Source organism: Leclercia sp. 29361 (assembly GCF_011290365.1).
GTDB lineage: Bacteria > Pseudomonadota > Gammaproteobacteria > Enterobacterales > Enterobacteriaceae > Enterobacter > Enterobacter tamurae.
The window spans coordinates 2,696,799-2,811,036 of sequence record NZ_CP049786.1 but is presented as its reverse complement, the minus strand read 5'-3'; the positions used below and the strand labels follow the sequence as shown (position 1 = coordinate 2,811,036).

The window sequence follows — 114,238 nt, the reverse complement described above, 5'->3', positions numbered from 1 at the left end:
TCGACGATGTCTGGCAGGACATTCTTGCCGGGAACGAGCCTGACTGTGAGCAGATCAACGCCCTGCGGCTGTCGTCCACCCACGTCACCCGCGTGGCCGCCGAGGTCACCCGTCAGGCGCTGGCGCTGAACGGCATGGGCGGCATCACCATGAAAAGCCCGCTGCAACGCTACGTGCGCGACACCATGGTGATCACCCAGCACGCCTTTATGGGCGACCTCTCTTATCTCAACGCCGGTACGGTCTATTTCGGTGGCCAGCCTCTGCCGGGTTATTTGTAATTTTGACCAAAGGAGCAACAGATGAACCAGACAACAACCTTACGCGTGCTGTTTTGCATCGGCGTAAACCAGAACTTCTTTGATGCCAGCCCGGCAGAAGCCAAACAGGTGTGGGGCGCGTTCGGCGTGATGATGAAAGGCATCGACGAAACCCAGGGCATCCGGGTGATCGGCAACATGGATGACGACCGTCTGATGGTCGGCCCGTCCACCGCCTCGCCGTGGACCACCTACGTGCTGGCGGATGCCGACAACCTCGACAGCGTGGTGGCCGCCTGCAACCTGTTCCGCACCACCCCGGTGGGCGACGGGGAGAGCAAGCTGTGGAAGTACTGCAAGATCGAAGCCCGCGTCGGGCGCGAACTGATTATTCAGTAACGGAGCCCATCATGAGCCCACAGGATGCGCTGCGTTTACAGCAGCTGGAAGATCAGCAGGCAGCCCGGGTCTGTATCAGCAACTACATGCGGCTGTGCGATCGGCTGGAGAGCATGGAGACGGTGCAGGCCATCGGGGCGCTGTTCAGCGCAGACGCCTGCTGGGAAGGAGTGGGTGAGCCCTACGCCACCCGGCTGGGCAGACATCAGGGACGTGCGGCGATTGAGGCGATGATGGCGGGCTACGTCCGCCACCCGGCGCACTTTGCCCTGAACGCCCATTTTCTCTGTTCCGAAGCGCTGTATCAGGATGCCGACGGGGAGCTGCACGGCCGCTGGCTGATGCTGCAAACCTCCGCCTTTACTGCGGGCGGCGCGCACCTGAACGCGGCTGAGCTGCAGATTATTTTCCGTCGCGAGGCGGGGGAGATGACCATCCACCATTTCGCCACCCGCAACCTGTTCAGCAGGCCGGTAAGCCACTGGCAGGCGGCGGATGCGCTCCCGGTACCTGACAACAAGTAGAACCCCGACGACGAGCAGGAGAGAGATTATGCAGTGTGACCACATCATCAATGTCAAAAATATCGATACCAACGCGACAGTCCCAGGCCGGGAAGAGATTGCGGCCCTGGTCAAACATGACCGCGTCCACACCTCGCTCTATACCTCAGACGAGCTATTCCAGCTGGAACTGGACCGTATTTTCACCAGGACCTGGGTCTGGGTGGCCCACGTCAGCGAGATCCCCGAGACCGGCAGCTTCAAAACCACCGAGATCGGCACCCAGCCGGTGATCGTGGTCCGCGACCGCAAAGGCACCATTCACACCCTGCTGAACCGCTGCCGCCACCGCGCGGCCACCGTCTGCGAACACCGCACCGGCAAAACCAACAGCTTCGTCTGCCCGTATCACGGCTGGGGTTACGCCCTCGACGGTAGCCTGCGCGGCGTGCCGCACCCGGAAAGCTATGCCGATCAGCTGGAGAAAAACGAGCTGGGGCTAGTCTCCCTGCGTACCGAGCAGTATGCCGGCATGGTTTTCGCCACCTTTAACGAGCAGATCGAACCCCTGGAGGATTTCCTCGGCGCGGCGAAGAAGTGGATGGATCTGTTTATGAAGCAGGGGGCGGGCTACCCGATCAAGACTGGGCCTGCACACCGCTTCCGCTTCCCCGGCAACTGGAAAATCCAGCTGGAGAACACCACCGACGGCTACCACTTCCCGGTGGTCCACCGCTCCTTCCTGAGCTCGGTCGATAAGCAGACCGAAGAGATGCTGAACTTCGTCGACGGCAGCGGCTATGTCGAAGATCTCGGCAACGGCCACAGCGTGATGGTGATGATCCCCGAGCTGGTGGATCTGGAGGCCAACCTTGATGCGCCCATCCCGGAACGCTTTGTCGAGCTGGCGGACGAACTGCGCAAAGAGCATGACGAAGAGCAGGTGCGCCGCATCGTCCGTGCGGTGGGCGGCTCCGGCTTCAACCTCAACCTGTTCCCGAATATCGCCTGCTCGATGGCCTTCTTCCGCGTCCTGCAGCCCATCTCGGTGATGGAAACCGAAATCCACCACGCGGTGATCACCATGGACGGCGGGCCGGAGATAGCCAACCAGGCGCGTCTGCGTCTGCACGAACACTTCCAGGGCCCGATGGGCTTTGGCACCCCGGATGACTCCGAAGCCTGGGAGCGCGTCCAGCGCGGGGCTACCGCGGGGGATGACCTGTGGATCATGCTCAACCGCGGCCTGGCCGGGGAGTATCGCACCGATGACGGCCTGCGCAGCGACGTCAGCGCCGAAACCGGGATGCGTGCGGCCTACCAGCAGTGGAAAAAATTGATGACGGAGAGCGAAAAATGATGACCCCGGATTCTGTGCTGTTTGCGGCGATGTCCGTAATCAACCTCGAGGGCGATCTGCTGGACCAGGGCGAGTTCAACGCCTGGCTGGATCTGTGGCAGCACGACGGCCTGTACGTGGTGCCCATTGACCCGAACGAGAAGGATTTTAAAAACACCCTCAACTACGCCTGCGACGATCACCACATGCGCGAGCGCCGGGTGAAGCGTCTCTACAGCGGGGAGTCGATCTCCACCACCCCGCGGGCCAGAACGCTGCGCACCCTGTCGCGCTTCCGCCTGCTGGCGTCCAGCGAGGAGCTGATCGTGGTGCGCGGGGCGCAATCCCTGTGGGAGCACCGCAAAGGCCACAGTCGTCACTACGCGGCGGACATCACCTGGCACCTTAAGCCCCAGGACGGCAGGTTGCTGATTACCCAGAAGGTGATCCGCCTGGTCAACAGCGACGATGTGCTGCACAGCATCGGCTACATCCTCTGAGGAGCCGTCCATGACGCAAACCGTATTAGTGACCGGCGCGGCCGCCGGTCTGGGCAACGCGATTGCCGCTCATCTGCTGAAGCAGGGTTACCAGGTGGTGCTGACCGATGTCGATCTGGCTCGCGCCCGGGAGGCCGCGGATCGTCTCGATGACGGTCAGGGCCGGGTGCTGGCGCTGGGGCTGGATATCTGCCAGCCGCAGGATTTCGCCAAGGCGCTGGATGCCACTCTTGAGCGCTTCGGCAGCCTGCAGGTGTTGGTCAACAACGCCGCGCTGACCCTCGCCACGCCGGTGATGGAGATTGCCGTCGAGGAGTTCGACCGGGTGATCGCCACCAACCTGCGCGGCACCTTTGTCGGCTGCCAGACCCTGGGGCGCTACTTCGCCACCCGCGGCTACGGTCGCATCATCAACCTCGCCTCGCTGGCCGGGCAGAACGGCGGCACCGCCTCCGGGGCGCACTACGCGGCCTCGAAGGGCGGCATTTTAACCCTGACCAAAATCTTTGCCCGGGAGCTGAGCAAATCCGGCGTGACGGTCAACGCCATCGCCCCGGGGCCGCTGGATCTGCCGATGGTTCACGCCCTGGTGCCGGAAGAGAAGATGCCCGGCCTGCTGCAGATGATCCCGGTGGGTCAGCTAGGTGAAGCTGAGTTTGTCGCCCAGGCCGTGGCCCTGCTGGCATCCGAGCAAGCGTCGTTTGTCACCGGGGCGACCTGGGACATCAACGGCGGCCTGTTTATGCGTTAAGGAGTCAACATGCTGACATTACAGGTGATCGGGCGGGAGTTGCAGGGCGAGGTGGTCCTGCTGACCCTGGCGCATGCTGACGGGATCGACCTCCCACCCTTCAGCGCCGGGGCGCATATCGATCTGCATCTGGCAGAGGACCTGGTGCGACCGTACTCCCTGTGCGGCGACCCTAAAAATCGCCAGCACTACCAGCTCGGCATTCTGAAAGACCAAAAGTCGCAGGGGGGCTCCCTGGCCGCCCATGCCCTCAACGTTGGAGATCGGATCCAGGTCAGCGACCCGCGCAACCTGTTTGCACTGGATGCATCAGCCGGTCACAGCCTGCTGATTGGCGGCGGGATTGGCATCACCCCGATGCTGGCGATGGCTGCCGAGCTTCACGCTGCCGGGCGATCTTTCAGCCTGCACTACTGCACCCGCTCGCGCGACGGGGCGGCCTTTATTTCCCAGCTGGAGCAGGCGCCTTATGCCGACCGGGTTCAGCTGCACTTCAGCGACACCCAGCGCCTGAACCTGGCGGCGGTGCTGACCGACGTTCCGGCCAACACCCACGTCTACACCTGCGGTCCGGTTCGGCTGATGGATGCCGTTACTGAACAGGCCGCGGCCCTGGGGTACCGCCCGGAGCAGGTGCATCTGGAGTGTTTCAGCGCCGAAGTCGAAACCGGCGGCGCGGCCTTTGAAGTGTTTGCCGCCTCCAGCGGCATCACCGTGCAGGTGCTGGAGAACCAGACCATCGTCGAGGCGCTGGCGCTTGCCGGGCTGAAGGTGTGCGTCTCCTGCAAACAGGGGATCTGCGGCAGCTGCCTGACCGACGTGCTGGAGGGCGAGCCGGACCATCGCGACAGCTACCTGACCGACGAAGAGAAAGCCGACGGCGACCAGATTTTGTTGTGTTGTTCCCGGGCGAAAAGCGCCCGTTTAGTCATCGATCTGTGAGGAAACTTTATGACACTGCAAACCGAATTTCGTAATGCCATGGCGCAGCTGGGGAGTGCGGTCTCTGTGATCACCACCGACGGCCCGGCGGGCAAGTTTGGCTTTACCGCCTCCGCCGTGTGCAGCGTCACGGACACGCCGCCGACGCTGCTGGTCTGCATGAACCGCAACTCCTTCGCCAACGAGCACTTCAAGCGGAACGGCGCCCTGTGCGTCAACGTGCTCTCCAGCGACCACCAGCATCTCTCCGGGATCTTCGCCAACGCCAGCCTGCGCTCCGAGGAACGCTTTGGCTATGACTTCTGGCAGGTGCTGGCCAGCGGTGCGCCGGTGCTCAGCTCGGCTGTCGCCAGCTTCGACTGCCTGATCGACACCTGTCATGAAGTGGGTAGCCACACCGTCTTCTACTGCCAGGTGCAGGCGATCCGCATCAGCGAAGCGCCGCGCGGGCTGGTTTACTTCAACCGTCGCTACCATGCCGTCGGGCATGACCTGGAAGCGTAACACCCACAATAAAAGGTAACGCGGATGAGCAATGTCGTGACTCAAACCACCGCCGCTCCGGCTGCGGTGACGCAGGATGCCGGACAGCTGCGCAAGCTGGTGATCGCCTCGGTGCTGGGCAATGCCCTGGAATGGTATGACTTCTTCCTCTACGGCACCGCCGCGGCGCTGGTCTTCGGCCCGCTGTTCTTCCCGGTGGGCGGCGACCCGATGCAGGGCACGCTGCTGGCCTTCTCCGGCTTTGCGGTAGGCTTCCTCGCCCGTCCGCTGGGCGGGATCGTCTTCGGCCATATCGGGGATCGCTACAGCCGCAAGATGACCCTGATCATGACCCTGACCCTGATGGGGGCCACCACCTTTATTATCGGCTTGCTGCCGACTTATGCGCAGATTGGCATCTGGGCGCCGATCTCCCTCATCACCCTGCGCTTTTTACAGGGGGTGGCCTCCGGTGGGGAGTGGGGCGGTGGGGTGCTGATGCTGAGCGAAAACGCCCCGGCATCGCGACGGGGCTACTTTACCGCCTGGAGCCAGATGGGGGTCTCCGGTGGGTTTGTGCTGTCGGCCTTCGCCTTTTACCTGGTGCAGAAGCTGCCGGAAGAGGAGCTGATGAGCTGGGGCTGGCGCGTGCCCTTCCTGCTCAGCATCCTGATCTTCCTGGTCGGGGTCTATATCCGCAAAAACATCCGCGAGAGCAAGGCCTTCACTCAGGCAAAACCCGAGGCGAAGCACGAGAAGATCCCGCTAATGGTGCTGATCCGCGAACACCCGAAGGCGCTGCTGCAGGCCATCGCCCTGCGCCTGCCGGAGAACGGGGCCTCCTATATCTTCTTCACCTTCTCGGTGGTCTACGCCAGACACATCGGTATCGGCACCGGGGAGATCATCAGCGCCGTGACCCTGGCGATGCTGGTGGAGTTCTTCTCGATCCTGTTCTGGGGCGCGCTCTCGGATCGCATCGGCCTGAAGCCGGTCTACTACATCGGCGTCATCGGCCTGCTGGTGATGGCCTTCCCGTTTTTCTGGCTGCTCTCCACCGGGGACTACGGCTGGATCATGCTGGCGATGCTGCTGGGTCTGCCGTTCTGCCACGGGGCGATGATCGGCACTCAGCCCTGCATCATGAGCGACCTGTTCCCGGTGCGCGTGCGCTACTCCGGCCTGGCGCTGGGGCATGAGGTGGGCTCGATCTTCTCCGGCGGTCTGGGACCGATGCTGGCGGTGGCTCTGCTGATGTACTTCGACGCCTCCTGGCCGGTCTCCCTGCTGCTGATGGCTTATGCGCTGCTGGCGTGGATCGCCCTGCGCAGCCTGCCGTCGACAACGAAAAATAACGAGGTAAGCAAATGATTGATAAACGGATTGCCGCTACCGATGGTGCCGTGGCGGACATTTTCGACGGCGCGGTGGTGATGGTGGGCGGATTTGGCGCGGCCGGACAGCCCGCCGAGCTGCTGGATGCCCTGATCCGCCGCCAGCCGCGGGATCTGACCCTGATCAGCAACAACGCCGGGAACGGTGACTATGGTCTGGCGGCGCTGCTGAAAGCCGGTTGCGTGAAAAAAGTGATCTGCTCCTTCCCGCGCCAGACCGACTCGTGGGTGTTTGACGACCTCTATCGCCGCGGCGAAGTCGAGCTGGAGCTGGTTCCGCAGGGCAACCTCGCGGCACGTATTCAGGCGGGCGGCTCCGGGCTGGGGGCGATCTTCACCCCCACCGGGTTCGGCACCGAGCTGGCGGCGGGGAAAGAGACCCGCCACATCGACGGCAAAGATTACGTCCTGGAGTACCCGCTGAAAGCCGATTTCGCCCTGATCAAAGCCCTGAAGGCCGACCGCTGGGGCAACCTGGTGTATGACAAAACCGGGCGCAACTTCGGGCCGATCATGGCCGCCGCCGCCAGCTGCACCATTGCCCAGGTGAGCGAAATCGTCGCCCTCGGCGAGCTGGATCCGGAAGCGGTGGTCACCCCGGGCATTTTTGTGCAACGCGTGGTGACGGTTGCGCCCGCTCAGCTGCCGCAGACGGCATAAGGAGATCCCGTGAATAAACTGACCCATCAACAGCTGGCCGAACGCATCGCCCGGGACATCCCGGAAGGGGCCTACATGAACCTCGGCATCGGCCTGCCGACCCGGATTGCCAACTACCTCCCGGCGGATCGCGAGATCTTCCTCCACAGCGAAAACGGCATTCTCGGTATGGGGCCTGCGCCTGCGCCCGGCTGTGAAGATCCGGAGCTGATTAACGCCGGCAAGCAGCCGGTGACGCTGCTCGACGGCGGCTGCTATTTCCATCACGGCGACTCCTTCACCATGATGCGCGGCGGCCACCTCGATATCTGCGTGCTGGGGGCTTATCAGGTCTCCGAGCGCGGCGATCTCGCGAACTGGAGCACCGGCGAACCCTCTTCCATTCCGGCGGTCGGCGGGGCGATGGACCTGGCGATTGGCGCGAAGCGCGTCTATGTGATGACCGAACATCTGACCCGTCAGGGGGAGTGCAAGATCGTCAAAACCTGCACCTACCCGCTGACCGGGATGGCCTGCATCGACCGGATCTACACCGACATGGCGGTGATGGATATCACTGCGCAGGGCATCGTGGTGCGCGAACTGTTTGGCGACGTGACGGCGGAATATCTCCAGTCCGTCACCCCGGTGGCGCTGACCTTTGCCCTCAACGCCGAAACCGAGGAGGCGTGAATGGATCTCGAATATCGCCTCGATGGCCCGGAAGAGGCCCCGGTGCTGGTGCTCTCGAACTCGCTGGGCACCACCTGGCAGATGTGGCAGCCGCAGATGGCTGACTTCACTCAACACTTCCGCGTGCTGCGCTACAACACCCGCGGCCACGGTCGCTCTCCGGTGTCGGAAGGGGGTATCACTCTCGATTCGCTGGGGCAGGACGTGATCGCTCTGCTGGATCATCTGGATATTGAGCGCGCCTACTTCTGCGGCATCTCCCTCGGCGGGATGACCGGGATGTGGCTCAACCGCCACGCCCCGTCGCGCTTTCCGCGCCTCGTGGTGGCCAACACCGCAGCGAAGATCGGCGAGGCCAGAGGCTGGTTGCAGCGCGCCGCCACCGTGCGCCAGCAGGGGATGGCCCCGGTGGCCAGCACCGCGGCGGATCGCTGGTTTACCCCGGCCTTCCGCAAGCAGAACCCTGGCATGGTCCAGCTGCTGATCGACGATCTCGCCGACACCCCGACTGAAGGCTATGCCGCCTGCTGCGAAGCGCTGGCCGCGGCGGATCTGCGCGCTGAGGTGGCCGCCATGCTGCGCCCGATGCGGGTGATTGCCGGGGAAGAAGATCCGATCACCAACCTGCAGGAGGCGGAATGGCTCGCCGCCCAGGCGAAGCAGACCGAATACGTCGCCTTACCTGCCTCACACCTGTCGAACGTCGCCTGCCCATCCGGGTTTAACCAGCACGTGATCACCTTTTTAACCGCAGGAGCTGCGACATGAGTATCACCATTGAATCCCTGGCCTGCTGGCTGGTGGATATCCCGACTATTCGCCCGCACAAGCTGTCGATGGCAACCATGGGCTGCCAGACGCTGACCATCGTCCGCATGGAATGTGCCAACGGCATCACCGGATGGGGCGAAGCCACCACCATCGGCGGCCTGAGCTACGGTGCCGAAAGTCCGGAGGGGATCCAATCCGCCATTGAAACCTATCTGGCCCCGCTGCTGTGCGGCCAGTCATTCCACGGTGTGGCCGACCTGGCGGAGAAGATGAACGCCAGCGTGAAGGGCAACACCTTCGCTAAATCCGCCCTCGAAACCGCGTTTCTCGATGCCCAGGGCAAAGCACTGGGGCTGCCGGTCAGCTCGCTGCTGGGCGGGGCGCTTACCACGCGCCTGCCGGTGCTGTGGACTCTGGCGAGCGGCGACACGCAAAAAGACATCGAAGAGGGCAAACGCCTGCTGGCGGAAGGGCGGCACAACACCTTCAAACTGAAAATCGGTGCCCGCGGGCTGGATGTGGACGTTCGTCACGCCCTGGCGCTCAAAGCCGCGCTCGGGGATGAGGTCAGCATCCGCGTGGACGTCAACCAGGCATGGGATCTGACCACCGCCATCAAAGGAATGACCCGGCTGCAGGAGGGCGGGATCGACCTGGTGGAACAGCCGATCCCGCTGTGGGATCGGCAAGGGCTCATCACCCTCAGCCAGCGTTTTGCGGTGCCGATTCTGGCCGACGAAGCGGTGGCCACCAGCCATGACGGCTACGCCCTCGCGAGCGGCGGCTTTACCGGCGTGTACGCCCTGAAGATCGCCAAAGCGGGCGGCCCGGCGCAGGCCCTGAAGCTGGCGCACGTGGCGCAGGCGGCAGGCGTGGCGCTGTATGGCGGCACCATGCTGGAAGGCACGCTCGGCACCGTGGCCTCGCTGCACGCCTGGTCGACGGTAAAAATGCAGTGGGGCACCGAGATGTTCGGCCCGCTGCTGCTGAAGGATGACATCGTGGTCCGTCCGCTGGACTTCAGCCAGGGCGAGGTGACGTTACCGCCGGGGCCAGGACTGGGCGTCGACATCGACGAAGACAAGCTGCGTCATTACGCACGTTAAGAAAAGGAAAACGCGATGCTTTTTAAAGTGGAAATGACGGTCAACATCCCTTCCTCGCTGCCGTCGGCAGAGGTTGACGCGATCAAAGCGAAAGAGAAAGCCTACTCCCAGCGTTTACAGCGCGAAGGCAAGTGGCCGCACATCTGGCGCGTGGTCGGACAGTACGCCAACGTCAGCATTTTTGACGTGGCGGACAACCAGGAGCTGCACGACATCCTGACCGCGCTGCCGCTCTACCCGTGGATGGAGATCAGCGTGCAGCCCCTGTGCATGCATCCGTCCTCTATTCATCACGAACAGAAATAACAACAACAATCCATACTCTACAATGAGGAAGAAGCAATGACCGTGAATCCTGTACATCAAACTGAACTGGAATCCTTACTGGCGATCAGCAGCGGCTTAAATGCCACTGGCGGCAACGATCGACTGAAAAACATCATGCACCAGCTGCTGAGCGACCTGTGCAAGACCATTAAGCAGTTCGACGTGACTGACGAAGAGTTCTGGGTGGCGGTGAACTATCTCAACGAACTGGGCGGCCGCCAGGAAGCGGCGCTGCTGGCCGCCGGGCTGGGGCTGGAGCACTATCTGGATATGCGTGCCGATGAGAAAGAAGCCGCATCCGGCAACGACTTGGGCACCCCGCGCACCATCGAAGGGCCGCTGTACGTGGCCAACGCGCCGTTGAGCGAGGGTTTCGCCCGCATGGACGATGGTCAGGAGCAGGCTGAAACCATGTGGCTGCAGGGCCAGGTAACGGATCTGCAAGGTAAGCCGGTGGCCGGCGCGATCGTGGATATCTGGCACGCTAACACCCTCGGCGGCTACTCCTTCTTCGACCAGTCCCAGAGCGAATACAACCTGCGCCGCCGCGTCCGTACTGGTGACGATGGTCGCTATGCCGTGCGCAGCATCGTGCCGTGCGGCTACGGCTGCCCGCCGGATGGCCCGACTCAGAAGCTGCTGACCGCGTTGGGGCGTCATGGTAATCGTCCGGCGCACGTGCACTTTTTTGTGTCGGCCCCGGGGTACAAACACCTGACCACTCAGATCAACCTGAACGGGGATGAGTATCTGTGGGATGACTTTGCGTTTGCGACAAGGGCGGAACTGATTGCGGATCCGGTGAAGATTACGGACAGTGCCGTAGCTAAACAGCGGGATCTTGAGGGGGAGCATACAGAGGTGAACTTTAGTTTTACGCTGGTGGAGGCGAATGAAGGCGGGGAAGAGCAGAGAGGGAAGCGGGCACGGGTGATGGAGTGATTTCTAAGGTTTGAGGGCCGGGGCCGGAATGTGGCCCTGGTGTTTTGTTTTATGGAGGGATCACGTTTAAGGCTGGGTATAGAGAGGCCTCGCTTGAATGACTGTAAAGTGCCAGGAGCGGACGTGACTAACATCGTGGCACAAGAATAAATTGTAAGGAGTTCACTTTCTCAACCAGGACTTAAGTTCTATTACGTCATGCCGATAATGAAATTAATTTCAACATCGGTAGCTAAGGAAATAAACATTGAGGGATTTATCAAAATATACAAAATCTTTGGATTTGGCTAAGTACTATGTATATGCCTTTTATGACAAGGAGGATGAGTTCAAGAAGCCTTTTTACATTGGAAAGGGGAAGTCCGATCGCTGTCTTGACCATATCAAACGTCCTGATGAATCTCCGAAATCTGAGCGGATCAAAGAGCTTTTAGAAAGAAAAAACTTGGGTATCGATATTCTTCGCCATGGAATGGATGAATCAACGGCCAAACTTGTTGAGGCAACATGTATCGATCTCTTAGGTGTGGGAGAACTTACTAATAAAGTTCGAGGAAGTAGCTCTCTTATGGGACGCATCACGCTTGATGAACTCCAGCACTTGCTACTCAAAGAAGAAACCGAAATCGCATGTGAACATGCCGGGCTCGCCTTTCTTTTAAACAGTACATACAAGTCTGGTATGAGCGCATTGGAGCTATATGAGTCCACTCGCGGCATTTGGGCAAATATCCCTAAAGACGAGAGACTTAAATTTGCTTACGCAACTTATGGCGGGCTTGTCATGGAGGTCTATGAAATACAGTGCTGGGTGAAGGCTGGCTCTCAACAATACTTTACGCGTGATTTAAACATTACTATGGATACCAATCGCTCCGAGTTTGTTGGCCGAATTGCAGCTAAAGAAGTTAGAGACTTGTATGTGGGTAAATTAATCAAAAAAACACGCAGTCACGGAAGTCCATTTGTAAAAGTTGGGATTGTCTAAGATTTTTTTACAGATTTTAACTGACTCATCACCATGAGTCAGTTGATCTTTACCATAAAGGTAGCATCTACTTTCAAGGTCCAACGCGCGAAGAACTGAGAGTTAAGGGCTGAGTCTGAAGACGTTGAACAGAATGGTCAATGTGTGCTCCTCGCTCTTAACAGACATCCATTTGTTCTTAACTTGTAAATACGGGGGCATGGCGTTAATTGAACCGTATAATAACTAAAAACCCGGTCTTTTTTGACCGGGTTATCTCTTATGTAAAAGCGTTAATCAACTGTCAGCAACACTTAGTGCGCCGTAATATACGGCTCCTTCACGAACTCCGCCAACAGCCACACCATATCATGCAGCAAACCCGTCAATTCCTTCGCCACGCTCGGCGGCAGCGTGCCTGCCAGCAGCGCCTGCGTTAACGCCAGCGCATAGTCAACCTGTAACGCCGTTTCCTGCCAGCACTCCGGTACGCAGGAGGTGAACTTTTCCCCAACGATCAGCTGTGCGACCAGGTACGGTGGCAGATCGGCATCGCAGAGTTCTCTCAGCTGGCGCAGGCCATGCAGCAGACGCTCACAGAGCGCAGTGAATGCAGCTGCGTCATCAGTTTCAACCAGCACGCTCACCAGCGCGGCGCAGTGTTCGGCGGCCTCAAACAGATCCGCATCAGCCGGAAGGGGCAAGGCAATCAGTTGTTGAATAACGCTTTCGTCAGATGGGGTATAAGACAGATTAAAGAGAGTTGTCATGTCGTGTTCCTTTTTAAAAAATCTCCTCACCATCCATGAGTTCCTACGCTCATGAGTGGTAGCGCTGACGGAGGTAGGAATGCCGTACACGACAAAAACGGCCAGCCTTGCGGCTGCTCCGCCAGCGCCACCGTGATTTTAACGGGATGAGCGCTGTCGCGACAAAAAATATTGTCGTGTCGTGAAAGTACGGGTTCCTACGCCCGATTGCGGATGTGCCGCAACGCCGTCACTCTACGACGCCGATCCTCTGAAAAAAAGAGGTAATCCCGAATTACATAACCTTGCTTGAGGCTTTGCGAGGAGCTTTCCAGAAACGGCAATGCCGGGGCGCTTCGTTTGCCTGGCCTACAAAGTTGGCGATCCAGTGATACAGTGAATACAGGCAACCACGCACCAGGAGAAAAGCATATGAACGAACACCCGCTTCGCCAGATCATTAAGGCGTGTGACAGGGCGATCTCAGCCAAAGATTTCGATTCGCTGATGGAGTACTACGCTGAAGACGCCGTGCTGGTGGTGAAGCCCGGGACGATCGTCAGAGGCAAAAACAATATCCGCAGCGCGTTTATTTCTATCTCGGACTATTTTCAGGATCAGCTCATCGTCAAACAGGGCGAAATGGAGATTATCGAAGGCGGCGGCGATGCGCTGGTGATCATGGAAACACAGCTTTTTTACCCCGATGAACTGGGGGGAACCGCTGAGATAACACGTCGCGCAACCTATGTCTTCCGCCTGGAAAACGACCGCTGGCTCTGCACCATCGACAACTCTTACGGCACTTCGCTGTTAGATGGCGAGAATGCCTGAAAGTTGTGATCAGGTGGGGGTGACCAGCCCGATGCTGACCATGCCTTTATTCCAGATAATCTGATGCAGGGAGGTCTGAATGATGCTGGTGATAGTTTTCGGCGTTAACAGCGCCCAGCAGATACCGTCCCGGTGACGAACCGAGCGGTACGTTACGCCGGTTTCACCCGCCACACGCAGGCTGGCGCCCAGCTGTTGCGGTTCGTGGTAGTCAGTAGGGTGATACCAGGGATGGGTATCCGGCAGGCCGGTGATATCGACAAATGACGAACTGCTCAGCTCTGTTTCCAGGCAGCGATATTCGAAGCGCTCGAACTTCAGTTCAGGCACGTTCCGCCAGTAGCGCTGACAGTGGTAAACAACTTCGGCCAGCGCCGTTTCCTGGCTGTCCCCGAGGTAATACACACCAAAATCGCCATTCGAAAAGCGGCTGCCGTCGGGGTTGATATGGGTAAAGGCCGCCATTGCATAATGTGCGCCTCGGATCCCTAGCACCCACTCTTCACGCGGCAGCAGATCCAGATTCCCCACCTCCTGCGACAGGCGCGGGTTGGTTAGTTTCTGGATGTCGTAGAGAACGTCAAACTCCTCCGGGGTGGCAACGTCCTCAAACACGTAAATGGCCGGGTACTTGGTATGCAGCAGGCGATAGCCTTTGAAGGGGATTAGCGCTGTTCTGGGGATCTCAGGATGGATCATCCGGCCAGGCCTCCGCGCAGGACATCAACACGCCGGGCGACTTCATGCAGATTGCCGAACTCGCCATCCTCAATCAGGGATAACGGCGTTGCCCCATTAAAGTAAGCATTGTGGTTCTCCATGGTCATAAACCCGTAGACGTTCTCGGGGTTACTGAACACGATGCGCAGCGCCGAGTGCATATTCAGCAGGTAGCTGATCCGGGTTAGCTGATCGTGACTTAACGAGGCCGTCTTCGTATCGTTATGCCGGTACTTGTAGAGCGCCGCTCTGGAGAGTTGCAGTATGTTCTGCTGCTGCTCTGTGGTGCAGCCCCATTTTTCCAGAATGTTCATCGCAGCTCTGATGGCGATCAGATCGCGATCGCCGCGGGATTCAGAGGCAGGGTTCAGGTGCTTCGTCATAGGATGCCCCTCAGCTCAGATTGATTAATGTAGTCTTAGCATGAACTAAATATAGCAATCTGTCTACGTGAAGACACCTTTACCTGATTCCTGGTCACTCTGCTTTATAACGCCCGGATCTCCTTAGAGCGCAGGGTGATATGCACCGGCACCGATTTATACGACGGCGTGCCGCTCTCTTTATCGAGATAATGTAGCGGCACCAGCACGTTAGCCTCGGGGTAGTAAGCGGCCACCGTGCCGGGGGCGATGCTGTAGGCCACCAGGGTAATGTCGTTGAGGCGCTGCTGGCTGTCGGGCAGGGCGGTGGTGATATCCACCCGATCGCCATGCTCCAGCCCGAGCTGATGCATATCGGCTTCGTTCATAAACAGCACGTCGCGGCGGCCAAACACCCCGCGATAGCGGTCATCGAGGGCGTAGATGGTGGTGTTGTACTGGTCGTGACTGCGCAGGGTGACCAGACGCAGCACATTCTCACCTTCACCGGGGAGATTCTCCTCAACGCCGTCAAACAGGGAGAACATCGCTTTGCCGGTGGGCGTCGGCCAGATGCGCTCGGTGGGTGGCAGCGGCATGCGGAATCCGCCAGCAATTCGGATGCGCGCGTTGAAGTTCTCAAAGCCGGGCAGGGTCTGTTCGATCCGGTCGCGGATACGGTCGTAGTCGGCCACCAGCTCCAGCCAGTCGGTGTTGCTGTTCGTCAGAGTGGCGTGGGCGATCCCGGCGACAATGGCTGGCTCCGAGCGCAGCAACGGCGAGGCAGGTTTCAGCTTACCGCTGGAGGCATGCACCATCGACATTGAATCTTCCACGGTAATCGACTGCTGGCCGCTGCGCTGCATGTCCAGCTCGGTGCGCCCGAGACAGGGCAGGAGCCAGGTCTCTTTACCAACCAGCAGGTGGGTGCGGTTCAGCTTGGTGGCGACATGCACGCTGAGATCCAGCGCTTTCAGCGCCGGGAAGGCTTTGTCGTGATCGGGCATCGCTACGGCAAAATTACCCCCGAGGCACAGCAGCGCTTTGGCCTCGCCGTCGATCATCGCCTGAGCGGCCTGCACCGCGTCGTGGCCGTGGGCGGTGGGTGGCGTAAAGCCAAACACCGTGCCCAGCCGGTCGAGGAAGGCGGCGGTCGGTTTTTCGGTGATCCCCACCGTGCGGTTGCCCTGCACGTTGGAGTGGCCGCGCAACGGGCAGATGCCCGCCCCGGGCTTGCCGATATTGCCGCGCAGCAACAGCAGGTCGGCAATCAGGCGCACGTTGGCGGTGCCCTTGTTATGCTGGGTGATCCCCATGCCGTAGGTGATGATAGTGGCGCGGGATTTGGCGTAGATCTGCGCCACGTTCTCCAGATCGGCGCGGCGGAGCCCGGACTCCCGTTCAATGGCCTCCCACGATGTCGCGGCGATGTCGGCGGCAAATTCTGCGAACCCTTGAGTCTGGGTAGCGATAAAGTCGTGATCCAGCGCATCCAGCACCAGCAGATGTTTTGCAATCCCTTTTAACGCGGCGGCGTCGCCCCCGGCTTTCACCTGATAGTAGGTCGAGGCGATATCGGTGGCGCTGTACGTCGCCATCTCCCTGACGCTTTGCGGATCGGCAAAACGCTCTAACGCGGTTTCGCGCAGCGGGTTAAAAACGATAATCGGCACCCCCCGGCGGGCAAGCTCGTGCAGGGTGCCCATCATCCGCGGGTGGTTGGTGCCTGGGTTGTGGCCGATGGAGATCACCAGTTCGGTGTGGTCAAAATCCTCCAGCGAGACGGTGCCTTTACCAATCCCGATGGAGCGGGGCAGGCCGACGCTGGTGGCCTGATGGCACATGTTGGAGCAGTCCGGGAAATTATTGGTGCCCAGTTCGCGGGCAAACAGCTGATACAGGAACGCGGCTTCGTTCGAGGCGCGCCCGGAGGTGTAAAATTCAACCTGATTAGGTGCCAGGGCGCGCAGCACCTCCCCGATACGGGCGAAGGCCTCGTCCCATTCTACCGGGCGAAAGGTATCGCTCTGCGGATCGTATTTCATGGGATGGGTCAGACGGCCATAGCCCTCCAGCTCAAAATCACTTTTCTCCCACAGGGCGCTGACGGTGTGCTCTGCGAAAAACGCCGGGGTGACGCGCTTCGTGGTCGCCTCCCAGGTCACCGCCTTGGCACCGTTCTCGCAAAACTGGAAGGTGGATTTGTGTTCTTTGTCTGGCCAGGCGCAGCCCGGGCAGTCAAAGCCGTCGGGCTGGTTGGTGCGCAGCAGGGTGGCAGGAGCGTCAAAAGCATCCATCTGCGTGCGCACGGCAATCGCCGTGGCCTTTAAGGCTCCCCAGCCGCCCGCCGGACCGGCGTAATGGTGAATGCCCGGAACGGCACGTCGTTTATGATTCATCTTTACTCCTGCATGTTCTCAGCGTTTTGCTATCCCAATAACGCACCTGATTCTCTCAGTATCAGCCAGATTATCGCGTCTGACGGTTTTTCTCTGCTACAGATAATTTTCAAATTAATTACAAATTATTCACAGTTCAGTTCACAAAAATATCTTCCGGGTAATGTGAAGCAAGATTATTGGTTGTATATACATGTTCTGTCATGTGACGGGCGGGTCAGCGCAAGCGGGATGTTTGGCTGCCAGTAATCAGGCACTCAGAGAGGAAATTATGTCGTCTTTATCGTCTTCAGAAGAGCAGTCAAACAAAAACGGGACGCGGTTGTCGGAAACGCGATCCATCGATTACATCCCGGATGATGAACGCCACGGCCACCCCTTCAGTCAGTTTACGCTGTGGTTTGGTGGCAACCTGCAGATCACCGCTATTGTGACCGGCGCGCTGGCGGTGGTGCTGGGCGGCGATGTGGTGTGGTCGATCGTGGGCCTGCTGGTGGGGCAGGTGCTTGGGGCGACGGTGATGTCGTTCCATGCCCTACAGGGGCCGCGTCTGGGTCTGCCACAGATGATCATCAGCCGCGCCCAGTTTGGCGTGCTGGGTGCGGTGATCCCGCTGGTGCTGGTCTGCGTGATGTACGTCGGTTTCTCTGCCAGCGGCACAGTGCTGGCCGGACAGGCGATGGCGAAACTGCTGTCGGTGTCGAACGTGGCGGGCATGATCCTGTTCAGCGCGATCATTATCGTGATTGCAGTGCTGGGTTATCGCGTGATCCACAAGCTCGGCAAAGTGGCGAGCGTGGTGGGCGTACTGGCATTTGTGTATCTGTTTATCGCCCTGCTAATGTCCAGCGATCTGGGGGCGATTGCGCAGAACAACCACTTCTCGATGCCGATGTTCCTGCTGGCGGTGTCGCTCTCCTCTTCATGGCAGATCGCGTTTTGCCCCTACGTGTCGGACTACTCACGTTATCTGCCGCGCGACGTCTCCGGGGTGAAAACCTTCTTCTCAGTCTTCAGTGGCACGGTACTGGGCACTCAGGCGTCGATGACCCTCGGGGTGATCACCGCGGCGATTGCTGGTAGCGCTTTCAAGGGGCATGAGGTGAGCTATATCGTCGGGCTGGGCAAAAGCGAAGCGATGGCGATGGTGATCTACTTTGCGATCTGCTTCGGCAAAATTACCTTTACCACCCTCAACGCCTACGGCAGCTTTATGTCGCTGACCACTATCGTGTCGGGGTTCCGCAACCAGACCACGCTGAGCCAGAGAAGTCGGGTGATCTTTGTGGTGCTGATGGTGGCCATCTCCTGCGTGATTGCGTTGCTCAGTGAGCCCGCATTCCTGAAACACTTCACCCATTTCCTGCTGTTCCTGCTGGCGTTCTTCGTGCCGTGGAGCGCCATTAGTCTGACCGACTACTTTATTATTTCCCATAAAGCCGTCGATATTCCGGCGCTGTTCGATCCGCGTAAACGCTACGGCTACTGGAATTTGTTCGGTATCAGCGTCTATGCCGTTGGCGTGCTGATCCAGCTGCCGTTCATTGAGAACCCGCTCTACCACGGTTCGCTGACCTGGATTTTTGCCGGGAATGATGTGTCGTGGATCATCGGCTGGTTCTGTACGGCGGGGCTGTACTATGCCTTACGACGTTTTGATCGCCGGGTATTGCCGGAGCAGACTATCTACCCGGCATCGGGCAGGTAAGGGGAGAGATGCCGACCCTGAATGCAGGGTCGGCGTCGGTATTATCCGGCGTTAAAGGCAAAACCTTCGTCGGCCCAACCGGTCATGCCACCAATCATAATTTTCACCGGACGACCCAGTTGCGCCAGCTTCAGCGCTGCGCGATCGGCACCGTTGCAGTGCGGTCCGGCGCAATAGACAACGAACAGGGTCTCGGGTGGCCACTCCGCCATTCTGTGGGCTGTAATATCGCGATGGCGCAGATGCACCGCCCCCGGAATATGACGGCGAGCAAACGCCTCCGGGCTGCCCACCACATGCAGCAACACAAAATCGATATCGCCCTCTTTGAATGCGGTATGGACGTCGTCGCAATCCGTTTCCACACTCAGCCGTTGTAAAAAATGGTTCGCCGCGTTTTTTGCTGTCGCAGCAGGATAATCAGTCACATAGCTCATCGTTTCCTCCAGGTTTGAGGCTTTACTCTACGGCGGTAGCGCAGTTTTGACAGCTGGCAGAAATGCCATATACCATCAGGATCATGACAAAAATACCCTGAGTGCGGTGATGAATAATCCTCTGGTGGTTGCGCTGGCCTATGACGGCTTATGTACGTTTGAATTCGGCATTGCCGTGGAAATTTTCGGCCTTGCCCGCCCTGAAATGGGGGATGACTGGTATCACTTTGCGGTAGCGGGTGTCGAGCCGGGAGAGCTGCGCGCCACTGGCGGCATCCGGCTGATGGTCGACGGCGGGCTGGAATTGCTGGCGGAGGCCGGGACCATTATCGTTCCCGGCTGGCGGGGCGCCGATGTCCCGGTACCCGCCGCGCTGTGCGAGCAGCTGGTCGCCGCCCATCAGCGTGGGGCGAGAATTTTATCCATTTGCTCCGGCGTCTTTGTGCTGGCTGCCGCAGGGTTACTTGATAAGCGCCAGGCCACCACCCACTGGCGCTACACAGACCTGCTGCAACAGCGTTATCCCGCCATTCAGGTCACCCCTGACGTGTTGTATATCGATAGTGGTGATGTCCTGACCTCCGCCGGTAGCGCGGCGGGCATCGACCTCTGTCTGCACCTGGTGCGCCGGGATTATGGCAGCGTGGCGGCCAACCAGGTGGCGCGTCGGCTGGTGGTGTCCCCGCATCGTGATGGCGGCCAGGCGCAGTTTATCCAGCAGGCGGTGCCGGTCGCCTATGAAGGTCATCGGCTGGGCGCGCTGTTTGATTATCTGCTTGAAAACCTTGCCGCCCCACACAGCGTCGATTCCCTGGCAAAATTTGTCGGCATGAGCCCGCGCACTTTTCTGCGCCGTTTTGCGGCGACTACTGGCAAGACGCCTGCCCAATGGTTATTGCATGCTCGCCTGAGCCGCAGCCAGGATCTGCTGGAAAACAGCCAGCTGTCGATAGAACGGATTGCGGAGCAGGTGGGGTTTGGCAGCGTAGGGACGATGCGCCATCATTTCAGAAATCAGCTGGGGACAACGCCTGCGGCGTACAGGAGAGGGTTTGCAGAGCCAGCGGCATTACGAGGGGAGAGATTTAAGCCCGTATAATTTGAAAAGCTATCTTTTTGTATATAAAGTGTTAAATGTGATAAGGAGATGTTAAAGAGCAATCCAATAATATGTCAGGTAAAGGGTAAATGAAATTAATCATACAAATTCCCTGCTTTAATGAAGCTGATACACTTGCAATCACTTTGAATGCACTACCCAGACAGGTCGCCGGTTTTGATACGGTGGAATGGCTGATTATTGATGATGGCAGTACTGATGATACTGTCAACGTAGCCAGACAAAATGGTGTTGACCATGTCGTGAAACATGCAGCTAATAAAGGGCTAGCTAAAGCCTTTATGACCGGACTCGATGCATGTCTGAGCTTAGATGCTGGTGTTATCGTAAACACTGATGCAGATAATCAATATTCTGCTGAAGATATCCCATTATTAGTTGCCCCTATACTTGAACACCGCGCAGAGATGGTAATCGGTGAAAGACCTATTTCTACCATTGACCATTTTTCTCCTGTTAAAAAATATCTGCAAAAACTAGGAAGTTGGGTTGTCCGTGTGGCCAGTAATACCAATATTCCCGATGCACCAAGTGGATTCAGGGCTATGTCGAGAGCAACAGCACAAAAACTGATGGTTTTTAATGATTACACCTATACCCTGGAAACCATTATTCAGGCAGGCCAAAAAAATATCGCTATTACTTCAGTTTCAGTTCGGGTCAATGAAGACCTGCGGCCATCTCGTCTGGTAAAGAGTATTTCGTCCTATATTAAAAGAAGTATTATTACCATAGTCCGTATTTTTGTAATTTATCGTCCATTTCGGTTTTTTGGTGCTGTAGGGACAGTACTGTTTTCGGCTGGCTTCTTGTTAGGCATGCGTTTTCTCTATAAATATTTCACTGGCGATGGTGATGGCTATGTCCAGTCATTAATTCTGGCATCGATACTTATGGGAATGGGCTTCCAGACCATACTTGTAGCTTTTGTTACCGATCTTTTATCGGCCAACCGGAAACTTCTCGAAGACTTACGTTTCAAAGTTGCGCAGCTGGAATCAAGCCCGAATAATAAACCAGGGAATAATGATTAAGAACAGAGATATGAGGTGATTATGGGTTTCAAAGTTTCGGGTGGTAAGTCTGAAGACGGTATCGTATTCGGTAACGCTTATGACAAATATGGCTCTAAAAATCCCATTGTTAAATGGATGATGAATGGTTTTGACTCCTCTCTTGAAACTTTTGTATTACGAGCAAATCCAACAACGATTCATGAAGTCGGCTGTGGTGAAGGTTTTTGGGTCAATAAATGGAATGGCCAAGGGTTACAGGCTGTCGGCAGTGATTTTTCTCATGATGTAATCTCGTTAGCGCGAGAGAATGCGTTGGCGGCGGACCTTGCCCCTGATGTGTTTAATGCCAGGAGCATCTACGATCTCAAACCTGACGTTGACAGTGCTGACTTGATTGTCTGCTGTGAAGTGATGGAACATCTGGAAGATCCCGACAGAGCGATGAAGGTCCTGCAGACGCTGGTCAAACACTATCTGATCGTCAGCGTGCCACGTGAACCCGTCTGGTGCGCGCTGAACATGGCTCGTGGGAAGTATTTAAAAAGCTTTGGTAACACGCCTGGGCATATACAACATTGGTCAAAAAGCGCCTTTATAAAATTCACCGGTGAATTTTTCAAGGTAGTTGACGTGGCTTCACCCTTCCCCTGGACGATGTTGTTGTGCGTACCTTATGACAAAAAGTAAGCTAAGCAAGGTACTCAATATTGCAGGGAGTGTTATCGCACTCTTGAGTGTCCTGTTTGTGGTACACAGAATTACGGCGTATTGGACGCAGGTTCCTGCTGACACCTTCACGTTAAAACTACTTTTGCTGATCCTGATCCTGGCAGGCATCTATGGTGCCGCCAACCTCATCCTTGCCTCTGCCTGGCGCCTGTTGATGTTGGGGCTTGAGCAGGCCATTAGTTCCCGGATGGCAAACCGGATCTACGGCCTGACTCAGTTGGCCAAGTACGTTCCCGGCAATATTTTCCAGTTTGCCGGTAGGCAATTTCTGGCGATGTCTTACGGTTTCTCGGGGAAGGCAATTGCCAAAACGACTTTTCTGGAGTTACTGCTGTTAGTACTGACAGGGGCATTTTTTGTCTTATGGATGCTGCCCCTGTTATATCCGGCATTTAGTATCATCTATGGATTCATACTGTTCTTTGCTATCGCAGCATTAATAATGCTCGGTCTGATATGGCAGGAAAAGGGCAATTTCATTAACGTCGTCGCGCGATATTTCTTGTTTCTGTGTATTTCAGGCGGCGTTTTCCTATGTGTGCTGTATTCAATAATAGACAATGGCAACATCACACCTGCTCTGGTATTGCCTCTGATTGGGGCCTATATCATCTCATGGCTTGCGGGACTGGTTACGCCCGGCTCGCCTGCCGGAGTTGGTGTCAGGGAATTTTTGCTTATATTATTGTTGAAACCCTTCTTTGCCGAGGTTGATATTGTCCTGGCCGTCATCCTGAGCCGGATAACCACCGTTATCGGCGATTGCTTCTTTTACCTGTACTCTCTCTCGTTAAGATGATTACTATGAACAAACATAAAATCAGTATTGTTTGTATTGTTGTTTTTCTTTCATCACTCTTTCTGCTGCTGGGAGTAGGTTATTCAAAATCCTATCATCCCGGATTCTTCCCGGATGAATTTGCTCATATGGGATATGTGATTGATGTTATCAATAATCACTTTCCTGATTACAAAAATGGACTTATTTATTCAAGTAATAAGCTAAACTATCTCAACCATCCTGCATTATATTATATCATCGTCGGCGAGTTGGTGACTTTTCTGCATTTGCAAGATACATTTGCATATGCAGGTCGTTACGTAAATATGGTCGTTTCTGTAATTATAATTATATTGACATGTAAGATGATATACCTCGCTACCAAATCTACAATAGCTACTTTTGTAGGAGGGGCTTTTCTATTAACTATCCCTATGTTTGTGGTATTAGGTAGCGCAGTTAATAATGATCAAATAAACATACTCGGTTGCACATTGGTAATCTACGGATTACATGGTTTGATGAGGAGAGTCGGCGAAACTAAAATAATTACTTCAAATATTTTTTTAATTTGTTTAGGTGGCATTGTTGCTTCATTGAGCAAAGCAACAGGTTCATTAGCCATTCTATGCTTGCTTACATCAGTAGTTATTTTTAATTTTTACAACGTAATGCAGTTGATTAAAAAGATTCCGCTCAAGCAATTAATCTTTATAATATTATCAGTTGCAGTTGTGGTTTTTTATTTTACGTATGCTCATATAGTTTATGGTAAATTCTATCCTGCTCCTCAAAGCAACCCTGCAGTATGGTTTTTTATCGAACATCCGAATACTGAAAAAATGGATTTATCAGCATTTTTTCAGTATTTCTTCCGCAATAATTTTTTAAGCCTCATTTTACCCTATGGTCATGTACAATTTGCTGATAGTGAAATAAGAGTTGTCACATTAAAGATGATTTTATCTATGTCTGGCGTAATGGGGGGGTATGTCTTATTCAGGAAGCTTTTAAAGAAAAATGGCTATTTTAATCTTGAATTTTCTTTCATTGCCGCATTTGTATTGTTTTTGGGGCTGTACTTTTTTACTATCAGGCAATTACATATCAATACTGGCTATATTGGCGCAACGCAAGCCAGATACTTCTTTGGGTTTTTGCCTGTCATATCCTTAGTAATCGCTAAAGTAACATCTCTTATAAGTAATAAAATAATTAAAACCCTAGTATTAGCAGTGATGTTGGTTGGGTTGTTGACATCAATCTATCCCGCGCTAGTGAAGTTTTCTGAAATGCACATATGGAAGTCGAAATTTATTGTAGAACAACCACTCTACGATACAAATTATGGGTTTCTCACAAAAGGACGTACTTTTGATCAAATAATACTGGCTGAGTCAAAGTCTATTTATGGTGTTGAATTGATGCTGGCTACGTTTGCGAGAAAAAATCATGGCTATCTGACACTGGAGTTACTGGATAGCTCTGGAAAATCCATTGCCAGTAATACAGTGAAAATGGAACGTCTCAAGGATAATGCATATGTGTGGTTTGACTTGCACCACTCGGGTTTAATAGAAAACCAGCAGTATCGTTTACGTTTGAAATGTGATGAATGTACTCAGGATAATGCTATTACCTGGTGGGCATTTAAACAGGAATTTGAATCATCTGTTTTTTTACTTAACAGGTTCGGGCCTGCTACACGAAATATTTACTCCAGGGGAGAGGCCTACGTCGATGGTGCTCATGTGGGTGGAGCATATTCATTCCGCCTCTATTTCCAGTAGCATATCCACAATAAAAAATCCACGCAGGTGCGTGGATTCTTTGTCTGTTTAGCAGAGATTAAACGTTAAACAGGAAGTTCATCACATCGCCATCTTTAACGATGTAATCTTTCCCTTCTGCACGCATCTTGCCGGCTTCTTTCGCGCCTTGCTCGCCTTTAAAGGCAATAAAGTCTTCAAAGGCGATAGTCTGCGCACGGATAAAGCCTTTCTCGAAATCGGTGTGGATCTTACCCGCAGCCTGTGGCGCGGTCGCGCCAACAGGGATAGTCCATGCGCGCACTTCTTTCACGCCAGCGGTGAAGTAGGTCTGCAGGTTCAGCAGCTCGTAACCGGCGCGGATCACACGGTTCAGGCCTGGCTCTTCCAGACCCAGTTCAGCCATGAACTCGTCGCGGTCAGCATCGTCCAGTTCGGCGATATCAGATTCCACCGCAGCACAGACTGCCACCACCACAGAACCTTCGGCCGCAGCGATTTCACGCACTTTGTCGAGGTATGGGTTGTTTTCGAAACCGTCTTCGTTGACGTTAGCGATATACATGGTTGGCTTCAGGGTCAGGAAGCTCAGGTATTTGATTGCCGCTTTGTCTTCTTCAGTCAGGTTTTTCAGGGCACGCAGCATGCCGGCGTTTTCCAGCTGTGGCAGACATTTTTCCAGCGCAGCCTGTTCCGCTTTCGCGTCTTTGTCGCCGCCTTTGGCTTTCTTCTGCACGCGGTGCAGGGCGCGCTCGCAGGTGTCGAGGTCAGAGAGGGCCAGCTCGGTGTTGATAACCTCGATATCATCAGCCGGATCCACTTTGTTATTCACGTGGATGATGTTGTCGTTTTCAAAGCAACGTACAACGTGGCCGATGGCTTCGGTTTCACGGATGTTGGTCAGGAACTGGTTGCCCAGGCCTTCGCCTTTGGACGCGCCTTTCACCAGGCCAGCGATGTCCACGAACTCCATAGTGGTTGGCAGAATGCGCTGCGGCTTAACGATCTCCGCGAGCTGGTCCAGACGTGGATCGGGCATTGGCACGACACCGGTGTTTGGCTCGATGGTGCAGAACGGGAAGTTAGCTGCTTCGATGCCCGCTTTAGTCAGCGCGTTAAACAGGGTGGATTTGCCAACGTTAGGCAGACCAACGATACCGCATTTGAATCCCATTTCTGAATCACCTTAATGTCTTGATATTCAACACGTTAACATTAACGAGTCGAAGAAAAGTAAATAACTTTGCCTATTATACACGTAACCCGCAGCATGCGGGTCAAAAAAGGCGTCTCGCGCCGGTTATTGCGCTTTGAAAGCGTGCAGACGGTTGGTGGCCTTGGTTAAGCCATCCTGCAACCAGATTTCGGTGCAACGCGCCGCTTCGTCTACCGCGTCGTCGATCAGCTTCTGTTCCGAAGCCGGGGGCTTACCGAGGACAAAGCCGACAACTTTGTTTTTATCGCCCGGATGACCAATGCCGAGGCGCAAACGGTGGAAATTGGGATTATTGCCCAGTTTGCTGATGATGTCTTTTAGGCCGTTATGCCCGCCGTGACCGCCGCCGAGTTTGAATTTTGCCACGCCCGGCGGCAGATCCAGTTCGTCGTGCGCCACCAGGATTTCATCCGGATTGATACGGTAAAAGGTCGCCAGCGCGGCCACGGCTTTACCGCTTAAGTTCATAAACGTGGTCGGCACCAGCAGACGCACATCGGCTCCGGCCAGGTTAACGCGTGAGGTATACCCGAAGAATTTGGGCTCTTCGCGCAGGGGAGCGCGCAACCGCTCGGCCAGCAGATCAACATACCAGGCACCCGCATTGTGGCGGGTGGCCGCATATTCCGCGCCAGGGTTGGCCAGGCCGACAATCAGTTTAATCGTCACGTTTTTGTTCCTGAAAGTGCTAAGTCTGGCGCGTAGTGTACTGTCTGCCGGGTCGCTTGACAAAATTCTGCGCGCCGTTGCGTAGAAGATGAATAATACCGCCTTTGAACCATTAGAATTTCATGCTACTCAAAGGCTTATTTGTAAAGTTTTGTTGCCCCGATGTGCGTAAATGTGATCCCTGGCGCAATCAGCATAAGGGGTGTTGTCTATACTTTACACACAAGGATTAAGGAGATTATTCCCCTGCAACCCAAAGTTCCGGAGGTGACACATGAAACGCAGAAACGCTTCGTTACTCGGTAACGTGCTGATGGGGTTGGGATTGGTGGTCATGGTTGTTGGCGTCGGTTATTCCATTTTAAACCAGCTGCCGCAACTTGACCTGCCGCAATACTTCGCACATGGTGCGGTGCTGAGCATCTTCCTGGGTGCCGTATTGTGGCTGGCGGGTGCCCGCGTCAGCGGTCACGAGCAGGTCTGCGACAGATACTGGTGGGTGCGCCACTACGATAAGCGCTGCCGTCGCGATCAGCATAAGCACAGCTAATGTGCTAACCAATGAACAGCGAAACGGCTCCCTCTGGAGTCGTTTTTTTTTGCATCTCGTATTGACCCTCACGTAACGTAAGGCTCCAGAGTGACGCCACTGGCACAAGAAGGAGCTGTTATGTTAATTCAGGTCGGGGAACTGGCGAAACGCGCCGGGATCACCGTGCGCACCTTGCACCATTATGAGCAAACAGGGTTGTTGCTACCTTCTGCCAGAAGCGCGGCAGGTTACCGGCTCTACAATCTGGCCGATGTTCAGCGTCTGCATATGATTCAGGCGCTGGCAAAGGCGGGGCTGGAACTTGCTGAAATCAGGGACTTTCTGGAAAAAGATTCACTCTCGTTATCAGAGCTGCTCGAGGCACAAATCCGCCTGCTGGATAAGCAGGTGCGCAGCATTACCACGCTGCGCGACAGGCTTGTGGATTTGCGTACCGGGCTTGATACCCATGAGGATCTCGATCTGGAGTCCTGGTTACAGACTCTGGAGTTAATGAACATGTACGATCGCTGGTTTAGCAAAGAAGAGTTACAGCAGTTGCCGTTTGCACAGCACAAAGAGGCGCTGGCAGATATCTGGGCCGCTCTGGTTCAGGAGGCGAAAAGCCTGCTGGAGAATGACGTTGCGGTCACCGATCCCCGGGCGAGAGATCTGGCTACACGCTGGATGGCGCGTCTCGAGAAGGACACGGCGGGCAAACCGGAGTTTCTCACCCGTCTCAATGAGATGCACAGCGTCGAACCCCAGATGCGTGAGCAAACGGGGATCACGGCAGAGATGATGGATTACATTACCCGGGCCTTTGCCGAATCAAAGCTGAGCATCTGGCAAAACTACCTCACACCGGAGGAGATGGCCTTTACCCGGGCGCACTATTTTGATCGCATGATGGAGTGGCCGCCGCTGGTGGCGAAGCTGCACCAGGCCCAGACGGAAGACCTGGATCCCGCATCCGACGCCGCGCAGCAGCTGGCCGAAAACTGGCTGGCGTTGTTCCAGTCCTACGCGGGAACCAGCCCGGTGACGCAGCAAAAATTTCGCCAGGCGATGCAGCAGGAGCCGCATCTGATGAAGGGAACCTGGATGACGCCCGCTGTCCTTGAGTGGCTCCAGCAGGCGATCGGTATCATGATGCAGCGGCGAATGTCACAGATCCGCTAACGCTGCCTCGCGGTTCGGATAGAACGCCAGACGACCCGCAATGGGTTGCACCCCTGCGCGCGCCATGGTGCGCAGGGGCTGGAATTCGAGATTACTTACCCGCAGTTCACAGCCTTCCGGCAGGCGTTGCACAAAGCGCTGGAAGGCGTCCAGCCCGCCGGCATCCAGCACCGGAACCGCATCCCACTTCAGGACCACAATCCGTTTCCCGGCGATGCGCGACTCCAGCTCACTGAATAACCCTTCGGCGGCGGCAAAGAAGAGGGGACCGATCACCCGCAGCACCAGCACGTCGTCCGGCACTGTAACGTTAACCGTTGCCAACCGGGTCATGCGGGCAATGCGGCGCATAAACAGCAGCGAGGCCAGCACAATTCCGACGCTAATCGCAATCACCATGTCAAACAGCACGGTCAGCGACATGCAAATCAGCATCACAATGATGTCGTCCTTCGGCGCGCGGCGCAGCAGGTTCACCACTTTATGCGCCTCGCTCATGTTCCACGCCACCATCAGCAGCAGGGCCGCCATTGCCGACAGCGGGAGCCACGAGAGCAGGGGAGCCAGCACCAGCAGAGCGAGGATCACCAGCACCGAGTGAATCACTGCTGAGACCGGAGATGTCGCCCCGGCGCGCACGTTCGCCGCCGAACGGGCAATGGCCGCCGTGGCGGTGATGCCGCCAAAAAACGGGGCGATAATGTTCCCCAGCCCCTGGCCGACCAGCTCGCTGTTGGCTTTGTGTTTGGTGCCGGTCATGCCGTCCAGCACCACTGCGCAGAGTAACGACTCAATCGCCCCCAGCATCGCCATCGAAAAGGCGGCAGGCAGCAGGGCGCGCAGGGAGTCCCAGCTCAGGGTGAAGCTGGAGCCAGGCAGATTCCACGGTAGTATCAGTTGGGGCAACAGCTGCGGGATGCCGTTACCCTGGGAGCCATCCGCCAGCACATAGTGGAACTGCGAGCCGATAGTGGCGACGTGGCCGCCCAGCAGGTTCACCACTCCCATCACCCCACAGCCCAGCAGCAGGGCGGGCAGATGCCCCGGCAGGCGGATGCCCAGTCGCGGCCAGAGGATCAGCGTGCCCAGCGTCACCACGCCGATCGCCGCATCCCCCGGGTTTGCCGTTGGCAGCGCCATCGCCAGCGCACCCACTTTTTGCAGGTAATGTTCCGGAACATGGGCCATCTGCAGGCCAAGGAAATCCTTGATCTGCATGGTCCCGATGGTGATGCCGATCCCGGAGGTAAAGCCCAGGGTCACGGAAAGCGGAATGTACTCAATCAGCCTGCCAAAGCGCGCCAGGCCGAACAAAATCAAAAATACCCCGGACATCAGGGTCGCCACCAGCAACCCGGCGAGGCCGAACTGCTGGGAAACCGGATAGAGGATCACCACAAAGGCGGCGGTCGGCCCGGAGACGCTAAAACGCGACCCGCCGGTCAGGGCGATCACAATCCCGGCAACGGCGGCGGTGTACAGACCGTATTGCGGTGCCACACCGCTACCAATCGCCAGCGCCATTGCCAGCGGAATAGCAATAATGCCGACGGTGATCCCGGCGATCAGGTCACGGGTGAAGCGTGACAGGGTATATTTTTCGTTCCAGCAGGCGTCGATGAGGGCGCGGAAGGGCAGAACGTGAGAGGAAGCGTTTTTCACAATCATCATCCAGGTGCGCATCATCTGTCATATCAATGGCAGGTGAAGGAGGCATTAATCATACAAATAAATACCACAGACAAAAAAACCCGCCGTAGCGGGTTTTCAGACTGCGTCCGATTAGTGTTCGAACATTGCAGAGATAGATTCTTCGTTGCTGATACGACGAATCGCTTCGGCCAGCATCCCGGACAGGGTCAAAGTACGCACGTTTGGCAGCGCTTTGATTTCGTCACTCAGTGGGATGGTGTCACACACCACAACTTCATCAATGACGGAGTTGCGCAGGTTGTTCACTGCATTGCCGGAGAAGATCGGGTGAGTCGCGTAAGCGAATACGCGTTTAGCACCACGCTCTTTCAGCGCTTCGGCGGCTTTGCACAGAGTGCCGCCGGTGTCGATCATGTCGTCAACCAGCACGCAGTCACGGCCAGCAACGTCACCGATGATATGCATCACCTGAGAAACGTTAGCGCGTGGACGGCGTTTGTCGATGATCGCCATGTCGGTATCGTTAAGCAGTTTGGCGATAGCGCGTGCGCGAACCACGCCGCCGATGTCCGGAGAAACCACAATTGGGTTATCTAGGTTCAGCTGCAGCATGTCTTCCAGCAGGATTGGGCTGCCGAATACGTTATCAACCGGAACGTCGAAGAAGCCCTGGATCTGCTCGGCATGCAGGTCAACCGTCAGAACGCGGTCAACGCCAACACTGGAGAGGAAATCAGCGACAACTTTAGCGGTAATTGGCACACGTGCGGAACGGACGCGACGGTCCTGACGGGCATAACCAAAGTAAGGAATAACAGCAGTGATACGGCCAGCGGAAGCACGGCGCAGGGCATCGACCATGACAACCAATTCCATCAGGTTGTCGTTAGTTGGAGCACAGGTGGACTGGATGATGAAAATATCACCACCGCGTACATTTTCGTTAATTTGTACGCTGACTTCGCCATCGCTAAAGCGACCTACGGCGGCGTCGCCAAGAGAAGTGTACAGGCGGTTGGCAATACGTTGTGCTAGTTCCGGGGTGGCGTTACCAGCAAAAAGCTTCATATCAGGCACGAGAAGAACCTCAGGCATGCGTCCAGTGGTGGATAGTTCGCCGTAAACTGTGCGGGCCAGGCGAATGCTATCCAGGCGGTGTATTAAAGAGCGCGATGCAACGTCTGGAACAGGGTGACGTTGTCACCGAAACTCAGGTTGCGCCAGAATGGCCTGCTGCAGCGGGGAGACGTTCATACCACGCGCTACGAAACCATGCAGCCACTCTGGAGCCAGCTCGAGCACCTGACGTGCAGCGGATTCCGTATCAAATTCAGCAAAGACACAGGCCCCTGTGCCAGTCAGGCGCGACGGCGCGTATTCTAACAGCCAGGAAAGCGCGACATCAACCTCGCGAAAACGTTTTCTTGCGATAACCTCGCAATCGTTGCTGAATTCACAGTTTAATAACGTTTCTATTGACCTTATTGGGGTATCGCGCGGAAGGTCAGGATCTTTAAAGATAACCGGGGTCGGAATACTGACGCCCGGGTGGGCCACCAGATACCATTTTTCTGCGGGGTCGACCGGAGAGAGGATCTCGCCCACCCCTTCAGCAAAAGCGGCATGTCCGCGGACAAAAACCGGCACGTCGGCCCCGAGCGTAAGCCCGAGCGCGGCCAGCTCATCCACCGTAAGATCGCAGCCCCACAGATGGTTCAACACCACTAGCACGGTGGCGGCGTTAGACGACCCGCCGCCGAGCCCGCCGCCCATCGGCAAACGTTTTTCCACGCTGATATCCGCGCCGCTGCCCGCCGGCAAACGGCCGGAGCATTGCGCGGCGCTCATCAGCAGACGGGCGGCGCGCACGATCAGGTTATCCTCATCGGCCACGCCTTCGACCGGCGTCAGGAGACGGATCTGCCCGTCATCGCGCAGTTCAATGGAAATCGTGTCGCCGTAGTCAACAAACTGAAACAGCGTCTGCAGGGTGTGATACCCGTCAGCACGCTGTCCGGTGATATATAAAAACAGGTTCAGTTTCGCGGGCGAAGGCCAGTGGGTCATCATTTGACAATCCAGTTATCCATCTTCAGCTTAATGCGCTGGCTGCCTTCGGTCAGCTCCAGGCTGGATGGCAGGGCCGGTTTGCTGTTGCTGTCGTAGCCGCCGTAGACCACTTTCCAGCTTTTACCGTTCTGGCTGTAGTTCACTTCGCTGAGGCGATACTGGTCATCGAGTTTATAGTCGGTGGCGTCACCCGGCAGACCGAGGATCCACTGGCGCAGGCTGGTGATTGGAATAGGCATCCCGGTCAGCTTGCCGATCATCTCTTCGGCATCGGTGCCGGTGTATTTCTTGCCTTTATTGTCGGTAACTTGTGCGCTGCCAGGCTGGGCAATCAGCTCCATTTCCGTGCTGCCAAGCGGGTTCAGCAGCAGCAGGCGGTAGCGATCCTGGCCGGTCTGCTGCCAGAAGAAGCGGGCGTACACTTTCTGCTGATCGGACAGATAAGCAAAGGCGCCGCGGGTTTGATACTGGTTTAACGCACGCACCTCTTGCTGGTGCTGGCGCCACTGTGGCGAATCGGGGCTTTTGCCCGGCCCTTTCGGCGGCGTAATGGAACATGCGGTCAGCACCAGCGCGGCCAGGGGCAGCAGGCGAATCAGTCTGGTCATAATGATGGCAAATCCTTGAGATACGTGGCAGTTATATCGCTTAATGCTAGCGCCCGCATGCCGCAGCGTCTACGCTCATATTGTCTTAAATCATGAAATTAGCGTGGGGCACCTATTACTCCGAAAGGGGGCGGTCTCTTTTATTGATCTCGCGCATCCTGTATGATGCGGCCTGCTAACCTTATTAACGCTGGTACTACTCCCGCTCATATGACCCTTTTAGCACTCGGTATTAACCACAAAACAGCCCCGGTATCACTGCGAGAACGTGTGACGTTTTCGCCGGACACGCTCGACCAGGCGCTGGAAAGTCTGCTTGCCCAGCCGATGGTGCAGGGGGGCGTGGTGTTGTCAACGTGCAACCGTACTGAGCTCTATCTCAGCGTTGAAGAGCAGGACAACCTGCATGAAGCGCTGGTCCGCTGGTTATGCGAATACCACAATCTGAACGAAGAAGAGCTGCGCAACAGCCTGTACTGGCATCAGGATAACGATGCGGTCAGCCATCTGATGCGCGTGGCCAGTGGTCTCGATTCGCTGGTGCTGGGCGAGCCGCAGATCCTCGGCCAGGTGAAAAAAGCCTTTGCCGATTCGCAAAAAGGCCACCTCAAGGCCAGCGAGCTGGAACGTATGTTCCAGAAATCCTTCTCCGTCGCCAAGCGAGTGCGAACCGAAACCGACATTGGCGCCAGTGCCGTTTCGGTTGCCTTCGCTGCCTGTACCCTGGCGCGACAAATCTTTGAATCGCTCTCCACGGTCTCGGTACTGCTGGTGGGCGCGGGCGAAACCATCGAGCTGGTGGCGCGCCATCTGCGCGAACACAAAGTCAAAAAGATGATGATCGCTAACCGCACCCGCGAACGTGCCCAGGTGCTGGCGGATGAAGTGGGGGCGGAAGTGATCGCCCTCAGCGACATCGACGCCCGCCTGAGCGAAGCGGATATCATCATCAGCTCTACCGCCAGCCCGCTGCCGATCATCGGCAAAGGCATGGTGGAGCGCGCCCTGAAATCCCGCCGTAATCAGCCGATGCTGCTGGTGGACATCGCCGTTCCGCGTGATGTCGAGCCTGACGTCGGCAAACTGGCGAACGCCTATCTCTACAGCGTGGATGACCTGCAAAGCATCATTTCGCACAACCTTGCCCAGCGTAAAGCAGCAGCGGTGCAGGCGGAGACGATCGTCGAGCAGGAAACCAGCGAATTTATGGCCTGGCTGCGCGCGCAAAGCGTCAGCGAGACCATTCGTGAGTACCGCGGTCAGGCGGAACAGGTCCGAAATGAACTGACTGCCAAAGCGATGGCGGCCCTCGAGCAGGGCGGCGATCCGCAGGTCATCATGCAGGAACTGGCATGGAAACTGACCAATCGCCTGATCCATGCCCCAACCAAATCACTTCAACAGGCCGCCCGTGACGGGGACGACGAACGCCTGAACATTCTGCGCGACAGCCTCGGGCTGGAATAGCGCGCCATACCCATTTTATTATTATAAGGTGCACTTACGCCTATGAAGCCCTCTATCGTCGCCAAACTGGAAGCATTGCACGAGCGCCATGAAGAAGTTCAGGCGCTGCTCGGCGATGCCGCAACCATTGCCGACCAGGAACGTTTTCGCGCTCTTTCGCGCGAGTATGCGCAATTAAGTGATGTTTCAAAATGCTTTACCGACTGGCAACAGGTTCAGGAAGATATTGAAACCGCGCAGATGATGCTCGACGACCCGGAAATGCGCGAGATGGCGCAGGAAGAGCTGCAGGATGCCAAAGTCCGCGCGGAAGAGATGGAGCAACAGCTGCAGGTGCTGCTGCTGCCAAAAGATCCGGACGATGAACGCAACGCCTTTGTCGAAGTCCGCGCCGGGACCGGCGGGGACGAAGCGGCCCTGTTTGCCGGGGATCTGTTCCGCATGTACAGCCGCTACGCTGAATCCCGCCGCTGGCGCGTGGAGATCATGAGCGCCAACGAAGGCGAACATGGCGGCTATAAAGAAGTGATCGCCAAAATCAGCGGCGACGGGGTATACGGTCGTCTGAAGTTTGAATCCGGCGGCCATCGCGTGCAGCGCGTCCCGGCCACTGAATCTCAGGGGCGTATTCACACCTCCGCCTGCACCGTGGCGGTGATGCCCGAGCTGCCGGAAGCCGAACTGCCGGACATCAATCCGGCAGATCTGCGTATCGATACCTTCCGCTCCTCCGGCGCGGGCGGTCAGCACGTTAACACCACCGACTCCGCGATCCGTATTACCCACCTGCCAACCGGCATTGTGGTTGAGTGCCAGGACGAACGTTCCCAGCACAAAAACAAAGCCAAAGCATTGTCGGTGCTCGGGGCGCGTATTCACGCCGCGGAAATGGCCAAGCGCCAGCAGGCCGAAGCCTCCACCCGTCGCAACCTGCTGGGCAGTGGCGATCGCAGCGATCGCAACCGCACCTATAACTTCCCGCAGGGCCGCGTCACCGATCACCGCATCAACCTGACCCTTTACCGTCTGGATGAGACCATGGAGGGCAAGCTGGACTCCCTGATCGAACCTATCGTGCAGGAGTACCAGGCCGATCAGCTGGCGGCGCTGGCAGAGCAGGATTAATGGATTTTCAGCACTGGCTACAGCAGGCGATTAGTGCGCTGGCGGGAGGCGAAAGCCCCCGTCGCGATGCGGAGATCCTGCTGGAGCATGTGACGGGCAAAGCACGCACCTGGATTCTCGCCTTTGGTGAAACCGAGCTCACTGCTGACCAGCAGGCTCAACTTGACCAACTCCTGGCCCGCCGCAAGACCGGCGAGCCGGTGGCGCACCTGGTAGGGGAGCGAGAGTTCTGGTCGCTGCCGCTGTATGTCTCGGCGGCCACCCTGATCCCCCGTCCCGACACCGAGTGTCTGGTGGAGCAGGCCCTGGCGAGACTGCCCGCCACGCCCGCGCGCCTTCTCGATTTAGGTACCGGCACCGGGGCCATTGCCCTGGCGCTGGCCAGTGAGCGTCCGGATTGTCAGGTTACCGCCGTGGATGTCATGCCCGATGCGGTGGCGCTGGCACAGCGCAATCTTGCGCGTCTGGCGCTGCCTAACGTCACGGTGCTGCACAGCAGCTGGTTCACCGCCCTCGGCGATCGGCAGTTTGAGATGATCGTCAGCAACCCGCCCTACATTGATGAAGCCGATCCGCATCTTGCCGAAGGCGATGTGCGCTTCGAACCGCGCAGCGCCCTGGTTGCTGGCGATCAGGGGCTGGCCGATCTCAGCCATATCATTACTCAGTCTCGCCAGCACCTGGTGAGCGGCGGCTGGCTGTTGCTGGAGCACGGCTGGACCCAGGGTGAAGCGGTGCGTGCGCTCTTACTGCAGGCCGGTTTTGACCAGGTTGAAACCTGTCGCGACTATGGCGGCAATGAGCGTCTGACCCTGGGCAAACGGCCATGAACAGCTTCTCTGTGCTGATTACCTTGCATCTGGCCGCCGTCACCCTCACCATCAGCTTTTTCGCGCTGCGTTACTGGTGGCGTTACAGCAATAATCAGCTGATCAACGCCCGCTGGGTGCGCATTCTGCCGCACTGCATTGACACCGTACTCTTTGTGTCGGGTGCGGGGTTAATGTGGGTAACGGGTTATCTGCCGTTCACCGATGACGGTGCATGGCTGACTGAGAAGCTGTTTGGCGTTATCATCTACATCGTTTTGGGTTTTATTGCGCTGGGGCGTCATCGTCCGCGCAGCCAGCAGGTGGGGTTTATCGCCTTTCTGCTGGGGCTGGTGGTGCTGTACATCATCATTAAACTCGCCACCACAAGAATACCGTTACTGGGGTAAGTCATGGAGTCCTTGGCCGATTTCGAATTTAACAAAGTGCCGTTGTGCGATGGAATGATCAAAGTATCAGAGATGATCCGCGATGATTTCATTTCACAATATGTCTACGACGAGCTGGAGAACCTGGTGAGTCTGGCGCGTGAAGAGATAAGTCAGGCGCGCCCGCAGGACTGGCAACTGGAGAAACTGATTGAGCTGTTCTACGGCGAATGGGGCTTTTGCGATACGCGTGGCGTGTATCGACTCTCCGATGCCCTGTGGCTCGATCAGGTACTGAAAAACCGTCAGGGTAGCGCTGTCTCCCTGGGGGCCATTTTATTATGGGTGGCGCACCGCCTGGATATTCCGCTGGTGCCGGTCATCTTCCCAACGCAGATGCTGCTGCGTGCCGAGTGGCTTGATGGCGAAATGTGGTTAATCAACCCGTTCAATGGCGAAACCCTCGACGATCATACGCTGGATGTCTGGCTGAAGGGCAACATCAGCCCGATGGCAGAGCTCTACAACGAAGATCTGGACGAAGCGGATAACGCTGAAGTGGTGCGTAAGCTGCTGGACACCTTAAAATCGGCGCTGATGGAAGAGCGGCAGATGGAGCTGGCGCTGCGTGCCAGCGAGGTGCTGCTGCAGTTTAACCCGGAAGATCCGTATGAGATCCGCGACCGGGGTCTGATCTACGTCCAGCTCGAGTGCGACCACGTCGCGCTGACTGATTTGAGTTATTTCGTTGAGCAGTGCCCGGAAGATCCGATCAGCGAGATGATTCGCGCGCAGATTAATTCCATCGCGCATAAACAGATTACACTGCATTAATCTTAACTCCGATTCACCCTGAATAAGGCGATTCTATGAAACAAAAAGTGGTTAGCATTGGCGATATCAACGTGGCGAACGACCTGCCGTTCGTGCTGTTCGGCGGCATGAACGTTCTGGAATCCCGCGATCTCGCGATGCGTATCTGCGAACACTACGTGACCGTGACCCAGAAGCTGGGCATCCCGTACGTGTTTAAAGCCTCTTTTGACAAAGCCAACCGCTCCTCTATTCACTCTTACCGTGGCCCGGGCCTGGAAGAGGGGATGAAGATTTTCCAGGAGCTGAAGCAGACCTTTGGCGTGAAAGTGATCACCGACGTCCATGAAGCCAGCCAGGCGCAGCCTGTGGCCGACGTGGTTGACGTGATCCAGCTGCCAGCGTTCCTTGCCCGTCAGACCGACCTGGTCGAAGCGATGGCGAAAACCGGTGCCGTTATCAACGTGAAAAAACCGCAGTTCGTGAGCCCTGGCCAGATGGGTAACATCGTTGATAAGTTTATCGAAGGCGGTAACGACCAGGTGATCCTGTGCGACCGTGGCGCTAACTTCGGTTACGACAACCTGGTTGTGGACATGCTGGGCTTCAGCGTGATGAAGAACGTCTCTAACCAGTCGCCGGTGATCTTCGACGTGACCCACGCCCTGCAGTGCCGCGACCCGTTTGGTGCAGCCTCCAGCGGCCGTCGTGGTCAGGTTACCGAACTGGCGCGCGCCGGTATGGCAACCGGTCTGGCAGGCCTGTTTATCGAAGCGCACCCGGATCCAGCCAACGCGAAATGCGACGGCCCGTCCGCGCTGCCGCTGGACAAGCTGGAGCCGTTCCTGAAGCAGATCAAAGCGATTGACGACCTGGTTAAGAACTTTGAAGAGCTGGATACGTCCAACTAATCCAGAAAATGAAAAACCCGCGAAATAAAAGCAAAAAGGCAACGTAAGTTGCCTTTTTTTATGTGTTCTCCCTCTCCCTGTGGGAGAGGGCTGGGGTGAGGGCATCAGGCCGCACAGTGTAATGCCCGGCGGCGCTGCGCTTGCGCGGGCCTACGGGGACGATTTTCGCCCTCTCCCTGTGGGAGAGGGGCGGGGTGAGGGCATCACGCAAATATCGTCATCAGATAGGCTGCAAACAACGCCATATGCGCTGCGCCGTTAAGCACATTGGTGCGCCCGGTGGAGAACGAAATCTGGCACAGCAGCAGCGACGCTACCATCACAATCATCTCTGGCGCGCCCAGGCTGAAATGCAGATCGTTCCCGGTCAGGAAGGCAATCAGCGTCACCACCGGAACGGTCAGGGAGATGGTCGCCAGCACCGAACCAAAGAACAGGTTCATCGCGCGCTGTACCTGATTGTTCAATACCGCACGCAGTGCTCCCAGCCCTTCCGGGGAGAGAATTAACAGCGCGACCAGGAAGCCGGTAAAGGCCACCGGCGCGTTCAGCTCGGTCAGCAGCGTTTCCAGCGGGTTCGCATTCATCTTGGTGACGGCGATAACCGCAATCAGATGCACGACCAGCCAGATAGTATGCCACAGGCTACTGTGGGCAGACGGCTTGCCGTGGTGCGGGTCATCGTCGTCGCCCTCATCTTCATGCTCATACACGAACAGGCTCTGGTGCGTTTTGGTCTGGATCAGCAGGAATACGCCGTACATCGCCGCTGAGATCAACGCCACCAGCAGGGCCTGTCCGGTCGTAAAGTTGCCGCCCGGCAGTGCCATCGGGAATACCAGCACGATAATCGCCAGCGGGAAGAGGGCGATCAGATACTGCTTAATACCAAACAGGTTCAGGTACTGGGTTGCAAATTTGCGCCCGCCCAGCAGCAGTGAGAAGCCAACCAGCCCCCCGGTAACAATCATAATGATGGAGTAGAGCGTATCGCGCATCAGGGTCGGCGCCGCGTCACCGGTCGCCATCAGGGCAGAAATGAGGCTTACTTCGAGAATAACGACGGAAAGACTTAAAATCAGCGAGCCGTAGGGCTCTCCGAGCCGGTGGGCCAGCACGTCGGCGTGACGGACAACGCTGAAGGCACTGCTCAGAATACCAACAAGTGCCAACATATTGATGCCGATGACCACTGGCAGCGACTGACTACTTCCCCAGAAGAGCAGCACGGCCAGGGCCAGCACCGGGAAAATGAGAGACGTCTCCTTATGACGGGTTTTCACCGTCTCGTGTGCGGTTGTCATGTAATTCTCCAGAGTTGCAGGTGCTTATTATTGTAGACAGAAAAAGAGGACGTTAAATTAACAGATTACCGTTAAATTCTGATTATCTTTTACTTAATTTTACGGTATGAGGTGATTATTGTCTGAGAGTGACATAATAGACCATCTTTTATAAATATATCCTTAATAACAGCTAATTAAGAAAAATAATTATCCGATTATCAATTTGACTGGAAGCCTCAGCCATCGTCGACCACACTTATTAATTGATTAAAAAGAGGGGTTTGACATGCCATACAAATCGAAAAGCGATTTACCGGACAACGTTAAGCACGTACTGCCGGCACATGCTCAGGATATTTATAAAGAAGCCTTCAACAGCGCCTGGGATCAGTACAAGGATGAGGAGGACCGCCGGGGGGATGCCAGTCGGGAGGAGACCGCGCACCGCGTGGCCTGGGCGGCAGTGAAGAATGACTACGAGAAAGGTGATGATGATAAGTGGCACAAGAAGAAATAGCGCCAGCCTGATTGCCTGTGTTTATTAGTTTGCACCCTGCGCTTTGACTTTTGTGGCGGTTGCGCTATCGCTGTATTGCACCCGGCGAGTTTATTGCATATCGTCACGGTACTGCTTTCTAATTGAGCAGTAAAAAGACCCGGAAGGTTCATAAAAGTGTGCGCAGGGAAGCAGGCAGTGGCGGAGGTGCAATATGTTAACGCGTGATTTTCTTATGAAGGCTGACTGTAAAACGGCTTTCGGTGCGATTGAAGAATCGCTGCTTTGGTCAGCCGAACAGCGTGCGGCATCGCTGGCGGCAACGCTGGCCTGTCGCCCGGACACCGGTCCGGTGTGGCTCTTCGGCTACGGTTCTCTGATGTGGAACCCGGCGCTGGAGTTTGTCGAATCGGCCACCGGCACCCTGCCGGGCTGGCACCGCGCATTCTGTCTGCGCCTCACCGCCGGTCGCGGCAGCGCCTGCCAGCCAGGTCGTATGCTTGCACTGAAAGAGGGCGGGCGCACCACCGGCGTGGCCTATCGCCTGCCGGATGCGACGCTGGAAGAGGAGCTGGCCCTGCTGTGGAAGCGTGAGATGATCACCGGCTGCTATATGCCGAGCTGGTGCAAGCTGGAACTTGATGACGGACGCACCGTTAATGCGCTGGTGTTTATTATGGACCCGCGCCATCCGCTGTTTGAAGCCGACACCCGGGCACAGGTTATTGCCCCGCTGATTGCGGCGGCCAGCGGCCCGCTGGGTACCAATGCGCAGTATCTCTTCTCCCTCGATCAGGAGCTGACGCGACTGGGTATGCGGGATGATTGTCTGAATGAGCTGGTATCGCGCGTGCAGGCCTTGCTCGACGGCAGCCATCCCGACAGTCCGCTGAATGCGAGCTTCGCCTGAAAAAACGCCCGGTGGCCTTGTGGACACCGGGTTAACATTAAATGCGGAAATGTCCGGCGGTTTCAGCCAGCTCGCCTGCCTGACCCTGCAGGGCGCTGGCCGCGGCGGCCGACTCTACCACCAGCTCGGCGTTCTGCTGCACCATGCTGTCGAGGTGGGTTACCGCCCGGTTAATCTCCTGAATACCTTTCATCTGCTCGCTGGTGGCGACGGTGATCTCCCGCATGATCCCTGACATGCTGCCGATGCTGGTGACAATCTCATCCATACTCTGTCCGGCCAGGTGCACATAGCGTGAACCGGTCGCCACGCTGTCAGTGGTGGAGTCGATCAGACTTTTGATCTCTTTTGCCGCCTGGGCGCTGCGGCTGGCGAGGCTGCGCACTTCCCCTGCGACAACCGCAAAGCCACGACCCTGCTCACCCGCGCGCGCCGCCTCAACCGCCGCGTTGAGGGCCAGAATATTGGTCTGGAAGGCGATGCCGTCGATCACACTGGTGATATCGCCGATTTTGGTCGAGGCGGCTTCGATGGACTGCATGGTAGTGATCGCCCGGGAGACCACGTTCCCGCCGCGGGTAGCGGCCTCGGAGGCTTTGCCCGCCTGCTCGTTGGCGATGGCGGCCGATTCGGTCGACTGGGCGACGGAGGCGGTGATCTGCTCCACGGCGCTGGCGGTTTCACGCAGGCTTGAGGCGGCCCGCTCGGTACGGCCAGAGAGATCCTGGTTCCCGGCGGCGATCTCCTGGGCGGCGTTTTTCACCGAGGCGCTGGCGTCACGCAGCTGCACCATCACCACCGAAAGTTTGTCGCTGAAGGCGTTAAAGGCATGGGCGATCTGCGCCACCTCATCCTCGCCTTTCTCCGGCAGACGCTGGGAGAGATCGTTGGTGCCGTTGGCGATGGCGTGCATCGCATCGCGAATATCCGACAGGCGCTTCAGCAGGCGGGCAATCACGAAATGCACCACCACGGCGCTGAGCAGGACCAGGATCACCAGCGACAGGGAAGAAGCTTTCAGCAGGGTGCGCATCCCGGAGGTGGCATCATCGCTGTCGAGAGCAACGACCAGCTGCCACTGGGTTCCGGCAATCGGGGTGGCGGCAAAGGTTTTGCTCGCGTCGTTAAACTGGCCTTCGGCGTTCTTGCCGCTCTTGAGTGCATTCAGATCGACGCCGGTAATGACATCGGTGAAGGCTTTCAGGGTCAGGGCAGGGTCGTTGGCAGCGATCACCGTCCCGTCACTGTCAATCAATAGGCCGCTGCTGGCCGGGGTCGGACGAATGCCGCGCACGTTGGCGATCACGCTGTCCATTGCCACGTCACCCGCCAGCACGCCTTTCAGCTCGCCGTTCTCTTTCACCGGCACAGCAAAAGTGACCACCAGCTTCTTAGTGCCGGTATCGACATAAGGGGCCGTGACGATCGCCCGATCTTCTTTCACCGCCTGCTGATACCACGGGCGGATAGTCGGATCGTAATCGGCAGGCACGCCGTCCGGATTGGAGAACTTCGCGGTTTTGCTGGCATAGCCGACATAGACGTTGATGAACCCGCCCGCCTGCGCCAGCTGTTTGAACATGGGCACTGGATCGTCACTCAGGGCGACGCTCTGCAGGGAGTTAATAATAGTGGTTTTGCTGTTAACCCAGTCGGCGATTGCCAGGCTATGGCTGGCGCTGGTGCTGGCCAGCATATCGCGTTGCGATTGTTGATTGTCCTGGCGCGTGACCTGGAAATTAATCACGGTATTCAGAAGGAGCGCGGCGATCAGACATCCGACCGTCGCCGCAATAATACGAGCGCGAATTGACCTGAACATAATGTAATACCTGCTGTGTTGTTGTAAGAAGCCTATCGGCATCGGGCAGGCAAACTTGATGCTGGAACCGCGCTCATAAGAAAAAAATATTTCAGTTAAATCATTATTAGAAAGTTAATAGTTTATCGGCGGATAATGTCCACTGCGCCAGCTCCACCAGGGTGCCGATTTCCACCCCATCGATCAGCGGCAGGGCGCTGATGCCGCGGCCGTCGGTGCAGGTCTTGCACAGTTTCACCGGCACGTTTTGCGCGGTCAGGATCTCCAGCATCTGCTGAATGTTATATCCCTCGGCAGGCTTCTGGCCGCGCAGCCCGGCGGTTACCGCGTCGGACATTAAAAACAGGCGCAGATCCAGGTCGCTCTCCTGTTCGCGTAAGGCAATCGCCAGCCGCAGGCTGTTAAACAGGGATTCACTGCCATAGGCCGCACCGTTGGCGACTATCACGATCTTCTGCATCTTGACTCCTGAAAGGTAAAAAGGCATGAAAATTGCTTCTCTCAGTCAAACACTGACCCGGGAGAGGAAGCATGACTAACATCACCGGTGCCACCGAATGGTTTCAGCACGCCCGACTAATGCGTAAACAGCAGCTGTGCAAACTGGCGCAGTTGGGCCAGCTTGTCAGCCGGATCAGCCATCTTGCGCACATGCTACAGTGCGAGCGCGGGGCTTCCAACATCTGGCTCTGTTCTCAGGGCACGCTGTATGCCCTGGAGTGTAAAGCCAGCCGCGCGCTGGTGGATGAGCATCTCCGGGCGCTGCACCAGGCCCTGGGTACGCCGCTGATGGCCAGCGGTGCCCTCAGTGAGCGGGTGGGGAATGCCCTGCAGAGCCTGGAGCAACTTCCCGCCCTACGCGAGGCGATTACCGCCTGCGCGCTGCCCGCCGATGTGGCGATGGAGCGCTACAGCCGCACCCTGCGCAACCTGCTCAGTATCGTACCCCAACTCAATGACAGCATTGACGATCCGCAACTCGCCGGCAGGTTTGTTGCCCTTTACAGCCTGATGCAGGGCAAAGAGCTGGTCGGCCAGGAGCGGGCGCTGGGGGCGATAGGCTTTACCCAGGGCTTTTTCAGCGAGGAGATGCGCCAGACCCTGGTGGATCGTATTGACGGGCAGCAGGCCTGCTTCGAGATCTTTCTCTCCCTGACGCCTGCCAGCCTGCATGACCATTTCAGCCTCAGCGTGCCGGGGGCCGAAACCGAACAGCTGCGCCGCCTGGCCTGCACCCGACAGCCCGCTGCAGATAAGGGCGTGCTGGCGCTGCACTGGTTCTCATTGCAGACCGAACGTCTCGAACATCTGCGCGGCCTCGAAGAGATGCAGATTGCCGATCTGATGCTGGCGGTGGAGACCCTGATTGGCCGGGCCGATGAGGATTTACCTGAGGAGCCGCCGTCGCAGGAGCCGCTGTCTCTTTATCCGCAAAAACCGCTCCTGCCCCTGGTGCGCCAGCAGGCCCGGGAGATCGAACAGCTCTCCCGCCAGCTGGCCTCAATGCGCGATACCCTTGAGGAGCGCAAGTTGATCGATAAGGCCAAAAGCGTGCTGATGACCCATCAGCAGATGAGCGAGGAGCAGGCCTGGTGTCAGCTGCGCAAGATGGCGATGGATAAGAACCAGCGGATGGTGGATATCGCCCGGGCGCTGCTGACGGTGAAGGCGCTCTGGCAACAGTAGATGCACTCCCGCTGGGCAACGCTTGCATGGTTGAGGTGCGTTACCGCTGTCCGCTGGCATAAAATGCCCGGATTCTAAGAGGTTAAAAGCTGGCATCCCCTTTGCATTACTGAATTAACAATTTGAGACGACGCGCCAACGGCGGTGCGACGGTCTTCAGGATAAAGGCGTCCTGCAGTGCTTCGGCACTGCCGGGCGCTTTTTTTTGGCTTTTTTTCAGGAGTGAGCATGGTGGAATGGACAAGGCGGCGTTTTTTACAGGCCAGCGCGCTGGCAGGCGGGGCGCTGATATTACCGGGCGTCATGCAGGCTGCATGGGCCGCAGGCTCCGATAAACCGGAACTCGAGACGGTGCGCGTGGGCTTTATTCCGCTCACCGACTGCGCGCCGCTGGCGATCGCGGCCTATAAAGGGTTCGATAAAAAATATGGCTTCACCCTGGTGCCCACCAAAGAGGCCAGCTGGGCGGCGGTGCGCGACAAGCTGGTGGCCGGGGAGCTGGATGCCGCGCACATTCTCTATGGCCTGCTGTACGGTCTGGAGCTGGGCATCGCCGGCAAACCTAAGCCGATGGCCAACCTGATGACCCTCAACCAGAACGGCCAGGCGATCACCCTGTCGAGCGATCTGGCCCAACAGGGCGTGCGCGACGTCGAGGGTCTGAAGAAGCTGATCGGCCAGCAGGCGCCGGGCACCTACACCTTTGCCCATACCTTTCCCACCGGCACCCACGCCATGTGGCTCTACTACTGGCTGGCCAGCGCGGGCATTAACCCCTTTGACGACGTGCGCACCGTGGTGGTGCCGCCGCCGCAGATGGTGATGAACATGCGTATCGGCAATATGGTCGGCTTCTGCGTCGGCGAGCCGTGGAACGCCCGGGCCATTAACGATCGCATCGGCTTTACCGCTGCCACCTCCCAGTCTATCTGGCCGGAACACTCGGAGAAGATCCTCGGCACCCGTCAGGAGTGGGTTGACGCCCACCCCAACACCGCCCGGGCGCTGGTCAGTGCCCTGCTGGAGGCTCAGCGCTGGATCGACGCCTCGCCGCAGAATAAACAGGAGACCGCCCAACTGTTGTCCCGCCGCGCCTGGCTCAACACCAAAGAGCAGTACCTCACCGGGAGGATGCTGGGCGAGTACGACAACGGGGTGGGGCAGCGCTGGCAGGATGCTCACCCGATCCGCTTCTTTGAGGACGGGGCGGTCAGCTACCCGTGGCACTCCGACGGAATGTGGTTCCTGACCCAGTTCCGCCGCTGGGGGCTGCTGAAAACCGACCCGGACTACGCCGCCGTTGCCCAACGCATCAACCGCACCGACGTCTGGCAGGACGCCGCCACCGCAGTGGGCGGCATTCGCGCACCATCCTCGCCGCTGCGCAGCAGCACCCTGATGGACGGCACCGTCTGGAACGGCACCGATCCGAAGGCGTACGCCAACCGTTTTGCCATTCACCGTACAGGGGCATGATATGAAAAAAGTCAACACCAAAGCGGCACCCGCTGCGCCGGTCAGCGGAGAAGTGATCGCCCTGCCACCGGTGCAGGTGCGCCGTCGTACACCCGCGTTTGCTCGCCGGATGAACGACCTGCTGCAACGTCTTATTCCGGCTCTGCTCGGTCTGGGGCTACTGGTCATCGCCTGGCAGCTGGCGGCCATCAACAGCAAAGGCTTCCCGACCCCGCTCAGCACTCTGGATTCGGCCATCACCCTGTTTGCCGACCCGTTCTATCGCGACGGGCCGAACGATATGGGGGTGGGCTGGAACGTGCTGGCCTCGCTGCAGCGTGTCGCCATTGGCTTTGGCCTGGCGGCGATTGTCGGGATCCCGCTCGGCTTTATGATTGGCCGCTTTACCTTTCTGGCCCGCATGTTTAACCCGCTGATCGCGCTCCTGCGCCCGGTCAGTCCGCTGGCCTGGCTGCCGATTGGCCTGCTGCTGTTCCAGAAAGCAGAGCCCGCATCCAGCTGGACCATTTTTATCTGCTCGATCTGGCCGATGGTCATCAACACCGCCGAAGGAGTGCGCCGCATTCCCGAAGACTACCTCAACGTGGCCCGGGTCCTGCAACTCTCCGAGTGGACAGTGATGCGCCGCATTCTGTTCCCCGCCGTGCTGCCTGCGGTGCTGACCGGGGTACGCCTCTCCATCGGCATCGCCTGGCTGGTGATCGTTGCCGCCGAGATGCTCACCGGGGGCCTGGGGATCGGCTTCTGGATCTGGAATGAGTGGAACAACCTCAACGTCGAAAACATTCTCATCGCCATCGTCATTATCGGCGTGGTGGGTTTGCTGCTGGAGCAGGGGCTGATGCTGATCGCCCGCCGTTTCAGCTGGCAGGAAAAATAAGGAGCGCACATGAAACCATTAATTCAGGTCCAGGCCGTCAGCCAGCGTTTTTCCACCGCCAGCGGCGAGTTTCTGGCGCTGCAGAACGTCTCTTTTGATATCCACGAGGGGGAGACCGTCAGCCTGATCGGCCACTCCGGCTGCGGCAAATCGACGCTGCTGAACCTGATCGCCGGGATCACCTTGCCGACGGAAGGCGGGCTGATCTGCGACAACCGCGAGATCGCCGGGCCGGGTCCGGAGCGGGCGGTGGTGTTCCAGAACCACTCCCTGCTGCCGTGGCTCACCTGCTTCGACAACGTGGCCCTGGCGGTGGATCAGGTGTTCCGCCGCAGCATGAGCAAGACCGAGCGCCGGGAGTGGATCGAACACAACCTCGATCGGGTGCAGATGGGGCACGCCATCCACAAGCGTCCGGGGGAGATCTCCGGCGGGATGAAGCAGCGGGTCGGCATTGCCCGCGCCCTGGCGATGAAGCCGAAAGTGCTGCTGATGGATGAGCCGTTCGGCGCGCTGGATGCCCTGACCCGTGCCCACCTGCAGGATTCAGTGATGAAAATTCAGCAGGAGCTCAATACCACCATCGTGCTGATCACCCACGACGTCGACGAGGCGGTATTGCTCTCGGATCGGGTCCTGATGATGACCAACGGCCCGGCGGCGACCGTCGGCGAGATCCTGCGCGTCGACCTGCCGCGTCCGCGTAACCGGGTGCATCTGGCGGAGGAGAGCCGCTATCACCATATGCGCCAGCAGATCCTCCATTTCCTCTACGAAAAACAGCCGAAAGCGGCCTGAGGAGCATCACCATGCGCCTGGTCATCATTGGAAACGGAATGGCGGCAACGCGGCTGATTGAGTCGCTGACCGACCGCGTCCCCGGGCGCTTCGTCATCACCGTCATTGGTGATGAGCGGGCTCCGGCCTACAACCGCATTCAGCTCTCCCCGGTGCTGGGTGGCGAGAAAGAGGCGAACGCCACGCGACTGCACGATGACGCCTGGTATCGTGTGCGCGGCGTCACGGTGCTGAGCGGCGAACGGGTGCTGGCGGTAGAGTGCGAAGCGCGGATGCTGCGCACCGATAAACGTCTGATGGGGTGGGATGAGCTGGTGTTTGCCACCGGGTCCCGGCCCTTTGTGCCACCGATCACCGGCGTGGGTCTGCCGCATGTCTTTACCTTCCGCACCCTCGATGACGTCAACGCCATTCTGGCGACCCCCGGCCCGGCGATAGTGCTAGGGGGTGGGGTGCTCGGGGTAGAAGCCGCCGCGGCGTTACAACGTCACCGTTACAACGTCACTTTAGTCCATCGAGGCCCCTGGCTGATGGAGCAGCAGCTGGATCAGCAGGCCGGGCTGCTGCTGGAGCAGGCGCTGAGCGAGCGGGGCATCGACTGCGAGCTGAACGGCGGCCTGACGGCCATCAATCCAGACAGCGTCACCCTCAGCAACGGTCGCACTTTAGCCGCCACGCGGGTGGTGCTGGCCACGGGCGTGACGCCCAACATCGCCCTGGCCGAGGCCAGCGGCGTGCCGTGCGGGCGCGGCATTCGGGTAGATGACCAGATGCGCACTGCCTTAGAGGGCATCAGCGCTATCGGCGAGTGCTGCGAAATTGACGGCCAGACCTGGGGCCTGGTGGCTCCGTGCCTGGCTCAGGCGGAGATCCTTGCCGCCCGTCTGGCCGGGGAGAACGTCACCCCCTTTACCCCGCAGCAAAACGGTATGCGCCTGAAGGTGACCGGCGTGGAGCTGTTCAGCGCCGGGGAAGTCACCGCGCAACAGGATGACGCGGTGTGGACCAGCTGGGATCCGTTGACCCGCCACTACCGCCGCTTACTGGTTCGTAACGGCACGCTGGCAGGCGTGCTGATGATGGGGGAGTGTCGCAGCGCGGCCACCCTTACCGATTTACTGGCAACGTCAGAACCCGCCCAGGCGGACTGGCTGTTCGATCGATTCACTACGCAGCCGCTGGTTGCAGGACAAAACGCGATGACAAAACCTACTCTGATTGTGGTTGGGCACGGTATGGTCGGCCACCATTTTCTTGAAGACTGCGTGAACCGCGGTTTGCATCAGCAATACCAGATTGTGGTCTTCGGTGAAGAGCGCTATGCCGCCTACGACCGCGTCCATCTCTCGGAATACTTTGCCGGACGCAGCGCCGACTCGCTGTCGATGGTAAACGGTGATTTCTTTGCCGATAACGGCATTGAGCTGCGCCTGTCCCAGCAGATTGTCGCCATCGATCGCGACGCCCGGGTGGTGCGCACCGCAGGCGGGCACGAAACCCACTGGGATAAACTGGTGCTGGCCACCGGATCTTATCCGTTTGTACCCCCGGTGCCGGGGCGCGAGCTGCCGGGCTGCTTTGTCTACCGTACCCTTGACGATCTGGACCAGATTGCTGCCCATGCCAAAGGCTCCCGCACCGGGGTGGTGATCGGCGGCGGGCTGCTGGGGCTGGAGGCGGCCAACGCCCTGAAACAGCTCGGGCTGGAGACCCACGTGGTGGAGTTCGCCCCCAACCTGATGGCGGTGCAGCTCGATAACGACGGGGCCGCCATGCTGCGGCGCAAAATCGAAGCCCTCGGTGTGGGGGTACACACCAGCAAAGCCACCACTGAGATCGCCAACACCGACGCGGGCAAGGTGCTGCGTTTTGCCGATGGCAGCGAGCTGGCCGCCGACATGGTGGTCTTTTCCGCCGGGATCCGCCCGCAGGATGCGCTGGCCCGGAGCTGCGATCTGATGCTGGGCGAGCGGGGCGGGATCGCCATCGACAACCAGTGCCGCACCTCCGACGAGGATATCTTCGCCATCGGGGAGTGCGCCCTGTGGGAAGGTAAAATCTATGGCCTTGTCGCGCCCGGCTACCAGATGGCGCGGGTAGCCAGCGCCGCGCTGGCCGGGGAGGCGAACGCCTTCACCGGGGCGGACATGAGCACCAAACTCAAGCTGCTGGGGGTGGACGTGGCCTCGTTTGGCGATGCTCACGCCCGTACGCCGGGGGCACAGAGCTACCAGTGGACCCACGGCCCGCAGCAGATCTACAAAAAGATCGTGGTTAGCGCCGACAACAAAACCCTGCTCGGCGGGGTGCTGGTGGGGGATGCCAGCGAATACGCCACCCTGGTGCAGATGATGCTCAACGATATCCGTCTGCCGAAGGATCCTGAGACCCTGATCCTGCCCGCCGTGGCGGGCAGCGCCCCGAAAGCGCTGGGGGTGGCAGCTCTGCCGGAGAGCGCGCAGATCTGCTCCTGCCACAACGTCAGCAAAGGCGATATCTGCCAGGCGGTGAGCAACGGTGCCACCGACATCGGGGCGGTAAAACAGTGCACCAAAGCGGCCACCGGCTGTGGCGGGTGCAGCGCGCTGGTAAAACAGGTGATGGAGTTCCAGCTGGCAGCCCAGGGCGTGGAGGTGAAAAAGGATATCTGCGAGCACTTCGCCTGGTCACGCCAGGAGATCTACCACCTGGTGCGCGTCAACCGTATCCACACTTTTGAGCAACTGATTAGCCGCTACGGCCAGGGGCACGGGTGCGAGATCTGTAAGCCGCTGGTGGGCTCGGTGCTGGCCTCCTGCTGGAACGAATACCTGCTCAAACCGGCCCATCTGCCGCTGCAGGACACCAACGACCGCTACTTTGCCAACATCCAGAAAGACGGCACCTACTCGATTGTGCCACGCATGGCCGCGGGGGAAGTGACCGCCGACGGGCTGATCGCCATCGGCCAGATCGCCAAACGCTATCAGCTGTACAGCAAAATCACCGGCGGGCAGCGTATCGACCTGTTTGGTGCCCGGCTGGAGCAGCTCCCGGAGATCTGGCAGCAGCTGATCGATGCCGGGTTTGAAACCGGCCACGCCTACGGCAAATCCCTGCGCACGGTAAAATCCTGCGTCGGCTCCACCTGGTGCCGCTACGGCGTGCAGGATTCTACCGGGCTGGCGGTGGTGCTGGAGAACCGCTACAAAGGGCTGCGCGCCCCGCACAAGATCAAGATGGCGGTATCGGGCTGCACCCGCGAGTGCGCCGAAGCCCAGAGCAAGGACGTGGGGGTGATCGCCACCGACAAGGGCTGGAACCTCTACCTGTGCGGCAACGGCGGGATGAAGCCGCGCCATGCGGATCTGTTTGCCAGCGATCTCGATGACGCCACGCTCCTGCGCTACGTCGATCGCTTCCTGATGTTCTACATCCGCACCGCCGATCGCCTGCAGCGCACCAGCACCTGGCGGGATAACCTTGAGGGCGGACTGGAGTATTTGCGGGAGGTGATCATCGACGACAGCCTCGGCATTGCCGACGAGCTGGAGCAGGAGATGCAGCGGGTGGTGGACACGTATCAGTGCGAATGGCAGACCACCCTGCAGGACCCGGGCCGTCTGGCACAGTTCCGCACCCTCGACGCGCAGCCTGCAGCAACCAAACGCTGGCAGGCGGTTTGTTCTCTGGAGGAGATCCCCGAGGAGGCGGGAATTGGTGCCCGTCTGGGTGAGCAGCCCATCGCGCTGTTCCGCTTTGGCAAGTCGGTCTACGCCCTGGAAGACCGGGAGCCGGGCGGCAGCGCCAGCGTGCTCTCCCGCGGTATCCTCGGCGATGCTGGCGGTGAGCCGGTGGTGATCTCCCCGCTGTATAAAACGCGGATCCGTCTGCGGGATGGGCGTCAGGTCGATACCGGTGAAGTAGCGGTCCGCGCCTGGCCGGTGAAGGTTGACGGCGACCGGGTGCTGGTGGGCAGCGAAGAGCTGGTGATGCGTGCGGAGGCCTCATGAGTGAAACCCAAACGACCTGTCCCTACTGCGGCGTCGGCTGCGGAGTGATCGCAACCGTGGAAGATGGCACGGTGAGCGTGCGCGGCGACGACAGCCATCCGGCCAACTTCGGTCGGCTGTGTGTTAAAGGCTCGGCGTTGGGAGAGACCATCGGCCTGGCGGGCCGCCTGCTGCACCCGGAGGTGGACGACCAGCCGGTGAGCTGGGAGCAGGCGCTGGAGACGGCGGGTACCCGCCTGCGGGAAATCATCGACACCTACGGGCCGCAGGCGGTGGCCTTTTATGCCTCAGGCCAGCTGCTGACTGAGGATTACTATGCTGCCAACAAGCTGATGAAAGGCTTTATCGGCGCGGCCAATATCGACACCAACTCCCGGCTCTGCATGTCCTCGGCAGTGGTAGGCTACAAGCGCGCCTTCGGGGAGGACATCGTTCCGTGCAGCTACGACGATGTGGAGCATACCGACCTGGTGGTACTGGTAGGCTCCAACGCTGCCTGGACCCATCCGGTGCTCTGGCAGCGGCTGGCGCAGGCCCGCGCCGCTAATCCGGCGATGAAGGTGGTGGTGATCGACCCGCGGCGCACCGCGACCTGCGACATTGCCGACCTGCATCTGGCCCTGGCGCCGGGCAGCGATGCCGGGCTGTTTGTCGGCCTGCTGCACGCCATTGATCCTGCGCAGGCCAGCGACTGGCCGCCCGAGCGGGTAGCGGCGTTTTGCGACCTGCCGCCTGAGGAGGTCGCCACCTTTTACGCCTGGTTTAACGCCGCCCCGCGGGCGGTGACGCTCTACACCATGGGGATCAACCAGTCCACCAGCGGCAGCGACAAGTGCAATGCGATTATTAACGTCCATCTGGCGAGCGGCAAAATTGGCCGCGAAGGCTGCGGGCCGTTTTCGTTGACCGGTCAGCCCAATGCGATGGGCGGCCGTGAGGTGGGCGGTCTGGCGAATCAGCTGGCGGCGCACATGAACTTTACCCCAGACGATCTCTGCCGGGTGGCGCGCTTCTGGGGAACGGAGCGGCTGGCCCAGACCCCGGGGCTGATGGCGGTGGAGCTGTTCGAGGCCATTGCCCGCGGGGAGGTGAAAGCGGTGTGGATCATGGGTACCAACCCGGCGGTGTCACTCCCGGACAGCCATGCGGTCTGTCAGGCCCTGGCCGCCTGTCCGCTGGTGCTGGTCTCGGAAGTGATGCGCGATACCGATACCAGCCGCTTCGCCCACATCCGCTTTCCGGCGCTTGGCTGGGGGGAGAAAAACGGCACCGTCACTAACTCTGAACGACGTATCTCACGCCAGCGCGCCTTTCTGCCCGCGCCCGGCGAGGCAAAACCGGACTGGTGGATCATCGCCCGTCTTGCTGAAAAACTGGGCCACGGCGCGGCCTTTGCCTGGGATCATCCCCACGCCATTTTTACCGAGCATGCCGGGCTGTCGGCGTTTGAAAACCAGGGTGAACGGGCGTTTAACCTCGCTGAACTGGCACAGCTGACCCGCGAGCAGTGGGACGAACTGTCTCCCTGGCAGTGGCCCATTCATCGTGAGGCGTTAACCCACGCCCGTATTATCCCGGTCACTCCGCAGCCGCACGGCGCCACGCCGGATCTGCTCTATCCCTTCATGCTCAATAGCGGGCGACTACGGGATCAGTGGCACACCATGACCCGCACCGGCTATGTCCCGCGCCTGATGCAGCACCGGGATGAGCCGACGGTGGATATTTCCCCGCAGGATGCCGCCCGGCTGGGAGTTCAGGACGGACAGCTGACGCGCATCAGCGGCCCGCGTGGGCTGATGGTGGCCCGGGCGCGGATCGCTGCCGGGCAGCGCGCCGGGGAGCTGTTTGTCCCGATGCACTGGAACAGCTGTTTTTCGCGCCAGGGCAAGGTTAATGCCCTGGTGGAGGGACGCTGCGATCCCCATTCCGGTCAACCGGAAAGCAAGCAGACCGCGGTGCGGCTGATGCCCTGGCAGCCCGCCTGGCAGGGGGAGCTGTACAGCCGCGAGGAATTGACTCTGCCGACGCACGTCCACTGGTGGCGCAAGGCGACCGCCGGGGTGTCGCGCCTGACCCTGGCGGGGGACAAGCCGCTGCTGGAGTGGCTGATGGCACACTGCACCGGGCAGGGCTGGCAGCTGCAAATCGCGCAAACCGGCGAGCGTAGCAGCCTCCTGGCCTGGCATGACGGGGCGCTGATGCTGGGATTCTGGCAGGGCAGCGTATTACCGACGCTGGGGCATGCCTTTATTGAAGAGGCGTTTCGCACCGCCCCGGTGGAGCTGGCCGAACGTCACGCTCTGCTGGACGGGCAACATCCCGGGGAGCGCGTTGAGCCCGGGCGTATTATCTGTAGCTGTTTCAGCGTTGGCGAAAACGCGATCCGTGCGGCGATTGCACAAGGGTGCGACTCGGCGGCGGCGCTGGGGGCGAAACTGCGCTGCGGCACTAACTGCGGCTCCTGCGTGCCGGAGCTAAAGGAGATGCTTTCCGTGCGGGTGTAAGTGCCTGATGGCGCTAACGCTTATCAGGCCTACGGTCCCGTAGGCCGGGTAAGCGCAGCGCCACCCGGCAATCAGGCACCCTATTTCAGGATATTCCTGAAATTTTCCTTAGGGCTGAAATTTTTCCTCAACCGCGCTAAGGTGTTAACTCTGTTTTCATCAACACAGGCTCCCTTTCACGACGGTGATGGTTGTTTCTCCCCGCATACGCTGGCTGTTCCTCCTCCTCTGTACTCCCGGAGCCGTTCACAGTGCCCCGAATTCCTTTATCCAGCAGGCGCAAAACCCCTTTGATAATAACGGCGACAGCCTGCCGGACTTAGGCATGGCGACGCCAACGGGGGAGGGTGAAAAGCATCTGGCGGAGATGGCGAAAGCCTTCGGGGAGGCCAGCATGACCGACAACGGCCTGACCACCGAGGAGCAGGCCCGGCAGTTTGCCCTGAGCCAGGTGCGGGACGCGGTCAGTCAGGAGGTCAATCAGCACATCGAATCGTGGCTCTCTCCCTGGGGCAACGCCAGCGTCGATCTGCTGGTGGATGATGAGGGGCAATTCACCGGCAGCAAGGGCAGCTGGTTTATCCCCTGGCAGGATAACAATCGCTATCTGACCTGGAGCCAGCTCGGCCTGACCCAGCAGGAGGACGGCCTGGTGAGCAACGCGGGCATCGGCCAGCGCTGGGTGGCGGGCAAATGGCTGCTGGGTTACAACACCTTTTACGACAATCTGCTGGATGAAAACCTGCAACGCGCCGGGCTGGGGGCGGAAGCCTGGGGCGAATACCTGCGCCTGTCGGCCAACTACTATCAGCCCTTTGCCAGCTGGCGTGACAGCTCGGCGGTAGAGGAGCAGCGTATGGCGCGCGGGTACGACGTCACCGCCAAAGCCTGGCTGCCGTTCTGGCATCACCTCAATACCAGCGTCAGCTTTGAACAATACTACGGCGATAACGTCGATCTGTTTCATACCGGTACCGGGTATCGTAACCCGCTGGCGGTCAATCTGGGGTTGGATTATACCCCGGTGCCGCTGGTGACCTTCTCCGCCGCGCACAAGCAGGGGGAGAGCGGGGTGAGCCAGAATAACCTTGGCCTGAAGCTCAACTATCGCTTCGGGGTACCGCTGAAAAAACAGCTCTCCGCCAGCGAAGTGATAGACAGTCGCTCCCTGCGGGGCAGTCGCTACGATCCGCCGGAACGCGAGAGCCTGCCGGTGCTGGAGTTCCGCCAGCGCAAGACCCTGTCGGTATGGCTGGCCACACCGCCGTGGGATCTGCACCCGGGTGAGACGGTGGTACTGAAGCTGGATATTCGCAGCCGACACGGGGTGCGAGCGCTGCACTGGCAGGGGGATACTCAGGCGTTGAGTCTGACCTCACCGGCGCAGGCCAGTGACAGTGACGGCTGGAGCATTATTCTGCCAGCGTGGGATAACCGCGAGGGGGCGAGCAATCGCTGGAAACTGTCGGTGGTGGTGGAAGATAAAGCCGGGCAGCGTGTCTCTTCCAATGAGATCACGCTGGCATTAACGCAGCCGCTGCTGGCGCTGCCAGAAGAGGACCCGCGCTGGACGCTGCTGCCGAACGAGTAGACTCAGAAAATGCGTTCCTGATGGACCCACACCGCGGCTTCCACGCGAGATTTCAGCTTCATCTTCTTCAGCATATGTTTCACGTGCACTTTAACCGTGCTTTCGGTGATGTCCAGGCGACGAGCAATCATCTTGTTCGGCAGCCCCTGGGCAATCAGCTTGAGGATATCGCGTTCGCGCGGGGTCAGCTGGCTGACGTCGCGGTCAGAGGTAGCGCGGTTGGCGCGCAGGCTGGCCGCCAGCACCGGGGTCAGGGCTTCGCTCAGGACCATGTCACCGGCCGCCGCCTGCTGCAGGGATTTCAACAGCTCTTCCGGTTCCATATCTTTCAGCAGGTAGCCATCGGCGCCGCGTTTCAGGGCGGTGACCACGTCCTCTTCATGGTTGGAGACGCTGAACACCACCACCCGGCCGGAGAGCGATTTCTCGCGCAGCTTGTCCAGGGTTTCAAGGCCGTTCATGCCGGGCATATTCAGGTCGAGCAGGATCAAATCAGGATCGAGCGCCTCGGCCAGTTCAATGCCCTGTTCACCGTTGCTGGCTTCGCCCACGACGGTGATATCCGAGGCCATGCTGATAAGTTGTTTTACGCCGGTGCGCAGCATCGGATGATCGTCGATCAGCAGGATTGTGGCTGGCTCCTGATTAGACATGGTGTTCTCCTTGGGCAGTGAAAAGAGGCTTTTCGGGAATAAAGGTGACAATAACGTCCGTTCCGCCAGACTCGCCTGGACGGACCTGACAATCTCCACGCAGACTTTGTGCGCGGTCGCGCATAATAATCAGACCGTAGTGGTTACTTCTTTCGGCGTTGGCCGGTAAACCGCGGCCGTTGTCGCGCACCACCAGTTTGACCTGGTTGTCGTGTTGACTGACGGTGAGCGAAACCGCCGTCGCCCCGGAATGTTTCAGCGCGTTGCTTAACGCTTCCCGGGCGATCTGCAGCAGATGAATGGCCTGGTGAGAGGGGACAAACCGCGGTGGAAGCTGGTAATCCAGCGAGACGGTAAAGCCGAGCCGGGCGCTGAACTCCTGGCAGCTGGCCTCCAGCGCCGGACGAAGACCGGGCTCCGTCAGCTGCAGGCGGAAGGTGGTCAGCAACTCGCGGAGCTGCACCCAGGAGGTGTTCAGCTCATTGCGGATCTGGCTCAACAGCTGTTTGTGGCTCTCCGGCAGGTCGGTGTCCTGCATCTGCAGACAGCTGACCTGCATCTTCATACAGGAGAGCGACTGGGCGATGGAGTCGTGCAGCTCCCGGGCGATGGTGGCGCGCTCTTCCATCACAATCAGCTGCTGCTGTTTTTCCTGGTGGCGGTCGAGCGCCAGGGTGGCGGTCAGCTGCTCCACCAGGGTATCCACCAGCTGCTGCTGATCGTGGTTAAGGTGGCGTCCGGCCGGCAGGGTAGCCAGTAAAATGCCGTACTGTGTCAGGTTATCCGCCAGCCGCCACTTCAGGGTTGTGCCGCTGGTGGTCAGCGGCGGCAGGCTGCGCGGACAGAGGTGGCAGCCGATTTCATCGCAGCTCATATCTGACTGACAGGTAAATTCCTGGTGATTCTCTTCATCTTCCATGTCATACACCCGCAGCTCAATGTCGTGCAGCAGGGTCAGATTCTGCAGGCCGTTAAGCACCGGCGAGAGCCGCTCGCACAGCGGTACCTGAGAGTGCAGGCGGCGGTTGGCCTGCCAGAGGAAGGAGAGGATCTCGTTTTTCTGCTCCAGCCCGGCAGTTTTTTCCCGCACCCGCTGCTCCAGTACCGCATAGCTTTCGGCCAGCTCCCCGGACATGGTGTTCAGCGCTTCGCCGAGCATCGCCATCTCATTGCGACCGTTAATGTGCGCGCGTTGGGTAAAATCGCGCTGGGTAACCGCCCGGGCCACCGCCAGCAGCTGTCGCCAGGGATGCAACAGCCGGGCACGCAGCCAGATAATGGTGAACACCAGCAGCAGGGCCATAAACAGCACCATCAGCCGCTGCATCACCACTACCCGCGCAATGCGCTGTTCGGTGCTGCTGTCGAAGGCGGTGACCAGATTATCGATCCGGCTGACAAAAGCGGAGATATCACTGGCGACCGCGTCAGGGTTTTGTGCCTGCCGCAGGCCCGGTGCCAGCTGGTTTTGCCAGTAATCCTGCAGGGCTTTCAGCTGCGCCTGTTGGTCATCGTGCTGCGCCGCGCTTTGCAGCACCGGGCTGAAGGCCGTGGCATTCATCTCATCAAGGAGGACCTGATCTTTGGCTTCCAGCGGGATCGCCGCCAGCAGGCGATAGCTCTGCATGCGCAGCGAACCGGCTTTGTTAATGGCGTGCGCGCTGCCCTGAACGCCCTGCACCAGCCAGCCGGAAATTGCCATTCCCGCCACCCCGATTGCGGTAGACAGCATGACAATCAGCACCAGTTGGTTAACCAGCGTCAGCGGTGAAAAACAGCGTTTAAACATAGGGTAGTCTGGCTCCTGACAATGCCTGAACTCGGCAAGGGCTCTATTCTCAGCCATACCCTGGAGTATACCCATACCTAAAAAGGATTACCCATTAATTGCCATTTGTCTGATGAATGGGGGGAGGGGGTAAGCGGGGAGTAGCAGTCCAGTGAAAAACCACACCTTTTTTAGCGGAATGGGCTACTCACCAGGGAGTACATCAACTTTTTCCGCCGGAATTTGCCTGCCTTGCCCTTGATTTATATCAACTTCCTGTCGGCTTAAAACCCTGATCTTTGTAGCATCTTTTAAGAATCAGAGGTGTCTATGAGTCACGCAACTACCCCCGAAAGGGATTCCGGCCCGGTCATTACGGAGTGGCGTCCGGAAGATCCGGCGTTCTGGCAACAGCGCGGTCAACGCATAGCCAGTCGTAATCTGTGGATTTCCGTTCCTTGTTTGCTGCTGGCGTTCTGCGTCTGGATGTTGTTCAGCGCCGTCGCCGTTAACCTGCCAAAAGTGGGCTTTACGTTTACTACCGACCAGCTGTTTATGTTAACGGCGCTACCGGCGCTCTCCGGTGCGTTGCTGCGTGTGCCTTATGCCTTTATGGTGCCGCTGTTTGGCGGCCGCCGCTGGACCGCGTTCAGTACCGGGATCATGATTATTCCGTGCGTGTGGCTGGGCTTTGCGGTGCAGGATACCTCTACGCCGTTCAGCGTCTTTGTGATTATCTCTCTGCTGTGTGGCTTTGCGGGCGCTAACTTTGCCTCCAGCATGGCTAACATCAGCTTCTTCTTCCCGAAACAGAAGCAGGGTGGCGCGCTGGGGATTAACGGCGGGCTGGGCAACATGGGCGTCAGCGTCATGCAGCTGATTGCGCCGCTGGCGATCTCGGTTTCTATCTTCGCAGCCTTTGGCGGTGCGGGCGTTGAGCAGGCTGATGGCTCATACCTGTTCCTGCAGAACGCGGCGTGGATCTGGGTGCCGTTCCTGGTGGTATTAACCCTGGCCGCATGGTTCGGCATGAACGATCTGGCGGCGTCGAAAGCCTCCCTGAGCGAACAGCTCCCGGTGCTGAAGCGTGCCCATCTGTGGATCATGGCGCTGCTCTATCTCGCCACCTTCGGCTCCTTTATCGGCTTCTCCGCCGGGTTTGCGATGCTGTCCAAAACCCAGTTCCCGGACGTGCAGATCCTGCACTACGCCTTCTTCGGCCCGTTCATTGGGGCTCTGGCGCGCTCCACCGGGGGGATGATCTCCGACCGTCTGGGCGGTACCCGCGTGACGCTGGTGAACTTCGTGCTGATGGCGATCTTCTGTGGCCTGCTGTTTATGACCCTGCCGGTTAACGGCGTGGGCGGCAACTTTGGCGCCTTCTTCGCGGTGTTTATGGTGCTGTTCCTGACCGCCGGGCTGGGTAGCGCCTCGACCTTCCAGATGATCTCGGTGATCTTCCGTAAGCTGACCATGGACCGCGTCAAAGCGCAGGGCGGCGACGAGCAGCAGGCGATGCGTGAAGCGGCTACCGACACTGCTGCCGCGCTGGGCTTCATCTCTGCGATTGGTGCCATTGGCGGGTTCTTTATCCCTAAAGCATTCGGCATCTCGCTGGACCTGACCGGCTCCCCGGCGGGTGCCATGAAAGTGTTCCTTGTTTTCTATATCGTCTGCGTGTTTGTCACCTGGCTGGTATATGGACGAAATTCTAATAAAAAATAAGTAAGTTTGATTATCCGTTTGCGCGGCCTGGTGCCGCGCTTTTTTTATCCCGATATTAGTTACAACATACTTAAGGGTATAACCCCGGCCGCCGCGCAGCCGCTGTGATCGCCATCGCTAATCAGGGGGCTCTACCCCTTAATACCCCTCCAGGTATCTGCCACGCGTGCTTTTGTACGATAAATACAAAATATCCATATAAAACAGCAGGTTGATATGTTGGGTTTTGTACCGCTTTAGGGGTAGTCGCGGATTAGCCGCGCTTAACATCCCCCGTTCCTCTTGATCGTTATCAATTCTCACCATCTTTCATAGCGTTACCTTCGCTGCAAATCAGCAATGTCGATTTAGAGAGCCACAGGCTCCACACAGGAGATACCCGATGAGCAAATTTTTGGACCGGTTTCGCTACTTCAAACAGAAGGGTGAGACTTTTGCCGATGGGCACGGCCAGGTTCTGGAGACCAACCGGGACTGGGAAGACGGTTACCGTCAGCGCTGGCAGCATGACAAAGTTGTCCGCTCCACCCACGGCGTAAACTGCACCGGCTCATGCAGCTGGAAGATTTTCGTGAAAAACGGTCTGGTGACCTGGGAAATGCAGCAGACGGACTACCCGCGTACCCGTCCGGATATGCCAAACCACGAACCGCGTGGCTGCCCGCGTGGCGCCAGCTACTCATGGTATCTCTACAGCGCCAACCGTCTGAAATACCCGCTGATGCGTAAACGCCTGATGAAGATGTGGCGTGAAGCGAAAGTGCAGCACAGCGATCCGGTTGATGCCTGGGCATCCATTATCGAAGACGCCGACAAAGCGAAAAGCTTCAAGCAGGCCCGCGGTCGCGGCGGCTTTGTCCGCTCCTCCTGGCAGGAAGTGAATGAGCTGATTGCCGCCTCTAACGTCTATACCGTCAAAACCTACGGCCCGGACCGTGTTGCAGGCTTCTCGCCGATCCCGGCGATGTCGATGGTCTCCTATGCGTCCGGCGCCCGCTACCTCTCCCTGATTGGCGGAACCTGCCTGAGCTTCTATGACTGGTACTGCGACCTGCCGCCTGCGTCTCCGCAGACCTGGGGTGAGCAGACTGACGTGCCGGAATCCGCTGACTGGTACAACTCCAGCTACATCATCGCCTGGGGCTCTAACGTGCCACAGACCCGTACCCCGGACGCCCACTTCTTTACCGAAGTGCGTTACAAAGGCACCAAAACCGTTGCCGTAACCCCGGACTACGCCGAAATCGCCAAACTGTGCGACCTGTGGCTGGCACCGAAGCAGGGTACCGATGCCGCGATGGCGCTGGCGATGGGGCACGTGATGCTGCGTGAGTTCCACCTCGACAAGCCAAGCCAGTACTTCACCGACTACGTGCGCAAATATACCGACATGCCGATGCTGGTGATGCTGGAAGAGCGTGACGGTTACTACGCCGCAGGCCGTATGCTGCGTGCCGCTGACCTGGTGGATGCGCTGGGCCAGGAAAACAACCCGGAATGGAAAACCGTTGCTTACAACAGCAATGGCGACATGATTGCTCCGAACGGCTCTATCGGCTTCCGCTGGGGCGAGAAGGGCAAGTGGAACCTCGAGCAGCGTAATGGCGCGACGGGCGAAGAGACCGAACTGCGTCTGAGCATGCTGGGCAGCCAGGACGAGATCGCTGACGTCGGCTTCCCGTACTTCGGCGGCGAAGGGTCTGAGCACTTCAACAAGGTTGAACTCCAGAACGTCCTGATGCACAAACTGCCGGTGAAACGCCTGCAGCTGGCCGATGGTTCTACCGCGCTGGTGACCACCGTTTACGACCTGACCCTGGCCAACTACGGCCTGGAGCGCGGTCTGAACGATGAAAACTGCGCTACCAGCTATGACGACGTCAAAGCTTACACCCCGGCCTGGGCAGAGCAGATCACCGGTGTTCCGCGGGCGCACATCATCCGTACCGCGCGTGAATTTGCTGATAACGCAGACAAGACCCACGGTCGGTCAATGATCATCGTCGGTGCCGGTCTGAACCACTGGTATCACCTCGATATGAACTATCGTGGCCTGATCAACATGCTGATCTTCTGCGGCTGCGTCGGTCAGAGCGGCGGCGGCTGGGCGCACTATGTCGGCCAGGAAAAACTGCGTCCGCAGACCGGCTGGCAGCCGCTGGCGTTTGCCCTCGACTGGCAGCGTCCGGCACGTCACATGAACAGCACCTCTTACTTCTATAACCACTCCAGCCAGTGGCGCTACGAGACGGTGACTGCCCAGGAGCTGCTCTCCCCGATGGCGGATAAATCCCGCTACAGCGGCCACCTGATCGATTTCAACGTGCGTGCAGAGCGCATGGGCTGGCTGCCGTCCGCACCTCAGCTGGGAACCAACCCGCTGCGCATCGCAGAAGAGGCGAAGAAAGCCGGGATGACCCCGGTGGATTACACCGTCAAATCCCTGAAAGAGGGCTCGATTCGCTTTGCGGCTGAACAGCCTGAGAACGGTAAAAACCACCCGCGTAACCTGTTCATCTGGCGCTCCAACCTGCTGGGCTCGTCCGGTAAAGGCCACGAGTACATGCTGAAATACCTGCTCGGGACCGAAAACGGTATCCAGGGTAAAGATCTCGGCAAGCAGGGCGGCGTGATGCCTGAAGAGGTGGAGTGGAAAGACAACGGTCTCGACGGCAAACTGGATCTGGTGGTGACTCTGGACTTCCGTCTCTCCAGCACCTGCCTCTACTCCGACATCGTGCTGCCGACGGCCACCTGGTATGAAAAAGACGACATGAATACCTCGGATATGCATCCGTTTATTCATCCGCTCTCTGCCGCCGTTGATCCGGCCTGGGAATCGAAGAGCGACTGGGATATCTACAAAGACATCGCGAAGAAATTCTCCGAAGTCTGCGTGGGCCATCTGGGCAAAGAGACCGACGTGGTCACGCTGCCAATCCAGCACGACTCCGCCGCCGAACTGGCGCAGCCGCTGGACGTGAAGGACTGGAAAAAAGGCGAATGCGACCTGATCCCGGGCGTGACAGCACCGCACATCATTCCGGTTGAGCGTGATTATCCGGCAACGTACGAGCGCTTTACCTCTATCGGTCCGCTGATGGAGAAAATCGGTAACGGCGGAAAAGGCATCGCCTGGAACACCCAGACCGAAATGGATCTGCTGCGTAAGCTCAACTACACCAAAGCGGACGGCCCGGCCAAAGGCCAGCCAATGCTGAACACGGCGATTGATGCGGCAGAGATGATCCTGACCCTGGCCCCGGAAACCAACGGCCAGGTGTCGGTGAAGGCCTGGGCTGCGCTGAGTGAATTTACCGGTCGCGACCATACCCATCTGGCGCTGAATAAAGAAGACGAGAAGATCCGCTTCCGCGATATTCAGGCCCAACCGCGCAAAATCATCTCCAGCCCGACCTGGTCTGGTCTGGAAGATGAGCACGTCTCCTACAACGCCGGTTATACCAACGTTCACGAGCTGATCCCATGGCGTACCCTGACCGGCCGTCAGTCGCTGTATCAGGATCACCAGTGGATGCGTGACTTCGGTGAGAGCCTGCTGGTGTACCGTCCGCCAATCGACACCCGTTCTGTGAAAGCCGTTATGGGCAAGAAATCCAACGGTAACCCGGAGAAGGCGCTGAACTTCCTGACGCCGCACCAGAAGTGGGGTATCCACTCCACCTACAGCGACAACCTGCTGATGCTGACCCTGTCGCGCGGTGGCCCGATTGTCTGGATGAGCGAAGCGGACGCCAAAGATCTGGGTATCGAAGATAACGACTGGATCGAAGTGTTCAACAGCAACGGTGCCCTGACGGCGCGTGCGGTAGTGAGCCAGCGTGTGCCGGCCGGGATGACCATGATGTACCACGCGCAGGAACGTATCGTGAACCTGCCGGGTTCAGAAATCACCGAGCAGCGCGGCGGTATTCACAACTCCGTGACCCGTATTACGCCGAAGCCGACCCACATGATCGGCGGCTATGCGCAGCTGGCCTACGGCTTTAACTACTACGGCACCGTAGGATCGAACCGCGATGAGTTCGTGGTGGTACGTAAGATGAAGAATATTAACTGGTTAGACGGCGAAGGTAATGACCAGGTACAGGAGAGCGTAAAATGAAAATTCGTTCACAAGTCGGCATGGTGCTGAATCTGGATAAATGCATCGGCTGTCATACCTGCTCAGTCACCTGTAAAAATGTCTGGACCAGCCGGGAAGGTATGGAGTACGCCTGGTTCAACAACGTTGAAAGCAAGCCGGGCACCGGCTTCCCGACCGACTGGGAAAACCAGGAGAAGTGGAAGGGCGGCTGGATCCGTAAAATCAACGGCAAACTGCAGCCGCGCATGGGTAACCGCGCGCTGCTGCTGGGTAAAATCTTCGCGAACCCGCATCTGCCGGGCATCGACGATTACTACGAGCCGTTTGATTTTGACTACCAGAACCTGCACAACGCGCCGGAAGGTAAACACCAACCGATCGCCCGTCCACGCTCGCTGATCACCGGTCAGCGCATGGACAAAATCACCAGCGGGCCAAACTGGGAAGAGATTCTGGGCGGCGAGTTTGAAAAACGCGCCAAAGACCAGAACTTCGAGAACATGCAGAAGGCGATGTACGGCCAGTTCGAAAACACCTTCATGATGTATCTGCCGCGCCTGTGCGAACACTGCCTGAACCCGGCCTGTGTCGCCACCTGCCCGAGCGGTGCCATCTACAAGCGTGAAGAAGACGGCATCGTGCTGATCGACCAGGACAAGTGCCGCGGCTGGCGTATGTGCATCACCGGCTGCCCGTACAAAAAGATCTACTTCAACTGGAAGAGCGGTAAGTCCGAGAAGTGCATCTTCTGCTACCCGCGTATCGAAGCCGGGATGCCAACCGTCTGCTCCGAGAGCTGCGTAGGCCGTATCCGCTACCTCGGCGTGCTGCTGTATGACGCAGATGCGATTGAGAACGCGGCAAGCACCGAGCATGAGAAAGATCTCTATCAGCGTCAGCTGGACGTGTTCCTCGATCCAAACGATCCGAAGGTAATCGCTCAGGCGCTGGCCGACGGCATTCCGCAGAGCGTGATCGACGCAGCGCAGCAGTCGCCGGTCTACAAAATGGCGATGGACTGGAAGCTGGCCCTGCCGCTGCATCCGGAATACCGCACATTGCCGATGGTCTGGTACGTGCCACCGCTGTCGCCGATTCAGTCTGCGGCGGACGCGGGCGAACTGGGCAGCAACGGTATCCTGCCGGATGTCGAAAGCCTGCGCATCCCGGTGCAGTATCTGGCGAACCTGCTGACTGCGGGTGACACCCAGCCGGTACTGCTGGCCCTGAAACGTATGCTGGCGATGCGCCACTTCAAACGTGCGGAGACCGTTGACGGCGTCATCGATACTCGCGCGCTGGAAGAGGTGGGCTTAAGCGAAGCGCAGGCCCAGGAGATGTACCGCTACCTGGCGATTGCTAACTACGAAGATCGCTTCGTGGTGCCAAGCAGCCACCGTGAGCTGGCCCGTGAAGCTTTCCCGGAGAAAAGCGGGTGTGGCTTTACCTTCGGCGACGGTTGCCACGGTTCAGACAATAAATTCAACCTGTTCAACAGCCGCCGCATCGATGCGATGGATGTGACCAGCAAAACGGAGCCGCACCAATGATTGAACTCGTCATTGTTTCGCGTCTGCTCGAGTACCCGGATGCTGCCCTTGCGCAGCATCAACAGGAACTCTTTGATGCACTCGCGTCATCGGAAAACCTGGATAAAGAGGATGCCCAGACACTGGGCGTTTTCCTCCGCGACCTGCTGGCGCGCGATCTTCTGGATGCCCAGTCTGACTACAGCCAGCTGTTTGATCGCGGCCGCGCCACCTCGCTGCTGCTGTTTGAACACGTTCACGGTGAATCCCGCGATCGCGGTCAGGCGATGGTCGATCTGATGGCCCAGTATGAGCAGCACGGTTTGCATCTCGACAGCCGCGAGCTGCCGGATCACCTCCCGCTGTATCTGGAATATCTGGCGCAGCTGCCGAAAGAAGAGGCGCTGGGCGGTTTGCAGGATATCGCGCCGATCCTGGCGTTGCTGGGCGCACGTCTGCAACAGCGTGAAAGCCGCTATGCGGTGCTGTTCGATCTGCTGGTGAAGCTGGCCAACGCTTCGGTAGACAGTGAAAAAGTGGCGGAGAAAATCGCGGATGAAGCCCGGGATGACACCCCCCAGGCGCTGGATGCGGTCTGGGAAGAGGAGCAGGTGAAGTTCTTTGCTGACCAGAGCTGCGGCGAGTCGGAAATCTCTGCTCACCAGCGTCGTTTTGCCGGTGCCGTTGCCCCGCAATATTTGAATATCTCTACCGGAGGACAGCAATAATGCACTTCCTGAATATGTTCTTCTTCGATATCTATCCGTACATTGCGGGTTCGGTCTTTCTGATTGGTAGCTGGCTGCGTTATGACTACGGTCAGTACACCTGGCGCGCCGCCTCCAGCCAGATGCTGGATCGCAAAGGGATGAACATGGCCTCGAACCTGTTCCACATCGGGATTCTGGGTATCTTTGCCGGTCACTTCCTCGGGATGCTGACCCCGCACTGGATGTATGAATCCTTCCTGCCGATGGACGTGAAGCAGAAGATGGCGATGATTGCCGGGGGCGCCTGCGGCGTGATGACCCTGGTGGGCGGCCTGATGCTGCTGAAACGTCGTCTGTTCAGCCCTCGCGTGCGGGCCACCACTACCGGGGCGGACATTCTGATCCTCTCCCTGCTAATGGTGCAGTGTGCGCTGGGTCTGCTGACTATTCCGTTCTCTGCACAACACATGGACGGCAGCGAAATGCTGAAGCTGGTGGGTTGGGCACAGTCGGTGGTGACCTTCCACGGCGGGGCGTCTGAGCATCTCGACGGCGTGGCTTTTGTCTTCCGCGTGCACCTGGTGCTGGGTATGACCCTGTTCCTGCTGTTCCCGTTCTCCCGTCTGGTGCATATCTGGAGCGCGCCGGTGGAGTACCTGACGCGCCGGTATCAGATTGTGCGAGCTCGTCGCTAATCCGCTGTTTTAATCGAAACCCCGCTCTGGCGGGGTTTTTTTTCGCCCCAGCCGAGGTTGTTGCCCGCCGCAGCCAACAGAATCAAGGCTCCGCCGGCCAGTTGGGTGAGATTCAGCGAGTGGCCAAACACCAGATTATCGACAATCAGCGCCACCACCGGGTAGATAAACGACAGCGAGCCGATGATGGGGGTAGGGAGCTTCTGGATGGCGCTGTAGAGCAGCTGATACATGATCCCGGTGTGGACAATGCCCAGCGTCAATAAAATCCCCCACGGGAAATCGGCAGTTAAAGCGGGCATATGCGCCAGCGGCAGGAGCATCACCACGCCGGTCAGAACCTGAATAAAGGCGATATGCTGCGGTGCAATGGTCTTTAATTTGCGGGTGATGATAGCGGTGAGGGCATAGAAGAAAGCCGCACCCAGCGCGAGGCCGATACCCGCCAGCCATCCCGCCTCATGCCCGCCCGTCAGTTCGCTGGAGAGCAGAATCACCACGCCGCCAAAGGCGAGGAACAGCCAGCCCCATTTCACCAGGCTTACCCGTTCACCCAGCAATATCCCCATCAGCACCAGCATAAAGGGCTGAGTGTTATAGACCACCGTCGACAGGCCGATAGAGATACGCTCAAAAGCGGCGAACAGCAGCAGCCAGTTCACAACCAGCGCGACGCCGCCAAGAACGGCGAGGCCCAGCGTGACTTTGGTTAAGGGGCTGAAAGGCTGTTTACTGAAACGAATAAAGAGAAACAGCGCAATCGCGCCGATCAGACAGCGCCAGAACACCACCTCTGTTACCGGCAAACCGGAGAGCAAAACAAAGGCTCCAATGGAACCGGATATCAGCATCGCCAGGCTCATTTGCCAGACGCCCTGTTGGATTTCACGCATTGCACACCTCCTGATTAATGCCCTTATTGTTGAAAAAAAGTGTCCGGTTTAACAGGGCTGATCTAAGGTAAAAGACGTTAGTTGCTTTTATAAATTAGGTGAATGCTATGGATTACCTTATCGATGAGATCGACCGCCGGATCCTGGCCTGTCTGGTGGAGGATGCGCGTATGTCGCTGAAGGTGCTGAGCGGCCGGGTGGGGCTGACATCACCCAGCACCGCAGAGCGGTTAAAAAGGCTGGAAGAGCGGGGCGTGGTTCAGGGGTATGGCGCCCGGGTGAATCTGGCGGCGTTAGGCTATACCCTGCAGGCGCTGGTACGCGTGCGCCCGCTGCCGGGGTTATTGCATAAGGTGGATAAATATATCCAGGCGATGCCGGAGTGCATTGAAAGCGACAAAGTAACCGGTGAGGACTGTTTTGTTATCAGGCTGGTGGTGCGCTCGATAGAGCAACTGGATACGCTACTGGATGGGCTGGCAGAGCATGCCCAGTGCAATACGTCGATTGTGAAGAGTTCACCGGTGACGCGTCGATTGCCACCGTTGTAGGGATTTTGCCGGGTGGCGGCTGCACCTTACCCGGCCTACGATTTGGTTTTGTAGCCCCGGTAAGCGCAGCGCCACCGGGGAGAACAGGTGCGCGGGATCCGAAGAATAAGTATTTATTTTGAATTGTTTTTTAAGAGAAGTGATGGTGGTGGGGGAAGGATTCGAACCTTCGAAGTCGATGACGGCAGATTTACAGTCTGCTCCCTTTGGCCGCTCGGGAACCCCACCAGGGGTAATTCAGATTTTGAGGTAAAGCTTGAAGATGGTGGTGGGGGAAGGATTCGAACCTTCGAAGTCGATGACGGCAGATTTACAGTCTGCTCCCTTTGGCCGCTCGGGAACCCCACCACGGGGTAATGCTTTTACTGGCCTGCTTCCTTGTGGGGAGCGGGGCGCATCATATCAAATGACGCGCCCCTGTAAAGACTTCCTTTGCTAAATTGAATCGTTTGCCTGATTTTTACGCATAAAGACGCAAAGCTAATCGATTCATTTTATAAAGGATTAAAGAATAATCGTTCTGTTACCGTAGACAAACACGCGCTGCGCCAGCACCTGATACAGCGCCCGGCTTAAGACATTTTTTTCGACGTCGCGTCCTGCACGCATCATATCTTCCGCCGTGTAGGTGTGATCAACATGAATCACGTCCTGCATGATAATTGGGCCTTCATCCAGATTATCATTCACGTAGTGCGCCGTTGCGCCGATGATCTTAACCCCGCGCTCGTACGCCTGGTGATAAGGACGCGCGCCGATAAAGGCTGGCAGGAACGAGTGGTGAATATTGATGATCTTATTCGGGAACCGCGCAACGAAGGATGGCGTCAATACGCGCATGTATTTCGCCAGCACCACGTAATCCGGGTTGTGCGCTTCGATGGCCTGGGCCATTAAATTGTCATGCTCTTCGCGGGTGTGGCCTTCATGGCTCACCAGCTCAAACGGAATATCAAAGCGCTCGACCAGAGTGCGCAGCGTTTCATGATTGCCGATGACCGCGGCGATCTCCACATCCAGACCGCCGTAGTTAGCTTTCATCAGCAGATCGCCCAGGCAGTGCGCCTCTTTGGTGACGAGGATAACTACCCGGCGACGACCGGCGGGCGTCAGCTCGCGCACGGAACCTTCCGGCAGCGCGCCGTCCAGATCGGCCAGCAGCGTCGCGTCGTTGAAAATCCCTTCCAGCTCGGTACGCATAAAGAAGCGGCCGGTACGGTGATCAACAAACTCGTTGTTCTGCACGATGTTCAGTTCATGCTTATAGCAAATGTTGGTAATACGGGCGATCAGCCCTTTCTGGTCGGGACAAATGGTGCGCAGCACTTTGCGTTGTGTTGATTGCATTGCCGGAAAATCCTTTGCGTGTTTGCTGAAACGGTATCGTCAGGCCTTATTGCCCGCAACACTTTTTAAATTTTTTACCTGAACCACAGGGGCAGGGGTCATTACGACCGAACTGCGGACGCGTACCGTCAATATAGTACCACCGTCCGCCCTCCTTTAAGAAACGCGAGCGTTCGATGATGGCACCGGCTTTCCCGTGCTCGGTAAAGCGGGCAACAAAACTGACGAACCCCTCGTTCTCGTCTTTGCCTGACGCCGTTTCATACTGAGTCAGCCCGGACCATTGCGTGTTCGCAAAACCGGATTCGATCTCCTGACGAAAATCAGCAGCATGACATGACGGGTGCCAGGTCTTAACCAGGTAGTCTGCGTCCCGCATCACAAAAGCGGTATAACGGGACCGCATAAGTGAGGCCGGGTCCGGTGCAACCTGTTCACCAGTAAGATATCGCTGGCAACATAGGCTATACTCGTGAGCGCTACCGCAGGGACAGAGTTGAGACACGATTCTCTTCCTGAAACAATAAATGAATAAATGGCGCATAACGCCAGGGTGGCACTATGTTAACCGAGCGGTTGCAATGACGCTATGCCAGGAATCCAGGGGACGTTAAACAGGGCTAATGAGAAAAGTTAAAATCGGACTGGCGTTGGGCTCGGGAGCAGCCCGGGGCTGGTCGCATATTGGTGTGATCAATGCCTTACAACGTTTAGGTATCGAAATAGATATCGTCGCAGGCTGTTCAATAGGTTCTCTGGTGGGGGCCGCCTATTCGTGTGGCAAACTTCCCGAGCTGGAAACCTGGGTACGATCATTTAGCTACTGGGACGTCCTGCGCCTGATGGATCTCTCCTGGCAACGTGGCGGGTTGTTACGCGGTGAGCGCGTCTTCAACCGTTTTCGCCAGGTAATGCCTCTGACCGAATTCTCCAGCTGCCAGATGCCTTTCGGTGCGGTCGCGACTAACCTCAGCACCGGCCGGGAAATCTGGTTCACCGAAGGCGATATCCATCTTGCCGTACGTGCTTCCTGCAGTATGCCGGGCCTGATGGCGCCGGTTCCGCATAACGGCTACTGGCTGGTGGACGGCGGTGTTGTCAATCCTGTGCCCATTTCTCTGACCCGCGCGATGGGGGCTGATATCGTGATTGCGGTCGATCTCCAGCATGATGCGCATCTGATGCAGCAGGACCTCATGCCGGTGAATACCCAAACGGATGACGGCGCACTTGACGATCTCGCCTGGCATGAAAAGCTGCGCGGACGTCTGAGTCGTGTGGCGACGCGTAAACGGGTCGCTGCGCCGACCGCTATGGAAATTATGACCACCTCGATTCAGGTGCTGGAAAATCGCCTGAAACGCAATCGAATGGCGGGTGACCCGCCGGATATATTGATTCAACCTTTTTGTCCACAAATTTCAACGCTCGATTTCCATCGCGCAGAGGCGGCAATCACCGCTGGCGCGCAGGCAGTCGAAAAGAAAATGGATGAATTATTACCTTTGGTGCGGGCTTCTGCCTGAGCACGCTTTTTTTGATTACTTCAGCAAAATCTGACAGGCGATAGTACCGATAGCATGCCACTATTGATCTATTGTCAGCGCCGGGAGAGACCATGACACAGCCATTAGCCGGGAAACAAATTCTTATAGTTGAAGACGAGCCTGTTATCCGCTCACTACTGGATTCGTGGCTTTCATCACTGGGAGCAACAACAGCACTCGCAGGGGATGGTGTCGACGCCCTTGAAAAAATGGCGGGACTAAAGCCCGATCTGATGATTTGTGATATCGCCATGCCGCGGATGAACGGTCTGAAGCTGGTGGAGCATTTACGTAACGCAGGGGATCAGATCCCTATCCTCGTCATTTCTGCGACCGAGAATATGGCTGACATCGCGAAGGCGTTGCGTCTGGGCGTGCAGGATGTCCTGCTCAAGCCGGTGAAAGATCTTAATCGCCTGCGTGAAACCGTCCTCGCATGCCTCTATCCCAATATGTTTAATTCGCGGGTAGAAGAGGAAGAGCGACTTTTTCAGGACTGGGATGCGCTGGTTAATAACCCTACTGCGGCGGCAAAGCTTCTACAGGAACTGCAGCCGCCCGTGCAACAAAACATCTCCGGATGCAAAGTGAATTACCGTCAGTTGATGGCGGCCGATCAACATGGCCTGGTGCTTGATATCGCTCCGTTATCCGATAACGATCTGGCGTTTTATTGTCTGGACGTTACCCGGGCGGGAGATAATGGCGTGCTGGCGGCGTTATTATTACGCGCCCTGTTCAATGGTTTACTTCAGGAACAACTCTCGCATCAGGGACAACGGTTGCCAGAGTTAGGGAGTTTACTTAAACAGGTAAACCAGCTGCTGCGTCAGGCAAGTTTGCCCGGGCAATTCCCGTTACTGGTTGGTTATTACCATAGCGGCCTGAAAAATTTGATTCTGGTCTCGGCCGGACTTAATGCCACGCTTAATACTGGCGAACATCATATTCAGGTCAGCAACGGCGTTCCGTTAGGAACGTTAGGCAACACCTATCTTAATCAAATAAGCCACCGCTGTACTTCATGGCAATGCCAAATTTGGGGTACGGGAGGGCGGTTGCGCTTAATGTTGTCCACGGAATAATCAGTTGGAATTTAAACGGTAGATAGCTTTACCGTCGTTTCACCGGCAATGCTACTATCGGGACAAGTTTTCATTCGTATTTATCCTAATTAAGCGGTAGCGCGTCCTTTTCAGACCCGGACCTCATCCTCTGGCTGATATACTGAACGCGTTATTAATGCAGACTAAAGTTCAAAACATGAACAGTTCAGGAGAGTTTCAATGGCTGCCGTAAATTCGAAAGTGACAAAGGCCGTTATCCCGGTTGCCGGGTTGGGAACCAGGATGCTGCCAGCAACGAAGGCAATTCCAAAAGAGATGCTGCCACTCGTTGATAAGCCATTAATCCAGTATGTGGTCAACGAATGTATTGCCGCCGGCATTACTGAAATTGTGCTGGTAACACATTCATCCAAAAACTCTATCGAAAACCATTTCGATACCAGTTTTGAACTTGAAGCCATGCTGGAAAAACGCGTTAAGCGTCAGCTTTTACAGGAAGTGCAGTCTATTTGCCCGCCGCACGTGACTATTATGCAGGTCCGTCAGGGGCTGGCTAAAGGTCTGGGTCACGCAGTGCTGTGTGCTCATCCGGTTGTGGGTAACGAGCCAGTGGCGGTTATTTTGCCGGACGTTATTCTCGACGAGTTTGAATCCGATCTGTCTCAGGATAACCTGGCAGAAATGATTAAACGTTTCGACGAAACGGGCAGTAGCCAGATCATGGTTGAACCGGTTGAAGACGTGACCGCTTACGGTGTTGTCGACTGCAAAGGCGTTGAAATGAACCCGGGCGACAGCGTGCCAATGGTGGGCGTGGTTGAGAAGCCAAAAGCCGACGTAGCGCCGTCTAATCTGGCTGTGGTAGGGCGTTATGTCCTGAGTGCAGAGATTTGGCCGCTGCTGGCGAAAACGCCTCCAGGCGCCGGGGATGAAATCCAGCTGACCGATGGCATCGACATGCTGATCGAGAAAGAGACCGTTGAAGCCTACCATATGAAAGGTAAGAGCCACGACTGCGGTAATAAACTCGGTTACATGCAGGCCTTCGTTGAATATGGTGTTCGCCACCAGACCCTGGGTGAAGAATTTAAAGGCTGGCTGAAAGAGACGCTGGGCATTAAAAACTAACCAGACGCTAATGCGTTAAGCAAAAACCGGTGACAGCATGGCTATCACCGGTTTTTTTATGCGTCTTTTCAGCCTGGCCGCTCGGGAGCAGGTGAATAGCATCGCCTGAGTTATATATGACAGTATGTAACGGAATGTCACGCCGTATAAAATACAGGCATAAAAAATCCCGCATTAAGCGGGATTTTTCTGATAACTCTCTGACTTATTCCTTAATCAGGAAGTCGTCCAGTTGTTTGCCTTCTTCTTCCATCGCTTTCTTGATAACAGCTGGAGTACGACCCTGGCCGGTCCAGGTTTTAGATTCGCCGTTCTCATCGATGTAGCTATATTTAGCTGGACGCGCAGCGCGTTTAGCTTTGGTGCCTGTTTTAGCAGCAGCCATGCTGTTCAGCAATTCGTTTGGATCAATACCATCAGCGATCAGCATTTCACGATATTGCTGCAGTTTACGCGTACGCTCTTCGATTTCAGCAGCCGCGGCATTTTCTTCTTCACGGCGCTCGTTTACAACGACTTCTAATTTCTCCAGCATTTCTTCAAGCGTTTCCAGAGTACATTCTCTCGCCTGGGCACGAAGAGTACGGATGTTGTTCAGAATTTTAAGTGCTTCGCTCATTGTAGTAATCTCAAACTTATAATGTGGGGGGTTTGTTGAAGTAATAATAGAGGCATAAATTGATATATGCAATAGGTCAGAATGTAAGGAATTCAAAAAACGCCTAATATTTGGCATTATTATTAATAACGCTAACTTAAATTTCCGTGGCCAAAAGAGGGCTGTGTTATCAAAAGATGCGTTGTAAACCTGACGGGGAACGCATCTTTTGAGAGTAATTTTCTTCGGGATTATTGTTACTGCGGATAAATATCAACCTTTTGTATTAGTGCCGAAAACAGGGTTGCCCGCTGAAACTGTTAATTATTCCGGCTTCAATTTTGACCCCGTAACGACATTAAAATAACAGATTTTTCCTGAACTTACCGTTTTTAAAACCGTACTGTAATTCATGTTTTTACCGGTCTTTATCACCGTCTGGTGTATATCCCTTCACCGGTTAAAATGTTCCGCACCGCCTGCAAAGCGCGCTGCAGCACGGAAGACCAGACAAAATATGGTACAATCGCGCATCGGTAATAATACACATTGATTAGGGTTTAACGGCCAATGGCACAACTGTATTTCTACTATTCAGCAATGAACGCAGGTAAGTCGACCGCATTACTGCAATCCTCCTACAATTACCAGGAGCGCGGGATGCAGACCCTCGTTTACACCGCAGAGATCGATGACCGTTTTGGTAGCGGAAAGGTTAGCTCGCGAATTGGTCTCTCGTCGCCGGCAAAGCTATATAACCCGCAAACCAATCTGCTGGACGAGATCCGCGCAGAGGTTGCCAGTCAGGCTATACATTGTGTGCTGGTGGATGAGAGCCAGTTTTTAACCCGCCAGCAGGTGCATGAGTTGTCCGAGGTGGTCGACGAGCTGGATATTCCGGTGCTCTGTTATGGCCTGCGTACTGATTTCCGCGGTGAACTGTTTATTGGCAGCCAGTATTTACTGGCCTGGTCGGATAAACTGGTTGAATTGAAAACTATCTGTTTCTGCGGCCGTAAAGCGAGTATGGTGCTGCGCCTGGATCAGGCGGGCAAACCCTATGCGGAAGGTGAACAGGTGGTGATTGGCGGCAATGAACGCTATGTCTCAGTCTGCCGTAAGCATTATAAAGAGGCGCTGGTTGTGGGCTCTCTGACGGCCATTCAGGAAGCCTGTCGTCGTTAACGACGCTATTTCATTTCCTCTCTCTGTTCACTCTGTATAACAAACATAAAAAAACCCGCCGGAGCGGGTTTTTTATTAAGCAGTTAATTAAGCGCTTTTCTTCGCTTTCTTATCAGCTTTCACCGGCACTTCTACAACCGGTGCTGCGGGTGCAGATACGCCTTCGGAGTATTCACGACCGTAGTAGGTATCCAGCAGGATCTGTTTCAGCTCTGCGATCAGCGGGTAGCGCGGGTTCGCACCAGTACACTGGTCATCAAAGGCATCTTCAGACAGCTTGTCTACGTGCGCCAGGAAGTCTGCTTCCTGAACACCAGCTTCGCGAATAGACTTCGGAATACCCAGTTCAGCTTTAATGCTATCCAGCCATGCCAGCAGTTTCTCAATCTTCGCGGCAGTGCGATCGCCAGGTGCGCTCAGGCCCAGGTGGTCAGCAATTTCTGCGTAGCGACGACGCGCCTGCGGACGGTCGTACTGGCTGAAAGCAGTCTGTTTGGTTGGGTTATCGTTCGCGTTGTAACGGATAACGTTGCCAATCAGCAGGGCGTTTGCCAGGCCGTGCGGAATGTGGAACTGGGAGCCCAGTTTGTGCGCCATGGAGTGACACACACCCAGGAAGGCGTTAGCAAACGCGATACCTGCGATGGTGGCAGCACTGTGAACGCGCTCACGAGCAACCGGGTTCTTAGAACCTTCGTTGTAAGAGGCTGGCAGGTTCTCTTTCAGCAGTTTCAGCGCCTGCAGAGCCTGACCGTCAGAGAACTCAGATGCCAGCACGGAAACGTAAGCTTCCAGGGCGTGAGTTACCGCATCCAGACCACCGAACGCACAGAGTGATTTCGGCATATCCATCACCAGGTTGGCATCAACCACTGCCATGTCCGGAGTCAGGGCATAGTCTGCCAGCGGGTATTTCTGGCCGGTAGCATCGTCGGTTACAACGGCAAACGGCGTGACTTCAGAACCGGTACCAGACGTGGTGGTGATCGCAACCATTTTTGCTTTCACACCCATTTTCGGGAACTTGTAGATACGTTTACGAATATCCATAAAGCGCAGCGCCAGTTCTTCGAAGTGCGTTTCCGGATGCTCGTACATTACCCACATGATTTTGGCTGCATCCATTGGGGAGCCGCCGCCCAGGGCGATAATGACGTCTGGTTTGAAGGAGTTCGCCAGCTCTGCGCCTTTACGAACAACGGACAGGGTTGGGTCAGCTTCAACTTCGAAGAACACGTCCACTTCTACGCCAGCTGCTTTCAGCACAGAGGTAATCTGGTCTGCATAGCCATTGTTGAAGAGGAAACGGTCAGTCACGATGAGCGCACGTTTGTGGCCATCAGTAATCACTTCATCCAGCGCGATTGGCAGGGAGCCACGGCGGAAGTAGATAGATTTCGGAAGTTTATGCCACAACATGTTTTCAGCTCGCTTAGCAACGGTTTTCTTGTTGATCAGGTGCTTAGGACCAACGTTCTCAGAGATGGAGTTACCACCCCATGAACCACAACCCAGAGTCAGGGAAGGCGCGAGCTTAAAGTTATACAGGTCACCGATACCACCCTGAGAAGCAGGGGTGTTAATCAGGATACGTGCAGTTTTCATCATCTGACCGAAGTGCGCTACACGCTCCGGCTGGTTGTCCTGGTCGGTGTACAGGCATGAGGTATGACCGATACCGCCCATGGCAACCAGTTTCTCTGCTTTGATGACCGCGTCGTCGAAATCTTTCGCACGGTACATGGCCAGCGTCGGAGAGAGTTTCTCGTGAGCAAACGGCTCGCTTTCATCAACATCGGTCACTTCACCAATCAGGATCTTGGTGGTTACCGGTACGGAGAAGCCTGCCAGTTCAGCGATTTTATACGCTGGCTGACCCACGATAGCCGCGTTCAGTGCGCCATTTTTCAGGAGGATGTCCTGAACGGCTTTCAGTTCCTGGCCTTGCAGCAGGTAGCCGCCGTGGCTGGCGAAACGTTCGCGAACGGCATCGTATACGGAGTCAACAACGACGACAGACTGCTCAGAAGCACAGATAACGCCGTTATCGAAGGTTTTAGACATCAGTACCGATGCAACAGCACGTTTGATATCGGCAGTTTCGTCGATAACAACCGGGGTGTTACCTGCACCTACGCCGATAGCCGGTTTACCGGAGCTATAAGCGGCTTTAACCATGCCTGGACCACCGGTCGCAAGGATCAGGTTAATGTCAGGGTGGTGCATCAGTGCGTTAGACAGCTCCACAGAAGGTTGATCGATCCAGCCGATCAGGTCTTTCGGTGCACCTGCAGCGATCGCCGCTTGCAGAACGATATCGGCCGCTTTGTTGGTCGCATCTTTAGCACGTGGATGTGGAGAGAAAATGATTGCGTTACGCGTCTTCAGGCTGATGAGCGATTTGAAGATAGCAGTAGACGTTGGGTTGGTAGTAGGAACGATACCGCAGATGATGCCGATAGGCTCTGCAATTGTGATGGTACCGAAAGTGTCATCTTCAGACAAGACGCCACAAGTCTTCTCATCTTTATAGGCGTTGTAGATATACTCAGAAGCAAAGTGGTTTTTGATCACTTTATCTTCAATGATACCCATGCCGGATTCGGCAACGGCCATTTTAGCGAGAGGGATTCGAGCATCTGCAGCAGCCAGAGCGGCGGCGCGGAAGATTTTATCAACCTGTTCTTGGGTGAAATTGGCATATTCACGCTGGGCTTTTTTTACGCGCTCTACAAGTGCGTTAAGCTCTGCGACATTAGTAACAGCCATAATGCTCTCCTGATAATGTTAAACTCTTTTAGTAAATCAGCTGCTCGACACGAAAACAGTATAGTCAGCGCCATTGCCACTTGCTTAACTTACATAAAAACAAGGTGTTAACGTTTTTATCGTACCCCTGATTTACTAAAAGAGCCTCCCATCAGTAGCCTGGGTTCAGATACTGAATCTCCGTGGTGGCGTAATCAAGATTACTCACTTCTGAGTACGGAAAACATGATCTGTATCAATTTATCCATAAGCTGATACCTTTCAGCAGGGGTATTTTGGGGCATTGCCAACGATGTTAAATAATTGCAAAAGCAATTGAACCACAGGTATGCATTTAGTACACAAATATTTTACAGCGTCAAACCACTATAATTCACAATATTGTGATGAAGTGCATGCGTAAAAAGCGTATCTTCTGCGCGGTTATTGGCGTTGCCATTCTTTATCTTCAGTCTTGCTTATCAGCGGAGCTAACAGTGAGCCTATCGCTCTTTGATTTTCCAACTTATTTCAAGTTTTTTATTGGTCTGTTCGCGCTGGTCAACCCGGTGGGCATAATTCCCGTCTTTATTAGTATGACCAGCTATCAAACCGCGCTTGCCAGGAATAAGACCAACCTGACGGCGAACCTGTCGGTCGCTATCATCCTGCTGACCTCTCTCTATCTTGGCGACTCTATATTGCAGATTTTTGGCATCTCTATCGATTCATTCCGGATTGCCGGCGGGATCCTGGTGGTAACCATCGCGATGTCGATGATTAGCGGCAAGCTGGGCGAGGATAAACAAAACAAGCAAGAAAAGTCAGAGACCGCCATCCGGGAAAGTATCGGCGTGGTACCGCTGGCGCTGCCATTAATGGCGGGTCCCGGGGCGATCAGTTCCACCATCGTCTGGGGAACGCGCTACCACAGCCTGATGCATCTGATTGGCTTCTCCATCGCCATAGCGCTGTTTGCATTCTGCTGTTGGGGTGTGTTCCGCATTGCGCCCTGGTTGGTGCGACTCCTTGGCCAGACCGGCATTAACGTTATCACCCGTATTATGGGTCTGCTGCTGATGGCACTGGGGATTGAATTTATTGTCACCGGGCTGAAATCAATATTTCCGGGCTTATTGAGTTGACGATTTCAAATGAAAGAGCGGCGCCAGTGGCGCCGTTTTTTTTGTCATTATCAGCAAATCATATAATGAAAGTTGAAAATCGCTTTAACTATAATAAATTTTACTAATAATTTTGTTTTGTTAACTATCAACCACTTGTCTCCCACCCCGACACAGCACTGGTCACATTCCGCGCAATAAGACTGTTATTTTACTCACACGATACTCTGGGGCTTGCTGCGGGATAACTGAGATGATATTAGTAATTTGATGAATGAATTAGATGAATGTGCTAAATAATAGACAGTTGTTAATTTTTTGTACAAACAACGCCTCGTCTCCAGCACCGCGACGCCATCGTCGAGCACACTTTCTACATCCCATTGAAAAGCGAAGATTTTATCCGCTTTTGATGCGCGGCAGGGTAGCCCACAACATAACGGTAAGTTCCGTAAAAGAGAATTGGTTAACAAATTTGCAAAATGTATTGGCACCCGGGAAAGCCATTTGGTACTTTCCGGCCTTATATTTTCCGCAGAAATCTTTTAGATGAGAATCTTTTTCATTAACGATTCTGATCTAAAAGAATTAAGACGGGCCTCGACAGGGGAGGCCTGTTAAGAATCGACGCAAGGCGGCCAGACGAGCCGTTAGTAATAGTAAAGTCGGTGATAGCGAGAAGTAAAAAACGCCTGACAGCAGCATAAACTCCTACGTTGTCAGGGAACCCCAAAAAAGGGGAATTAAACAGGCTGGTAAAAAACCAGTAATTATAAAGAGTGGAGTACCAACACAATGTCCATCATCACAAAAAAAAGTCTGGTCGCGGCGGGGATTTTAACTGCGCTAATCGCGGGCAACGTTGCAATGGCTGCTGACGTACCTGCTGGGGTTCAGCTGGCGGAGAAGCAAACGCTGGTGCGTAACAACGGTGCTGAGGTTCAGTCTCTGGATCCGCACAAAATTGAAGGTGTACCGGAGTCTAACGTTAACCGCGACCTGTTCGAAGGTCTGCTGGTCACTGACGTAGACGGCCACCCGGTTGCCGGGGTTGCTGAAAAATGGGAAAACAAAGACTTCAAAGTCTGGACCTTCCACCTGCGTAAAGACGCAAAATGGTCTGATGGTTCCCCGGTTACCGCACAAGATTTCGTTTATAGCTGGCAGCGCCTGGCGGATCCAAATACCGCCTCTCCATATGCGAGCTATCTGCAGTATGGCCATATCGCCAATATCGATGACATCATCACCGCCAAAAAACCGATTACCGACCTCGGCGTAAAAGCCATTGATGACCATACCTTCGAAGTAACCCTGAGCGAGCCAGTTCCGTATTTCTACAAGCTGCTGGTGCACCCGTCCGTTTCCCCTGTTCCAAAAGCAGCGGTTGAAAAATTCGGCGAGAAGTGGACCCAGCCTGCCAATATCGTTACCAACGGCGCCTACAAGCTGAAAGCCTGGGTGGTTAACGAACGTATCGACCTCGAGCGTAATACCAACTACTGGGATAACGCGAAAACCGTTATCAACCAGGTTACCTACCTGCCAATCGCTTCTGAAGTGACAGACGTTAACCGCTACCGCAGCGGCGAAATCGACATGACCTATAACAACATGCCGATCGAACTGTTCCAGAAGCTGAAAAAAGAGATCCCGGCTGAAGTTCACGTTGACCCGTATCTGTGTACTTATTATTACGAAATCAACAACCAGAAAGCGCCATTCACCGACGTTCGCGTGCGTACCGCGCTGAAGCTGGCACTGGATCGCGATATCATCGTCAATAAAGTGAAAAACCAGGGCGACCTGCCGGCTTACAGCTACACCCCGCCGTACACCGATGGCGCGAAGCTGACCGAGCCAGAATGGTTCAAAATGACCCAGGAACAGCGTAATGCTGAAGCGAAGAAACTGCTGGCCGAAGCCGGGTATACCGCTGACAAGCCGCTGACCTTCAGCCTGCTGTACAACACCTCCGATCTGCATAAAAAACTGGCTATCGCCGTCTCCTCCATCTGGAAGAAAAACCTGGGTGCGAACGTGAAGCTGGAAAACCAGGAGTGGAAAACCTTCCTGGACAGCCGCCATCAGGGCACCTTTGATGTAGCGCGTGCAGGCTGGTGTGCGGACTATAACGAACCAACTTCCTTCCTGAACACCATGCTGAGCGACAGCTCGAACAACACCGCGCACTATAAGAGCGCAGAGTTCGATAAGCTGATCGGCGATACCCTGAAAGTCACTGACGAAGCGCAGCGCGCTGAGCTGTATTCGAAAGCAGAACAGCAGCTCGATAAAGACTCTGCGATCGTGCCGGTTTACTACTACGTGAACGCCCGTCTGGTGAAACCGTGGGTAGGTGGTTATACCGGTAAAGACCCGATGGATAATATCTACGTTAAAAACTTGTATATCATCAAGCATTAATGGCAATGAGTGGGGCGGGCAGTGCTCGCCCCACGGTGTCTACTCATCGTAATATTATATAGGCACACGCCAGAAGGTACGGGCAATGTTGAAATTTATCCTACGTCGCTGTCTTGAAGCGATTCCAACGCTATTTATTCTCATAACGATCTCCTTCTTTATGATGCGTCTCGCACCGGGTAGTCCATTTACCGGCGAACGTACGCTGCCGCCAGAAGTGATGGCGAATATCGAAGCGAAATACCATTTAAACGATCCGATCTCCACCCAGTATTTCAATTATCTGAAGCAGCTGGCGCACGGCGATTTTGGACCGTCATTCAAATATAAAGACTATTCCGTAAACGATCTGGTGGCGTCCAGCTTCCCCGTTTCGGCTAAATTAGGCGCCGCGGCATTTTTACTGGCCGTCATTCTTGGCGTTACGGCGGGTGTAATAGCCGCGCTGAATCAAAATACCAAATGGGACTACGCCGTTATGGGGGTGGCAATGACCGGGGTCGTCATACCGAGTTTTGTCGTCGCGCCCTTGCTGGTCATGATATTTGCTATCACCCTGAAGTGGTTGCCCGGCGGCGGCTGGAATGGCGGGGCGCTGCAGTACATGATCCTGCCGATGGTGGCGCTGTCACTGGCCTATATTGCCAGCATTGCGCGTATCACCCGTGGTTCGATGATTGAAATTTTGCACTCAAACTTCATTCGTACCGCGCGTGCCAAAGGGCTGCCGATGCGTCGGATTATTTTCCGTCACGCATTAAAACCTGCGTTATTGCCGGTTCTCTCTTATTTAGGCCCGGCGTTCGTCGGTATCATTACCGGTTCAATGGTTATCGAAACCATTTATGGTCTGCCGGGTATCGGCCAGCTGTTTGTTAACGGCGCCCTGAACCGCGACTACTCCCTGGTATTGAGTCTGACCATCCTCGTCGGTGCGTTGACCATTTTCTTTAACGCGATTGTTGATGTGCTGTATGCCGTCATCGATCCGAAAATCCGCTACTGACACTGGAGCTCGCCATGATGTTAAGTAAGAAAAATAGCGAGGCGCTGGAAAACTTCAGTGAAAAACTGGAAGTCGAAGGACGCAGTCTCTGGCAGGATGCCCGCCGTCGCTTTATGCACAACCGCGCGGCGGTTGCCAGCCTGATTGTGCTGGTGATTATTGCCCTGTTTGTGACCTTAGCGCCGATGCTGTCGCAGTTCAGCTACTTCGATACTGACTGGGGCATGATGTCCAGCGCTCCGGATAGCGAATCGGGCCACTACTTTGGTACCGACTCCTCCGGGCGTGACCTGCTGGTGCGTGTCGCCATCGGCGGGCGAATCTCGTTGATGGTGGGGATCGCCGCAGCCTTCGTGGCGGTGATTCTGGGCACCCTGTACGGATCGCTCTCCGGCTATCTCGGCGGTAAAGTGGATTCGGTGATGATGCGTATCCTTGAGATCCTCAACTCCTTCCCGTTCATGTTCTTCGTGATCCTGCTGGTGACCTTCTTCGGCCAGAACATCCTGTTGATCTTTGTCGCTATCGGCATGGTCTCCTGGCTGGATATGGCGCGTATCGTGCGCGGCCAGACCCTGAGCCTGAAGCGCAAAGAGTTCATCGAAGCGGCGCAGGTCGGTGGGGTCTCTACCGGCAATATCGTGGTCCGTCATATCGTGCCGAACGTGCTGGGTGTGGTAGTGGTGTACGCCTCCCTGCTGGTGCCGAGCATGATCCTGTTCGAATCCTTCCTCAGCTTCCTCGGCCTGGGTACCCAGGAGCCGTTGAGCAGCTGGGGTGCGCTGTTGAGTGATGGCGCGAACTCGATGGAAGTTTCACCGTGGCTGCTGCTGTTCCCGGCAGGGTTCCTGGTCGTGACACTGTTTTGTTTCAACTTTATCGGCGATGGCCTGCGTGATGCCCTCGACCCGAAAGACCGTTAAGGAGCGCCGCCATGACCATTATTGAAACGGCATCTGCGCCACAAACCCATCAGCTGGGCAATGCCCTGCTGGATGTGAAAGATCTGCGCGTCACCTTTAAAACGCCGGATGGCGATGTAACCGCGGTAAACGACCTCAACTTCAGCCTGCGGGCCGGTGAGACGCTGGGGATCGTGGGTGAATCCGGTTCCGGTAAATCCCAGACGGCCTTCGCGCTGATGGGCCTACTGGCGCAAAACGGCGTCATCGGAGGGTCTGCGACCTTTAACGGCAGAGAGATCCTCAACCTGCCGGAAAACGAGCTGAACAAGCTGCGCGCCGAGCAGATCTCGATGATTTTCCAGGATCCGATGACCTCCCTCAACCCGTACATGCGTGTGGGTGAGCAGCTGATGGAAGTTCTGATGCTGCACAAAGGGCTGGGCAAAGCCGAAGCTTTTGAAGAGTCGGTCAAAATGCTGGATGCGGTGAAAATGCCGGAAGCGCGTAAGCGCATGCGCATGTTCCCGCATGAGTTTTCCGGCGGGATGCGCCAGCGTGTGATGATCGCCATGGCCCTGCTGTGCCGACCAAAACTGCTGATTGCCGATGAACCCACTACCGCGCTGGACGTAACCGTTCAGGCACAGATCATGACCCTGCTGAACGAGCTGAAGCGTGAGTTCAATACCGCCATCATCATGATCACCCACGATCTGGGCGTGGTCGCCGGGATCTGTGACAAGGTACTGGTGATGTATGCCGGTCGTACCATGGAGTACGGCAGAGCGCGCGACGTGTTCTACAACCCGGCGCACCCGTACTCTATCGGCCTGCTGAATGCTGTCCCGCGTCTGGATGCGGAAGGCGAGGCGCTGCTGACCATCCCGGGCAACCCGCCGAACCTGCTGCGTCTGCCGAAAGGCTGTCCGTTCCAGCCGCGCTGCCCGCATGCGATGGAGATCTGCAACACCGCGCCACCGCTGGAAGAGTTTGCCCCAGGCCGTCTGCGTGCCTGCTTTAAGCCGTACGAGGAGCTGGTATGACTGTCATCGACGAAAAACGTAATGTCCTGCTCGAAATCGCGGATCTGAAAGTCCACTTTGACATTAAAGATGGCAAGCAGTGGTTCTGGCAGCCGGCAAAAACCCTGAAAGCCGTGGACGGCGTCACCCTGCGTCTGTACGAAGGGGAGACCCTGGGCGTGGTGGGCGAGTCGGGCTGCGGTAAATCGACCTTTGCCCGCGCGATTATTGGCCTGGTGAAAGCCACCGACGGTAAAGTGGCCTGGCTGGGCAAAGATCTACTGGGGATGAAGCCTGACGAATGGCGCGCCGTGCGTAGCGACATCCAGATGATTTTCCAGGATCCGCTGGCCTCCCTGAACCCGCGTATGACCATCGGGGAGATCATTGCCGAGCCGCTGCGCACCTATCATCCTAAGATGCCGCGGACTGAAGTGCGCGATCGCGTCAAAGCGATGATGATGAAAGTGGGCCTGCTGCCGAACCTCATCAACCGTTACCCGCACGAGTTCTCAGGCGGCCAGTGTCAACGTATCGGGATTGCCCGCGCGCTGATCCTTGAGCCGAAACTGATTATCTGTGACGAACCGGTCTCCGCGCTGGACGTGTCGATTCAGGCGCAGGTAGTGAACCTGCTGCAAAAACTGCAGCGTGAGATGGGCCTGTCGCTGATCTTTATCGCCCACGATCTGGCGGTAGTGAAGCATATCTCCGATCGCGTGCTGGTGATGTATCTCGGCCATGCGGTAGAGCTGGGCACCTATGATGAGGTGTACCACAACCCGCTGCACCCTTACACCAAAGCCCTGATGTCTGCGGTGCCGGTGCCCGATCCGGATCTGGAGAAGAATAAACAGATTCAGCTTCTGGAAGGAGAGCTGCCGTCGCCGATCAATCCGCCGTCCGGCTGTGTGTTCCGTACCCGCTGCCCGATTGCCGGGCCGGAGTGTGCGAAAACGCGCCCGGTGCTGGAAGGCAGTTTCCGCCATGCGGTCTCCTGCCTGAAGGTTGACCCGCTCTGAACGGATAACAGGTAATAAAAAAGGCTGCATTCGCAGCCTTTTTTTATTCGCGCCAGAGGATGTGGCACAGCTTGTGGTCTTTCTCGCGACACAGCAGGACGCGGGCAAAGATGTCGTTAATCTCACCGCCGTCGGTATCGGCCAGACCAATCACCACTTCTGCGAAGAAGTCCGGGTTCAGGTCATAATCGACATGCTCGGCCCAGTCTTCAGACGGGTCGAACAGCTCGGCACCGCCACGCTCTTCAAACTGCAGATTAAAGAGAATCACGTCCGCCGGATCGAGATTATCGACGGCCAGTTCGAGGAAGATATCGTAGGCCTGCTCGAGCGTTTCGTCTTCGGTCAGGCGATTGTTCAGATCCATTTCCATGATGACTACCTGTTTAACATCGTTGGTTGGGCACGTTTTACAGCAACGGACTAAAGAAGTAAAACAGTCGTTCGGTAATTCGCTGCCACAGCGGTCTTTTCACCCACAACCGCGCGTCCAGCAAGCGGGAGCGGGAGATATAGTCGTCCTGCACCGCGGCCAAATCAGCGCCAAAACCGGCGTCATCAATCACCAGGGTGATCTCAAAATTGAGCCACAGGCTGCGCATATCCAGGTTAACTGTCCCCACCAGGCTAAGCTCGCCATCCACCAGCACGCTTTTGGTGTGCAGCAGGCCACCTTCAAACTGGTAAATCTTCACCCCGGCGGCCAGCAGTTCGCTGAAGAAGGCCCGGCTGGCCCAGCCCACCAGTACCGAATCGTTCTTGCGCGGCAGAATGATGCTGACATCCACCCCGCGCTGGGCGGCGGTACAGATGGCGTGCAGCAGATCGTCGCTCGGCACGAAGTAGGGGGTGGTCATGATCAGATATTCGCGGGCGGAATAGGCCGCGGTGAGCAGCGCCTGGTGAATCAGATCTTCCGGGAAGCCCGGACCAGAGGCAATGGTGTGGATGGTATGCCCGCTGGCCTGCTCAAACGGCATGATGTTGGCATCAGGCGGCGGGGGCAGAATGCGCTTGCCGGTTTCGATCTCCCAGTCGCAGGAGTAGACAACCCCCATCGCGGTGGCGACCGGGCCCTCCATGCGCGCCATCAGATCAACCCACTGGCCGACGCCGGCGTCCTGTTTAAAGAAGCGCGGGTCCACCATGTTCATACTGCCGGTATAGGCAATGTAGTTGTCGATCAGCACCATTTTACGGTGCTGGCGCAGGTCCATCCGGCGCAGGAACACACGCAGCAGATTTACTTTTAAGGCTTCGACCACCTCCACCCCGGCATTGCGCATCATCGACGCCCAGTTGCTGCGAAAAAAGGTCACGCTACCGGCGGAATCGAGCATCAGACGGCAGTGAATCCCCCGGCGTGCGGCGGCCATCAGGGATTCCGCGACCTGATCGGCCATCCCGCCCGGCTGCCAGATGTAAAACACCATCTCGATGTTATGGCGTGCCAGCTGAATATCGCGGATCAGGGCATTCATCACGTCATCGGAGGTGGTCATCAGCTGGAGCTGATTGCCTTTGACGCCCGCAATGCCCTGGCGGCGCTCGCAGAGCTGAAACAGGGACGCTGCGACGTCGCTGTTCTCTTCGGCAAAGATATGTTTGCAGGATTTGAGATCGTTGAGCCATTTGGCCGTTGAGGGCCACATGGCGCGGGCGCGTTCCGCGCGTCGTTTACCGAGGTGAAGTTCGCCAAAGGATAAGTACGCGATGATGCCGACCAGCGGCAGGATAAAAATAATCAACAACCATGCCATGGCGGAAGGAACGGCTCTGCGCTTCATCAGGATGCGTAATGTTACCCCTGCGATGATCAGCCAGTATCCCAGAATGAGCAGCCAACTCACCACGGTGTAGAAGGTTGTCATAATAAAAAATCCTTTTGAAAGCGTATTGTTAAGAGTTTACGCGTCAGGATTTTTCTGGCAAATAAAAACGCCAGATAAAAGCACTGGTTTGCCGCAGGCAAGGGTCTATAATGAGCGCTCTGTTTTAGGAAGAGTTGTTAACATGAAGCGCAGTAGAACAGAAGTAGGGCGCTGGCGCATGTTGCGACAGACAGGTCGTCGCAAAGCGCGTTGGCTGGAAGCACAATCCCGCCGTAATATGCGTATCCACGCCATCAGAAAATGCAGTACGAACCGTCATCGCAATGCGTTACTGTTCGCCGTTCAGGATTACTGAATGACACAAGGGCACCCTCTGAGGTGCCCGATGTTTTTTAAAGATTCGCTATTTCGAAAAGGAGGATGAAGTGTTTGCGGATTTTGGTGTGCTTAATTTCTGGACCTATGTTGTTGGAGCCATTTTCATTGTTCTGGTTCCGGGTCCCAATACCCTGTTTGTCCTAAAAACCGGCATTGGTCATGGCGTCAAGAAAGGCTATCTGGCGGCCAGCGGCGTGTTTATCGGTGATGCGGTGCTGATGTTTCTCGCCTGGGCCGGGGTCGCGGCGCTGATTCAGACTACCCCAATACTGTTTAATGTGGTTCGCTATCTCGGGGCGTTCTACCTGTTATGGTTGGGCGGGAAGATGCTCTGGTCGGTGATCCGGCATAAACAGCAGGGCGAAGCGGGCGGTATCGAACCGGCAAAAACCATCATGAAACGCTCGCTGGTGCTGAGTATGACCAATCCGAAAGCGATCCTGTTTTATGTCTCGTTCTTTGTGCAGTTTATCGACGTACAGGCTAACAACACCGGCGTGGCGTTTATGATCCTCGCGATCACGCTGGAGGTCATCAGCTTTATCTATATGAGCTTCCTGATTTTCTCCGGAGCATTTGTCACACGCTACCTGAAAACCAAAAAGAAACTGGCGAAGCTGGGAAATGGTTTGATCGGTTTGTTGTTCGTTGGATTCGCGGCGCGGCTGGCGTCGCTGCACTGACAAGAAAGGCTCCTGATAAGGAGCCTTTTTTTATCCTAGAAAACTTTTTTAAACGGCTTCACCACGACGTTATCATATACGCCAGCCGCCACATACGGGTCGTCCTGCGCCCAGGCCTGCGCCGCTTCGAGTGATTCAAACTCGGCAATCACCGTCGAGCCGGTAAAGCCGGCCGCACCCGGATCGTTGCTGTCGACGGCAGGCATTGGCCCTGCAGTCAGTAATCTGCCTTCGTCATGCAGCAGCTGTAAGCGTGCCAGATGGGCAGGGCGCACGGAGAGGCGTTTTTCCAGAGAATCAGCAACATCTGCAGCAAAAATCACATAAAGCACAGCGGAGCTCCTTAACCATTAAAAGTGTGAATTACGTTATGTGAAAGTGCAGGGGACTGCAATGTAAAGATAGCCACATTGTTAAAACCCTGCGCACTGCGTGCCTTTTTTCGCCTGCCGGACGCTTTATTCAGGCGAAGTTTAACTGGCTTATTGAATATGATTGCTATTTGCATTTAAAATCAGGGCCTGGCTTTTTAACTGAAACGATTATGACTTCAATGACCCTTGAATTACCTCGCCGCTTTCCCTGGCCGACGCTGTTGTCCGTCGCAATTCATGGCGCCGTCGTTGCGGGTCTGCTTTACACATCGGTACATCAGGTTATTGAAATGCCAGCGCCCGCGCAGCCGATTTCTGTGACCATGGTGACGCCTGCGGAGCTGGAGCCCGTACAGGTAGCGCCACCACCGGAACCTGTCGCAGAACCCGAGCCGGAACCGGAACCTGAAATCGTTCCTGAACCGCCTAAAGAAGTGCCGGTAGTGATCCCGAAACCGGAGCCCAAGCCTAAGCCAAAACCGAAGCCGAAACCAAAACCGGTGAAAAAGGTGGAAGAGCGTCCGAAGCGTGAAGAGCGCCCGGTCGAGCCTCGCACTACTCAACCGGTTGAAAGAGCTGCCCCGACTCGCCCGGTGATGAACTCGTCCCCGGCCACCGCTAAGCCGGTTGCGGCGGCCCCTTCTGGTCCGCGTGCGCTGAGTCGTAACCAGCCGGTTTATCCGGCGCGAGCGCAGGCATTACGCATTGAAGGGCGTGTCCGTGTGAAGTTTGACGTGACCGCAGACGGGCGAGTGGATAATGTCGAAATCCTCTCCGCGCAGCCGTCGAATATGTTTGAGCGGGATGTGAAAACCGCGATGCGTAAATGGCGATACGAAGCCGGTAAGCCAGGCCGCGGGCTGATTGTGAATATCGTTTTCCGCCTCAACGGCGGGGCACAGATGGAATAATAAAAAAAGCCTCCGGATGGAGGCTTTTTTTTGGCCTGATTGTCAGACCTGCGGCAGAGGACGCGGTTTCCCGTCGTTATCCACCGCGACATAGATAAACAGCGCTTCGGTCGCTTTATAACGCTGGCCGATAGGCTCAGAAGAGACCTTTTTCACCCACACCTCAATGTTGATCGACACTGACGTATTTCCACGCTTCACGCAACGCGCGTAGCAACACACCACATCACCGACCGCGACAGGGCGCAGAAACGTCATGCCATCGACCCGGACCGTCACCACGCGACCCTGAGCAATCTCTTTGGCGAGGATCGCCCCACCCATATCCATCTGCGACATCAGCCAGCCGCCAAAAATATCGCCGTTCGCATTGGTATCGGCGGGCATTGCAAGTGTGCGTAAAACCAGTTCGCCCTGCGGGGCGTTCGTTGTTGTCATTATGGACTCTACTCATTACGGAGGACTTCAGGCGGGATGCTACTATGATTTACAGCCGGAGAGAACAGAAGAAAACGCCAGGCTTATTGAGCCTGGCGGGGGAGATTACTGCTTGTCGTCCTGCGGCATGTGGCGGTAGATGTAGATCCCGCTCAGCAGGGTGAAAATCAGCGTCAAGGCAGTCAGACCAAACACTTTGAAGTTGACCCAGATATTCTGCGGCAGCCAGAAGGCGATATAGATATTCGCCAGGCCACAGAGAATAAAGAACACCGCCCAGGCAACGTTCAGGCGCGACCAGACGCTCTGCGGCAGGGCCAGCTCTTTACCCAGCATGCGCTGAATAAGCGGCTTTTTCATTACCCACTGGCTGAACAGCAGGGCACCGGCAAACAGCACGTAGATAACGGTCACTTTCCACTTGATGAACTCATCGTTGTGGAAAAAGACGGTCAGGCCACCGAAAAAGGCCACCAGCACGAAGGTGATCAAGGCCATTTTTTCGACCTTACGGTAGCGCACCCAGCTGTAGATCAGCACCACCGCAGTAGCGACGATCAGGGCGGTGGTGGCCGCGTAGATGTCATACAGTTTGTAGAAGGCAAAAAAGACAACCAGGGGTAAAAAATCAAGAAACTGCTTCATTCTTCGAGTCCATCATCTGCGACGACCCGGGCGTGGTGCCCGGACCATCAGAAAAATTACTGGCGAATTAACGTATACAGGCGGAACAAATAGACCAGCAAGACCGCTGAGATCAGGTTGCTCACCGTATTCGCCACCACGGCACCGACGTTCGGGGTCAGGACGGCCAGGTTCGGGGCAAACAGCAGGAGCAGGGTTTTAGCCAGCAGCCAGCTCATCACCGCCGGGGCAACCAGACGCATATTAGACCATGCCAGCCGAATGCTGCTACGCATGGCGACAAAAATGCCCATTCTGTCCTGCACCACCATAATCGGCGCGAAGGCGAGCACAATCGCTAACAGCACCCCCGGCACCACGACCAGCATAATCCCTAATTGCACCAGCATGGTGGTTAAAAAGATCAGGATAAACAGTTTCGGCAGCAGTGGCGCGCTGGCGCCAATCGCCCGCAGGGCGCTGACGCGTTGCCCGGCCGAGACCAGTTGGATCATTAACAGTACGCCACCCGCCAGAATGGCATTGCCAATCAATCCGGAAAAGGTGGTCGCCGCAGAGGCACGCAACAGGATCTGCTGCTGCTCCGGGGACATATTTTGCACCATCTCAAACAGCCCGACGCTGCTGGTGACGGGATCGCCTTCACTCAGGCTGGCTATCTGCTCCTCACTCGGCGAAAAGGCATGACCAAGTACCACCGTGATTAATGCGCACAACAAGGCGATCAGTAAAAAAGTAACGAACTGATTGCGGAAGAAATTCCCCGTGTCACGGTAGACAGACTTCGCCGTGATAGACATGCACTCTCCTTGAGTATTGCAGATGTTAATTAGCGGGCAATTGTACCCTGGATAACTGCCTGGTGGCAGTATCAAGCCTTGTATGGAAAAGCATATCTTTGTAAAGCGCCCGTAATGCATCGCTGTAATTTTGCGCGGTGGTTATGCCGCTGCGCAGGGTTTGCCCGAAAAGGCAAAATTGATCCAGATAGCCACTACCAATTTTTGCGTAGGGTTAAAAAAATTAATTTAGATCAATGAATGTTAAATTGCTGAATCTAGTGTGATCTCTGTTGGATCACTTATTAATCATTTGTGGGTATATTCCGTTCCTCAATAAAACCATAACGAGGGAATGGATATGAAAAAAGCAGTGGTTGCAGCATTGATTCTGAGCACGTTTTCCGGTGGCGCCGTGGCCCACGAAGCAGGCGAGTTCTTTTTCCGCCTGGGAACCGCCACGGTTCGTCCCACAGAAGGTTCGGATAATGTGCTGGGGTTGGGCGGGTTTAACGTCAGTAACAATACCCAGGCCGGGATGACCTTTACCTGGATGGCCACCGACAACGTCGGCGTAGAACTGCTGGCGGCTACGCCGTTTCGTCACAAGGTAGGGACGGGCCCGACCGGGGACATCGCCACGGTTCATCATCTGCCACCCACCCTGATGGCCCAGTGGTATTTCGGCGACGCCGGTAGCAAGCTTCGCCCCTATATTGGTGCCGGGGTCAACTACACCACCTTCTTTGATGAGAAGTTTAACGATACCGGTAAAGAGGCGGGCCTTTCTGACCTGAGTCTGAAAGATTCCTGGGGCGTAGCGGGGCAGGCGGGGCTGGATTACCTTATCAACCGTGACTGGCTGATTAACATGTCAGTCTGGTACATGGATATCGACACCGAGGTGCGCTTTAAGGCGGGGGATCAACAGCAAAATATCAGCACCCGTCTGGATCCGTGGGTGTTTATGTTCTCGGCGGGATACCGTTTCTGAAAGTAAAAAGGCCCCGAAGGGCCTTTTTTACTATTTACGACCCAGTAACAGGCCGAGGACAATACCCACCGCACCTGCGGCAATAAGGCCGGTGAGCGGGTTATTTTTAACGGCATCGGTCACATCAGTCACCACGTCGCTGGCCTGTGCAGCATATTTGCGCCCGGCACCCTTCAACTGATGTTTAGGCGAATCAACGGCCTCGCCAAACTGCTGCTGTGCAGCACCGGCAAATTCATCCAGTTTGTTCTTCGCTTTTTCACCTGCGTATTGTGCATCATTATCAAGATTTTGGTCTGACATAACGTTCTCCTTTTGTAGTCAATGTAAAGCATAGACCCAATAGAGATATCCTGAAGAAAATGGGATTATTACCTGGCGCTACGCTGTCATTATTTCTGGATGAGATAGCGGATAGTCGGTCCGTCCTGCTGAATATCCAGCACCGTATAACCGTGGTTTTTGGCATCCAGCGGAATATTGTTGATGGATTGCGGACAGTCGCTGACCACCTCCAGGATCTCGCCTTTCTTCAGCTGCGGCATCGCTTCAAGGGTAGCCACGGCAGGGTAAGGACAAGGTTCGCCCACCATATCGAGGCGATAGTCGGGAACAATCTCTTTCATACGGCTTCCTCACGAATTTCAGTTTTCACGGCAGCGCGACGGAAGAAGCGTTTCTCCTGCGCCAGCACCAGTAAAAAGGCGATCAACAGCAAAAGGTAGGTCACCAGCAACCCACCCAGTGGACCAAAGGTGGTGAGAAGATTGACCTTGTCCCAGTTGGTCGCCAGCGCCGGTGCGAAATCATCCCAGTAAAAGGCCAGCAGGGTGGAGCCAATCACGTTACCCAGACCGACCCACCAGTAGTGGACCTGACCTTCCACCGCGCGGTACATCCAGCCCGTCTCGCACCCGCCGGCCAGCACAATCCCGAAGCCAAACAACAGCCCGCCGATGATGGCGTTCGGGCCTGCCCACATGATCTTGGGTGCCACACCCAGCTGGACGTAGCTGAAAATGCCGATAGCACTCACCGCCATCCCGGCGATGATCGCTTTGGCCATCATCGTGCGTCCGGTGATCCACATATCGCGAAACGCCGAGGTAAAGCAGATCTGCGCCCGTTCAATCAGCAGGCCAAAGCCGACGCCGAACAGCATCGCCAGCCCCAGTTTAGGCTGATCCAGCGCGGTACAGAGTGCCCAGGCCAGCATGCCGAAGAAGACCAGCATCCCCAGACGAAAGCGGCGGCGCGCCTGTTCCGGCTTCTGGGTTAATGGCGAAGCGGCGCTCACCTTTTGCATTTTGATCGGAATACGGAACAGGGGCAGCAGCGTAAAGCGAGCGCCAAAGTACGAGCCTACGGCGGTGGCCAGGGCAAAGAACCAGGCGTGCAGGGAGAACTGGGGGATCCCGGTAAAGAAGGCGGCCAGGTTACAGCCCATCGCCAGACGTGCGCCAAACCCGGCGATAATGCCACCGACCACTGCCTGGGCGATGCGGACCCGGCTGTGCGGCATACGCAGTTTGACATTGTTGGCCCACAGCGCGGCAGCAAAACAGCCGCCGAACATGCCAATGATCATCATGCCGTCGATACGGGTGAGCGGGGTACCTTCAAGGTGGATCAGTTTGAAGTAGCCCCACTCTTCGGTGTGAACGCCCGCCAGCTGCAGCAGCTGACCGCCCCAGCGGGTGAATTCGCCAGTAACGGCCCAGAAGGTGCCGGTGATGCCGAAGTAGTAGGTGGAGAGGATCCCTGCAGCAATAACGGCAGGAACGGGGGACCAGAACTTAATTAAATAAGCCTGTTTAAAGTATTGCCACGACATAGATAAACCTCTGAACTCAGAAGGATTAAGGAGGAAGCCTTAAAAGACGAGGGGATAATACACCGGGAAACGGGTTTGAAAAGCGTTAAATGCGCTAAAGCTCGAAGGGATCAATTTATATGGAAAGCCGTCTGGCAAAACCAGACGGCGATGTCATTACTGCGGACGGGTTGCCGCTTTCATGGCACTGGCAAACGTTTTCAGCTCGCTCAGCATCTGCTCAGGCTTATCGACATTGTTTTCGATAATTTTCACGATTGCCGAACCGGAGATCGCCCCGGCAGCACCGGCACCCAGCGCGGCAGAGACCTGCTCCGGCGCGGAGATACCAAAGCCCTGCAGCGGCGGAGCGGCATGATACTCCGTCAGTTTCTCGACCAGATGATGCAGCGGCAGCGCAGCTTTGTTCTCCGCCCCCGTTACACCGGCGCGCGACAGCAGGTAGGTATAGCCGCGACCATGAGAGGCGATCTGGCGCAGCAGTTCGTCGTCAGCGTTCGGCGGACAGATAAAGATCGGCGCGACGTTATAACGCATCGCCGCCTGGCGGAACGGTGCCGACTCCTCTACAGGAACATCGGCCACCAGAACTGAATCCACCCCCACGCGGGCGCACTCGGCGTAGAACTCGTCGATGCCGCGGTTAAACACCAGGTTGGCGTACATCAGCAGCCCGATGGGAATGGTCGGGTATTTCTGACGAATGGTGGCCAGCATTTCGAAGCACTGCGTCGGGGTCACGCCCGCGGCAAAGGCGCGCAGGGTAGCGGCCTGGATGGTCGGGCCGTCGGCCAGTGGGTCAGAGAAGGGAATGCCCAGCTCCAGCGCATCGGCCCCCGCTTCGATCAGGGTATCGATAATTTTCAGCGACTGCTCAGGAGAGGGATCCCCCAGGGTAACGAAGGGAACAAAGGCGCCTTCCTTGCGGGCTTTCAGCTCAGCAAACACGTTATCGTAACGTTCCATCAAATTTCCCCTCGTGCTTTCAGAATATCGTGAACGGTGAAGATGTCTTTATCGCCGCGACCGGAAAGGTTCACCACCAGCAGCTGCTCTTTTTCCGGGTTGTCTTTGATCATTTTCAGGGCATGAGCCAGGGCGTGAGAGGACTCCAGAGCTGGAATGATCCCCTCTTTACGGCACAGAGTTTTGAAGGCTTCCAGCGCTTCGTCATCGGTGATCGATACATATTCGGCGCGACCAATGCTGTTCAGGTGGGCGTGCTGCGGCCCAACGGACGGGAAGTCGAGCCCGGCAGAGATGGAGTACGACTCCTCAATCTGCCCTTCGTCGGTCTGCATCATCGGCGCCTTCATGCCAAAGTAGATGCCGACGCGGCCATGCTTCAGCGGTGCACCGTGTTCACCGGTTTCAATCCCGTGACCGGCTGGTTCCACACCAATCAGCCCCACGTTGGCGTCGTCGATGAAGTCAGCAAACATGCCGATGGCGTTAGAGCCGCCACCTACGCAGGCGATAACCGCATCCGGCAGACGCCCCTCTTTTTCAAGGATCTGCGCTTTGGTCTCTTCGCCGATCATGCGCTGGAATTCACGCACGATGGTCGGGAACGGGTGCGGGCCTGCGGCGGTACCCAGCATATAGTGGGCATTTTCATAGTTACCGGACCAGTCGCGCAGCGCCTCGTTACAGGCATCTTTCAGGGTGGCCGAGCCGCTGTGCACCGGAATCACTTCCGCGCCCATCAGACGCATACGGAACACGTTCGGGGACTGACGTTCAACGTCTTTTGCCCCCATGTAGATGCGGCATTTCAGGCCCAGCAGGGCACTGGCCAGCGCCGACGCCACGCCGTGCTGACCGGCACCGGTTTCGGCGATGATTTCGGTTTTACCCATCCGTTTTGCCAGCAGGGCCTGACCCAGCACCTGGTTGGTTTTATGCGCGCCGCCGTGGAGCAGATCTTCACGCTTCAGATAGAGCGTGGTGTTAGTGCCCTCGGTCAGGTTGCGACATTTGGTCAGGGCCGTCGGACGACCGGCGTAGTTTTTCAGCAGGTCGGTAAACTCAGCCTGGAAGAGCGGATCTTTTTGCGCGCTCACGAACGCCTCTTCCAGCTGGCGCAGGGCGGGCATCAGGATCTGCGGCACATACATGCCGCCGAATTCGCCAAAGTAAGGGTTTAATAATGTGGTCATCTTCTCTTCCTTAATATGCACGCAGCGTTTTGAACACCGAAGCCAGCTTGCTGGCATCTTTGATGCCCGGCTGCGACTCAACGCCTGAATTGAAATCGAGACCTGCGCAGCCCGCTTTAGCGGCTTCAACGCAGTTATCCGGGCCTAAACCCCCGGCGAGCAGGACGTTGTCCAGCTTCTCACCATTGAGCAGCGACCAGTCAAAACGCTGCCCGGTTCCGCCCTGGCCGTTATCCAGAACATATTTATCGACATGGTGCAGCGTGCGCGGCGGTAGGGTACCGGTCACGCTCAGCGCTTTCCAGATTTGCACCTGCGGGTTCAGCGCGGCGCGCAGGGCATCGATATAGGCCTGATCTTCACTGCCGTGCAGCTGAACGGCGGCGAGAGAAAGCGCCTCTGCCGTGGCCGCCACCTTTTCAAGAGTGGCATTGCGGAACACGCCCACGTACTGCAGTGGGGCGGCGGCAATCACTTCGCGCGCCTGGGTTTCGCTGACGTTGCGCGGGGAGGACTCAACAAAAATCAGCCCGCCGTAAATCGCGCCCGCTTCATGGGCCGCGGCGGCATCCTGAGGACGCGTCAGGCCACACACTTTGTTCTCACCCAGCAGAACGCGACGCACCGCCGCGCTGAGATCGGCCTGCTCCATCATGGCGGAGCCAATCAGGAAGCCGTTGGCGAAGTGGCTCAACTCGCGAACCTGAGCATAACTGTTGATGCCGGACTCGCTGATCACCGTCACGCCTGCGCCCAGACGCGGCGCCAGTTGACGGGTGCGGTTGAGGTCGATGGAGAGATCGCGCAGGTCGCGGTTATTAATACCGACCACTTTCGCCTCCAGGGCGATGGCGCGCTCCAGCTCCTCTTCGTTGCTCACTTCGGTCAGCACGCCCATGTTCAGGCTGTGCGCTACCGCGGCGAGCTGGCGGTACAGCTCGTCGTCCAGCACCGAGAGCATCAGCAGGCAGGCATCGGCCTGATAAAAACGTGCCAGCCAGATTTGATACGGGTCGATAATAAAATCTTTGCACAAAATCGGCTGCGGAGCGATCCCGCTGACGATCGGCAGAAAATCAAAGCTGCCCTGGAAGTACTTCTCATCGGTCAGCACCGAAATAGCCGACGCGTGGTGCTTGTAGATGGCGGCGATCTGGGCCGGGTCAAAATCGTCGCGGATCACCCCTTTTGACGGGGAGGCTTTTTTGCACTCCAGGATAAACGCGGTGCGCGCGCCCCGCAGGGCATCATAAAAACGACGGCTGCTCGGTACCACCTCATTCTGGAAACTGGCGAGCGGCTGCTGCTCTTTACGCGCTTCAACCCAGATGGCCTTATCGGCAACGATTTTCGCTAATACGGTCTGCATTGTTTACCCTCTTGCCGCAAGTGCGGTCACTCGATCGTAGGCTGCGCCAGAGCGCAACACGTCCATCACTTTTTGCGCGTTTTTATGGAGATCTTCTTCGCCGTGCAGACGCATCAGCATGGCGACGTTAGCGGCCACAGCGGCCTCATGCGCAGGCTCACCTTTACCTTGTAACAGGCGCGTCAGAATGTCACGGTTTTCTTCCGGGGTGCCGCCTGCCAGCTGCTCCTGGTGATATGGCGTTAAGCCAAAGTCCGCAGCTTCAAGCTGATAGCTTTTGATTTCACCGTTATCCAGCTCTGCCACCAGAGTTGGCGCATGCAGGGAGACTTCATCCATCCCGCCGCTGTGCACCACCGCGGCGCGCTGATATCCGAGCACGCGCAGGGTTTCGGCAATCGGCAGCACCAGCTCCGGGCTGTAGACGCCAATCAGCGCTAACGGCGGATGGGCCGGGTTGATCAGCGGGCCCAGCACGTTAAACAGGGTGCGGGTTTTCAGCTGCTGGCGCACCGGCATCGCGTGACGGAATCCGGTGTGATACTTAGGCGCGAACAGGAAGCAGACACCCAGCTCGTCCAGCGCATCGCGGGACTTCTCGGCGTTCATGTCCAGATTGATGCCGAAGGCGGCCAGCAGATCCGACGAACCGGAACGGCTGGAGACGCTGCGGTTCCCGTGTTTTGCCACCTTCATCCCGCAGGCCGCCGCCACAAAGGCACTGGCGGTAGAGATGTTGATACTGTTGCTACCGTCGCCGCCGGTACCTACGATGTCCGCAAACAGGTAGTCCGGACGCGGGAACGGGGCGGCGTTTTCCAGCAGGGCGGTGGCGGCACCGGCGATCTCCTGAGGCTGCTCACCGCGCACTTTCATGCTCACCAGCGCGGCGGCCAGCTGCTCGGGCTTCAGCTCGCCGCGTACTACGGCGGAGAACAGCTGGTGGCTCTCCTGCTGGCTCAGGGTCTGCGCCTGATAGAGTTTTTCCAGAATCGGCTGCAGGCTGTTGGTCTGCTCCAGCTTCTGCAGCGCCCAGTTCAGGGTCTGCTCCAGCAGGCGCGCGCCTTGCGAGGTGAGAATGGATTCCGGGTGGAACTGCATGCCACAAACCCGGTCTGCATCGTGACGCACCGCCATTACCATCCCGTTGTAGTGGGCGTTGATGGTCAGGCCCGCCGGGATATTGCTGCCTACCAGCGAGTGATAGCGCGCCACCGGCAGCGGGTTCATCAGCCCGGCAAACATCGCCTGGCCGTCATGTTCAATACTGGAGGCTTTGCCGTGCAGGATCTCACCGGCCTGACCGACGTAACCGCCGTAGGCCTCGACAATCGCCTGGTGGCCGAGACAGATGCCGATGATCGGCAGCTTGCCGCGCATGCGGGTCAACAGCTCCGGCATACAGCCCGCTTCACTTGGCGCGCCCGGGCCCGGGGAGAGCATCAGCACCGGGTTCTGCATAGTGGCCAGACGGTCGATTAAGGTCTGGGCCGGGACATGGTTACGGTAAATCACCACGTTGTGACCGTTTGCACGCAGCTGATCCGCCAGGTTGTAGGTAAATGAGTCGATATTATCGAGCAGCAGAATGTCAGCCATCAGAAAATCTCCTGTGCGTGATGGGCAGTCGCAATGGCGCGCAGTACAGCGCGGGCCTTATTGCGGGTTTCGTCAGCTTCAGACTGCGGAACCGAGTCGAGCACAACGCCTGCGCCCGCCTGGACAGTAGCGATCCCTTCTTCAACGTAGGCAGAGCGGATCACGATGCAGGTATCCAGATCGCCATGTGCCGTGAAGTAACCCACCGCACCGCCGTAGCTGCCGCGACGTCGACCTTCGGCCTGGGCGATAAGCTGCATGGCGCGGACTTTCGGCGCGCCGCTCAGGGTGCCCATGTTCATGCAGGCCCGGTAGGCGTGCAGCACATCGAGATCCTGACGCAGTTCGCCCACCACGCGGGAGACCAGGTGCATCACGAAGGAGTAACGGTCCACTTTGGTTAAATCGGCCACGTAACGGCTGCCTGGGGTACAGATGCGCGCCAGGTCGTTACGCGCCAGGTCCACCAGCATCAGGTGCTCGGACATCTCTTTCTGGTCGGTACGCATCTCCAGCTCAATGCGGCTGTCGAGATCGCGATCCAGAGAACCGTCGGCGTGGCGACCGCGCGGACGGGTACCGGCAATCGGATAGATTTCAATCTGACGGCTGGTGGCGTCGTACTTCAGGGAGCTCTCCGGCGAGGCGCCGAACAGCGTGAAATCGTTATCCTGCATAAAGAACATATACGGGCTGGGGTTGCTCTTCTTCAGCACGTCGTAGGCCGCCAGCGGGGACGGGCAGGGCAGGGAGAAGCGACGGGACGGCACTACCTGGAAAATCTCGCCAGCGCGAATCGCTTTCTGCATCTGACGCACCACCACGCCAAACTCATCGTCCGTCTGGCTGACATCACAACGCATCTGCTCCACGCGCTGCACCGGCAACGCCGGTGGCGCTTCATTCACCTGCTCCTGCAACTGGGCGATGCGCTGCTCCAGTCGCTGTTTCTCCGCCAGTAATGGCGTAAACAGGCTGGCCTGAATGCGGGTGTATTTTTTCTGGTGGTCGATCACCAGTAAGGTTTCTGCCAGATAGAAGCAGTAGTCCGGGCAGCGGTTGCCCTGTTCAAGCTCCGGCAGTTCCTCAAAACCGGCAACCAGGTCATAAGCAAACAGCCCGCCGAAGAACATCGCTTCGCGCTCATGTTCCGGCACGTTCACCAGCCCCTGCAGCAGACGGAAGGCATCAAACACCGACAGCGAGCAGAGGCGGGCATCTTCGTCCAGCAGCTGGCTCACCGGTGGGAAGTGCAGGATGCGCTGGTCCGGGCGATGTTCATTCTCGATGCCTGCCGGCAGCACGCCGTCCAGCAAACAGAGCAGCGCTGCGCCGTTTTCGGAAAGTGCCTGCAGGGTGACGGTGTCGCCCAGGGCGGTGATGCGCAGCGCGCTGTCAACCAGCAGCAGGCTTTTCAGATCGTCCTTACTGTCGATATCCGCAGACTCGAGCAGTAACGTGGCAGGGCGCGCGCCGCAGACCTGATGGAACAGGGCGGTTGGGTTGTGGCGATACGCCGCCTCGCGGGTCAGCAGTTCAAGGGTTGGTTTGGCTGTATGCATGTTGTTGTTCTCTTTATTCTGTTCATAAAAAAGCCCGCTCAGTGGCGGGCCAGGTATCTGTTTGCATGACGCAGACGTACGACACTGCCCGATTATCAGGAAGTGCGCCACCAGCCATGCAGAGTGAAATGTGCGGTCATTTTCAGATACCTCGTTGAGTGAACTTGCGTACTAGTTAACTAGTTCGATGGCGTAATGTCAACCCCCCGATTTCAGAATTTCACCACATAACGTTATTATGGCGGCGCAGATATTGAAGAAGAGTGACGGGAGCCGCTTTGAGCGACACGAATTACGCAGTGATTTACGATTTACACAGCCACACTCAGGCCTCTGATGGCCTGCTTACGCCCGAAGAACTTGTCCATCGCGCCCATGAGATGCGCGTCGGCACGCTGGCGATCACCGATCACGATACCACCGAGGCCATTGCGGCCGCGCGGGCGGAAATTGCCCGCAGTGAATTGCCGCTTACACTCATAGCAGGCGTGGAAATTTCCACCGTCTGGGAAAACCATGAGATCCATATCGTCGGGCTGAACATCGACATTGAGAACCCGACCCTGCGCGCGTTCCTGGACCAGCAGAAGGCGCGTCGCATTCTGCGGGCAGAACTGATCGCCGAGCGGCTGGATAAAGCCCACATCCCCGGCGCCTGGGAAGGGGCGCTGCGTCTGGCCAAAGGCGGCGCGGTAACCCGGGCACACTTTGCCCGTTTTCTGGTTGAGGCCGGGAAGGCGAATAACATCGCGGATGTGTTTAAAAAATATCTCGCACGGGGGAAAACCGGATACGTTCCTCCCCAGTGGTGTACAATAGAACAAGCTATTGATGTCATTCATCATTCTGGCGGAAAGGCGGTGCTGGCCCATCCCGGGCGGTATAACCTTTCTGCCAAATGGCTGAAACGTCTGCTGGCGTACTTTGCCGAACACGGCGGAGACGCGATGGAAGTCGCGCAGTGTCAGCAGGCGCCCAACGAGCGCAGTCAACTGGCTGAGTATGCCCGCCAGTACGGCCTCCTGGGCTCCCAGGGCTCTGATTTTCATCAGCCTTGCCCGTGGATCGAGCTGGGACGCAAGCTCTGGTTACCCGGTGGCGTCGAGCCAGTGTGGCAACTCTGGGAGCAGCCAACGCCAATTGAAGAGAGGGAAGTATGAGCCAATTTTTTTATATCCATCCTGACAATCCGCAGCCGCGTTTGATTAATCAGGCCGTGGAGATCGTGCGTAAGGGCGGCGTTATCGTCTACCCAACCGATTCAGGTTACGCTTTGGGCTGTAAGATTGAAGACAAAGGCGCGATGGAGCGCATTTGCCGGATCCGCCACATCCCGAACGGGCACAACTTTACCCTGATGTGTCGCGATCTGTCGGAGCTGTCGACCTACTCCTACGTGGATAACGTGGCGTTTCGGTTGATCAAAAATAACACCCCGGGCAACTACACCTTTATCCTCAAAGGGACAAAAGAGGTGCCGCGTCGCCTGCTGCAGGAAAAACGCAAAACTATCGGGATGCGCGTGCCATCGAACCCGATTGCCCAGGCGCTGCTCGAGACGTTGGGTGAGCCGATGCTCTCGACCTCGCTGATGCTGCCGGGCAGCGACTTTACCGAATCCGATCCGGATGAGATCAAAGATCGTCTGGAGAAACAGGTGGATTTGGTTATTCACGGCGGCTACCTCGGCCAGCAACCGACCACGGTCGTCGATTTAACGGAAGATGCCCCGGTAGTACTGCGTGAAGGGGTAGGGGACGTTAAACCTTTCCTGTAAATTCCTCTATTACGGGGCCATCTCATTAGCATAAAATTTTCGCTACTATGGCCCTGTTATTAACACCTCTCTTATTTTTTCGTACGTTTAATGTCTTGTTATTCTCTGAAAATGAGCCAGTGTCCGGAATGACACTATTCCCGCATGAATATGTAGATGTACGATACGTGAATACATATTTATAAGTAAAAGGGTTATCTATGGCGTTACAAGGGACGTTAATTCTGAACGGGGCAGACTATGCACCATTTAATTTGTACGGTGTGGGTGTGTTTATGGCGCACTCAGGTAAAGGCGTTTGTCGCAATAATGGGGGATGCCGAAATATTCCTGACAATGGCCCAATTCCACCCGGTAAGTATTGGATTGTGGATCGGCATGAGGGGAACTGGTTCTCGCAAAAGCAACTTGAAATTAAAGATTTTACAAAGAGAATACTGAATATCAGCCCTTTTGGTAAATCGGATTGGTTTGCCTTGTGGCGAGATGATTGGGGAATCGACGATAATGCCTGGATAGAGGGTGTTAAGCGCGGTAGCTTCCGTTTGCATCCCGGTGCTTCGTCAAAAGGCTGCATAACAATCGCTCATAATTCTGATTTTGCGATGATTTATAATGCGCTTATGAATACATCACTTGTTCAGGTTCCCTGTATGCGGTCGTTGATGGCGAGAGGATGGGTGGAGGTAGTTGCTGGTGGCTATAACAACATTCGTTCGTAGAATAAGTAAAGTTATTTATTTTATTGCATTATTTATAGTTGTAGGCCGCCTGATAGGTGACCCTGAACTCTGGTTTAACGATGACTTAGCCACACGCATTGGTCATATTATTTATGGGCCGGATGAGATTGGTGCGGATAATTTTTATGATCTGTATTTATATATTCACATAATTGCTATCTTGCCAGTAGCTATATTTATCTATGTCATAACAATGAAGTTAATCAAAAAAATAAGGAGCAAATAAAATGCCAATCCCTCCGTATATGTGGTTGAAAGACGATGGTGGCGCAGATATTAAAGGATCAGTCGACGTTCAGGATCGTGAAGGAAGTATAGAGATAATAGGGTTAAGCCACGGGATAAACCTGCCTGTAGACAGTGCTAACGGTAAAATCACCGGGACACGCCAGCACTCATCCATGATGATTGAAAAGGAAGTGGATAGCTCCACGCCCTACCTTTATAAAGCAGCATCTACAGGTCAGACGCTGAAAAGTGCAGAGATTAAGTTTTATCACATTAACGATGCAGGACAAGAAGTCTGCTATTACACGGTGTTGATGGAAAACGTGAAGATTATTGGCGTTAACTGCGCTGTACCTAACGTTAAATTATCGGGGAACGATAAAATGAACCACGTAGAAAGCATCAGTATCCAATATGAGAAAATCACCTGGCGCATAGTGGATGGCAACATTCAGCATACCGACGCCTGGAACGAGCGCCCTACAGCATAACGAAATCTGACGGCCATATCTGTACGAGAGAGCCGATCTGTTGGGTTTGCTTCAGGTTATCCATACCAGAACGCTGCTGCACAAAACTTGTTGAATCATTTAGTCTAAAATTCATGTAGTATGTGCGGCCATGAATCACTATGTGCGGCACCTTGCCCGCCATTTTGTGTGCTATGAAAGAGTTATAGATCAGCGAGTTAAGGTCTTTTTGGGCTTGACTCGTTGTTTTCGAAAGTATACCAGACGCCTGTGAAGGCCTACAAACAGCGCGTTGAATCAATAACTTATCGTGTGAGCTGAATCTAACCTATTGATTTGACAACAATGGATGTCACACGATGACAAACAAACGACTGTACAACAATCCCAAATTTACCACCAGACGCGGCAACATTTTCTATGTGAATTTCCGGTTGCCGTCTGGTGCGTTCTTTCGTCAATCTCTCGGAACTGATTCCCTAAAATTGGCTGAGGTGACAATGTCACGTTTAATGCCATATATCCCTCTTGTTCAAAGTGGGGCGATGTCAGAAGATGCTTTCAAAAATGAGATTGCAGGAGTGCGGAAGGCATCAAAGAGGGATGTTGATAAGTTTCTTGTGCATTGGTTGTCTATGAATGCTATCGAGGCGAAAACTATTCCAGAGGTCGGGAAATCGCATAAAAAAATGTTCCCTGGTGGGCACATTGATGTAGACAAATCCATTGATCAAGCGGCGGGATATGCAGATTACAACCTCCAGCAATTGCACACAGGTGACCAGGAGTTTGCCACGCTCATTAAGGCATCACTTACATTAGATAATCTCCAACCAGCGCCGGAAATTATACCCGATATCGAGGAGGCATCTAGCGAGTTAACAATGGCTAAGGCAATGTTATACCAGGCTTATGAGGCTTTTTATCGTGGTGATTTGCTGAAATACAGGCAACTGACACAGACCCTTGTAGAACAGGCTGAAGCTACCCAGCGTCAACATCCAGACCTACCACGCCTCCCGATCAAAGCGTTTATCTTAGGCGCTGAAAGAGAAATGACTGATCACAGTGAAACTGTAGAATCATCCAGTGATGACACACTACATCTCAAAGATGTCATAAAGATGTACTGTACGGAGAAGGGGGCGCACTGGGGTGTCACTCTTAGTCGTGATAACAATCGTTATCTTGAAGTGTTACTGGCGATCCTGGGGAATGTGCCTGTAAAGGATATTTCTAAACAAGATATGCGGCGGGTTTGGTCCGTAGTTAAGTCACTTCCGAAGCGTACACTTCCCAAATATTCAAAACTAACCACACAAGAATTGCTCGAACTAGATGACATCCCTGAAGAGGATTGTGCTTCATCTGCTAACGCCGGAAAACATTGGAAAATCTATTCATCATTGTTCAAAATCTTCTTGAAGGATGAAAAAGACATACTTGAAACAGCCCCGACAGAGGGGATAAAGATTGATGTCTCAGAGAAGCGTTACGGCAACTATGCTCGTCCAGAGATGAAGAAAATCGTGGGTCAGGCTCTGAAACTGGAGAATGATTCACCGTTCAAATGGGTTCTGTTGTTGCTGGCTTATACTGGTGCAAGGCGTAGTGAAATAACCCGATTAAAAGACGAACAAGTAAGAAAGGATGAGGCGACAGGCCGTCATTATCTTATGATCGCTGTAGATGGTGGCAAAACCGATGCAGCACAACGACAAGTCCCCCTTTCAGAACGTCTTATTGAATGTGGATTTCTGGAGTACGTCAGAGGCAAAAAGGGATTCCTGTTTTCAAGATTCGCTGGTAACCCAGAAGCATTCACATTGCAGTTTAAAGAGTTGCGTGATGAATTGAGTATTCCTGTTCTGGATGATTACGGAGATCGCCGTGTCGTACACTCCATCCGCCACAGTTGCATTTCTGAGATGATTTCTAAGACATCCAATCACGTTTTGGTTCAACAAATCGTAGGTCATGAGCATAGTCAGAGCTTGGGCATCACAGCCCGTTATACACACCGTGTCCCACTATCTGACCTGATATATGTAATTGATAATCTTGAATGGTTGTGATGCTTTACGGGTGACACAGTAACTGATGGTGTATTTCAGCGTCTGGGCTCCTGAGATATGAGTGAGAAACATACGGTGTGAAGGTGTCAGAAAAAAGCCCTCAGTCATAAACAGAGGGCCATTAGATTATTTGATTACTGCACATAGGCAAGCGAGCTACATTTCGGACACAGCCCAACGCATCAAAGTTTTCTCAAAGCCAGTCAGGTGGAGGTGTTCTATTCTGGGAGCTAGGGCCCGAAGTTTCGCCAGCAGGTCGTTAAGATGTTCTGATGGCAAGATAAGGTTCTTGAGCTGGGTCGAGATCTGAGTGGGAATTCCGTATTCATCTAACGCGGTGAGGAGTGGGTCGAGGAACATATTTTCAAGCTGCTCAGCAAAGAAGCTAAAATCGCCCGGCTCGATTCCTACTTTTGCCAGTACGTCGGCCTGAATGTTACTCACGGCCATGATGTCCCTAGGTAATCGGAAACACACCATATTTCTGATGAATTTCAGGCGTAGATTGATCGCTTCACTGGGAGTGTGTTCCTCTCGTCGATTCTCCACCGCGTCTCTTAGGTAAGCAGGCAGATTTTTCTGAGTTCGTAGCTCATTGATGTGCCACATTAATTGCAAGCTAGATGATATCCCATAGTCCATCAGATTACCGCCTTCCAGATTGTAGACAAGTTCACATAGGTAATTGAGCTGATTCGTCTCAGGGATGCCTTTCCAGTTCAGAAGCTTGTTGCCATCAGGCAGGTCACGAATGATCGTTTCTGCTACCTCGACTTGCCGCTCAATCGGAACGTGACGATTTTCTATCAGGGTTGCTGGCGACAGTATCGGGTTGGCGTATGCATCTTGAAGCCGACCACGTGAAATATCAGTATGAATCGCCACGGATAATCTAGACACTTCCGAGCCGTTGATAATACTGGTTTTCATATTCTGTCGGTGACATCTGATCGCTGGAACCATGCCGACGCTTACTGTTATAAAACATTTCGATGTAATCAAAAATATCACTGCGGGCTTCTTCCCGCGTTCCGTAGCTCTTTTTCTTTATCCGTTCGCGTTTCAACAACTGGAAAAAGCTTTCTGCAACCGCATTATCATGGCAGTTACCGCGACGGCTCATGCTGCCCTCCAGGCCGTGTGATTTCAGGAACGACTGCCACTCATGGCTTGTGTACTGACTGCCCTGATCCGAATGAACCAGCACCTGTTTTTGGGGATTACGCCGCCATACAGCCATCAGCAGTGCGTTCAGGGCAATGTCCTTTGTCATCCGGGATTGCATGGACCAGCCGATAATTTTGCGTGAGAACAGATCAACAACCACGGCAAGATACAGCCAGCCTTCGCGGGTCCTGATGTAGGTTATGTCCGTTACCCAACGCTCATCCGGAGCATCCGGATTAAACTGTCGCTGGAGCCTGTTGGGCGACACGATACTGGCCTCGCCTTTACGTGCCCGCGGGCTCCGGTATCCGACCTGAGCCTTTATCCCGACACGTTTCATCAGTCGCCAGACTCTGTTCACTCCGCACTGTTGCCCGCTGTCCCGCAGATCCAGATGGATTTTGCGATAACCATAGACGCATCCCGATTCCAGCCAGAACTGTTTAATCTGTCCTGTCAGTCTCAGGTCTGCCTGATGGCGTTGTGAATGCGGCTGCTGAAGCCAGGCGTAAAAACCACTGGGATGAACATCCAGCACCCGACAGAGCAGGCGAACAGGCCAGCAACAGGAGTTGTCACGGATAAAGGCGTACCTCAGTCGGACAGCTTTGCGAAGTACGCCGCGGCTTTTTTTAATATGTCCCGTTCGTCGGTAACCCGCTTCAGCTCTTTCTGGAGACGGCGGATCTCGGCCTGAGCATCTGACTGTTCTTTATTAATGGAAGGATCCGGACCGTACTTCTTTATCCAGGCGTAAAGGCTGTGGGTGGTGATATCGAGACGTGTTGCAACGCTGGCAACAGAATAACCGCGATCAACAACCTGTTTGACTGCTTCAGTTTTAAACTCTTCGGGATAACGCTTACCGCTCATGGGCACCTCTCTTTAAGCCATCTTAAATGACTCGGAGGTGTCTGTTAAACCCGTGGCGATTCAGATAACTCATTTTTCCACAATGTTGATAAAAAAATCTCAGAGAAACAGCAAGAGCAAAAAGAAGAAAAAACGCGTTTAGATGAAGAACGGGTCTTTTTATCTCAACTTGTCGAATCACTCGTGCCAAAAGTTGAGTTCTACAAAGACGGGCTGCTCGAAAGAGGAATCCATGCTGAATTGTCCTCCTCACCACGACATCTTTGTTTCAAAATGAAATACAAGGATGGGGGCCGACATGACCTTCTCTTGTCTGAAACGCAACGATTTGACGGGAGGATCACCATGACGACTGAATCAACCAATGATGATGGCCGTACCTATACATCTACAAATGGTAGTTCTTATGAATCAGGTAATTGGGATAATGACATCTTCATTCAGAAACTCGAAAAGCATATCAATGATTATCTGTTTTATGCCGAGCGTCACGGTGGTCTTTGAATAGCAGTTCCAAATGTTAAAATCTTACACATAGCCTCGCGCATCAGCGGGGCTTATTTTTGCCTATTTTCTGGTTATTTTTATTGAGAAAGCTTCGATGGATCTCGATATATTGAGGGCCGTATCCCTACATTTTCCGCTTCGACCATTGAGAACGTCACCTTAACCTTTTATGAGCACTGGCGCTGGTGGTAAGAAGCGACCATGTTAAGCAATCAAGCCACCAGCGGCAGAAAGCGGTGTGATACTTCAGGATTTGCACATGCGGCTACGCCTTGCCTCCGTGCCTTACTGACGTGCGTCACAGTAACTAACGTTGTATATAGAATGATTTTGGGATTGTTGGGCTTATCGGGATTTCTTATGTAACTTGTTGTTTTAAGTTATTATATAATCACATAGCAATGGGATTTCTTTGGGCGTTTATAGGTTAGAATGGGATTATTTAGTTCCGGAAAAAGAAAAGGGGCTGTTAGCCCCGATTAAACAGATATCATTGGTTTGATACCACCATCGACTTTTCTTTCCTCTATCCATTGTGCCGCCTGTTTTGGTTTCCAGTCCCGAGGGAACCAGTAGCGGGAACGGTCTACGTTTTGCCCATTGGTATAGATTCTTGACTGACGGTAGCCCAATTCTTCCAGCTTGCGCTTAACCTTATCAGGGCTTTCATTGAATACGTTTTTCAGCATATCCATTTTGAAAACCTTGTTGGATTCCAGCCAGTCGGTCAACTCAATATCCAGCATCGATCGAGATTGCTCTATCATGCTTGTTAACGTCGCTGTATGTTCGCAGCGGTTAGGATTAAAACCAGCCAGATCATATTGCTGAAACCAGAAGTAAAGCGCGTCAAGATTCCCTTGCTCCTGCAACCATTTATCCAGGCGGTCAATAAATTGCGTGGTATCTTCGCGATCCTGTTGGTGCTCAAGGTAGCTGACTGCATACCAACGCCGTTCGTTAGCATCAAGTTTCAGGGGGCGCTTCTCGTTACTGGCGAGAATAAAGCGGGTACAGGTATCAATCATCTGCGCCTGGGCGTATTTTTCTTCAATCTGCTGTCGCCGTTCGGTCAGTAGCGACTTAAGCTGTGTTTGCAAGGTCTTTGACATTGATTGGCAGTCATCCAGGAAGACCAGCAGGGAGGACGAAAGCACGGAGCTAAACTTCCCGGTCAGCTTTTCATAGGAATTAAGAAGTGACGCCTGCTTGTTCAGCAATGGGTATAAAATTTGATTAAACAGGAAACCCTTCCCCGTTCCGGTGTCACTGGTTAGCATCAGATGCCAGCTTGGCTTTTCTTCTGGGTGTTGAAACATATGCCCCAGCCACTGGCAAACGGTATGGCGCTCCTGAGCTATAGGGAAGAGACGATCCAGATACTCAAGCCACAGCGAAAGATCTGCATCTGGCGAACCTTCAGTTTCTGGCGCGTATGGCTGCCATGTATTGAGCACTGCCACACCATCAGCTTCATAGATCAGTGGAACAGCCTTACCCGGCGCGAAAGTTTTACCGGAAACAAACTTTAGACGTTGGGCAAGGGTATCGTGGACCATCGCCAGATTAGGTTTCACGTTTACTTCAGGCTGCTTTTTGAACCATTGAAGGAATAGATTGTACTCCGCGTGGTAGGGGTATGTTTTCCCCGTCAAAATGCTGTAAAGCTCCGGCCCCTGCTGGCGATTGAGGTATATATAACCCCTTTCTTTCATATGATTAGCGAAATTCAGTGCATGTAATTTCTTAGTTTGCTCCTGCTGTTCGCCGTAAACATCCACATCGTTTGCGGCGCGATCATCTGTCAGGTGTTCTGTATTCTGGTTCTGCATGTATCCTCCACTGAGGTGTTAAAAATAGCATTAATAAGGTCGGTATAGTGTTCTGGTGAACTAGAGATTTCAGTGAGCAGGCGGCGAACAAATACAGGAAGTGGCATATCTCCACGCGCGGAGGTTAGCCAATCTGCAACAGTTCCCGGTACGGTGATATCGTAGATTTTCATCATTGTTTTCCCTTTTCAACGGGGATTGATTTGTAACGTTCTGGGTCCTCTTCCTTAAGTTTACGGGCGGTTGCTATCGCACGGGCAAGGGCATCCGGTTCGATGGTTCTCTCGGGGCATTCGCGGCTCTGTGCGGTCATACAATTCCCTGTTTCAGCAAGTTGCGAAGTTGACCACGCATCGCGGATTGATTGGCTATTGCCTGTTCTTCTGCCTGCCGTCTGGCATCTTCAGCCGCTTCAGCAATCAATGTGTCGATCGCCAATTCCATAGCGTCGATCAGCTCGTTGTGGTACGCCTCTGAGGTTTTAACACGCAGTGCTTCAAGTTCCTGCTCAATCAATGAGGCTGGTTTTTGCAGAGTAACGGAAATCATCGATGAGTTGGCAATAACTGAAGCAGGCCCAGCAGGATGAAACCTCCAGCCTTCAAGGATCAGGCTCTGGAATTTATCCACCAGCCGCGCTGGGATATCGGAAAACTGCTGATATCGGTTATAGCGGGCTTCAGCGTTTTCAATACGGCGGTGCTGTGCTTCGGGGTCGGGTTGGTATCTGGCTGCAATCTCGTCAATAAAGGATTGTAGCTCCGGTGAAATTGCATTCTGGGTGCTTTTTTTCGTTGCCATAGTTGGTCTCCGTAATCGGTGAAAGTTGGGTATAAGAGATCGCTGGCGCGTGTGGTATGCGTCAGTCTCAGCTGCTTTATGCGGTCATTTGGTTGTATCAGTAAGTGGCGTTGAAAGCTTGGTTGCAGGTCGGGCAGAAGTTCGGACGGCCTGCGGTCAGAAGATACCAGCGGCAGACGGTTGAACGGTCAACAATGAAGTCGACCAGCCCAAGATCCTCAAATGAGGATAAATTCCTGTGCGTTGTCGATAAAGGAATACTCACCAGTCGGGACAAGTCGAGAGCCGTAAGCGGGATCTGGGTTTGCGCCAAGTAGTGGAGCAAATGGATTCTTGAAGTCGTCAGGGTCAGGCCTGCGAACTTAAGAATATGCACCAGCTTTTTACGTTCATCAGTTGATGGTGTTTTGAACGCTGGTGGAAGGTTACTGTACAATGCGTTCTCTCATAAGTTGTTTATCATAAAGGATATTTTATCACATCCTGTGATAAAACTCAACTTAAATGAGAATTATTATCAATTGATGTGTTGTAATCAAAAAAATATTCTATAGATTCGACAGCGGTATCAGGTACTACCTCAACGAACAGAGACAACGAAACCTGAAAACACAAGAGCCGGGGAAATCCCGGCTTTCTTATGTATGAAATTTTGTAAATTAACTGTCACACAGGCTGTACAACAATGAGGGTTACAATGTGTCAAAAACGCTGTATAATGAAGACAATCACATAGATTAAGTCTTTGAAAATAAAGATAATTTTATTTTTCCATCGACGCCTGTGAAGGCGACACCTGAAGGAAGCTCAATGAGCGAAAAATTACAGAAAGTGCTGGCCCGCGCCGGCCACGGCTCACGCCGTGAAATCGAAACCATTATCGAAGCAGGTCGTGTCAGTGTGGACGGTAAAATCGCCACCCTGGGCGATCGTGTCGAAATCGTGCCAGGCCTGAAAATTCGTATCGATGGTCACCTGATCTCGGTAAAAGAGTCTGCCGAGCAAATTTGCCGCGTGCTGGCGTACTACAAACCAGAAGGCGAGCTCTGTACCCGTAACGATCCGGAAGGCCGTCCGACGGTGTTCGACCGTCTGCCAAAACTGCGCGGTGCGCGCTGGATCGCTGTAGGTCGTCTGGACGTTAACACCTGCGGTCTGCTGCTGTTCACCACCGACGGCGAGCTGGCAAACCGTCTGATGCACCCAAGCCGTGAAGTGGAGCGTGAATACGCCGTTCGCGTGTTTGGCGAAGTCGACGAGAACAAGATCCGCGATCTGTCGCGCGGCGTGCAGCTTGAAGATGGCCCGGCCGCCTTCAAAACCATCAAATTTACCGGTGGTGAAGGCATTAACCAGTGGTACAACGTGACCCTGACCGAAGGCCGTAACCGCGAGGTGCGTCGCCTGTGGGAAGCTGTTGGTGTGCAGGTTAGCCGTCTTATCCGTGTACGCTACGGCGACATCCTGCTGCCGAAAGGGCTGCCACGCGGCGGCTATACGGAGCTGGATTTAACCCAGACTAACTATCTGCGCGAACTGGTGTCACTGACGCCGGAAACCACCTCGAAAGTGGCGGTAGAAAAAGATCGTCGTCGCATGAAAGCAAATCAGATTCGTCGGGCGGTCAAACGTCACAGCCAGGTCAGCAGCAATCGCCGCTCTGGCAGCCGTAACAACAACGGCTAAAAAAATAAAACCCGGCATCGCCGGGTTTTTTCTTAATAGTCGATACCGATTTGCGCTTTAATGCCGGCATCAAAGGCATGTTTGACCGGGCGTAACTCGCTGACCGTATCCGCCATCTCCAGAATATCCCGATGACAGCCGCGTCCGGTGACAATCACCGTCTGGTGTGTCGGACGGTTGTTCAGTGCCTCCACCACCTCCTGCAAAGGCAGGTAGTCGTAAGCCACCATATAGGTGATCTCATCCAGCAGCACCATGTTGAGCTTTGGATCGGCCAACATGCGCTTCGCCTGCTCCCAGACGGCCAGACAGGCCGCGGTGTCGGTGTCGCGGTTCTGGGTGTCCCAGGTAAACCCGGTCGCCATCACCTGAAACTCAACTCCGTGAGGCTCGAGCAGATTACGCTCGCCGTTCGGCCACTCTCCCTTGATGAACTGGATCACGCCTACCTTCTGCCCGTGACCCACGGCGCGGGTCGCGGTACCAAAGGCCGCGGTGGTTTTGCCTTTGCCGTTGCCGGTGAAGACGATAATAATTCCGCGCTCATCCTTAGCTGCGGCAACGCGGGCATCAACCTGTTCTTTCAGGCGCTGCTGGCGCTGCTGATGACGTTCATCACTCATTGCGATATTCCTGGTTTACGGCCGGGTTGGGCATCAAAGGTCATACCGGTTTTGCGGCGACTGTCGTCGCCCATCAGCCACAGATAGAGCGGCATGATATCGGCCGGGGTTTTCAGTTTAAGCGGATCTTCGCTCGGGAACGCACTGGCGCGCATCCCGGTGCGGGTGCCGCCGGGGTTGATGCAATTCACGCGCAGGTGGCGGCTCTGATACTCCTCCGCCAGCACCTGCATCATCCCTTCAGTAGCAAATTTCGAGGCCGCATAAGCACCCCAGTTGGCGCGCCCCTGACGCCCGACGCTGGACGAGGTGAACACCAGCGAGCCGGAATCGGACTGCAGTAATAAAGGAAGGAGTGCCTGGGTAAGGAAAAAGGTGCCGTTGACATTCACCTGCATCACCTGCTGCCAGATCGCCGGAGTCTGCTGATCCATCGGGCGCACTTCACCGAGGAAACCCGCATTATGCAATACCCCGTCCAGACGCGGATAATCTGCGGCAATACGCCGGGCAAGCTGCTGGCACTCTTCTGGGGTACAGGTTAACAGGTCGAGCGTATATTCGTGGGTCGGTGCGCCGCCCTCGCTGGCGATCGCTTGCGCAACGTCGCGCA

111 protein-coding genes, 2 tRNA genes, 1 pseudogene and 1 other annotated feature (2 of these 115 only partly in view) are annotated in these 114,238 nt (G+C 56.0%); of the genes and pseudogenes, 68 read left to right on the top strand and 46 right to left on the bottom strand.

The window, feature by feature from the left end:
- From G7090_RS13390 to G7090_RS13315, 16 genes are all read left to right on the top strand, one after another.
- Positions 1-281, top strand: the end of a protein-coding gene (locus G7090_RS13390) for an acyl-CoA dehydrogenase family protein (protein WP_166182751.1). It extends 847 nt beyond the left edge of the window; the window shows 281 of its 1,128 coding nt (coding positions 848-1,128); its start codon lies off the left edge, out of view; it ends in the stop codon at positions 279-281.
- Between the two features lie 21 nt (positions 282-302).
- Entirely contained in the window at positions 303-659 is a 357-nt protein-coding gene (locus tag G7090_RS13385) for an IacB protein (protein WP_106993248.1), read from the top strand.
- A gap of 11 nt (positions 660-670) precedes the next feature.
- Positions 671-1,183 carry a nuclear transport factor 2 family protein gene (locus G7090_RS13380; protein WP_166182750.1) on the top strand — a complete coding sequence of 171 codons (513 nt, stop codon included), beginning with the start codon at positions 671-673 and terminating at the stop codon, positions 1,181-1,183.
- A gap of 28 nt (positions 1,184-1,211) precedes the next feature.
- Positions 1,212-2,522: a Rieske 2Fe-2S domain-containing protein gene (locus G7090_RS13375; protein WP_166182749.1), complete on the top strand. Its 1,311-nt coding sequence runs from the start codon at positions 1,212-1,214 to the stop codon at positions 2,520-2,522.
- The gene (locus G7090_RS13370; RefSeq protein WP_166185332.1) at positions 2,522-3,001 is read left to right on the top strand and encodes an aromatic-ring-hydroxylating dioxygenase subunit beta; all 480 of its coding nucleotides are present in this window, start codon (positions 2,522-2,524) and stop codon (positions 2,999-3,001) included. Before G7090_RS13375 ends, G7090_RS13370 begins: the two co-directional genes overlap by 1 nt.
- A 10-nt stretch (positions 3,002-3,011) precedes the next feature.
- Positions 3,012-3,752 carry an SDR family NAD(P)-dependent oxidoreductase gene (locus tag G7090_RS13365; RefSeq protein WP_166182748.1) on the top strand — a complete coding sequence of 247 codons (741 nt, stop codon included), beginning with the start codon at positions 3,012-3,014 and terminating at the stop codon, positions 3,750-3,752.
- Between the two features lie 9 nt (positions 3,753-3,761).
- Positions 3,762-4,694 carry a PDR/VanB family oxidoreductase gene (locus G7090_RS13360; protein WP_166182747.1) on the top strand — a complete coding sequence of 311 codons (933 nt, stop codon included), beginning with the start codon at positions 3,762-3,764 and terminating at the stop codon, positions 4,692-4,694.
- 9 nt (positions 4,695-4,703) lie between these two features.
- Positions 4,704-5,198, top strand: a complete 495-nt coding sequence (locus G7090_RS13355; RefSeq protein WP_166182746.1) for a flavin reductase — start codon at positions 4,704-4,706, stop codon at positions 5,196-5,198.
- 24 nt (positions 5,199-5,222) lie between these two features.
- Positions 5,223-6,548 carry an MFS transporter gene (locus G7090_RS13350; protein ID WP_242685323.1) on the top strand — a complete coding sequence of 442 codons (1,326 nt, stop codon included), beginning with the start codon at positions 5,223-5,225 and terminating at the stop codon, positions 6,546-6,548.
- The gene (locus G7090_RS13345) at positions 6,545-7,231 is read left to right on the top strand and encodes a 3-oxoacid CoA-transferase subunit A (protein WP_166182745.1); all 687 of its coding nucleotides are present in this window, start codon (positions 6,545-6,547) and stop codon (positions 7,229-7,231) included. The genes G7090_RS13350 and G7090_RS13345 overlap by 4 nt, the downstream gene beginning before the upstream one ends.
- 9 nt (positions 7,232-7,240) lie before the next feature.
- On the top strand, positions 7,241-7,903 hold the full coding sequence (locus G7090_RS13340; protein WP_166182744.1) for a 3-oxoacid CoA-transferase subunit B: 663 nt from the start codon (positions 7,241-7,243) through the stop codon (positions 7,901-7,903).
- The gene (gene pcaD, locus G7090_RS13335; RefSeq protein ID WP_166182743.1) at positions 7,904-8,671 is read left to right on the top strand and encodes a 3-oxoadipate enol-lactonase; all 768 of its coding nucleotides are present in this window, start codon (positions 7,904-7,906) and stop codon (positions 8,669-8,671) included.
- Positions 8,668-9,780, top strand: coding sequence for a muconate/chloromuconate family cycloisomerase (locus G7090_RS13330; RefSeq protein WP_166182742.1), 1,113 nt, complete (start codon positions 8,668-8,670; stop codon positions 9,778-9,780). Before pcaD ends, G7090_RS13330 begins: the two co-directional genes overlap by 4 nt.
- Positions 9,781-9,795: 15 nt before the next feature.
- Entirely contained in the window at positions 9,796-10,086 is a 291-nt protein-coding gene (catC, locus tag G7090_RS13325; protein WP_166182741.1) for a muconolactone Delta-isomerase, read from the top strand.
- Between the two features lie 36 nt (positions 10,087-10,122).
- Positions 10,123-11,049, top strand: a complete 927-nt coding sequence (gene catA / locus G7090_RS13320; RefSeq protein WP_166182740.1) for a catechol 1,2-dioxygenase — start codon at positions 10,123-10,125, stop codon at positions 11,047-11,049.
- Between the two features lie 247 nt (positions 11,050-11,296).
- A complete protein-coding gene (locus G7090_RS13315; protein WP_166182739.1) occupies positions 11,297-12,037 on the top strand; it encodes a hypothetical protein in 741 nt (246 codons plus the stop codon).
- A 293-nt stretch (positions 12,038-12,330) separates the two neighbouring features.
- Here G7090_RS13315 and G7090_RS13310 read toward each other — a convergent pair whose 3' ends face one another.
- Entirely contained in the window at positions 12,331-12,786 is a 456-nt protein-coding gene (locus tag G7090_RS13310) for a hypothetical protein (RefSeq protein WP_166182738.1), read from the bottom strand.
- 411 nt (positions 12,787-13,197) lie between these two features.
- Here G7090_RS13310 and G7090_RS13305 point away from each other — a divergent pair, with 411 nt between their 5' ends.
- Positions 13,198-13,599: a DUF4440 domain-containing protein gene (locus G7090_RS13305; RefSeq protein WP_106993231.1), complete on the top strand. Its 402-nt coding sequence runs from the start codon at positions 13,198-13,200 to the stop codon at positions 13,597-13,599.
- Between the two features lie 9 nt (positions 13,600-13,608).
- Here the strand turns inward: G7090_RS13305 and G7090_RS13300 are convergent, their stop codons facing one another.
- The 3 genes from G7090_RS13300 to G7090_RS13290 form a co-directional block, all read right to left on the bottom strand.
- Positions 13,609-14,298: an RES family NAD+ phosphorylase gene (locus tag G7090_RS13300; protein WP_166182737.1), complete on the bottom strand. Its 690-nt coding sequence runs from the start codon at positions 14,296-14,298 to the stop codon at positions 13,609-13,611.
- Positions 14,295-14,702, bottom strand: coding sequence for an MbcA/ParS/Xre antitoxin family protein (locus G7090_RS13295; RefSeq protein ID WP_166182736.1), 408 nt, complete (start codon positions 14,700-14,702; stop codon positions 14,295-14,297). The genes G7090_RS13300 and G7090_RS13295 overlap by 4 nt, the downstream gene beginning before the upstream one ends.
- 104 nt (positions 14,703-14,806) lie before the next feature.
- On the bottom strand, positions 14,807-17,080 hold the full coding sequence (locus G7090_RS13290; RefSeq protein ID WP_166182735.1) for an FdhF/YdeP family oxidoreductase: 2,274 nt from the start codon (positions 17,078-17,080) through the stop codon (positions 14,807-14,809).
- 322 nt (positions 17,081-17,402) lie between these two features.
- Here G7090_RS13290 and G7090_RS13285 point away from each other — a divergent pair, with 322 nt between their 5' ends.
- Complete coding sequence (locus tag G7090_RS13285) at positions 17,403-18,788, top strand: cytosine permease (RefSeq protein WP_166185326.1); 1,386 nt, start codon at positions 17,403-17,405, stop codon at positions 18,786-18,788.
- 41 nt (positions 18,789-18,829) lie between these two features.
- Here G7090_RS13285 and G7090_RS13280 read toward each other — a convergent pair whose 3' ends face one another.
- Entirely contained in the window at positions 18,830-19,225 is a 396-nt protein-coding gene (locus tag G7090_RS13280) for a rhodanese-like domain-containing protein (RefSeq protein WP_207630072.1), read from the bottom strand.
- A 109-nt stretch (positions 19,226-19,334) separates the two neighbouring features.
- Here G7090_RS13280 and ftrA point away from each other — a divergent pair, with 109 nt between their 5' ends.
- The 5 genes from ftrA to G7090_RS13255 all read left to right on the top strand — a co-directional run bounded on the left by ftrA (position 19,335) and on the right by G7090_RS13255 (position 24,661).
- Positions 19,335-20,324 (top strand): transcriptional regulator FtrA, encoded by a 990-nt coding sequence (ftrA, locus tag G7090_RS13275; protein ID WP_166182734.1) that lies wholly within the window; start codon positions 19,335-19,337, stop codon positions 20,322-20,324.
- 89 nt (positions 20,325-20,413) lie between these two features.
- A complete protein-coding gene (locus G7090_RS13270; RefSeq protein ID WP_166182733.1) occupies positions 20,414-21,379 on the top strand; it encodes a glycosyltransferase family 2 protein in 966 nt (321 codons plus the stop codon).
- Between the two features lie 21 nt (positions 21,380-21,400).
- Positions 21,401-22,048, top strand: coding sequence for a bifunctional 2-polyprenyl-6-hydroxyphenol methylase/3-demethylubiquinol 3-O-methyltransferase UbiG (locus G7090_RS13265; protein ID WP_166182732.1), 648 nt, complete (start codon positions 21,401-21,403; stop codon positions 22,046-22,048).
- Positions 22,035-22,889 carry a hypothetical protein gene (locus tag G7090_RS13260; protein ID WP_166182731.1) on the top strand — a complete coding sequence of 285 codons (855 nt, stop codon included), beginning with the start codon at positions 22,035-22,037 and terminating at the stop codon, positions 22,887-22,889. The genes G7090_RS13265 and G7090_RS13260 overlap by 14 nt, the downstream gene beginning before the upstream one ends.
- 5 nt (positions 22,890-22,894) lie before the next feature.
- On the top strand, positions 22,895-24,661 hold the full coding sequence (locus tag G7090_RS13255; protein WP_166182730.1) for a hypothetical protein: 1,767 nt from the start codon (positions 22,895-22,897) through the stop codon (positions 24,659-24,661).
- 58 nt (positions 24,662-24,719) lie between these two features.
- Here the strand turns inward: G7090_RS13255 and ychF are convergent, their stop codons facing one another.
- Positions 24,720-25,814: a redox-regulated ATPase YchF gene (gene ychF / locus G7090_RS13250; RefSeq protein WP_106993224.1), complete on the bottom strand. Its 1,095-nt coding sequence runs from the start codon at positions 25,812-25,814 to the stop codon at positions 24,720-24,722.
- A gap of 126 nt (positions 25,815-25,940) precedes the next feature.
- Positions 25,941-26,525, bottom strand: coding sequence for an aminoacyl-tRNA hydrolase (pth, locus tag G7090_RS13245; RefSeq protein ID WP_106993223.1), 585 nt, complete (start codon positions 26,523-26,525; stop codon positions 25,941-25,943).
- 274 nt (positions 26,526-26,799) lie between these two features.
- On the opposite strand from pth, the gene ychH reads away from it, so the two are divergent.
- Positions 26,800-27,075 carry a stress-induced protein YchH gene (gene ychH, locus G7090_RS13240; protein WP_106993222.1) on the top strand — a complete coding sequence of 92 codons (276 nt, stop codon included), beginning with the start codon at positions 26,800-26,802 and terminating at the stop codon, positions 27,073-27,075.
- Between the two features lie 120 nt (positions 27,076-27,195).
- Positions 27,196-28,239: a MerR family transcriptional regulator gene (locus tag G7090_RS13235; RefSeq protein WP_166182729.1), complete on the top strand. Its 1,044-nt coding sequence runs from the start codon at positions 27,196-27,198 to the stop codon at positions 28,237-28,239.
- Here G7090_RS13235 and dauA read toward each other — a convergent pair.
- The 4 genes from dauA to lolB form a co-directional block, all read right to left on the bottom strand.
- On the bottom strand, positions 28,225-29,901 hold the full coding sequence (gene dauA, locus G7090_RS13230; protein ID WP_166185320.1) for a C4-dicarboxylic acid transporter DauA: 1,677 nt from the start codon (positions 29,899-29,901) through the stop codon (positions 28,225-28,227). The genes G7090_RS13235 and dauA overlap by 15 nt on opposite strands.
- A 120-nt stretch (positions 29,902-30,021) precedes the next feature.
- Positions 30,022-30,969: a ribose-phosphate diphosphokinase gene (gene prs, locus G7090_RS13225; protein ID WP_003856663.1), complete on the bottom strand. Its 948-nt coding sequence runs from the start codon at positions 30,967-30,969 to the stop codon at positions 30,022-30,024.
- Positions 30,970-31,092: 123 nt separating this feature from the next.
- The gene (ispE, locus tag G7090_RS13220) at positions 31,093-31,962 is read right to left on the bottom strand and encodes a 4-(cytidine 5'-diphospho)-2-C-methyl-D-erythritol kinase (RefSeq protein ID WP_166182728.1); all 870 of its coding nucleotides are present in this window, start codon (positions 31,960-31,962) and stop codon (positions 31,093-31,095) included.
- A complete protein-coding gene (lolB, locus tag G7090_RS13215; RefSeq protein WP_106993219.1) occupies positions 31,959-32,570 on the bottom strand; it encodes a lipoprotein insertase outer membrane protein LolB in 612 nt (203 codons plus the stop codon). Before lolB ends, ispE begins: the two co-directional genes overlap by 4 nt.
- Positions 32,571-32,780: 210 nt before the next feature.
- Between lolB and hemA the strand changes: the two genes are divergently transcribed.
- The 6 genes from hemA to kdsA are packed head-to-tail and all read left to right on the top strand — an operon-like array spanning position 32,781 to position 38,084.
- The gene (gene hemA, locus G7090_RS13210; RefSeq protein WP_106993218.1) at positions 32,781-34,037 is read left to right on the top strand and encodes a glutamyl-tRNA reductase; all 1,257 of its coding nucleotides are present in this window, start codon (positions 32,781-32,783) and stop codon (positions 34,035-34,037) included.
- 42 nt (positions 34,038-34,079) lie between these two features.
- The gene (gene prfA / locus G7090_RS13205) at positions 34,080-35,162 is read left to right on the top strand and encodes a peptide chain release factor 1 (protein ID WP_106993217.1); all 1,083 of its coding nucleotides are present in this window, start codon (positions 34,080-34,082) and stop codon (positions 35,160-35,162) included.
- A complete protein-coding gene (gene prmC, locus G7090_RS13200) occupies positions 35,162-35,992 on the top strand; it encodes a peptide chain release factor N(5)-glutamine methyltransferase (protein ID WP_166182727.1) in 831 nt (276 codons plus the stop codon). The genes prfA and prmC overlap by 1 nt, the downstream gene beginning before the upstream one ends.
- Positions 35,989-36,381 carry an invasion regulator SirB2 gene (sirB2, locus tag G7090_RS13195; RefSeq protein ID WP_106993215.1) on the top strand — a complete coding sequence of 131 codons (393 nt, stop codon included), beginning with the start codon at positions 35,989-35,991 and terminating at the stop codon, positions 36,379-36,381. Before prmC ends, sirB2 begins: the two co-directional genes overlap by 4 nt.
- Positions 36,382-36,384: 3 nt before the next feature.
- Positions 36,385-37,194, top strand: coding sequence for an invasion regulator SirB1 (gene sirB1 / locus G7090_RS13190; RefSeq protein ID WP_166182726.1), 810 nt, complete (start codon positions 36,385-36,387; stop codon positions 37,192-37,194).
- Positions 37,195-37,229: 35 nt separating this feature from the next.
- The gene (gene kdsA, locus G7090_RS13185; RefSeq protein ID WP_106993213.1) at positions 37,230-38,084 is read left to right on the top strand and encodes a 3-deoxy-8-phosphooctulonate synthase; all 855 of its coding nucleotides are present in this window, start codon (positions 37,230-37,232) and stop codon (positions 38,082-38,084) included.
- Between the two features lie 203 nt (positions 38,085-38,287).
- On the opposite strand, the gene chaA is transcribed toward kdsA, so the two are convergent.
- Positions 38,288-39,388, bottom strand: a complete 1,101-nt coding sequence (gene chaA, locus G7090_RS13180; RefSeq protein WP_166182725.1) for a sodium-potassium/proton antiporter ChaA — start codon at positions 39,386-39,388, stop codon at positions 38,288-38,290.
- A gap of 268 nt (positions 39,389-39,656) precedes the next feature.
- Between chaA and chaB the strand changes: the two genes are divergently transcribed.
- The gene (gene chaB / locus G7090_RS13175) at positions 39,657-39,887 is read left to right on the top strand and encodes a putative cation transport regulator ChaB (RefSeq protein ID WP_166182724.1); all 231 of its coding nucleotides are present in this window, start codon (positions 39,657-39,659) and stop codon (positions 39,885-39,887) included.
- A gap of 193 nt (positions 39,888-40,080) precedes the next feature.
- Complete coding sequence (locus tag G7090_RS13170) at positions 40,081-40,776, top strand: gamma-glutamylcyclotransferase (RefSeq protein ID WP_166182723.1); 696 nt, start codon at positions 40,081-40,083, stop codon at positions 40,774-40,776.
- A gap of 37 nt (positions 40,777-40,813) precedes the next feature.
- Here G7090_RS13170 and G7090_RS13165 read toward each other — a convergent pair whose 3' ends face one another.
- Both G7090_RS13165 and ychN read right to left on the bottom strand, forming a co-directional pair.
- On the bottom strand, positions 40,814-42,598 hold the full coding sequence (locus G7090_RS13165; RefSeq protein ID WP_166182722.1) for a methyl-accepting chemotaxis protein: 1,785 nt from the start codon (positions 42,596-42,598) through the stop codon (positions 40,814-40,816).
- Positions 42,599-42,704: 106 nt separating this feature from the next.
- A complete protein-coding gene (gene ychN, locus G7090_RS13160) occupies positions 42,705-43,058 on the bottom strand; it encodes a DsrE/F sulfur relay family protein YchN (protein WP_166182721.1) in 354 nt (117 codons plus the stop codon).
- Between the two features lie 71 nt (positions 43,059-43,129).
- Here ychN and nasR point away from each other — a divergent pair, with 71 nt between their 5' ends.
- From nasR to G7090_RS13125, 7 genes are all read left to right on the top strand, one after another.
- Positions 43,130-44,284: a nitrate regulatory protein NasR gene (gene nasR, locus G7090_RS13155; RefSeq protein WP_166182720.1), complete on the top strand. Its 1,155-nt coding sequence runs from the start codon at positions 43,130-43,132 to the stop codon at positions 44,282-44,284.
- Positions 44,285-44,512: 228 nt separating this feature from the next.
- Entirely contained in the window at positions 44,513-45,760 is a 1,248-nt protein-coding gene (locus G7090_RS13150; RefSeq protein ID WP_166182719.1) for a CmpA/NrtA family ABC transporter substrate-binding protein, read from the top strand.
- A gap of 1 nt (position 45,761) precedes the next feature.
- Entirely contained in the window at positions 45,762-46,640 is an 879-nt protein-coding gene (ntrB, locus tag G7090_RS13145) for a nitrate ABC transporter permease (protein WP_166182718.1), read from the top strand.
- Between the two features lie 9 nt (positions 46,641-46,649).
- Positions 46,650-47,438 (top strand): ABC transporter ATP-binding protein, encoded by a 789-nt coding sequence (locus G7090_RS13140; protein ID WP_166182717.1) that lies wholly within the window; start codon positions 46,650-46,652, stop codon positions 47,436-47,438.
- 11 nt (positions 47,439-47,449) lie between these two features.
- Complete coding sequence (gene nirB, locus G7090_RS13135) at positions 47,450-51,430, top strand: nitrite reductase large subunit NirB (RefSeq protein WP_166182716.1); 3,981 nt, start codon at positions 47,450-47,452, stop codon at positions 51,428-51,430.
- Positions 51,427-53,937 (top strand): nitrate reductase, encoded by a 2,511-nt coding sequence (locus tag G7090_RS13130; RefSeq protein ID WP_166182715.1) that lies wholly within the window; start codon positions 51,427-51,429, stop codon positions 53,935-53,937. Before nirB ends, G7090_RS13130 begins: the two co-directional genes overlap by 4 nt.
- 187 nt (positions 53,938-54,124) lie before the next feature.
- Complete coding sequence (locus G7090_RS13125) at positions 54,125-55,528, top strand: YchO/YchP family invasin (protein WP_166182714.1); 1,404 nt, start codon at positions 54,125-54,127, stop codon at positions 55,526-55,528.
- Positions 55,529-55,530: 2 nt separating this feature from the next.
- On the opposite strand, the gene narL is transcribed toward G7090_RS13125, so the two are convergent.
- Both narL and narX read right to left on the bottom strand, forming a co-directional pair.
- Complete coding sequence (gene narL, locus G7090_RS13120; protein ID WP_039030700.1) at positions 55,531-56,181, bottom strand: two-component system response regulator NarL; 651 nt, start codon at positions 56,179-56,181, stop codon at positions 55,531-55,533.
- A complete protein-coding gene (narX, locus tag G7090_RS13115; protein ID WP_166182713.1) occupies positions 56,174-57,970 on the bottom strand; it encodes a nitrate/nitrite two-component system sensor histidine kinase NarX in 1,797 nt (598 codons plus the stop codon). Before narX ends, narL begins: the two co-directional genes overlap by 8 nt.
- Positions 57,971-58,279: 309 nt before the next feature.
- Here narX and G7090_RS13110 point away from each other — a divergent pair, with 309 nt between their 5' ends.
- The 5 genes from G7090_RS13110 (at position 58,280) to narI (ending at position 66,716) form a co-directional block, all read left to right on the top strand.
- Positions 58,280-59,674: a NarK family nitrate/nitrite MFS transporter gene (locus G7090_RS13110; RefSeq protein WP_166182712.1), complete on the top strand. Its 1,395-nt coding sequence runs from the start codon at positions 58,280-58,282 to the stop codon at positions 59,672-59,674.
- Between the two features lie 382 nt (positions 59,675-60,056).
- A complete protein-coding gene (locus tag G7090_RS13105) occupies positions 60,057-63,800 on the top strand; it encodes a nitrate reductase subunit alpha (RefSeq protein WP_106993198.1) in 3,744 nt (1,247 codons plus the stop codon).
- Positions 63,797-65,332 carry a nitrate reductase subunit beta gene (narH, locus tag G7090_RS13100; protein ID WP_106993197.1) on the top strand — a complete coding sequence of 512 codons (1,536 nt, stop codon included), beginning with the start codon at positions 63,797-63,799 and terminating at the stop codon, positions 65,330-65,332. The genes G7090_RS13105 and narH overlap by 4 nt, the downstream gene beginning before the upstream one ends.
- On the top strand, positions 65,329-66,039 hold the full coding sequence (narJ, locus tag G7090_RS13095) for a nitrate reductase molybdenum cofactor assembly chaperone (protein WP_166182711.1): 711 nt from the start codon (positions 65,329-65,331) through the stop codon (positions 66,037-66,039). The genes narH and narJ overlap by 4 nt, the downstream gene beginning before the upstream one ends.
- On the top strand, positions 66,039-66,716 hold the full coding sequence (gene narI / locus G7090_RS13090; protein ID WP_106993195.1) for a respiratory nitrate reductase subunit gamma: 678 nt from the start codon (positions 66,039-66,041) through the stop codon (positions 66,714-66,716). The genes narJ and narI overlap by 1 nt, the downstream gene beginning before the upstream one ends.
- Here the strand turns inward: narI and G7090_RS13085 are convergent.
- Positions 66,713-67,609, bottom strand: coding sequence for a DMT family transporter (locus G7090_RS13085; RefSeq protein ID WP_166182710.1), 897 nt, complete (start codon positions 67,607-67,609; stop codon positions 66,713-66,715). The two genes, narI and G7090_RS13085, sit on opposite strands and share 4 nt — an antisense overlap.
- A gap of 107 nt (positions 67,610-67,716) precedes the next feature.
- Between G7090_RS13085 and G7090_RS13080 the strand changes: the two genes are divergently transcribed.
- The gene (locus G7090_RS13080; protein WP_166182709.1) at positions 67,717-68,160 is read left to right on the top strand and encodes an Lrp/AsnC family transcriptional regulator; all 444 of its coding nucleotides are present in this window, start codon (positions 67,717-67,719) and stop codon (positions 68,158-68,160) included.
- 143 nt (positions 68,161-68,303) lie between these two features.
- Here the strand turns inward: G7090_RS13080 and G7090_RS13075 are convergent.
- From G7090_RS13075 to G7090_RS13060, 4 genes are all read right to left on the bottom strand, one after another.
- Positions 68,304-68,388: transfer RNA gene (locus tag G7090_RS13075), tRNA-Tyr, on the bottom strand.
- A gap of 35 nt (positions 68,389-68,423) precedes the next feature.
- Positions 68,424-68,508, bottom strand: a tRNA-Tyr gene (locus tag G7090_RS13070).
- Positions 68,509-68,664: 156 nt separating this feature from the next.
- Positions 68,665-69,507, bottom strand: a complete 843-nt coding sequence (gene purU, locus G7090_RS13065; RefSeq protein WP_032611289.1) for a formyltetrahydrofolate deformylase — start codon at positions 69,505-69,507, stop codon at positions 68,665-68,667.
- Positions 69,508-69,553: 46 nt separating this feature from the next.
- Positions 69,554-70,012: a YchJ family protein gene (locus tag G7090_RS13060; RefSeq protein WP_166182708.1), complete on the bottom strand. Its 459-nt coding sequence runs from the start codon at positions 70,010-70,012 to the stop codon at positions 69,554-69,556.
- A 118-nt stretch (positions 70,013-70,130) separates the two neighbouring features.
- Between G7090_RS13060 and rssA the strand changes: the two genes are divergently transcribed.
- The 3 genes from rssA (at position 70,131) to galU (ending at position 73,249) form a co-directional block, all read left to right on the top strand.
- Positions 70,131-71,033, top strand: coding sequence for a patatin-like phospholipase RssA (gene rssA / locus G7090_RS13055; protein ID WP_166182707.1), 903 nt, complete (start codon positions 70,131-70,133; stop codon positions 71,031-71,033).
- A gap of 92 nt (positions 71,034-71,125) precedes the next feature.
- The gene (gene rssB / locus G7090_RS13050; RefSeq protein ID WP_166182706.1) at positions 71,126-72,139 is read left to right on the top strand and encodes a two-component system response regulator RssB; all 1,014 of its coding nucleotides are present in this window, start codon (positions 71,126-71,128) and stop codon (positions 72,137-72,139) included.
- Between the two features lie 201 nt (positions 72,140-72,340).
- Positions 72,341-73,249: a UTP--glucose-1-phosphate uridylyltransferase GalU gene (gene galU / locus G7090_RS13045; RefSeq protein WP_106993188.1), complete on the top strand. Its 909-nt coding sequence runs from the start codon at positions 72,341-72,343 to the stop codon at positions 73,247-73,249.
- A 205-nt stretch (positions 73,250-73,454) separates the two neighbouring features.
- Here the strand turns inward: galU and hns are convergent, their stop codons facing one another.
- A complete protein-coding gene (gene hns / locus G7090_RS13040; protein ID WP_106993187.1) occupies positions 73,455-73,868 on the bottom strand; it encodes a histone-like nucleoid-structuring protein H-NS in 414 nt (137 codons plus the stop codon).
- A 549-nt stretch (positions 73,869-74,417) separates the two neighbouring features.
- Between hns and tdk the strand changes: the two genes are divergently transcribed.
- On the top strand, positions 74,418-75,032 hold the full coding sequence (gene tdk, locus G7090_RS13035; protein WP_166182705.1) for a thymidine kinase: 615 nt from the start codon (positions 74,418-74,420) through the stop codon (positions 75,030-75,032).
- A gap of 87 nt (positions 75,033-75,119) precedes the next feature.
- Here the strand turns inward: tdk and adhE are convergent, their stop codons facing one another.
- Entirely contained in the window at positions 75,120-77,801 is a 2,682-nt protein-coding gene (adhE, locus tag G7090_RS13030) for a bifunctional acetaldehyde-CoA/alcohol dehydrogenase (protein ID WP_106993185.1), read from the bottom strand.
- 476 nt (positions 77,802-78,277) lie between these two features.
- Here adhE and G7090_RS13025 point away from each other — a divergent pair, with 476 nt between their 5' ends.
- The 6 genes from G7090_RS13025 (at position 78,278) to oppF (ending at position 85,286) form a co-directional block, all read left to right on the top strand.
- A complete protein-coding gene (locus tag G7090_RS13025) occupies positions 78,278-78,925 on the top strand; it encodes a YchE family NAAT transporter (RefSeq protein ID WP_166185316.1) in 648 nt (215 codons plus the stop codon).
- Between the two features lie 774 nt (positions 78,926-79,699).
- A complete protein-coding gene (gene oppA, locus G7090_RS13020) occupies positions 79,700-81,331 on the top strand; it encodes an oligopeptide ABC transporter substrate-binding protein OppA (protein WP_106993182.1) in 1,632 nt (543 codons plus the stop codon).
- A gap of 85 nt (positions 81,332-81,416) precedes the next feature.
- Complete coding sequence (oppB, locus tag G7090_RS13015; protein WP_106993181.1) at positions 81,417-82,337, top strand: oligopeptide ABC transporter permease OppB; 921 nt, start codon at positions 81,417-81,419, stop codon at positions 82,335-82,337.
- 14 nt (positions 82,338-82,351) lie between these two features.
- Positions 82,352-83,260, top strand: a complete 909-nt coding sequence (gene oppC / locus G7090_RS13010) for an oligopeptide ABC transporter permease OppC (protein ID WP_166182704.1) — start codon at positions 82,352-82,354, stop codon at positions 83,258-83,260.
- An 11-nt stretch (positions 83,261-83,271) separates the two neighbouring features.
- Positions 83,272-84,285, top strand: coding sequence for an ABC transporter ATP-binding protein (locus G7090_RS13005; protein WP_166182703.1), 1,014 nt, complete (start codon positions 83,272-83,274; stop codon positions 84,283-84,285).
- The gene (oppF, locus tag G7090_RS13000) at positions 84,282-85,286 is read left to right on the top strand and encodes a murein tripeptide/oligopeptide ABC transporter ATP-binding protein OppF (protein WP_106993178.1); all 1,005 of its coding nucleotides are present in this window, start codon (positions 84,282-84,284) and stop codon (positions 85,284-85,286) included. The genes G7090_RS13005 and oppF overlap by 4 nt, the downstream gene beginning before the upstream one ends.
- 43 nt (positions 85,287-85,329) lie before the next feature.
- Here the strand turns inward: oppF and G7090_RS12995 are convergent, their stop codons facing one another.
- Both G7090_RS12995 and cls read right to left on the bottom strand, forming a co-directional pair.
- A complete protein-coding gene (locus tag G7090_RS12995; RefSeq protein ID WP_032611249.1) occupies positions 85,330-85,659 on the bottom strand; it encodes an HI1450 family dsDNA-mimic protein in 330 nt (109 codons plus the stop codon).
- Positions 85,660-85,696: 37 nt separating this feature from the next.
- Entirely contained in the window at positions 85,697-87,157 is a 1,461-nt protein-coding gene (gene cls / locus G7090_RS12990; protein WP_106993177.1) for a cardiolipin synthase, read from the bottom strand.
- A gap of 142 nt (positions 87,158-87,299) precedes the next feature.
- On the opposite strand from cls, the gene G7090_RS12985 reads away from it, so the two are divergent.
- Both G7090_RS12985 and leuE read left to right on the top strand, forming a co-directional pair.
- Positions 87,300-87,473, top strand: coding sequence for a YciY family protein (locus G7090_RS12985; protein WP_146145509.1), 174 nt, complete (start codon positions 87,300-87,302; stop codon positions 87,471-87,473).
- 70 nt (positions 87,474-87,543) lie between these two features.
- Positions 87,544-88,179, top strand: a complete 636-nt coding sequence (gene leuE / locus G7090_RS12980) for a leucine efflux protein LeuE (protein ID WP_166182702.1) — start codon at positions 87,544-87,546, stop codon at positions 88,177-88,179.
- A 35-nt stretch (positions 88,180-88,214) separates the two neighbouring features.
- Here the strand turns inward: leuE and G7090_RS12975 are convergent, their stop codons facing one another.
- Positions 88,215-88,511 carry a YciI family protein gene (locus tag G7090_RS12975; protein WP_032611245.1) on the bottom strand — a complete coding sequence of 99 codons (297 nt, stop codon included), beginning with the start codon at positions 88,509-88,511 and terminating at the stop codon, positions 88,215-88,217.
- A 221-nt stretch (positions 88,512-88,732) separates the two neighbouring features.
- Between G7090_RS12975 and tonB the strand changes: the two genes are divergently transcribed.
- Complete coding sequence (gene tonB / locus G7090_RS12970; RefSeq protein ID WP_166185311.1) at positions 88,733-89,464, top strand: TonB system transport protein TonB; 732 nt, start codon at positions 88,733-88,735, stop codon at positions 89,462-89,464.
- A gap of 42 nt (positions 89,465-89,506) precedes the next feature.
- On the opposite strand, the gene yciA is transcribed toward tonB, so the two are convergent.
- The 4 genes and pseudogenes from yciA to G7090_RS12950 all read right to left on the bottom strand — a co-directional run.
- A complete protein-coding gene (yciA, locus tag G7090_RS12965; RefSeq protein WP_106993174.1) occupies positions 89,507-89,902 on the bottom strand; it encodes an acyl-CoA thioester hydrolase YciA in 396 nt (131 codons plus the stop codon).
- Positions 89,903-90,007: 105 nt separating this feature from the next.
- Complete coding sequence (locus tag G7090_RS12960; RefSeq protein WP_106993173.1) at positions 90,008-90,547, bottom strand: septation protein A; 540 nt, start codon at positions 90,545-90,547, stop codon at positions 90,008-90,010.
- A 56-nt stretch (positions 90,548-90,603) separates the two neighbouring features.
- Positions 90,604-91,347: a YciC family protein gene (locus G7090_RS12955; protein WP_106993172.1), complete on the bottom strand. Its 744-nt coding sequence runs from the start codon at positions 91,345-91,347 to the stop codon at positions 90,604-90,606.
- Positions 91,348-91,372: 25 nt separating this feature from the next.
- Positions 91,373-91,462: pseudogene (locus tag G7090_RS12950) on the bottom strand (YkgJ family cysteine cluster protein); the annotation flags it as partial.
- A 225-nt stretch (positions 91,463-91,687) separates the two neighbouring features.
- On the opposite strand from G7090_RS12950, the gene ompW reads away from it, so the two are divergent.
- Positions 91,688-92,320 carry an outer membrane protein OmpW gene (ompW, locus tag G7090_RS12945; RefSeq protein WP_166182701.1) on the top strand — a complete coding sequence of 211 codons (633 nt, stop codon included), beginning with the start codon at positions 91,688-91,690 and terminating at the stop codon, positions 92,318-92,320.
- 30 nt (positions 92,321-92,350) lie between these two features.
- Here ompW and G7090_RS12940 read toward each other — a convergent pair whose 3' ends face one another.
- The 9 genes from G7090_RS12940 to trpL form a co-directional block, all read right to left on the bottom strand.
- Positions 92,351-92,623 carry a YqjD family protein gene (locus tag G7090_RS12940; RefSeq protein ID WP_103179906.1) on the bottom strand — a complete coding sequence of 91 codons (273 nt, stop codon included), beginning with the start codon at positions 92,621-92,623 and terminating at the stop codon, positions 92,351-92,353.
- Between the two features lie 89 nt (positions 92,624-92,712).
- Positions 92,713-92,946, bottom strand: a complete 234-nt coding sequence (gene yedF, locus G7090_RS12935) for a sulfurtransferase-like selenium metabolism protein YedF (RefSeq protein WP_039030671.1) — start codon at positions 92,944-92,946, stop codon at positions 92,713-92,715.
- Entirely contained in the window at positions 92,943-94,154 is a 1,212-nt protein-coding gene (gene yedE / locus G7090_RS12930; RefSeq protein WP_166182700.1) for a selenium metabolism membrane protein YedE/FdhT, read from the bottom strand. Before yedE ends, yedF begins: the two co-directional genes overlap by 4 nt.
- A gap of 156 nt (positions 94,155-94,310) precedes the next feature.
- A complete protein-coding gene (gene trpA / locus G7090_RS12925; protein WP_166182699.1) occupies positions 94,311-95,120 on the bottom strand; it encodes a tryptophan synthase subunit alpha in 810 nt (269 codons plus the stop codon).
- Complete coding sequence (trpB, locus tag G7090_RS12920) at positions 95,120-96,313, bottom strand: tryptophan synthase subunit beta (RefSeq protein ID WP_166182698.1); 1,194 nt, start codon at positions 96,311-96,313, stop codon at positions 95,120-95,122. Before trpB ends, trpA begins: the two co-directional genes overlap by 1 nt.
- 10 nt (positions 96,314-96,323) lie before the next feature.
- Complete coding sequence (gene trpCF / locus G7090_RS12915) at positions 96,324-97,682, bottom strand: bifunctional indole-3-glycerol-phosphate synthase TrpC/phosphoribosylanthranilate isomerase TrpF (RefSeq protein ID WP_166182697.1); 1,359 nt, start codon at positions 97,680-97,682, stop codon at positions 96,324-96,326.
- Positions 97,683-97,685: 3 nt separating this feature from the next.
- A complete protein-coding gene (trpD, locus tag G7090_RS12910; protein ID WP_166182696.1) occupies positions 97,686-99,281 on the bottom strand; it encodes a bifunctional anthranilate synthase glutamate amidotransferase component TrpG/anthranilate phosphoribosyltransferase TrpD in 1,596 nt (531 codons plus the stop codon).
- Positions 99,281-100,843 carry an anthranilate synthase component 1 gene (locus tag G7090_RS12905; protein ID WP_166182695.1) on the bottom strand — a complete coding sequence of 521 codons (1,563 nt, stop codon included), beginning with the start codon at positions 100,841-100,843 and terminating at the stop codon, positions 99,281-99,283. Before G7090_RS12905 ends, trpD begins: the two co-directional genes overlap by 1 nt.
- A 24-nt stretch (positions 100,844-100,867) precedes the next feature.
- Positions 100,868-100,962 (bottom strand) — a sequence feature (Trp leader region).
- The gene (gene trpL, locus G7090_RS23945; RefSeq protein WP_106993556.1) at positions 100,939-100,983 is read right to left on the bottom strand and encodes a trp operon leader peptide; all 45 of its coding nucleotides are present in this window, start codon (positions 100,981-100,983) and stop codon (positions 100,939-100,941) included. Its footprint overlaps the feature before it by 24 nt.
- A gap of 138 nt (positions 100,984-101,121) precedes the next feature.
- On the opposite strand from trpL, the gene rnm reads away from it, so the two are divergent.
- The 6 genes from rnm to G7090_RS12870 all read left to right on the top strand — a co-directional run bounded on the left by rnm (position 101,122) and on the right by G7090_RS12870 (position 106,136).
- A complete protein-coding gene (gene rnm, locus G7090_RS12895; RefSeq protein WP_106993164.1) occupies positions 101,122-102,003 on the top strand; it encodes an RNase AM in 882 nt (293 codons plus the stop codon).
- Positions 102,000-102,620 (top strand): L-threonylcarbamoyladenylate synthase, encoded by a 621-nt coding sequence (locus G7090_RS12890; RefSeq protein WP_166182694.1) that lies wholly within the window; start codon positions 102,000-102,002, stop codon positions 102,618-102,620. The genes rnm and G7090_RS12890 overlap by 4 nt, the downstream gene beginning before the upstream one ends.
- 200 nt (positions 102,621-102,820) lie before the next feature.
- Positions 102,821-103,342 (top strand): DUF2778 domain-containing protein, encoded by a 522-nt coding sequence (locus G7090_RS12885; RefSeq protein ID WP_166182693.1) that lies wholly within the window; start codon positions 102,821-102,823, stop codon positions 103,340-103,342.
- Complete coding sequence (locus G7090_RS12880) at positions 103,317-103,589, top strand: hypothetical protein (protein ID WP_166182692.1); 273 nt, start codon at positions 103,317-103,319, stop codon at positions 103,587-103,589. Before G7090_RS12885 ends, G7090_RS12880 begins: the two co-directional genes overlap by 26 nt.
- A 1-nt stretch (position 103,590) precedes the next feature.
- Complete coding sequence (locus G7090_RS12875) at positions 103,591-104,082, top strand: type VI secretion system tube protein TssD (RefSeq protein ID WP_166182691.1); 492 nt, start codon at positions 103,591-103,593, stop codon at positions 104,080-104,082.
- 338 nt (positions 104,083-104,420) lie between these two features.
- A complete protein-coding gene (locus tag G7090_RS12870; RefSeq protein ID WP_166182690.1) occupies positions 104,421-106,136 on the top strand; it encodes a tyrosine-type recombinase/integrase in 1,716 nt (571 codons plus the stop codon).
- 156 nt (positions 106,137-106,292) lie between these two features.
- Here the strand turns inward: G7090_RS12870 and G7090_RS12865 are convergent, their stop codons facing one another.
- Together G7090_RS12865 and G7090_RS12860 are read right to left on the bottom strand one after the other, a co-directional pair.
- Positions 106,293-107,066 carry a hypothetical protein gene (locus G7090_RS12865; protein ID WP_242685322.1) on the bottom strand — a complete coding sequence of 258 codons (774 nt, stop codon included), beginning with the start codon at positions 107,064-107,066 and terminating at the stop codon, positions 106,293-106,295.
- Positions 107,029-108,176, bottom strand: a protein-coding gene (locus G7090_RS12860) for an IS3 family transposase (RefSeq protein ID WP_166182117.1) whose coding sequence is annotated in 2 segments (ribosomal slippage) — positions 107,029-107,939 and positions 107,939-108,176 — 1,149 coding nt in all. Because the reading frame shifts where the segments join, the coding sequence is not laid out codon by codon here. Before G7090_RS12860 ends, G7090_RS12865 begins: the two co-directional genes overlap by 38 nt.
- Before the next feature lie 345 nt (positions 108,177-108,521).
- Between G7090_RS12860 and G7090_RS12855 the strand changes: the two genes are divergently transcribed.
- A complete protein-coding gene (locus G7090_RS12855) occupies positions 108,522-108,680 on the top strand; it encodes a hypothetical protein (RefSeq protein ID WP_166182689.1) in 159 nt (52 codons plus the stop codon).
- Between the two features lie 482 nt (positions 108,681-109,162).
- On the opposite strand, the gene G7090_RS12850 is transcribed toward G7090_RS12855, so the two are convergent.
- From G7090_RS12850 to G7090_RS23940, 3 genes are all read right to left on the bottom strand, one after another.
- On the bottom strand, positions 109,163-110,515 hold the full coding sequence (locus G7090_RS12850) for a primase-helicase family protein (protein ID WP_166182688.1): 1,353 nt from the start codon (positions 110,513-110,515) through the stop codon (positions 109,163-109,165).
- Between the two features lie 309 nt (positions 110,516-110,824).
- Positions 110,825-111,316 (bottom strand): hypothetical protein, encoded by a 492-nt coding sequence (locus G7090_RS12845; RefSeq protein ID WP_166182687.1) that lies wholly within the window; start codon positions 111,314-111,316, stop codon positions 110,825-110,827.
- A gap of 97 nt (positions 111,317-111,413) precedes the next feature.
- Positions 111,414-111,692: a helix-turn-helix domain-containing protein gene (locus tag G7090_RS23940; RefSeq protein ID WP_371811839.1), complete on the bottom strand. Its 279-nt coding sequence runs from the start codon at positions 111,690-111,692 to the stop codon at positions 111,414-111,416.
- Between the two features lie 434 nt (positions 111,693-112,126).
- On the opposite strand from G7090_RS23940, the gene rluB reads away from it, so the two are divergent.
- Entirely contained in the window at positions 112,127-113,002 is an 876-nt protein-coding gene (gene rluB, locus G7090_RS12835; RefSeq protein ID WP_166182685.1) for a 23S rRNA pseudouridine(2605) synthase RluB, read from the top strand.
- A gap of 32 nt (positions 113,003-113,034) precedes the next feature.
- On the opposite strand, the gene cobO is transcribed toward rluB, so the two are convergent.
- Positions 113,035-113,625 (bottom strand): cob(I)yrinic acid a,c-diamide adenosyltransferase, encoded by a 591-nt coding sequence (gene cobO / locus G7090_RS12830; RefSeq protein ID WP_166182684.1) that lies wholly within the window; start codon positions 113,623-113,625, stop codon positions 113,035-113,037.
- Positions 113,622-114,238: the 3' portion of a YciK family oxidoreductase gene (locus G7090_RS12825; RefSeq protein ID WP_166182683.1), read on the bottom strand. 145 nt of this gene lie beyond the right edge of the window; 617 of the gene's 762 nt are visible here — the last part of the coding sequence; its start codon lies beyond the right edge, outside the window; its stop codon occupies positions 113,622-113,624. Before G7090_RS12825 ends, cobO begins: the two co-directional genes overlap by 4 nt.

What these genes read in the sequence shown, in the direction of transcription:
- prmC (WP_166182727.1), top strand. Translation starts at nt 35,162, where the DNA reads ATGGATTTTCAGCACTGGCTACAGCAGGCGATTAGTGCGCTGGCGGGA.
- cls (WP_106993177.1), bottom strand. Translation starts at nt 87,157, where the DNA reads ATGACAACCTTCTACACCGTGGTGAGTTGGCTGCTCATTCTGGGATAC.
- G7090_RS13085 (WP_166182710.1), bottom strand. Translation starts at nt 67,609, where the DNA reads ATGCGTGAAATCCAACAGGGCGTCTGGCAAATGAGCCTGGCGATGCTG.
- hemA (WP_106993218.1), top strand. Translation starts at nt 32,781, where the DNA reads ATGACCCTTTTAGCACTCGGTATTAACCACAAAACAGCCCCGGTATCA.
- narH (WP_106993197.1), top strand. Translation starts at nt 63,797, where the DNA reads ATGAAAATTCGTTCACAAGTCGGCATGGTGCTGAATCTGGATAAATGC.
- G7090_RS13235 (WP_166182729.1), top strand. Translation starts at nt 27,196, where the DNA reads ATGTTAATTCAGGTCGGGGAACTGGCGAAACGCGCCGGGATCACCGTG.
- trpD (WP_166182696.1), bottom strand. Translation starts at nt 99,281, where the DNA reads ATGGCTGACATTCTGCTGCTCGATAATATCGACTCATTTACCTACAAC.
- G7090_RS13105 (WP_106993198.1), top strand. Translation starts at nt 60,057, where the DNA reads ATGAGCAAATTTTTGGACCGGTTTCGCTACTTCAAACAGAAGGGTGAG.
- ispE (WP_166182728.1), bottom strand. Translation starts at nt 31,962, where the DNA reads ATGATGACCCACTGGCCTTCGCCCGCGAAACTGAACCTGTTTTTATAT.
- ntrB (WP_166182718.1), top strand. Translation starts at nt 45,762, where the DNA reads ATGAAAAAAGTCAACACCAAAGCGGCACCCGCTGCGCCGGTCAGCGGA.
- tdk (WP_166182705.1), top strand. Translation starts at nt 74,418, where the DNA reads ATGGCACAACTGTATTTCTACTATTCAGCAATGAACGCAGGTAAGTCG.
- ompW (WP_166182701.1), top strand. Translation starts at nt 91,688, where the DNA reads ATGAAAAAAGCAGTGGTTGCAGCATTGATTCTGAGCACGTTTTCCGGT.
- G7090_RS13125 (WP_166182714.1), top strand. Translation starts at nt 54,125, where the DNA reads ATGGTTGTTTCTCCCCGCATACGCTGGCTGTTCCTCCTCCTCTGTACT.
- trpB (WP_166182698.1), bottom strand. Translation starts at nt 96,313, where the DNA reads ATGACCACATTATTAAACCCTTACTTTGGCGAATTCGGCGGCATGTAT.
- oppB (WP_106993181.1), top strand. Translation starts at nt 81,417, where the DNA reads ATGTTGAAATTTATCCTACGTCGCTGTCTTGAAGCGATTCCAACGCTA.
- G7090_RS12960 (WP_106993173.1), bottom strand. Translation starts at nt 90,547, where the DNA reads ATGAAGCAGTTTCTTGATTTTTTACCCCTGGTTGTCTTTTTTGCCTTC.
- tonB (WP_166185311.1), top strand. Translation starts at nt 88,733, where the DNA reads ATGACCCTTGAATTACCTCGCCGCTTTCCCTGGCCGACGCTGTTGTCC.
- yedF (WP_039030671.1), bottom strand. Translation starts at nt 92,946, where the DNA reads ATGAAAGAGATTGTTCCCGACTATCGCCTCGATATGGTGGGCGAACCT.
- G7090_RS12885 (WP_166182693.1), top strand. Translation starts at nt 102,821, where the DNA reads ATGGCGTTACAAGGGACGTTAATTCTGAACGGGGCAGACTATGCACCA.
- G7090_RS13345 (WP_166182745.1), top strand. Translation starts at nt 6,545, where the DNA reads ATGATTGATAAACGGATTGCCGCTACCGATGGTGCCGTGGCGGACATT.
- G7090_RS13170 (WP_166182723.1), top strand. Translation starts at nt 40,081, where the DNA reads ATGTTAACGCGTGATTTTCTTATGAAGGCTGACTGTAAAACGGCTTTC.
- G7090_RS12850 (WP_166182688.1), bottom strand. Translation starts at nt 110,515, where the DNA reads ATGCAGAACCAGAATACAGAACACCTGACAGATGATCGCGCCGCAAAC.
- G7090_RS13355 (WP_166182746.1), top strand. Translation starts at nt 4,704, where the DNA reads ATGACACTGCAAACCGAATTTCGTAATGCCATGGCGCAGCTGGGGAGT.
- G7090_RS13140 (WP_166182717.1), top strand. Translation starts at nt 46,650, where the DNA reads ATGAAACCATTAATTCAGGTCCAGGCCGTCAGCCAGCGTTTTTCCACC.
- G7090_RS13295 (WP_166182736.1), bottom strand. Translation starts at nt 14,702, where the DNA reads ATGACGAAGCACCTGAACCCTGCCTCTGAATCCCGCGGCGATCGCGAT.
- G7090_RS13380 (WP_166182750.1), top strand. Translation starts at nt 671, where the DNA reads ATGAGCCCACAGGATGCGCTGCGTTTACAGCAGCTGGAAGATCAGCAG.
- lolB (WP_106993219.1), bottom strand. Translation starts at nt 32,570, where the DNA reads ATGACCAGACTGATTCGCCTGCTGCCCCTGGCCGCGCTGGTGCTGACC.
- G7090_RS12955 (WP_106993172.1), bottom strand. Translation starts at nt 91,347, where the DNA reads ATGTCTATCACGGCGAAGTCTGTCTACCGTGACACGGGGAATTTCTTC.
- G7090_RS12865 (WP_242685322.1), bottom strand. Translation starts at nt 107,066, where the DNA reads ATGAAAACCAGTATTATCAACGGCTCGGAAGTGTCTAGATTATCCGTG.
- G7090_RS12905 (WP_166182695.1), bottom strand. Translation starts at nt 100,843, where the DNA reads ATGCATACAGCCAAACCAACCCTTGAACTGCTGACCCGCGAGGCGGCG.
- G7090_RS13165 (WP_166182722.1), bottom strand. Translation starts at nt 42,598, where the DNA reads ATGTTCAGGTCAATTCGCGCTCGTATTATTGCGGCGACGGTCGGATGT.
- G7090_RS13255 (WP_166182730.1), top strand. Translation starts at nt 22,895, where the DNA reads ATGAACAAACATAAAATCAGTATTGTTTGTATTGTTGTTTTTCTTTCA.
- narJ (WP_166182711.1), top strand. Translation starts at nt 65,329, where the DNA reads ATGATTGAACTCGTCATTGTTTCGCGTCTGCTCGAGTACCCGGATGCT.
- G7090_RS13290 (WP_166182735.1), bottom strand. Translation starts at nt 17,080, where the DNA reads ATGAATCATAAACGACGTGCCGTTCCGGGCATTCACCATTACGCCGGT.
- oppC (WP_166182704.1), top strand. Translation starts at nt 82,352, where the DNA reads ATGATGTTAAGTAAGAAAAATAGCGAGGCGCTGGAAAACTTCAGTGAA.
- cobO (WP_166182684.1), bottom strand. Translation starts at nt 113,625, where the DNA reads ATGAGTGATGAACGTCATCAGCAGCGCCAGCAGCGCCTGAAAGAACAG.
- G7090_RS12845 (WP_166182687.1), bottom strand. Translation starts at nt 111,316, where the DNA reads ATGGCAACGAAAAAAAGCACCCAGAATGCAATTTCACCGGAGCTACAA.
- oppF (WP_106993178.1), top strand. Translation starts at nt 84,282, where the DNA reads ATGACTGTCATCGACGAAAAACGTAATGTCCTGCTCGAAATCGCGGAT.
- G7090_RS13370 (WP_166185332.1), top strand. Translation starts at nt 2,522, where the DNA reads ATGACCCCGGATTCTGTGCTGTTTGCGGCGATGTCCGTAATCAACCTC.
- G7090_RS12940 (WP_103179906.1), bottom strand. Translation starts at nt 92,623, where the DNA reads ATGTCAGACCAAAATCTTGATAATGATGCACAATACGCAGGTGAAAAA.
- oppA (WP_106993182.1), top strand. Translation starts at nt 79,700, where the DNA reads ATGTCCATCATCACAAAAAAAAGTCTGGTCGCGGCGGGGATTTTAACT.
- G7090_RS13385 (WP_106993248.1), top strand. Translation starts at nt 303, where the DNA reads ATGAACCAGACAACAACCTTACGCGTGCTGTTTTGCATCGGCGTAAAC.
- G7090_RS13110 (WP_166182712.1), top strand. Translation starts at nt 58,280, where the DNA reads ATGAGTCACGCAACTACCCCCGAAAGGGATTCCGGCCCGGTCATTACG.
- pcaD (WP_166182743.1), top strand. Translation starts at nt 7,904, where the DNA reads ATGGATCTCGAATATCGCCTCGATGGCCCGGAAGAGGCCCCGGTGCTG.
- G7090_RS13360 (WP_166182747.1), top strand. Translation starts at nt 3,762, where the DNA reads ATGCTGACATTACAGGTGATCGGGCGGGAGTTGCAGGGCGAGGTGGTC.
- G7090_RS12890 (WP_166182694.1), top strand. Translation starts at nt 102,000, where the DNA reads ATGAGCCAATTTTTTTATATCCATCCTGACAATCCGCAGCCGCGTTTG.
- nasR (WP_166182720.1), top strand. Translation starts at nt 43,130, where the DNA reads ATGACTAACATCACCGGTGCCACCGAATGGTTTCAGCACGCCCGACTA.
- G7090_RS13330 (WP_166182742.1), top strand. Translation starts at nt 8,668, where the DNA reads ATGAGTATCACCATTGAATCCCTGGCCTGCTGGCTGGTGGATATCCCG.
- yciA (WP_106993174.1), bottom strand. Translation starts at nt 89,902, where the DNA reads ATGACAACAACGAACGCCCCGCAGGGCGAACTGGTTTTACGCACACTT.
- sirB1 (WP_166182726.1), top strand. Translation starts at nt 36,385, where the DNA reads ATGGAGTCCTTGGCCGATTTCGAATTTAACAAAGTGCCGTTGTGCGAT.
- catA (WP_166182740.1), top strand. Translation starts at nt 10,123, where the DNA reads ATGACCGTGAATCCTGTACATCAAACTGAACTGGAATCCTTACTGGCG.
- G7090_RS13300 (WP_166182737.1), bottom strand. Translation starts at nt 14,298, where the DNA reads ATGATCCATCCTGAGATCCCCAGAACAGCGCTAATCCCCTTCAAAGGC.
- ychH (WP_106993222.1), top strand. Translation starts at nt 26,800, where the DNA reads ATGAAACGCAGAAACGCTTCGTTACTCGGTAACGTGCTGATGGGGTTG.
- catC (WP_166182741.1), top strand. Translation starts at nt 9,796, where the DNA reads ATGCTTTTTAAAGTGGAAATGACGGTCAACATCCCTTCCTCGCTGCCG.
- G7090_RS12855 (WP_166182689.1), top strand. Translation starts at nt 108,522, where the DNA reads ATGACGACTGAATCAACCAATGATGATGGCCGTACCTATACATCTACA.
- yedE (WP_166182700.1), bottom strand. Translation starts at nt 94,154, where the DNA reads ATGTCGTGGCAATACTTTAAACAGGCTTATTTAATTAAGTTCTGGTCC.
- G7090_RS12985 (WP_146145509.1), top strand. Translation starts at nt 87,300, where the DNA reads ATGAAGCGCAGTAGAACAGAAGTAGGGCGCTGGCGCATGTTGCGACAG.
- narL (WP_039030700.1), bottom strand. Translation starts at nt 56,181, where the DNA reads ATGTCTAATCAGGAGCCAGCCACAATCCTGCTGATCGACGATCATCCG.
- G7090_RS13350 (WP_242685323.1), top strand. Translation starts at nt 5,223, where the DNA reads ATGAGCAATGTCGTGACTCAAACCACCGCCGCTCCGGCTGCGGTGACG.
- G7090_RS13365 (WP_166182748.1), top strand. Translation starts at nt 3,012, where the DNA reads ATGACGCAAACCGTATTAGTGACCGGCGCGGCCGCCGGTCTGGGCAAC.
- G7090_RS12870 (WP_166182690.1), top strand. Translation starts at nt 104,421, where the DNA reads ATGACAAACAAACGACTGTACAACAATCCCAAATTTACCACCAGACGC.
- G7090_RS12875 (WP_166182691.1), top strand. Translation starts at nt 103,591, where the DNA reads ATGCCAATCCCTCCGTATATGTGGTTGAAAGACGATGGTGGCGCAGAT.
- rluB (WP_166182685.1), top strand. Translation starts at nt 112,127, where the DNA reads ATGAGCGAAAAATTACAGAAAGTGCTGGCCCGCGCCGGCCACGGCTCA.
- G7090_RS13270 (WP_166182733.1), top strand. Translation starts at nt 20,414, where the DNA reads ATGAAATTAATCATACAAATTCCCTGCTTTAATGAAGCTGATACACTT.
- chaB (WP_166182724.1), top strand. Translation starts at nt 39,657, where the DNA reads ATGCCATACAAATCGAAAAGCGATTTACCGGACAACGTTAAGCACGTA.
- trpA (WP_166182699.1), bottom strand. Translation starts at nt 95,120, where the DNA reads ATGGAACGTTACGATAACGTGTTTGCTGAGCTGAAAGCCCGCAAGGAA.
- G7090_RS13080 (WP_166182709.1), top strand. Translation starts at nt 67,717, where the DNA reads ATGGATTACCTTATCGATGAGATCGACCGCCGGATCCTGGCCTGTCTG.
- G7090_RS13150 (WP_166182719.1), top strand. Translation starts at nt 44,513, where the DNA reads ATGGTGGAATGGACAAGGCGGCGTTTTTTACAGGCCAGCGCGCTGGCA.
- G7090_RS13375 (WP_166182749.1), top strand. Translation starts at nt 1,212, where the DNA reads ATGCAGTGTGACCACATCATCAATGTCAAAAATATCGATACCAACGCG.
- G7090_RS13310 (WP_166182738.1), bottom strand. Translation starts at nt 12,786, where the DNA reads ATGACAACTCTCTTTAATCTGTCTTATACCCCATCTGACGAAAGCGTT.
- ychF (WP_106993224.1), bottom strand. Translation starts at nt 25,814, where the DNA reads ATGGGATTCAAATGCGGTATCGTTGGTCTGCCTAACGTTGGCAAATCC.
- G7090_RS13260 (WP_166182731.1), top strand. Translation starts at nt 22,035, where the DNA reads ATGACAAAAAGTAAGCTAAGCAAGGTACTCAATATTGCAGGGAGTGTT.
- ftrA (WP_166182734.1), top strand. Translation starts at nt 19,335, where the DNA reads ATGAATAATCCTCTGGTGGTTGCGCTGGCCTATGACGGCTTATGTACG.
- sirB2 (WP_106993215.1), top strand. Translation starts at nt 35,989, where the DNA reads ATGAACAGCTTCTCTGTGCTGATTACCTTGCATCTGGCCGCCGTCACC.
- galU (WP_106993188.1), top strand. Translation starts at nt 72,341, where the DNA reads ATGGCTGCCGTAAATTCGAAAGTGACAAAGGCCGTTATCCCGGTTGCC.
- rssB (WP_166182706.1), top strand. Translation starts at nt 71,126, where the DNA reads ATGACACAGCCATTAGCCGGGAAACAAATTCTTATAGTTGAAGACGAG.
- adhE (WP_106993185.1), bottom strand. Translation starts at nt 77,801, where the DNA reads ATGGCTGTTACTAATGTCGCAGAGCTTAACGCACTTGTAGAGCGCGTA.
- G7090_RS13280 (WP_207630072.1), bottom strand. Translation starts at nt 19,225, where the DNA reads ATGAGCTATGTGACTGATTATCCTGCTGCGACAGCAAAAAACGCGGCG.
- narI (WP_106993195.1), top strand. Translation starts at nt 66,039, where the DNA reads ATGCACTTCCTGAATATGTTCTTCTTCGATATCTATCCGTACATTGCG.
- chaA (WP_166182725.1), bottom strand. Translation starts at nt 39,388, where the DNA reads ATGACAACCGCACACGAGACGGTGAAAACCCGTCATAAGGAGACGTCT.
- G7090_RS13005 (WP_166182703.1), top strand. Translation starts at nt 83,272, where the DNA reads ATGACCATTATTGAAACGGCATCTGCGCCACAAACCCATCAGCTGGGC.
- ychN (WP_166182721.1), bottom strand. Translation starts at nt 43,058, where the DNA reads ATGCAGAAGATCGTGATAGTCGCCAACGGTGCGGCCTATGGCAGTGAA.
- trpCF (WP_166182697.1), bottom strand. Translation starts at nt 97,682, where the DNA reads ATGCAGACCGTATTAGCGAAAATCGTTGCCGATAAGGCCATCTGGGTT.
- nirB (WP_166182716.1), top strand. Translation starts at nt 47,450, where the DNA reads ATGCGCCTGGTCATCATTGGAAACGGAATGGCGGCAACGCGGCTGATT.
- rssA (WP_166182707.1), top strand. Translation starts at nt 70,131, where the DNA reads ATGAGAAAAGTTAAAATCGGACTGGCGTTGGGCTCGGGAGCAGCCCGG.
- hns (WP_106993187.1), bottom strand. Translation starts at nt 73,868, where the DNA reads ATGAGCGAAGCACTTAAAATTCTGAACAACATCCGTACTCTTCGTGCC.
- G7090_RS13265 (WP_166182732.1), top strand. Translation starts at nt 21,401, where the DNA reads ATGGGTTTCAAAGTTTCGGGTGGTAAGTCTGAAGACGGTATCGTATTC.
- purU (WP_032611289.1), bottom strand. Translation starts at nt 69,507, where the DNA reads ATGCAATCAACACAACGCAAAGTGCTGCGCACCATTTGTCCCGACCAG.
- G7090_RS12995 (WP_032611249.1), bottom strand. Translation starts at nt 85,659, where the DNA reads ATGGAAATGGATCTGAACAATCGCCTGACCGAAGACGAAACGCTCGAG.
- kdsA (WP_106993213.1), top strand. Translation starts at nt 37,230, where the DNA reads ATGAAACAAAAAGTGGTTAGCATTGGCGATATCAACGTGGCGAACGAC.
- G7090_RS13130 (WP_166182715.1), top strand. Translation starts at nt 51,427, where the DNA reads ATGAGTGAAACCCAAACGACCTGTCCCTACTGCGGCGTCGGCTGCGGA.
- G7090_RS13305 (WP_106993231.1), top strand. Translation starts at nt 13,198, where the DNA reads ATGAACGAACACCCGCTTCGCCAGATCATTAAGGCGTGTGACAGGGCG.
- narX (WP_166182713.1), bottom strand. Translation starts at nt 57,970, where the DNA reads ATGTTTAAACGCTGTTTTTCACCGCTGACGCTGGTTAACCAACTGGTG.
- prfA (WP_106993217.1), top strand. Translation starts at nt 34,080, where the DNA reads ATGAAGCCCTCTATCGTCGCCAAACTGGAAGCATTGCACGAGCGCCAT.